104 protein-coding genes, 1 pseudogene, 1 riboswitch and 1 other annotated feature (2 of these 107 only partly in view) are annotated in these 114,850 nt (G+C 55.0%); of the genes and pseudogenes, 65 read left to right on the forward strand and 40 right to left on the reverse strand.

The genetic code is table 11. The features are described from left to right. On the reverse strand, positions 1–718 hold the 5' portion of the coding sequence (gene robA / locus C0557_RS02620) for an MDR efflux pump AcrAB transcriptional activator RobA (RefSeq protein ID WP_074774846.1). It extends 155 nt beyond the left edge of the window; 718 of the gene's 873 nt are visible here — the first part of the coding sequence; the start codon lies at positions 716–718; its stop codon lies off the left edge, out of view. A gap of 215 nt (positions 719–933) precedes the next feature. On the opposite strand from robA, the gene creA reads away from it, so the two are divergent. Further along, the gene (gene creA, locus C0557_RS02625; protein WP_074774849.1) at positions 934–1,407 is read left to right on the forward strand and encodes a protein CreA; all 474 of its coding nucleotides are present in this window, start codon (positions 934–936) and stop codon (positions 1,405–1,407) included. Positions 1,408–1,457: 50 nt separating this feature from the next. Here the strand turns inward: creA and arcA are convergent, their stop codons facing one another. Continuing rightward, the gene (gene arcA / locus C0557_RS02630) at positions 1,458–2,174 is read right to left on the reverse strand and encodes a two-component system response regulator ArcA (RefSeq protein WP_074774852.1); all 717 of its coding nucleotides are present in this window, start codon (positions 2,172–2,174) and stop codon (positions 1,458–1,460) included. Positions 2,175–2,268: 94 nt separating this feature from the next. Between arcA and yjjY the strand changes: the two genes are divergently transcribed. The 7 genes from yjjY to C0557_RS02665 all read left to right on the forward strand — a co-directional run bounded on the left by yjjY (position 2,269) and on the right by C0557_RS02665 (position 9,032). Continuing rightward, positions 2,269–2,409, forward strand: coding sequence for a protein YjjY (gene yjjY / locus C0557_RS02635; protein WP_086870418.1), 141 nt, complete (start codon positions 2,269–2,271; stop codon positions 2,407–2,409). A 398-nt stretch (positions 2,410–2,807) separates the two neighbouring features. Beyond that, positions 2,808–3,494, forward strand: coding sequence for a tRNA/rRNA methyltransferase (locus C0557_RS02640; RefSeq protein WP_208657400.1), 687 nt, complete (start codon positions 2,808–2,810; stop codon positions 3,492–3,494). 210 nt (positions 3,495–3,704) lie between these two features. Beyond that, a complete protein-coding gene (gene thrL / locus C0557_RS02645) occupies positions 3,705–3,773 on the forward strand; it encodes a thr operon leader peptide (protein ID WP_071532065.1) in 69 nt (22 codons plus the stop codon). Then, positions 3,712–3,829: a sequence feature (Thr leader region), on the forward strand. It overlaps the preceding gene by 62 nt. A gap of 24 nt (positions 3,830–3,853) precedes the next feature. Continuing rightward, positions 3,854–6,316 (forward strand): bifunctional aspartate kinase/homoserine dehydrogenase I, encoded by a 2,463-nt coding sequence (gene thrA / locus C0557_RS02650; protein WP_208657401.1) that lies wholly within the window; start codon positions 3,854–3,856, stop codon positions 6,314–6,316. A 1-nt stretch (position 6,317) separates the two neighbouring features. Beyond that, positions 6,318–7,247 carry a homoserine kinase gene (thrB, locus tag C0557_RS02655; protein WP_208657402.1) on the forward strand — a complete coding sequence of 310 codons (930 nt, stop codon included), beginning with the start codon at positions 6,318–6,320 and terminating at the stop codon, positions 7,245–7,247. 3 nt (positions 7,248–7,250) lie between these two features. Further along, positions 7,251–8,537 (forward strand): threonine synthase, encoded by a 1,287-nt coding sequence (gene thrC / locus C0557_RS02660; RefSeq protein ID WP_208657403.1) that lies wholly within the window; start codon positions 7,251–7,253, stop codon positions 8,535–8,537. A 195-nt stretch (positions 8,538–8,732) separates the two neighbouring features. Then, complete coding sequence (locus C0557_RS02665; RefSeq protein ID WP_208657404.1) at positions 8,733–9,032, forward strand: DUF2502 domain-containing protein; 300 nt, start codon at positions 8,733–8,735, stop codon at positions 9,030–9,032. A 37-nt stretch (positions 9,033–9,069) separates the two neighbouring features. On the opposite strand, the gene yaaA is transcribed toward C0557_RS02665, so the two are convergent. Together yaaA and C0557_RS02675 are read right to left on the reverse strand one after the other, a co-directional pair. Next, complete coding sequence (gene yaaA, locus C0557_RS02670; protein ID WP_208657405.1) at positions 9,070–9,843, reverse strand: peroxide stress protein YaaA; 774 nt, start codon at positions 9,841–9,843, stop codon at positions 9,070–9,072. Between the two features lie 80 nt (positions 9,844–9,923). Continuing rightward, positions 9,924–11,354: a sodium:alanine symporter family protein gene (locus C0557_RS02675; RefSeq protein ID WP_208657406.1), complete on the reverse strand. Its 1,431-nt coding sequence runs from the start codon at positions 11,352–11,354 to the stop codon at positions 9,924–9,926. Here C0557_RS02675 and C0557_RS02680 point away from each other — a divergent pair. The 4 genes from C0557_RS02680 (at position 11,305) to C0557_RS02695 (ending at position 14,733) form a co-directional block, all read left to right on the forward strand. Then, positions 11,305–11,661 (forward strand): hypothetical protein, encoded by a 357-nt coding sequence (locus tag C0557_RS02680; RefSeq protein ID WP_208657063.1) that lies wholly within the window; start codon positions 11,305–11,307, stop codon positions 11,659–11,661. The two genes, C0557_RS02675 and C0557_RS02680, sit on opposite strands and share 50 nt — an antisense overlap. Continuing rightward, on the forward strand, positions 11,651–12,604 hold the full coding sequence (gene tal, locus C0557_RS02685; RefSeq protein ID WP_074774868.1) for a transaldolase: 954 nt from the start codon (positions 11,651–11,653) through the stop codon (positions 12,602–12,604). The genes C0557_RS02680 and tal overlap by 11 nt, the downstream gene beginning before the upstream one ends. A gap of 107 nt (positions 12,605–12,711) precedes the next feature. After that, entirely contained in the window at positions 12,712–13,299 is a 588-nt protein-coding gene (mog, locus tag C0557_RS02690; RefSeq protein WP_208657407.1) for a molybdopterin adenylyltransferase, read from the forward strand. A 126-nt stretch (positions 13,300–13,425) separates the two neighbouring features. Beyond that, a complete protein-coding gene (locus tag C0557_RS02695) occupies positions 13,426–14,733 on the forward strand; it encodes an MFS transporter (RefSeq protein ID WP_208657408.1) in 1,308 nt (435 codons plus the stop codon). Positions 14,734–14,916: 183 nt separating this feature from the next. On the opposite strand, the gene satP is transcribed toward C0557_RS02695, so the two are convergent. After that, positions 14,917–15,483, reverse strand: coding sequence for an acetate uptake transporter (satP, locus tag C0557_RS02700; RefSeq protein ID WP_074774873.1), 567 nt, complete (start codon positions 15,481–15,483; stop codon positions 14,917–14,919). Positions 15,484–15,780: 297 nt separating this feature from the next. On the opposite strand from satP, the gene dnaK reads away from it, so the two are divergent. The 4 genes from dnaK (at position 15,781) to nhaR (ending at position 21,176) form a co-directional block, all read left to right on the forward strand. Further along, complete coding sequence (dnaK, locus tag C0557_RS02705) at positions 15,781–17,694, forward strand: molecular chaperone DnaK (RefSeq protein WP_007373080.1); 1,914 nt, start codon at positions 15,781–15,783, stop codon at positions 17,692–17,694. An 85-nt stretch (positions 17,695–17,779) separates the two neighbouring features. Beyond that, on the forward strand, positions 17,780–18,925 hold the full coding sequence (dnaJ, locus tag C0557_RS02710; protein ID WP_074774876.1) for a molecular chaperone DnaJ: 1,146 nt from the start codon (positions 17,780–17,782) through the stop codon (positions 18,923–18,925). A 165-nt stretch (positions 18,926–19,090) separates the two neighbouring features. Beyond that, positions 19,091–20,254 (forward strand): Na+/H+ antiporter NhaA, encoded by a 1,164-nt coding sequence (gene nhaA / locus C0557_RS02715; protein ID WP_208657409.1) that lies wholly within the window; start codon positions 19,091–19,093, stop codon positions 20,252–20,254. 22 nt (positions 20,255–20,276) lie between these two features. Continuing rightward, on the forward strand, positions 20,277–21,176 hold the full coding sequence (gene nhaR, locus C0557_RS02720; protein WP_208657410.1) for a transcriptional activator NhaR: 900 nt from the start codon (positions 20,277–20,279) through the stop codon (positions 21,174–21,176). A 49-nt stretch (positions 21,177–21,225) separates the two neighbouring features. Here the strand turns inward: nhaR and rpsT are convergent, their stop codons facing one another. Then, complete coding sequence (rpsT, locus tag C0557_RS02725; protein ID WP_043955079.1) at positions 21,226–21,489, reverse strand: 30S ribosomal protein S20; 264 nt, start codon at positions 21,487–21,489, stop codon at positions 21,226–21,228. A 104-nt stretch (positions 21,490–21,593) separates the two neighbouring features. Here rpsT and C0557_RS27340 point away from each other — a divergent pair. From C0557_RS27340 to C0557_RS02780, 11 genes and pseudogenes are all read left to right on the forward strand, one after another. After that, positions 21,594–21,808: pseudogene (locus tag C0557_RS27340) on the forward strand (DUF2575 domain-containing protein). A 7-nt stretch (positions 21,809–21,815) separates the two neighbouring features. After that, complete coding sequence (gene ribF, locus C0557_RS02735; RefSeq protein ID WP_208657411.1) at positions 21,816–22,757, forward strand: bifunctional riboflavin kinase/FAD synthetase; 942 nt, start codon at positions 21,816–21,818, stop codon at positions 22,755–22,757. A 45-nt stretch (positions 22,758–22,802) separates the two neighbouring features. Then, a complete protein-coding gene (gene ileS, locus C0557_RS02740) occupies positions 22,803–25,619 on the forward strand; it encodes an isoleucine--tRNA ligase (protein ID WP_208657412.1) in 2,817 nt (938 codons plus the stop codon). Next, the gene (gene lspA, locus C0557_RS02745; RefSeq protein WP_074774889.1) at positions 25,619–26,119 is read left to right on the forward strand and encodes a signal peptidase II; all 501 of its coding nucleotides are present in this window, start codon (positions 25,619–25,621) and stop codon (positions 26,117–26,119) included. The genes ileS and lspA overlap by 1 nt, the downstream gene beginning before the upstream one ends. 118 nt (positions 26,120–26,237) lie before the next feature. Beyond that, entirely contained in the window at positions 26,238–26,708 is a 471-nt protein-coding gene (gene fkpB, locus C0557_RS02750) for an FKBP-type peptidyl-prolyl cis-trans isomerase (protein WP_043955073.1), read from the forward strand. Next, positions 26,689–27,639 (forward strand): 4-hydroxy-3-methylbut-2-enyl diphosphate reductase, encoded by a 951-nt coding sequence (gene ispH / locus C0557_RS02755; RefSeq protein ID WP_208657413.1) that lies wholly within the window; start codon positions 26,689–26,691, stop codon positions 27,637–27,639. The genes fkpB and ispH overlap by 20 nt, the downstream gene beginning before the upstream one ends. Before the next feature lie 76 nt (positions 27,640–27,715). After that, positions 27,716–28,630, forward strand: a complete 915-nt coding sequence (rihC, locus tag C0557_RS02760) for a ribonucleoside hydrolase RihC (protein ID WP_208657414.1) — start codon at positions 27,716–27,718, stop codon at positions 28,628–28,630. A 138-nt stretch (positions 28,631–28,768) separates the two neighbouring features. Continuing rightward, positions 28,769–29,590 (forward strand): 4-hydroxy-tetrahydrodipicolinate reductase, encoded by an 822-nt coding sequence (gene dapB / locus C0557_RS02765; protein ID WP_208657415.1) that lies wholly within the window; start codon positions 28,769–28,771, stop codon positions 29,588–29,590. A 454-nt stretch (positions 29,591–30,044) separates the two neighbouring features. Continuing rightward, positions 30,045–31,193 (forward strand): glutamine-hydrolyzing carbamoyl-phosphate synthase small subunit, encoded by a 1,149-nt coding sequence (gene carA, locus C0557_RS02770; protein ID WP_035886544.1) that lies wholly within the window; start codon positions 30,045–30,047, stop codon positions 31,191–31,193. Positions 31,194–31,210: 17 nt separating this feature from the next. Beyond that, a complete protein-coding gene (gene carB / locus C0557_RS02775; RefSeq protein ID WP_074774902.1) occupies positions 31,211–34,435 on the forward strand; it encodes a carbamoyl-phosphate synthase large subunit in 3,225 nt (1,074 codons plus the stop codon). Between the two features lie 269 nt (positions 34,436–34,704). Then, on the forward strand, positions 34,705–34,935 hold the full coding sequence (locus C0557_RS02780) for a YgdI/YgdR family lipoprotein (RefSeq protein WP_074775165.1): 231 nt from the start codon (positions 34,705–34,707) through the stop codon (positions 34,933–34,935). 56 nt (positions 34,936–34,991) lie between these two features. Here the strand turns inward: C0557_RS02780 and C0557_RS02785 are convergent, their stop codons facing one another. Genes C0557_RS02785 through idnO form a run of 3 tightly spaced genes read right to left on the reverse strand, consistent with a single transcriptional unit; the run spans position 34,992 to position 36,764 of the window. Next, complete coding sequence (locus C0557_RS02785) at positions 34,992–35,462, reverse strand: YhcH/YjgK/YiaL family protein (RefSeq protein WP_208657416.1); 471 nt, start codon at positions 35,460–35,462, stop codon at positions 34,992–34,994. Next, a complete protein-coding gene (locus C0557_RS02790; protein ID WP_208657417.1) occupies positions 35,459–35,989 on the reverse strand; it encodes a gluconokinase in 531 nt (176 codons plus the stop codon). Before C0557_RS02790 ends, C0557_RS02785 begins: the two co-directional genes overlap by 4 nt. 10 nt (positions 35,990–35,999) lie before the next feature. Then, entirely contained in the window at positions 36,000–36,764 is a 765-nt protein-coding gene (gene idnO, locus C0557_RS02795) for a gluconate 5-dehydrogenase (RefSeq protein ID WP_208657418.1), read from the reverse strand. A 239-nt stretch (positions 36,765–37,003) separates the two neighbouring features. Here idnO and C0557_RS02800 point away from each other — a divergent pair, with 239 nt between their 5' ends. From C0557_RS02800 to folA, 7 genes are all read left to right on the forward strand, one after another. After that, positions 37,004–37,996: a LacI family DNA-binding transcriptional regulator gene (locus C0557_RS02800; protein ID WP_064568461.1), complete on the forward strand. Its 993-nt coding sequence runs from the start codon at positions 37,004–37,006 to the stop codon at positions 37,994–37,996. Positions 37,997–38,205: 209 nt separating this feature from the next. Then, positions 38,206–39,156: a 2-hydroxyacid dehydrogenase gene (locus C0557_RS02805; protein WP_208657419.1), complete on the forward strand. Its 951-nt coding sequence runs from the start codon at positions 38,206–38,208 to the stop codon at positions 39,154–39,156. A 29-nt stretch (positions 39,157–39,185) separates the two neighbouring features. Further along, on the forward strand, positions 39,186–40,493 hold the full coding sequence (locus tag C0557_RS02810) for an MFS transporter (RefSeq protein WP_208657420.1): 1,308 nt from the start codon (positions 39,186–39,188) through the stop codon (positions 40,491–40,493). Between the two features lie 11 nt (positions 40,494–40,504). Beyond that, the gene (locus C0557_RS02815; RefSeq protein ID WP_208657421.1) at positions 40,505–40,999 is read left to right on the forward strand and encodes a heme-degrading domain-containing protein; all 495 of its coding nucleotides are present in this window, start codon (positions 40,505–40,507) and stop codon (positions 40,997–40,999) included. A gap of 122 nt (positions 41,000–41,121) precedes the next feature. Continuing rightward, complete coding sequence (kefF, locus tag C0557_RS02820; RefSeq protein WP_208657422.1) at positions 41,122–41,652, forward strand: glutathione-regulated potassium-efflux system oxidoreductase KefF; 531 nt, start codon at positions 41,122–41,124, stop codon at positions 41,650–41,652. Then, the gene (kefC, locus tag C0557_RS02825) at positions 41,645–43,507 is read left to right on the forward strand and encodes a glutathione-regulated potassium-efflux system protein KefC (protein WP_208657423.1); all 1,863 of its coding nucleotides are present in this window, start codon (positions 41,645–41,647) and stop codon (positions 43,505–43,507) included. Before kefF ends, kefC begins: the two co-directional genes overlap by 8 nt. Positions 43,508–43,694: 187 nt before the next feature. Continuing rightward, on the forward strand, positions 43,695–44,174 hold the full coding sequence (gene folA, locus C0557_RS02830; RefSeq protein ID WP_007373107.1) for a type 3 dihydrofolate reductase: 480 nt from the start codon (positions 43,695–43,697) through the stop codon (positions 44,172–44,174). Between the two features lie 37 nt (positions 44,175–44,211). Here folA and apaH read toward each other — a convergent pair whose 3' ends face one another. Genes apaH through lptD form a run of 6 tightly spaced genes read right to left on the reverse strand, consistent with a single transcriptional unit; the run spans position 44,212 to position 50,933 of the window. After that, the gene (gene apaH, locus C0557_RS02835) at positions 44,212–45,060 is read right to left on the reverse strand and encodes a bis(5'-nucleosyl)-tetraphosphatase (symmetrical) ApaH (protein ID WP_208657424.1); all 849 of its coding nucleotides are present in this window, start codon (positions 45,058–45,060) and stop codon (positions 44,212–44,214) included. A gap of 4 nt (positions 45,061–45,064) precedes the next feature. Then, the gene (gene apaG / locus C0557_RS02840; RefSeq protein ID WP_035886540.1) at positions 45,065–45,442 is read right to left on the reverse strand and encodes a Co2+/Mg2+ efflux protein ApaG; all 378 of its coding nucleotides are present in this window, start codon (positions 45,440–45,442) and stop codon (positions 45,065–45,067) included. Between the two features lie 3 nt (positions 45,443–45,445). Continuing rightward, a complete protein-coding gene (rsmA, locus tag C0557_RS02845) occupies positions 45,446–46,267 on the reverse strand; it encodes a 16S rRNA (adenine(1518)-N(6)/adenine(1519)-N(6))-dimethyltransferase RsmA (RefSeq protein ID WP_074774930.1) in 822 nt (273 codons plus the stop codon). Next, entirely contained in the window at positions 46,264–47,250 is a 987-nt protein-coding gene (pdxA, locus tag C0557_RS02850) for a 4-hydroxythreonine-4-phosphate dehydrogenase PdxA (RefSeq protein ID WP_208657425.1), read from the reverse strand. The genes rsmA and pdxA overlap by 4 nt, the downstream gene beginning before the upstream one ends. Beyond that, on the reverse strand, positions 47,251–48,537 hold the full coding sequence (gene surA / locus C0557_RS02855; protein ID WP_043955045.1) for a peptidylprolyl isomerase SurA: 1,287 nt from the start codon (positions 48,535–48,537) through the stop codon (positions 47,251–47,253). A 53-nt stretch (positions 48,538–48,590) separates the two neighbouring features. Next, positions 48,591–50,933 carry an LPS assembly protein LptD gene (gene lptD, locus C0557_RS02860; protein WP_208657426.1) on the reverse strand — a complete coding sequence of 781 codons (2,343 nt, stop codon included), beginning with the start codon at positions 50,931–50,933 and terminating at the stop codon, positions 48,591–48,593. A gap of 196 nt (positions 50,934–51,129) precedes the next feature. Here lptD and djlA point away from each other — a divergent pair, with 196 nt between their 5' ends. Further along, positions 51,130–51,957, forward strand: a complete 828-nt coding sequence (gene djlA, locus C0557_RS02865) for a co-chaperone DjlA (RefSeq protein WP_007373114.1) — start codon at positions 51,130–51,132, stop codon at positions 51,955–51,957. A 37-nt stretch (positions 51,958–51,994) separates the two neighbouring features. On the opposite strand, the gene rluA is transcribed toward djlA, so the two are convergent. The 6 genes from rluA to araB form a co-directional block, all read right to left on the reverse strand. After that, positions 51,995–52,654: a bifunctional tRNA pseudouridine(32) synthase/23S rRNA pseudouridine(746) synthase RluA gene (rluA, locus tag C0557_RS02870; protein ID WP_208657427.1), complete on the reverse strand. Its 660-nt coding sequence runs from the start codon at positions 52,652–52,654 to the stop codon at positions 51,995–51,997. A gap of 11 nt (positions 52,655–52,665) precedes the next feature. Beyond that, a complete protein-coding gene (gene rapA, locus C0557_RS02875; RefSeq protein ID WP_208657428.1) occupies positions 52,666–55,572 on the reverse strand; it encodes an RNA polymerase-associated protein RapA in 2,907 nt (968 codons plus the stop codon). 160 nt (positions 55,573–55,732) lie between these two features. Further along, the gene (gene polB, locus C0557_RS02880; protein ID WP_208657429.1) at positions 55,733–58,090 is read right to left on the reverse strand and encodes a DNA polymerase II; all 2,358 of its coding nucleotides are present in this window, start codon (positions 58,088–58,090) and stop codon (positions 55,733–55,735) included. 73 nt (positions 58,091–58,163) lie between these two features. After that, positions 58,164–58,859: an L-ribulose-5-phosphate 4-epimerase gene (araD, locus tag C0557_RS02885; RefSeq protein WP_074774944.1), complete on the reverse strand. Its 696-nt coding sequence runs from the start codon at positions 58,857–58,859 to the stop codon at positions 58,164–58,166. Positions 58,860–59,001: 142 nt separating this feature from the next. After that, entirely contained in the window at positions 59,002–60,504 is a 1,503-nt protein-coding gene (araA, locus tag C0557_RS02890) for an L-arabinose isomerase (protein WP_208657430.1), read from the reverse strand. A gap of 10 nt (positions 60,505–60,514) precedes the next feature. Then, positions 60,515–62,206, reverse strand: coding sequence for a ribulokinase (gene araB / locus C0557_RS02895; RefSeq protein ID WP_208657431.1), 1,692 nt, complete (start codon positions 62,204–62,206; stop codon positions 60,515–60,517). 338 nt (positions 62,207–62,544) lie between these two features. On the opposite strand from araB, the gene araC reads away from it, so the two are divergent. Together araC and C0557_RS02905 are read left to right on the forward strand one after the other, a co-directional pair. Beyond that, complete coding sequence (araC, locus tag C0557_RS02900) at positions 62,545–63,390, forward strand: arabinose operon transcriptional regulator AraC (protein WP_208657432.1); 846 nt, start codon at positions 62,545–62,547, stop codon at positions 63,388–63,390. Between the two features lie 127 nt (positions 63,391–63,517). Next, a complete protein-coding gene (locus C0557_RS02905; protein WP_208657433.1) occupies positions 63,518–64,288 on the forward strand; it encodes a DedA family protein in 771 nt (256 codons plus the stop codon). On the opposite strand, the gene thiQ is transcribed toward C0557_RS02905, so the two are convergent. From thiQ to sgrR, 4 genes are all read right to left on the reverse strand, one after another. Then, positions 64,282–64,983, reverse strand: coding sequence for a thiamine ABC transporter ATP-binding protein ThiQ (thiQ, locus tag C0557_RS02910; protein WP_208657434.1), 702 nt, complete (start codon positions 64,981–64,983; stop codon positions 64,282–64,284). The genes C0557_RS02905 and thiQ overlap by 7 nt on opposite strands. Beyond that, positions 64,967–66,577 carry a thiamine/thiamine pyrophosphate ABC transporter permease ThiP gene (gene thiP, locus C0557_RS02915; protein ID WP_208657435.1) on the reverse strand — a complete coding sequence of 537 codons (1,611 nt, stop codon included), beginning with the start codon at positions 66,575–66,577 and terminating at the stop codon, positions 64,967–64,969. Before thiP ends, thiQ begins: the two co-directional genes overlap by 17 nt. Next, the gene (gene thiB / locus C0557_RS02920) at positions 66,553–67,536 is read right to left on the reverse strand and encodes a thiamine ABC transporter substrate binding subunit (RefSeq protein WP_208657436.1); all 984 of its coding nucleotides are present in this window, start codon (positions 67,534–67,536) and stop codon (positions 66,553–66,555) included. Before thiB ends, thiP begins: the two co-directional genes overlap by 25 nt. A 32-nt stretch (positions 67,537–67,568) precedes the next feature. Further along, positions 67,569–67,669: riboswitch (TPP riboswitch) on the reverse strand. Positions 67,670–67,705: 36 nt separating this feature from the next. Next, positions 67,706–69,361, reverse strand: coding sequence for an HTH-type transcriptional regulator SgrR (gene sgrR / locus C0557_RS02925; RefSeq protein WP_208657437.1), 1,656 nt, complete (start codon positions 69,359–69,361; stop codon positions 67,706–67,708). A gap of 87 nt (positions 69,362–69,448) precedes the next feature. On the opposite strand from sgrR, the gene sgrT reads away from it, so the two are divergent. Further along, positions 69,449–69,601, forward strand: a complete 153-nt coding sequence (sgrT, locus tag C0557_RS02930; RefSeq protein ID WP_007373128.1) for a glucose uptake inhibitor SgrT — start codon at positions 69,449–69,451, stop codon at positions 69,599–69,601. Positions 69,602–69,725: 124 nt separating this feature from the next. Next, the gene (locus C0557_RS02935) at positions 69,726–70,901 is read left to right on the forward strand and encodes a sugar efflux transporter (RefSeq protein WP_208657438.1); all 1,176 of its coding nucleotides are present in this window, start codon (positions 69,726–69,728) and stop codon (positions 70,899–70,901) included. Positions 70,902–71,260: 359 nt separating this feature from the next. Here the strand turns inward: C0557_RS02935 and leuD are convergent, their stop codons facing one another. From leuD to leuL, 5 genes are all read right to left on the reverse strand, one after another. Then, positions 71,261–71,866, reverse strand: a complete 606-nt coding sequence (gene leuD / locus C0557_RS02940; protein ID WP_074774973.1) for a 3-isopropylmalate dehydratase small subunit — start codon at positions 71,864–71,866, stop codon at positions 71,261–71,263. A 10-nt stretch (positions 71,867–71,876) separates the two neighbouring features. Next, a complete protein-coding gene (gene leuC, locus C0557_RS02945; RefSeq protein WP_208657439.1) occupies positions 71,877–73,274 on the reverse strand; it encodes a 3-isopropylmalate dehydratase large subunit in 1,398 nt (465 codons plus the stop codon). A 2-nt stretch (positions 73,275–73,276) separates the two neighbouring features. Then, complete coding sequence (gene leuB / locus C0557_RS02950; RefSeq protein WP_208657440.1) at positions 73,277–74,368, reverse strand: 3-isopropylmalate dehydrogenase; 1,092 nt, start codon at positions 74,366–74,368, stop codon at positions 73,277–73,279. Beyond that, positions 74,368–75,939, reverse strand: a complete 1,572-nt coding sequence (gene leuA / locus C0557_RS02955) for a 2-isopropylmalate synthase (protein ID WP_208657441.1) — start codon at positions 75,937–75,939, stop codon at positions 74,368–74,370. Before leuA ends, leuB begins: the two co-directional genes overlap by 1 nt. A gap of 92 nt (positions 75,940–76,031) precedes the next feature. After that, positions 76,032–76,118 carry a leu operon leader peptide gene (gene leuL, locus C0557_RS27610; RefSeq protein WP_107146878.1) on the reverse strand — a complete coding sequence of 29 codons (87 nt, stop codon included), beginning with the start codon at positions 76,116–76,118 and terminating at the stop codon, positions 76,032–76,034. Between the two features lie 477 nt (positions 76,119–76,595). Here leuL and leuO point away from each other — a divergent pair, with 477 nt between their 5' ends. The 20 genes from leuO (at position 76,596) to lpxC (ending at position 99,843) form a co-directional block, all read left to right on the forward strand. Continuing rightward, entirely contained in the window at positions 76,596–77,558 is a 963-nt protein-coding gene (gene leuO / locus C0557_RS02965; RefSeq protein WP_074774980.1) for a transcriptional regulator LeuO, read from the forward strand. Between the two features lie 385 nt (positions 77,559–77,943). Next, positions 77,944–79,668 (forward strand): acetolactate synthase 3 large subunit, encoded by a 1,725-nt coding sequence (gene ilvI, locus C0557_RS02970; protein ID WP_208657442.1) that lies wholly within the window; start codon positions 77,944–77,946, stop codon positions 79,666–79,668. A 2-nt stretch (positions 79,669–79,670) separates the two neighbouring features. Then, complete coding sequence (gene ilvN / locus C0557_RS02975) at positions 79,671–80,162, forward strand: acetolactate synthase small subunit (protein WP_007373137.1); 492 nt, start codon at positions 79,671–79,673, stop codon at positions 80,160–80,162. Positions 80,163–80,339: 177 nt separating this feature from the next. Then, complete coding sequence (cra, locus tag C0557_RS02980; RefSeq protein WP_043955019.1) at positions 80,340–81,344, forward strand: catabolite repressor/activator; 1,005 nt, start codon at positions 80,340–80,342, stop codon at positions 81,342–81,344. A gap of 618 nt (positions 81,345–81,962) precedes the next feature. Then, on the forward strand, positions 81,963–82,421 hold the full coding sequence (gene mraZ / locus C0557_RS02985; protein WP_007373139.1) for a division/cell wall cluster transcriptional repressor MraZ: 459 nt from the start codon (positions 81,963–81,965) through the stop codon (positions 82,419–82,421). A gap of 2 nt (positions 82,422–82,423) precedes the next feature. Next, positions 82,424–83,365 carry a 16S rRNA (cytosine(1402)-N(4))-methyltransferase RsmH gene (gene rsmH / locus C0557_RS02990; protein WP_007373140.1) on the forward strand — a complete coding sequence of 314 codons (942 nt, stop codon included), beginning with the start codon at positions 82,424–82,426 and terminating at the stop codon, positions 83,363–83,365. Beyond that, the gene (gene ftsL, locus C0557_RS02995) at positions 83,362–83,727 is read left to right on the forward strand and encodes a cell division protein FtsL (RefSeq protein ID WP_007373141.1); all 366 of its coding nucleotides are present in this window, start codon (positions 83,362–83,364) and stop codon (positions 83,725–83,727) included. Before rsmH ends, ftsL begins: the two co-directional genes overlap by 4 nt. A 25-nt stretch (positions 83,728–83,752) precedes the next feature. Beyond that, positions 83,753–85,519 carry a peptidoglycan glycosyltransferase FtsI gene (locus C0557_RS03000; RefSeq protein WP_208657443.1) on the forward strand — a complete coding sequence of 589 codons (1,767 nt, stop codon included), beginning with the start codon at positions 83,753–83,755 and terminating at the stop codon, positions 85,517–85,519. Then, positions 85,506–86,993: a UDP-N-acetylmuramoyl-L-alanyl-D-glutamate--2,6-diaminopimelate ligase gene (gene murE / locus C0557_RS03005; protein WP_208657444.1), complete on the forward strand. Its 1,488-nt coding sequence runs from the start codon at positions 85,506–85,508 to the stop codon at positions 86,991–86,993. Before C0557_RS03000 ends, murE begins: the two co-directional genes overlap by 14 nt. Beyond that, positions 86,990–88,348: a UDP-N-acetylmuramoyl-tripeptide--D-alanyl-D-alanine ligase gene (murF, locus tag C0557_RS03010; protein WP_208657445.1), complete on the forward strand. Its 1,359-nt coding sequence runs from the start codon at positions 86,990–86,992 to the stop codon at positions 88,346–88,348. Before murE ends, murF begins: the two co-directional genes overlap by 4 nt. Next, a complete protein-coding gene (gene mraY, locus C0557_RS03015; RefSeq protein ID WP_208657446.1) occupies positions 88,342–89,424 on the forward strand; it encodes a phospho-N-acetylmuramoyl-pentapeptide-transferase in 1,083 nt (360 codons plus the stop codon). The genes murF and mraY overlap by 7 nt, the downstream gene beginning before the upstream one ends. A 2-nt stretch (positions 89,425–89,426) precedes the next feature. Further along, positions 89,427–90,743, forward strand: coding sequence for a UDP-N-acetylmuramoyl-L-alanine--D-glutamate ligase (gene murD, locus C0557_RS03020; protein WP_208657447.1), 1,317 nt, complete (start codon positions 89,427–89,429; stop codon positions 90,741–90,743). Next, complete coding sequence (gene ftsW, locus C0557_RS03025; RefSeq protein WP_007373147.1) at positions 90,743–91,984, forward strand: cell division protein FtsW; 1,242 nt, start codon at positions 90,743–90,745, stop codon at positions 91,982–91,984. Before murD ends, ftsW begins: the two co-directional genes overlap by 1 nt. Further along, the gene (gene murG / locus C0557_RS03030; protein WP_074774995.1) at positions 91,984–93,051 is read left to right on the forward strand and encodes an undecaprenyldiphospho-muramoylpentapeptide beta-N-acetylglucosaminyltransferase; all 1,068 of its coding nucleotides are present in this window, start codon (positions 91,984–91,986) and stop codon (positions 93,049–93,051) included. Before ftsW ends, murG begins: the two co-directional genes overlap by 1 nt. A 55-nt stretch (positions 93,052–93,106) precedes the next feature. Beyond that, the gene (gene murC, locus C0557_RS03035; RefSeq protein WP_208657448.1) at positions 93,107–94,582 is read left to right on the forward strand and encodes a UDP-N-acetylmuramate--L-alanine ligase; all 1,476 of its coding nucleotides are present in this window, start codon (positions 93,107–93,109) and stop codon (positions 94,580–94,582) included. Continuing rightward, positions 94,575–95,495 (forward strand): D-alanine--D-alanine ligase, encoded by a 921-nt coding sequence (locus tag C0557_RS03040; RefSeq protein WP_208657449.1) that lies wholly within the window; start codon positions 94,575–94,577, stop codon positions 95,493–95,495. Before murC ends, C0557_RS03040 begins: the two co-directional genes overlap by 8 nt. Before the next feature lies 1 nt (position 95,496). Next, positions 95,497–96,360, forward strand: a complete 864-nt coding sequence (ftsQ, locus tag C0557_RS03045; RefSeq protein WP_208657450.1) for a cell division protein FtsQ — start codon at positions 95,497–95,499, stop codon at positions 96,358–96,360. After that, the gene (gene ftsA, locus C0557_RS03050; protein ID WP_007373152.1) at positions 96,357–97,613 is read left to right on the forward strand and encodes a cell division protein FtsA; all 1,257 of its coding nucleotides are present in this window, start codon (positions 96,357–96,359) and stop codon (positions 97,611–97,613) included. Before ftsQ ends, ftsA begins: the two co-directional genes overlap by 4 nt. A 63-nt stretch (positions 97,614–97,676) precedes the next feature. Then, positions 97,677–98,825 (forward strand): cell division protein FtsZ, encoded by a 1,149-nt coding sequence (ftsZ, locus tag C0557_RS03055; protein ID WP_007373153.1) that lies wholly within the window; start codon positions 97,677–97,679, stop codon positions 98,823–98,825. 100 nt (positions 98,826–98,925) lie between these two features. Then, positions 98,926–99,843, forward strand: a complete 918-nt coding sequence (gene lpxC / locus C0557_RS03060; protein WP_007373154.1) for a UDP-3-O-acyl-N-acetylglucosamine deacetylase — start codon at positions 98,926–98,928, stop codon at positions 99,841–99,843. Positions 99,844–99,908: 65 nt separating this feature from the next. Here the strand turns inward: lpxC and C0557_RS03065 are convergent, their stop codons facing one another. Then, positions 99,909–100,100, reverse strand: coding sequence for a hypothetical protein (locus C0557_RS03065; protein ID WP_208657451.1), 192 nt, complete (start codon positions 100,098–100,100; stop codon positions 99,909–99,911). Positions 100,101–100,123: 23 nt separating this feature from the next. Between C0557_RS03065 and secM the strand changes: the two genes are divergently transcribed. The 3 genes from secM to mutT are packed head-to-tail and all read left to right on the forward strand — an operon-like array spanning position 100,124 to position 103,844. Next, positions 100,124–100,630 carry a secA translation cis-regulator SecM gene (gene secM, locus C0557_RS03070; protein ID WP_208657452.1) on the forward strand — a complete coding sequence of 169 codons (507 nt, stop codon included), beginning with the start codon at positions 100,124–100,126 and terminating at the stop codon, positions 100,628–100,630. Positions 100,631–100,689: 59 nt separating this feature from the next. Then, complete coding sequence (gene secA, locus C0557_RS03075; protein ID WP_208657453.1) at positions 100,690–103,395, forward strand: preprotein translocase subunit SecA; 2,706 nt, start codon at positions 100,690–100,692, stop codon at positions 103,393–103,395. A 59-nt stretch (positions 103,396–103,454) separates the two neighbouring features. Next, positions 103,455–103,844 (forward strand): 8-oxo-dGTP diphosphatase MutT, encoded by a 390-nt coding sequence (gene mutT, locus C0557_RS03080; protein WP_208657454.1) that lies wholly within the window; start codon positions 103,455–103,457, stop codon positions 103,842–103,844. A gap of 23 nt (positions 103,845–103,867) precedes the next feature. On the opposite strand, the gene yacG is transcribed toward mutT, so the two are convergent. Genes yacG through coaE form a run of 3 tightly spaced genes read right to left on the reverse strand, consistent with a single transcriptional unit; the run spans position 103,868 to position 105,435 of the window. Next, entirely contained in the window at positions 103,868–104,062 is a 195-nt protein-coding gene (gene yacG / locus C0557_RS03085; protein WP_074775015.1) for a DNA gyrase inhibitor YacG, read from the reverse strand. A 9-nt stretch (positions 104,063–104,071) separates the two neighbouring features. Next, positions 104,072–104,815, reverse strand: coding sequence for a cell division protein ZapD (zapD, locus tag C0557_RS03090; protein ID WP_208657455.1), 744 nt, complete (start codon positions 104,813–104,815; stop codon positions 104,072–104,074). Continuing rightward, complete coding sequence (coaE, locus tag C0557_RS03095; RefSeq protein WP_208657456.1) at positions 104,815–105,435, reverse strand: dephospho-CoA kinase; 621 nt, start codon at positions 105,433–105,435, stop codon at positions 104,815–104,817. The genes zapD and coaE overlap by 1 nt, the downstream gene beginning before the upstream one ends. A gap of 323 nt (positions 105,436–105,758) precedes the next feature. Between coaE and C0557_RS03100 the strand changes: the two genes are divergently transcribed. Beyond that, positions 105,759–106,802 carry a GMP reductase gene (locus tag C0557_RS03100; protein ID WP_074775022.1) on the forward strand — a complete coding sequence of 348 codons (1,044 nt, stop codon included), beginning with the start codon at positions 105,759–105,761 and terminating at the stop codon, positions 106,800–106,802. Positions 106,803–106,838: 36 nt separating this feature from the next. Here the strand turns inward: C0557_RS03100 and hofC are convergent, their stop codons facing one another. The 4 genes from hofC to nadC form a co-directional block, all read right to left on the reverse strand. Continuing rightward, on the reverse strand, positions 106,839–108,041 hold the full coding sequence (gene hofC, locus C0557_RS03105; RefSeq protein WP_208657457.1) for a protein transport protein HofC: 1,203 nt from the start codon (positions 108,039–108,041) through the stop codon (positions 106,839–106,841). Next, positions 108,031–109,419 carry a type II secretion system protein GspE gene (gene gspE / locus C0557_RS03110; RefSeq protein ID WP_074775026.1) on the reverse strand — a complete coding sequence of 463 codons (1,389 nt, stop codon included), beginning with the start codon at positions 109,417–109,419 and terminating at the stop codon, positions 108,031–108,033. Before gspE ends, hofC begins: the two co-directional genes overlap by 11 nt. 9 nt (positions 109,420–109,428) lie before the next feature. Then, positions 109,429–109,863: a prepilin peptidase-dependent pilin gene (ppdD, locus tag C0557_RS03115; protein ID WP_074775027.1), complete on the reverse strand. Its 435-nt coding sequence runs from the start codon at positions 109,861–109,863 to the stop codon at positions 109,429–109,431. Positions 109,864–110,041: 178 nt separating this feature from the next. Then, positions 110,042–110,935 carry a carboxylating nicotinate-nucleotide diphosphorylase gene (nadC, locus tag C0557_RS03120; protein WP_208657458.1) on the reverse strand — a complete coding sequence of 298 codons (894 nt, stop codon included), beginning with the start codon at positions 110,933–110,935 and terminating at the stop codon, positions 110,042–110,044. Positions 110,936–111,064: 129 nt separating this feature from the next. Here nadC and ampD point away from each other — a divergent pair, with 129 nt between their 5' ends. Further along, a complete protein-coding gene (gene ampD, locus C0557_RS03125; RefSeq protein WP_007373168.1) occupies positions 111,065–111,628 on the forward strand; it encodes a 1,6-anhydro-N-acetylmuramyl-L-alanine amidase AmpD in 564 nt (187 codons plus the stop codon). Further along, on the forward strand, positions 111,625–112,479 hold the full coding sequence (gene ampE / locus C0557_RS03130; protein ID WP_208657459.1) for a beta-lactamase regulator AmpE: 855 nt from the start codon (positions 111,625–111,627) through the stop codon (positions 112,477–112,479). Before ampD ends, ampE begins: the two co-directional genes overlap by 4 nt. Before the next feature lie 15 nt (positions 112,480–112,494). Here ampE and C0557_RS03135 read toward each other — a convergent pair whose 3' ends face one another. Together C0557_RS03135 and C0557_RS03140 are read right to left on the reverse strand one after the other, a co-directional pair. After that, positions 112,495–113,445, reverse strand: a complete 951-nt coding sequence (locus C0557_RS03135) for a family 43 glycosylhydrolase (protein WP_208657460.1) — start codon at positions 113,443–113,445, stop codon at positions 112,495–112,497. Next, positions 113,445–114,850 carry the 3' portion of a glycoside-pentoside-hexuronide (GPH):cation symporter gene (locus C0557_RS03140; protein WP_208657461.1) on the reverse strand. The gene runs 1 nt beyond the window's last position, so 1,406 of the gene's 1,407 nt are visible here — the last part of the coding sequence; only part of the start codon is in view: it crosses the right edge, with 2 bases visible at positions 114,849–114,850; the stop codon is at positions 113,445–113,447. The genes C0557_RS03135 and C0557_RS03140 overlap by 1 nt, the downstream gene beginning before the upstream one ends.

Here is a 114,850-nt window from a genome sequence, read left to right on the forward strand (position 1 = left end):
TAAAGTTCTGTAATTCGCCCGGAGAGCCTTCAAAAGAGAAGGCCACGTAATCGCCGCCCTCCAGTAATACCGGCTGTGCATTGCTCAAATAACCATTCGCCATTTCCGGCGTCAGCGCCGTGGTGTAAAACACCTCCTGCTCATCATCTTTCTCGAGGCTCGGGCGCGGTTCGTGCAACCCGTACAACTCCTGAGGAAGCGTCGGCGCATTGCTTAAAAATTCACGCCAGAACTGGATGCGCATTTGGTTTCGGAAATCGGAGATCTCCTCCAGCGAGCAGGTGTAGCTCTGCGTTGTGCCGATCAGGTGCATCTGCGGCAGCGTTACAAATTCATGTTTAGGCAGGGTAAACTCGCCAAGACGCAGCGGCGGGCGGATGCCAAAGGCGCTCCAGTCCGGCGAACGGCGATAGAGTGCTGGCGTGACGGTAAACTGTTTTTTAAAAGCCCGGGTGAACGTTTGCTGTGAATCGAAACGATACTGTAGCGCAATATCAAGAATAGGACGGGCGGTAAGCCGTAATGCGACTGCGGATTTTGACAGGCGACGAGCGCGGATGTAAGCGCCAATGGCGTGGCCGGTGACGTCTTTGAACATCCGTTGCAAATGCCACTTGGAATAGCCCGCTTTTGCCGCCACATTATCTAATGAGAGTGGCTGATCCAGATGGCCTTCCAGCCAGGCGAGTAGGTCGCGAATGATCCCAGCCTGATCCATACAATATCCTCTTCCTTAATACAGCGATGAACACCTGATACCAGGGGACGGATAATAGCGGGTTTTTAGGGCTTTAGCATTCGGTGTTTTTTTTGTGCACAAATTCGCATTGTGACTGATTTTCATCATGAATTTTGTAAATCGGTGATCTGCAAACAGTTTCTCATTAGAAAACTGAATAGTTGCTAAACGTAATATTCAAAAATGGTAACAATATGAAATACACGAAGTTATGCATTCCTGCGTTGATGTTGGTGGTGTGGGGTTCAGCCCACGCGGAACAGATTGGTTCTGTGGATACGGTCTTTAAAATGTTTGGCCCGGATCACAAAATTGTCGTTGAGGCATTTGACGACCCGGACGTTAAAAACGTGACCTGTTATATCAGCCGGGCAAAAACCGGCGGTATCAAAGGCGGGCTGGGGCTGGCGGAGGACACTTCGGATGCGGCCATTTCTTGCCAGCAGGTTGGGCCGGTTGAACTGAGCGATAAAATTAAAAACGGCAAGGCGCAGGGCGATGTGGTGTTCCAGAAACGGACTTCGCTGGTATTTAAAAAATTGCAGGTAGTGCGTTTCTATGACGCAAAACGTAACACTTTGGCATATTTAGCCTACTCCGACAAAGTGGTCGAAGGTTCGCCGAAGAATGCTTTAAGTGCAGTTCCTATCATTCCGTGGAGCAAATAGCGGAAATAAAAAAGCGGCGCCTGAGCGCCGCTTTTTTTATCAATCTTCGCTTATTCCTGCAGATCGCCGCAGAAACGGTAACCTTCACCGTGAATGGTGGCGATGATTTCCGGCGTGTCCGGCGTGGATTCAAAATGTTTGCGAATGCGGCGAATCGTCACGTCCACGGTGCGGTCGTGCGGCTTCAGCTCGCGGCCGGTCATTTTTTTCAACAGTTCGGCTCGGGACTGGATTTTCCCCGGATTTTCGCAGAAGTGCAGCATCGCACGGAATTCACTGCGCGGCAGCTTATACTGTTCGCCGTTTGGGCTAATCAGTGAGCGGCTATTGATATCCAGCTCCCAACCGTTGAACTTGTAGCTGTCAACGCTGCGGTGTTCTTCGCTGACCGAGCCCATATTCATGGTGCGGGACAGCAGATTGCGTGCGCGGATAGCCAGTTCTCGTGGGCTGAACGGCTTCGTGAGGTAGTCGTCGGCACCAATTTCGAGGCCCAAAATCTTATCGACTTCGTTATCACGTCCGGTCAGGAACATCAGTGCGACGTTCGCCTGCTCGCGAAGTTCGCGCGCCAGCAAAAGACCGTTTTTACCTGGCAGATTAATATCCATAATCACCAGGTTGATATCATGTTCAGAAAGAATCTGATGCATTTCAGCGCCATCAGTCGCTTCAAAGACATCGTAGCCTTCTGCTTCGAAAATGCTTTTTAACGTGTTGCGTGTTACCAACTCGTCTTCAACAATAAGAATGTGCGGGGTCTGCATGTTTGCTACCTAAATTGCCAACTAAATCGAAACAGGAAGTACAAAAGTCCCTGACCAGCCTGGTACATGTCGAAAATTAACATGACGGCATAACATGACTAAAGTACGTAATTGCGTTCTTGATGCACTTTCCATCAACGTCAACAACATCATTAGCTTGGTCGTGGGCACTTTCCCTCTGAACCCGACAGTGTCAAAAACGGCTGTCATCCTAACCATTTTAACAGCAACATAACAGGCTAAGACGTAAATGACACCCAATAAAACTACGCTTCGTTGACATATATCAAGTTCAATTGTAGCACGTTAACAGTCTGGCGAAATCTTCACAGCCAAATGCCAGCGCTTGCGACTATTTATCAATAAACCAACTAGTTGCGCATATTAATTGATAAATATGATTAATCCAATACAGGAACGAAATACTGTCATAAAATACTATTTATAAACATAGGGATAAGTCCCTTCTGTTAACATCTTAGCAGGTACGATTGCTGATAAACAGTTTAGCTTTTTTTTAATGTGCGTAATCTGAAAATCAGTGATTCGTGTTAGAAAATTGTAAATTCGCTCTGCGTAGTATGTTGATGTATGTCACATTCTCCTGCGGAATCAGTAAGAAGAGAAAGTAAAATGCAATTGGCTGTTGTACTCGTTTGCCCTGCGAGGCCCGAAAACGTCGGCGCCGCTGCCCGGGCGATGAAAACCATGGGCTTTCATGACTTGCGCATCGTCGATAGCGATGCGCATTTGCAGGAAGGCGCGCGCCGTGTTGCCCACGGTTCCGGCGATATCCTTGATAATGTTAAAAGTTATGCGACGCTTGCCGACGCGCTGGCGGATGTTCAGTTCACCATTGCGACCACGGCGCGTAGCCGGGCGAAGTTCCACTATTACGCGATGCCAGCAGAACTGGTGCCGCTATTGCAAGAGAAACGCACGTGGCTTGGCAGCGCTGCGCTGGTCTTTGGTCGCGAAGATTCCGGTTTAACCAATGAAGAGCTGGCGCTGGCGGACATCCTAACCGGCGTGCCGATGGTCGCGGATTATCCATCGCTGAATCTGGGGCAGGCAGTAATGGTTTTTTGCTATCAATTAGCATCATTAATGCAACAGGCACCTCAGCAAGCGGCTCCGGTTGATGATAATCAATTGCGCGCATTGCGTTTGCGAGCCCGCGAATTACTGGAAAAGCTCGGCGTGGCGGACGATATAAAAATGGCAGACTGGCTGGATCAGCGTCTTGGTCTGCTTGAACAGCGCGACACGGCAATGTTGCACCGATTGCTACACGATATTGAAAAAAAACTCGCCGAGTAAGTCACTGTGATAAGTTTGTTTTATAGTTAAAGCCGCTGAAATCTATTGTTGTAATGACCCTGTTGCGCTGAAATTAACTGTCGTTTCAGCGCAGCCGGGAAGGCGAATAAAAACGTAAAAAATAAAAATAAATTGACTTAAGCGGGCAGATACTTTAACCAATATAGGCATACAGCACAGACAGATAATATTACAGAGCACACAACATCTATGACACGCATCAGCACCATTACCATTATTACAACCATCACCATTACCACAGGTAACGGTGCGGGCTGACGCGTACAGGAAACACAGAAAAAAGCCCGCACCTGAACAGTGCGGGCTTTTTTTTCGACCAAAGATCAAGGGGTAAAACCATGCGAGTGTTGAAGTTCGGCGGTACATCAGTGGCAAATGCAGAACGTTTTCTGCGTGTTGCCGACATTCTGGAAAGCAATGCCAGGCAGGGGCAGGTAGCGACCGTACTTTCTGCCCCAGCGAAAATTACCAACCATCTGGTGGCGATGATCGAAAAGACCATCAGTGGCCAGGATGCAGTACCGAATATTAGCGATGCAGAACGTATTTTCGCCGACCTGCTGCAAGGGCTGGCCGATGCGCAACCTGGATTTCCCCTCGCACAGTTAAAAACCTTCGTCGAACAAGAGTTCGCGCATATCAAGCATGTCCTGCATGGTATCAGCCTGCTGGGCCAGTGCCCGGACAGTATCAATGCGGCGCTGATCTGCCGTGGCGAAAAACTCTCTATCGCCATCATGGCCGGTCTGCTGGAAGCGCGTGGCCATAAAGTCAGCGTTATCGATCCGGTGGAAAAATTACTCGCCGTTGGTCACTATCTGGAATCGACTGTCGATATCGCAGAATCAACTCGCCGCATCGCTGCCAGCCGCATCCCACAGGATCATATGGTGCTGATGGCAGGTTTCACTGCCGGTAACGAAAAAGGTGAGCTGGTCGTGCTGGGGCGCAACGGTTCGGATTACTCTGCCGCCGTGTTGGCCGCCTGTTTACGCGCCGATTGTTGTGAGATCTGGACGGATGTCGATGGCGTCTATACTTGCGACCCAAGGCAGGTGCCGGACGCCAGGCTGCTGAAGTCAATGTCGTATCAGGAAGCCATGGAGCTTTCCTACTTCGGCGCCAAAGTTCTTCACCCCCGCACGATTACCCCGATTGCCCAGTTCCAGATCCCTTGCCTGATTAAAAATACCGGTAACCCGCAAGCCCCCGGCACACTCATTGGCGCAACGTCGGACGAAGATGGTCTGCCGGTGAAAGGGATCTCCAACCTGAACAACATGGCGATGTTTAGCGTTTCGGGCCCGGGCATGAAAGGCATGGTCGGCATGGCTGCCCGCGTATTTGCGGCGATGTCGCGCTCAGGGATTTCCGTCGTCTTGATCACCCAATCCTCCTCGGAATACAGCATCAGCTTCTGTGTGCCGCAGTCCGATTGTGTTCGCGCTCAGAAAGCAATGAATGAGGAGTTCTACCTGGAACTCAAAGAGGGGCTGCTGGAACCGCTGGCGGTGATGGAGCGTCTGGCGATCATCTCCGTGGTCGGCGATGGCATGCGTACCTTGCGCGGTATCTCGGCGAAATTCTTTGCCGCTCTGGCACGCGCCAATATCAACATTGTGGCGATTGCTCAGGGCTCCTCAGAACGTTCTATTTCGGTTGTGGTGAGCAATGATGATGCGACGACCGGAGTACGCGTTACTCACCAGATGCTGTTTAACACCGACCAGGTGATTGAAGTTTTTGTCATTGGCGTTGGCGGTGTCGGCGGTGCGCTGCTGGAGCAGTTGAAGCGTCAGCAAGGCTGGTTGAAAAACAAGCATATCGATCTGCGTGTCTGCGGCGTGGCGAATTCAAAAGCGTTGATGACCAATGTGCATGGCCTGAATCTGGAAAACTGGCAGGCCGAACTGGCGGAGGCGAAAGAGCCCTTCAATCTGGGGCGCCTGATTCGTCTGGTGAAAGAGTATCATCTGCTTAACCCGGTGATTGTTGACTGTACCTCCAGCCAGGCGATGGCCGATCAGTATGCGGATTTCCTGCGCGAAGGTTTCCACGTTGTCACGCCGAATAAGAAAGCCAACACCTCGTCGCTGGATTACTATCACCAGTTGCGTCGAGCAGCGGAGAAATCTCGCCGTAAGTTCCTGTATGACACCAACGTTGGTGCCGGCCTGCCGGTGATTGAAAACCTGCAAAACCTGCTCAACGCCGGCGATGAGTTACAACACTTCTCCGGGATCCTTTCTGGCTCACTGTCGTTTATTTTCGGCAAACTGGACGAAGGAATGAACCTGTCGGAAGCCACGGCGCTGGCGCGCGAGTTGGGTTACACCGAACCGGACCCGCGAGACGATCTCTCCGGGATGGATGTCGCGCGTAAGTTGCTGATTCTGGCCCGTGAAACCGGGCGAGAGCTGGAGCTTTCTGATATTGTCATTGAGCCCGTCTTACCCGCAACGTTTGATGCGTCCGGCGATGTTGAGAGCTTAATGGCGCGCCTGCCGCAACTGGATGACGAATTCGCCTCTCGCGTGGCAAAAGCCCGCGATGAAGGAAAAGTGCTGCGTTATGTCGGTAATATTGAGGAAGATGGCACCTGTCGGGTGAAGATCGCCGCTGTTGACGGTAATGATCCGCTCTACAAAGTGAAAAATGGTGAGAATGCGCTGGCGTTCTACAGCCACTATTATCAGCCGTTGCCGTTGGTATTACGCGGTTACGGCGCGGGTAACGATGTAACAGCAGCTGGCGTCTTTGCAGACCTGCTGCGTACCCTGTCCTGGAAGTTAGGAGTCTGACATGGTGAAGGTGTATGCTCCGGCTTCAAGCGCCAATATGAGTGTTGGCTTTGATGTGCTGGGCGCGGCGGTGACGCCGGTAGATGGAACGTTGCTGGGCGATAATGTTTCGGTGGAAGCCGCAGAACATTTCAGCCTGAAAAATATTGGCCGTTTTGCCAGTAAATTACCGACTGAACCGCAGGAAAATATCGTTTATCAGTGCTGGGAACTGTTCTGCCAGACGATTGGCAAGCAGGTTCCGGTGGCCATGACGCTGGAAAAAAACATGCCGATTGGCTCGGGGCTCGGTTCCAGCGCGTGTTCCGTTGTCGCCGCGCTGGTGGCGATGAACGAGTACTGTGGTAAACCGCTGGATGATACGCGCATGCTGGCGTTGATGGGCGAGCTGGAAGGGCGTATTTCAGGCAGCGTGCATTACGATAACGTCGCACCCTGTTTCCTCGGCGGTATGCAGTTGATGATCGAGGAAAGCGGCATTATCAGCCAGCAGGTGCCAGGCTTTGATGAATGGTTGTGGGTGCTGGCCTATCCGGGCATTAAAGTCTCAACGGCGGAAGCGCGCGCTATTTTGCCCGCGCAATATCGCCGTCAGGATTGCATCGCCCACGGGCGGCATCTGGCGGGCTTTATTCACGCCTGCTACACCCGTCAGCCCGCGCTGGCGGCAAAATTGATGAAAGACGTGATTGCCGAGCCGTACCGCATGAAATTGCTGCCGGGCTTTGGCGAAGCGCGTCAGGCAGTGGCCGATATTGGCGCGCTGGCCTGTGGGATCTCCGGTTCCGGGCCAACGCTGTTTGCTTTGTGCGATAAGCCGGATACCGCCCAGCGCGTAGCCGACTGGCTTAGCAAACACTATCTGCAAAATCAGGAAGGCTTTGTTCATATTTGCCGGCTGGATACGGCGGGCGCACGAGTAGTGGGATAACCAATGAAACTCTACAACTTAAAAGATCACAACGAGCAGGTCAGCTTTGCGCAGGCCGTAACGCAGGGGCTTGGCAAAAATCAGGGCCTGTTTTTCCCGCACGAGCTGCCGGAATTTAACCTGACGGAAATCGACGCCATGCTGGAGCAGGATTTCGTCAGCCGCAGCGCGAAGATCCTTGCCGCTTTTATTGGCGACGAAATTCCGCAGGACGCACTGGAGGCGCGAGTACGCGCCGCGTTTGCTTTCCCGGCGCCGGTTAAGCCGGTAGAAAGCGATATCGGCTGTCTGGAACTGTTCCATGGGCCAACGCTGGCGTTTAAAGATTTCGGCGGACGTTTTATGGCGCAGATGCTGAGCGCCATCAGCGGCGACAAACCGGTGACCATTCTGACTGCGACCTCGGGTGATACCGGCGCTGCGGTTGCACATGCTTTCTACGGCATGAAAAATGTGCGTGTGGTGATCCTCTATCCGCAAGGCAAAATCAGCCCGTTGCAGGAAAAACTGTTCTGTACGCTGGGCGGTAATATCGAAACTGTGGCGATTGATGCCGACTTCGATGCCTGCCAGGCGCTGGTGAAACAGGCCTTCGACGATGAAGAACTGAAAACTGCGCTGGGGCTGAACTCGGCGAACTCGATCAATATCAGCCGCTTGCTGGCGCAGATTTGTTATTACTTCGAAGCGGTCGCGCAGCTGCCGCAGGAAGCGCGTAACCAGCTGGTTGTTTCCGTACCGAGCGGTAATTTCGGCGATCTGACCGCGGGTTTGCTGGCGAAATCGCTGGGGTTGCCGATCAAACGCTTTATCGCAGCGACCAATGCCAACGATACCGTGCCGCGCTTCCTCAAAGAGGGGCAATGGCAACCGAAAGCGACGCAAGCGACGCTCTCAAACGCCATGGACGTTAGCCAACCGAATAACTGGCCGCGCGTTGAAGAGCTGTTCCGCCGTAAAATCTGGCGCCTGAATGAGCTGGGTTATGCTGCCGTGGACGATGAAACGACAAAAGCGGCCATGCGCGAGCTGAAGGATAAAGGCTATGTTTCTGAGCCGCATGCCGCGATTGCATATCGCGCCCTGCGCGATCAGCTTAATCCGGGCGAGTACGGTCTGTTCCTCGGTACGGCTCATCCTGCGAAATTCAAAGAGAGCGTGGAAGAGATTTTGGGCGAACCGTTGGCGCTGCCGAAAGAGCTGGCGGATCGCGCGGATCTGCCGCTGCTTTCCCACCAGTTACCTGCGGATTTCGCGGCATTACGCGAGTTGATGATGCGCAACGCGTAATTTCTCTGCTTCCCCTGCCTGCAAGCGGGGGAATCAGGGAGAAATTATGTAGAAAAATGGCAGAGAAAACGGATGAATTCCCAATAAATGCGGGGGTTCAGAGATTAGGATTGCGGACAATAACAACAACCTTTGGCGTTGCGTAATCTCCTGACATCGGCCCATAACGGGCAAGATGATGCAAAGGAGTAACCTATGTTGAAACCTGTGATGTTAGCGCTTTCTATGATGTTGGTGGCTCCTCTGGCGGTTCAGGCCGCAGAAATCACCCTTGTGCCGGCAGTGAAACTGCAAATCGGCGATCGCGACAGCGGTGGTAACTACTGGGATGGCGGCCACTGGCGCGACCATGGCTGGTGGCAGAGACACTACGAATGGCGTGAGAATCGCTGGGAGCCGCACGGCCACTTCGACGATCGGCATGATGATCGCCACGATGATCGCCATGACGATCACCGTGGCGGGCCGGATGATGACTGGCATCGCCATCCATAACCTTTCTGACCCTCTCCCGACCAGGAGAGGGTTTTTCTTACTGTTCGTGCCGCTTAAACACCAACTCTTCCTGCGACGAAACTTCCCGATCAAAGAAATAGCCTTCGCTGTTAAACCCGGTTAATTGCTCCGGTTTCGTCAGGCGATTTTCAATAATAAAACGACTCATCAGACCACGAGCTTTTTTGGCGTAGAAGCTGATGACTTTGAACTTGCCGTTTTTCTCGTCAAGAAACACCGGCTTAATGATCCGGGCGTTCAGCTTTTGCGTTTTGACCGATTTGAAATACTCATCAGAGGCCAGGTTGATAACGATCTCATCGCCTTGCGCCGCAATGGCTTCGTTGAGTTTTTGGGTGATTACATCGCCCCAGAATTGGTAGAGATCTTTCCCTTTGGCATTTTCCAGGCGAATGCCCATCTCCAGCCGGTACGGCTGCATCAGATCCAGCGGACGCAGCACGCCGTATAAACCGGAAAGCATACGCAGATGTTGCTGCGCGAAATCGAAATCCGCATCGCTAAAGGTTTCTGCCTGCAAGCCGGTATAGACATCTCCTTTAAATGCCAGGATAGCCTGGCGCGCATTTTCCGGAGTGAAATCAGGCTGCCAGTCGTGAAAACGCGTGGCGTTCAGATCGGCCAGCTTGTCGCTGATCCCCATCAGCGCTTTGATTTGCAGCGCGGAGAGCTTACGTGCGCTGTTAATCAGTTGCTGCGAGTGATCCAGCAATTCCGGCTGGGTAAAACGCGTGGTCGCCAGCGGGCTTTGGTAATCGAGTGTTTTAGCAGGTGAAATCAGAATCAGCATACTCAGTCCTTGCTGTGCGAGAAATTTCCGCTGACTTTAGCAAAAAAACCGACAGACTTGATCGATAGTTGCGATTAGCGCTACGAGCGGGGAATGTCATCCCAACTGCCTGGCGCCAGTTGACGCTTTATTTCTGGATAGCGCTTCGGGTCGAAGACCGGCATGACTCCCAGTTTGCGCTGGCGCAGATAGTCGCGGGCCAGCACTCTGACTACCGGCGAAAGCAGCAAAATGGCGGTCAGGTTGATCATCGCCATCAGCGCCATCACGACATCGGCAATGTGCCAGATAAGCGGCACGCTGGGTATGGCACCTGCCACCACCATCAATAAAATACCGATGCGCAGCAGCCAGAGATTTCGAGTGCTGCTGCAGCGTAAAAAGATCAGATTATTTTCCGCATAAATGTAATTCGCGACGATCGAGGTAAAGGCGAAGAGCACGACGATGCAGGCGACAAAGCCCGCCCCCCAGCCACCGGTCAATGAGGTCATGGCTTGCTGCAACTGTTGGATGCCACCAAATGCATCGCTTAGCGGAACCGTACCCGCCAGCAACAATACCAGCGCACTGGCGGTGCAGACCAGGAAGGTATCCGTCAGCACGCCGATCATTTGCACAATTCCCTGTGCTACCGGATGCGGCGGCCATGAGGCGGCCATCGCGGCGGCGTTAGGCGACGATCCCAGCCCGGCTTCATTGGCAAACATACTGCGCTGAAAACCGCTGGTCATCGCCTGGCTCAGGGTGTAAGCCATCGTGCCTGTCGCCGCTTCCTGCCAGCCGAAAGCGCTTTTAATGATGGCGGCAAAAATTCCGGGCAGTAAGTTAGCATGCCAAAGACTGAGGCCCAGACTGGCCAGGATCCAGATAAGCCCTATCACTGGTACCAACCACTGCATCAGCCGTGTGGCCGGTTTTAATCCCCGGACAATGAAAAAGAGTACGCAGAGCGCCAGCACTATGCCGCTGGCGATTCCCGGCACGCCCCACGCAAAGTGCATGGCCCGTGCGACGGCGCTGGACTGAATGGTATTAAACACCAGGCCATACGAAAGCAGCAGGAACACTGAGAAAAGCACGCCCATCCAGCGCATACCTAAACCGCGCGCCATATACCATGCCGGGCCGCCGCGAAACTGATTTTCCGTATCACGCTCTTTATACAGTTGTGCCAGAGAGCATTCGGCAAAGCTTATCACCATGCCGATGAGCGCGGAGATCCACATCCAGAAAACGGCGCCTGGCCCGCCGGAGGTTAATGCAAAGGCCACGCCCGCCAGGTTGCCGCTGCCCAGCCTGGTTGCCATGCTCAGACAGAGTGCCTGGTAAGCGGTGAGTGCGTTAGGTTGTGGCGTGCGGCTGCTTTTAAGGCTTTTCCCAAAGTCGCGCAGAAAACGAAAGGGGACAAACTGACTGCGGACAGCAAACCAGATACCCGCTGCCGCCAGCAGGTACACCATGAATGAGCCCCAGAGTATTTCACTGATAAACGAGAAAAATTCAGGCATTAACATTCCTCTTGTTGATGCCGGGTTTGTAACCTGGGGCGAGGCTGTCATTGGAAGCACATCACTTCGCAGGCAATTAATTAGGAGAGTTTACCATACTATTTACACAGCATTGTCTGCGGTTGCGCTGGCAGGTCGTCGTGTTATCATCAGTGCAGACCGGTTACATCCCCCTAACAAGTATACTCGTCATACTTCACGTTCAGGTGCGCTGGCTGCGGTTGTGCTTCAGGGGCGCAAACGTGTCGTGAGCCTGACATGGATTATTCAGGGTATCTTTAAAGAGAAATACTATCATGACGGATAAATTGACCTCCCTGCGTCAGTACACAACAGTCGTGGCTGATACCGGAGATATTGCGGCAATGAAACTGTACCAGCCGCAGGATGCAACAACGAACCCTTCTCTGATCCTTGGCGCTGCGCAAATTCCGGAATACCGTAAGCTGATTGATGACGCCGTAACATGGGCTCGCGCTCAGAGCAGCGATCGCGCGCAGCAGATTGTTGACGCGACAGATCGCCTGGCGGTGAACATTGGTCTGGAAATCCTCAAACTGATCCCTGGCCGTATCTCTACCGAGGTTGATGCTCGTCTCTCTTACGATACCGAAGCCTCTATCGCCAAAGCGAAACGCCTGATCAAGATGTATAACGATGCCGGTATCAGCAACGATCGCATCCTGATCAAACTGGCCTCTACCTGGCAGGGTATTCGCGCTGCTGAACAGCTGGAAAAAGAGGGCATCAACTGTAACCTGACGCTGCTGTTCTCCTTCGCGCAGGCGCGTGCATGTGCCGAAGCGGGCGTATTCCTGATCTCCCCGTTTGTAGGCCGTATTCTCGACTGGTACAAAGCCAATACCGACAAGAAAGAGTACGCACCGGCAGAAGATCCGGGTGTGGTTTCCGTAACCGAAATTTACCAGTACTACAAACAGCACGGTTATGAAACCGTGGTGATGGGCGCCAGCTTCCGTAATACCGGTGAAATCATCGAACTGGCAGGCTGCGACCGTCTGACCATCGCCCCGGCGCTGCTGAAAGAGCTGTCTGAAAGTGCTGGCACCCTCGAGCGCAAACTGGCGTATACCGGTGAAGTGAAAGCGCGTCCGGAACGCATCACCGAAGCGGAATTCCTGTGGCAGCATAACCAGGATCCGATGGCGGTGGATAAACTGGCGGATGGTATCCGTAAGTTTGCCGTTGACCAGGAAAAACTGGAAAAAATGATCGGCGATCTGCTGTAATCTTCAGGCGTGGCCGGTTTTCCGGTCACGCTTCTTCTCTCCCTACTGTCTGCCTTTCCCCTCAGCGTGTATCATTTCGTTAAATAGGTTTTTTGAACGGAATGAATATGGACACACTACGCATTGGTTTAGTTTCGGTTTCCGATCGCGCATCCAGCGGTATTTACCAGGACAAAGGCATTCCTGCACTTGAAGAGTGGCTGGCCAGCACGCTGACAACCCCGTTTCAGATTGAGACCCGATTGATCCCGGACGAGCAAAGCATCATCGAACAAACGCTGTGCGAACTGGTGGACGAAATGAGCTGCCATCTGGTGCTGACGACTGGCGGCACCGGGCCTGCGCGACGCGACGTAACGCCGGACGCGACGCTGGCGGTTGCCGATCGCGAAATGCCGGGGTTTGGTGAGCAGATGCGGCAAATCAGCCTCAATTTTGTACCGACGGCGATCCTCTCCCGCCAGGTTGGCGTGATCCGCAAACAGGCATTGATCCTGAATTTGCCCGGCCAGCCCAAATCGATTAAAGAGACGCTGGAAGGGTTAAAAGGCGCTGATGGCGAAGTGAAAGTGCCCGGTATTTTTGCCAGCGTACCGTATTGTGTACAGTTGCTTGACGGACCTTATGTGGAAACCAATCCGCAAGTCGTAGCATCTTTCCGGCCTAAAAATGCACGGCGCGAAACATTATCCTAAAAGTTGATCTTTTCTGAAATTACGGCGGCGAACCATGGCGTGTTGATTCATTTACGGTATAGTAAGTTTTAATTTACACAATTCGTAATAATTAAATCAGCACTCCCTATTTACAAATGGTTCGCTATGTCAAATACCACTCGTCCTCTGAACAGACAGGATTATAAAACGCTGACGCTTGCTGCCCTTGGCGGTGCGCTGGAGTTTTACGATTTCATCATTTTCGTTTTCTTCGCCGCCGTCGTTGGCGAGCTTTTCTTCCCGGCGGATATTCCGGAATGGCTGCGCCAGGTGCAAACCTTTGGCATTTTTGCCGCCGGTTATCTGGCGCGTCCGCTTGGTGGCATTGTCATGGCGCACTTCGGCGATCTGGTCGGGCGCAAGAAGATGTTTACCCTGAGTATTCTGCTGATGGCGTTGCCGACGCTGGCGATTGGCTTGCTGCCAACGTATGCCTCAGCAGGCATTGTGGCGCCGCTGTTGCTGCTCTTGATGCGCGTTTTACAGGGCGCGGCCATCGGTGGCGAAGTGCCAGGCGCGTGGGTGTTTGTCGCGGAACATGTTCCGGCTCGTCGCATCGGTATTGCTTGCGGTACGTTGACTGCGGGCCTGACCGTAGGGATTTTGCTTGGCTCGGTGGTGGCGACGCTGGTGAATACCAGCATGACCCAGCAAACTATTCATGATGGCGGCTGGCGTATTCCGTTCCTGCTGGGTGGCGCATTTGGCCTGGTGGCGATGTATCTGCGACGCTGGTTGCAAGAAACGCCGATCTTTCTTGAGATGCAGCAACGTAAAGCGCTGGCGCAGGAATTGCCTGTTAAATCGGTCGTGCTGAAACATAAAAAAGCGGTGGTGATTTCCATGCTGCTGACCTGGCTGCTTTCCGCCGGGATTGTGGTGGTTATTCTGATGTCGCCGGTCTGGCTGCAAAAACAGTATGGTTTTGCTCCGGCTCTGACGTTGCAGGCTAACAGCATCGCGACCATTATGCTTTGCTTCGGTTGTCTGGCCGCCGGGCTGCTGGTCGATAAATTTGGCGCCAGTCGCACCTTTATTATTGGCAGTGTGCTGCTTGCCTGTACCAGCTGGTTTTTCTACCACCTGGTGGGCGCACACCCTGAGCAGCTTTTCGTCCTGTATGGCCTGGTGGGGCTGTGCGTTGGCGTGGTCGGCGCGGTTCCGTACGTGATGGTGCGGGCGTTTCCGGCAGAGGTTCGCTTTACCGGAATCTCATTCTCGTATAACGTCTCGTACGCTATTTTCGGCGGCCTGACGCCGATTGCGGTGACCATGCTAATGGGCGTTTCGCCGATGGCACCTGCCTGGTATGTGCTGGCGCTGTCGCTGATTGGTCTGGCGCTGGGGATCTGGCTGCGCCAGGATCTTCATCACCAGGATAGCGTAGCAGAGCGGCCGGTGGAGCAAGCATAAACAAACGGAGCCTCAGGCTCCGTTTTCAGTTTGAGCGGGCAGAGGGTAATTAACAGCGAAAAGCTCTGCTTTTATGTATCGAGTTAATAAAAGACTGTAACGGTTGGGGCGGGAGAGTATCAGGAATCGGGATGTAGAAGAAATGCGAAGCCAGGCTTCGCATTTTAGCATTCAGCGCAGGAATTAATGCTTTTCACCAATTGGCAGAACGGTGCGTTCGAACTGTTCGTTCAGCACTTCGCCCATCGCCAGGTAGATGGCGCTCGCGCCACAAACCAGACCGATCCAACCCGCGATATGTACGATGCTTTCGTTATCAACCAGATGACCTACCGCCAGCAGGGCGAACAGTACGGTCAGGCTCAGGAAAACGAACTGCAGCGCACGCGCGCCTTTCAGCGTGCCGAAGAACATAAACAGGGTGAAGACGCCCCAAATCCCCAGATAAACGCCGAGGAAGTGGCCGTTTGTCGCATCCGCAAGACCCATTTTCGGAAACAGCAGAATCGCGACCAGCGTCAACCAGAAAGAACCGTAAGAGGTGAACGCAGTTAAACCAAAGGTGTTGCCTTTTTTATATTCAAGCAGGCCTGCGAGAATTTGCGCGATACCGCCATAGAAAATGCCCATCGCCAGAATAATGCCGTCCATTGGGAATAAACCAATATTGTGCAGGTTAAGCAGAATAGTGGTCATGCCGAAACCCATTAAGCCCAGCGGAGCCGGATTAGCCAACTTAGTGTTGCCCATAATTCCTCAAAATAGATCAATATGAAAAGGGAGAAATGAAAGTCCCCGCACCCTGTTGAACTGGCGGGGCGCGGCATCATAAATAGCGGTAATAGGCCTGTCTATGATCTGAACAGGTGTAAATTAAAAAATTTTTTATCGTTTGCCCCTTGATGAGCCGCTTAGAGACCCCATCTTGTAGTCAACCGCAGTGTGTGGGCCTGAAAAAAAACGATACAGGGTGGTTGAAACAGCACGTTTCGCCCTTATTACAGGTTCACAACCACATGATGACGAATTTTTAGTGGAGACGTTTAGATGGGTAAAATTATTGGTATCGACCTTGGGACAACCAACTCTTGTGTAGCCATTATGGATGGCACTCAGGCTCGTGTGCTGGAGAATGCTGAAGGCGATCGCACCACTCCTTCTATTATTGCTTACACACAGGATGGTGAAACTCTGGTAGGTCAGCCGGCTAAACGTCAGGCCGTGACGAACCCGCAAAACACCCTGTTTGCGATCAAACGCCTGATCGGCCGTCGCTTCCAGGACGAAGAAGTCCAGCGTGACGAAGCCATCATGCCGTACAAAATCATTGCTGCTGATAACGGCGATGCATGGCTTGATGTAAAAGGCACCAAAATGGCACCGCCGCAGATCTCTGCCGAAGTGCTGAAAAAAATGAAGAAAACTGCCGAAGATTACCTGGGTGAGCCGGTAACTGAAGCGGTTATCACCGTACCTGCTTACTTTAACGATGCTCAGCGTCAGGCAACCAAAGATGCTGGCCGTATCGCAGGTCTGGAAGTGAAACGTATCATCAACGAACCGACAGCGGCAGCGCTGGCCTACGGTCTGGATAAAGAAACCGGCAACCGCACCATCGCGGTTTACGACCTGGGCGGTGGTACGTTCGATATCTCTATCATCGAAATCGATGAAGTTGACGGCGAAAAAACCTTCGAAGTACTGGCTACCAACGGTGATACCCACCTGGGTGGTGAAGACTTCGACAGCCGCCTGATCAACTACCTGGTGGAAGAGTTCAAGAAAGATCAGGGTATCGATCTGCGTAATGATCCGCTGGCGATGCAGCGTCTGAAAGAAGCGGCAGAAAAAGCGAAAATCGAGCTCTCTTCCGCACAGCAGACCGACGTGAACCTGCCGTACATCACCGCAGACGCGACCGGTCCGAAGCATATGAACATTAAAGTGACTCGCGCGAAACTGGAAAGCCTGGTGGAAGATCTGGTTAACCGTTCAATCGAGCCGCTGAAAGTCGCACTGCAGGATGCTGGCCTGTCCGTATCCGACATCAACGACGTGATCCTGGTCGGTGGCCAGACGCGTATGCCGATGGTGCAGAAAAAAGTGGCTGAGTTCTTCGGTAAAGAGCCGCGTAAAGACGTTAACCCGGATGAAGCCGTTGCTATCGGTGCTGCGGTTCAGGGCGGTGTTCTGACTGGTGAAGTTAAAGACGTTCTGCTGCTGGACGTTACCCCGCTGTCGCTGGGTATCGAAACCATGGGCGGCGTGATGACTGCGCTGATCAATAAAAACACTACCATCCCGACCAAGCACAGCCAGGTGTTCTCTACTGCGGAAGATAACCAGTCCGCTGTAACCATCCATGTGCTGCAGGGTGAACGTAAACGTGCGTCTGATAACAAATCTCTGGGTCAGTTCAACCTGGATGGTATCAACCCGGCGCCGCGCGGTATGCCGCAGATTGAAGTTACCTTCGATATCGATGCTGACGGTATCCTGCACGTTTCCGCGAAAGACAAAAACAGCGGTAAAGAGCAGAAGATCACCATCAAAGCTTCTTCGGGTCTGAATGAAGAAGAAATCGCGAAAATGGTTCGTGAAGCAGAAGCGAATGCGGAATCTGACCGTAAGTTCGAAGAGCTGGTGCAAACCCGTAACCAGGGCGACCATCTGCTGCACAGCACGCGTAAGCAGGTTGAAGAAGCAGGCGATAAACTGCCGGCAGAAGACAAAACGGCTATCGAGTCTGCGCTGAGCGAGCTGGAAGTTGCGCTGAAAGGCGAAGACAAAGCTGAAATCGAAGCGAAAATGCAGGCGCTGGCGCAGGCTTCTCAGAAACTGCTGGAAATCGCACAACAGCAGCACGCACAGCAGCAAGCGGGCGCTGATGCTTCCGCGAACAACGCGAAAGATGACGATGTTGTCGACGCCGAGTTCGAAGAAGTCAAAGACAAAAAATAATCGCCCTGATGCAGGGTAGATAACCAGCACGGGCGTCGGAGTTTTCTCCACGCCCGTGCTCGTATGTTAAGGGGCAGATAAACCGATGGCGAAGCAAGATTATTACGAGATTTTAGGCGTTCCGAAAACAGCGGAAGAGCGTGAAATCAAAAAGGCGTACAAACGCCTGGCCATGAAATATCACCCGGACCGCAATCAGGGCGATAAAGAGGCCGAAGCCAAATTTAAAGAAATAAAAGAAGCCTACGAAGTCCTGACCGATGCCCAGAAACGTGCGGCTTACGACCAGTACGGCCATGCGGCATTTGAGCAGGGCGGAATGGGTGGCGGTGGATTCGGCGGCGGCGGTTTTGGCGGCGGCGCTGACTTCAGTGATATTTTCGGCGATGTGTTCGGCGATATCTTCGGCGGCGGTCGTGGTCGTCAGCGCGCAGCCCGTGGCGCTGATTTGCGCTACAACATGGATCTGACGCTGGAAGAAGCGGTTCGCGGCGTAACTAAAGAGATCCGCATTCCGACACTGGAAGAGTGCGACATTTGCCACGGCAGCGGTGCTAAACCCGGTACTCAGCCGCAAACCTGTCCGACCTGTCATGGTTCCGGCCAGGTACAGATGCGCCAGGGGTTCTTTGCCGTACAGCAGACCTGTCCACACTGCCAGGGGCGCGGTACGCTGATTAAAGATCCGTGCAACAAATGTCACGGTCATGGCCGCGTGGAGAAATCCAAAACCCTGTCCGTCAAAATCCCGGCAGGCGTGGACACTGGCGATCGCATCCGCCTGAGCGGCGAAGGTGAAGCGGGTGAGCATGGCGCACCGGCAGGCGATCTGTACGTTCAGGTGCAGGTGAAACAGCACCCTATCTTCGAGCGTGAAGGCAATAACCTGTACTGCGAAGTGCCGATCAACTTTGCCATGGCGGCGCTGGGCGGTGAAATCGAAGTGCCGACGCTGGATGGTCGCGTGAAGTTGAAAGTACCCAGCGAAACCCAGACCGGAAAACTCTTCCGCATGCGCGGTAAGGGTGTGAAGTCCGTCCGTGGCGGCGCGCAGGGCGATCTGTTGTGCCGCGTCGTTGTTGAGACACCGGTTGGCCTGAACGAAAAGCAGAAGCAACTGCTGAAAGATCTGCAGGACAGCTTTGGCGGCCCGACGGGCGAGCACAACAGCCCGCGCTCCAAGAGCTTCTTCGACGGTGTGAAAAAATTCTTCGACGATTTGACGCGCTAAGCCTTCCGCACCGCGTACATCAGGCCCGGCTTTATGCCGGGCTTTTTTATCGTTTTTGGCACTACTCGGAAAAAGAGAATCTATACCCAATTATAATCTGATTTTATCGAGGATTCGCGAAGGGTAAGATAGCCCGCACAATGGAATAGTGAACGAGAGAATAACATGAAGCTTTTACAGCGTTTCTTTAGCAGCGATGCCGCTGGGGGCATTGTACTTATCATTGCGGCAGCGCTCGCAATGCTGTGCGCCAATCTTGGAGTAACGCAGGATCTTTACCACAACTTCCTGTCGACGCCCGTCGAATTCAAGTTCGGTTCGCTGGAAATCAATAAAAACATGCTGCTATGGATCAACGATGCGTTGATGGCCATATTTTTCCTGATGATTGGCCTGGAAGTGAAATATGAACTGGTACAGGGCGCACTAGCGAGCCGCCAGCAGGCCGTATTTCCGGTGATTGCCGCCCTTGGCGGTATGGTTGCGCCCGCGCTGATCTTCCTGCTGTTCAATTTCCACGATCCACTGGCGCGACACGGTTGGGCTATTCCAACCGCGACGGATATTGCCTTTGCTCTCGGTGTCCTTGCTTTGCTGGGTAATCGCGTACCTGTTGTGCTGAAAGTGTTTCTGATGGCGCTGGCGATCATTGACGATCTGGGGGCGATTATCATTATTGCCTTGTTCTACACCAGCGATCTCTCAACCACTGCGCTGGGCGTGGCGGCAGCATCCATTGCCATACTGGCGATACTGAATGCCTGTAATGTACGGCGCATCGGCATCTATATGCTGGTTGGGATAGTGCTGTGGACTGCGGTGCTAAAATCCGGTGTCCACGCGACGCTCGCCGGGGTGGTTGTCGGTTTCTTTGTTCCGCTGCGTGAGCAGAACGGTGTTTCTCCGGCTCGCCAACTGGTCGATGCGATTCATCCGTGGGTTGCATGGCTGATCCTGCCGTTATTTGCTTTTGCGAATGCCGGCGTATCGCTGAGCGGAATGTCTGTATCCGGGCTGGGAGATGTGCTGCCGTTAGGTATTATTGCCGGGCTGGTTCTTGGTAAGCCGCTGGGTATCACAATCTTCTGCTTGCTGGCGTTACGTTTAAAGCTGGCGAAGTTACCGCAGGGCGCTGCATTTAAACAGATTATGTCGGTAGGTGTGCTGTGCGGCATTGGCTTTACCATGTCGATTTTCATCGCCTCGCTGGCCTTTGGCGATGCCCATGAGGAGATGATTGCCTGGAGTAAATTGGGGATCCTCACCGGCTCGATTATCTCGGCAGTGGCGGGTTATTGCCTGCTGCGTACCCGTATCGTTCGCACATAGCGACGGAAGTGAGTAGAGGGCTATGTCGTATATCAATTACAACCATTTGTATTACTTCTGGCACGTCTACCGTGAAGGCTCCGTCGTTGGTGCGGCGGAGTCGCTCTTTCTGACGCCGCAGACCATCACCGGGCAAATTAAATCTCTCGAGGAACGGCTACAAGGCAAGCTCTTCAAACGTAAGGGCAGGGGGCTGGAGCCGACAGAACTGGGCGAGCTGGTGTTTCGCTACGCGGATAAGATGTTCACGCTCAGCCAGGAGATGCTCGACATCATCAACTACCGCAAAGAGTCCAGCCTGTTATTTGATGTCGGCGTGGCGGATGCGCTCTCCAAGCGGCTGGTCAGCAATATCCTTAGTGCGGTGGTAAGCGAGGGCGAGCCGATCCATTTGCGCTGTTTTGAATCGACACATGAACTCCTGCTGGAGCAGCTAAGCCAGCATAAACTCGACATGATTATCTCTGACTGCCCGATCGATTCCACGCAGCAAGAAGGGCTTTTTTCGGTGAAAATTGGCGAATGCAGCATCAGTTTCTGGGGCAGTAATCCGCCGCCGCAAACGCCTTTTCCGTTTTGTTTGCAGGAACGGCGCTTATTGATCCCAGGGCGACGTTCAATGCTGGGGCGCAGGCTGCTGAACTGGTTTAATGCGCAAGGTTTACAGGTGGAGATTCTGGGCGAATTTGATGATGCCGCGCTGATGAAGGCGTTTGGCGCCGCGCACAATGCTATTTTTGTCGCCCCGACGCGCTACGCTCACGATCTTTTTGCCGATGAAAGCATGGTTGAAATGGGTCGGGTGGATAATGTGATGGAGGAGTATCACGCGATTTTTGCCGAGCGGATGATTCAGCATCCTGCCGTGCAGCGTATCTGCAATCAGGATTACTCGACACTTTTCGACTCGCCGCAGAAATAAAAAAACCCGCCGAAGCGGGTCTTTTTCACAAAGCCAGTAAACGTAGCGATTAAGCCAGTTTGCTGATCTGCGCGGTCAGGTTAGCCTTATGACGCGCTGCTTTGTTTTTGTGGATCAGACCTTTAGCGGCCTGACGATCCACGATCGGTTGCATGTCGTTAAATGCTTTCTGCGCAGCCGCTTTGTCGCCAGCTTCAATTGCTGCGTATACTTTCTTGATGAAAGTACGCATCATTGAACGACGGCTTGCGTTGTGCTTGCGGGCCTTTTCAGACTGAACGGCACGCTTCTTAGCTGATTTGATATTAGCCAAGGTCCAACTCCCAAATATGATCTTTATGGACAATTCAAAGGCCGGGGAATATGCCCTTTTAGCCTTCTTTTGTCAATGGATTTGTGCAAATAAGCGCCGTTAAGATACAACGCTCGTTACGTAGTGATGGCGCAAGATTCTAACAGCTTGCTTGTCGCGAATACAGCTTTTCCACCAGAAAAATCGCTTACGGTGCCAGATTTTCATGCCAGCGGCGGGCAGCCTGATGAAATCCTTCTCCTTTCTGCTGTGTGAAGGCAATCGTCGGTTAACGTTGCCCGTTGTACAAGGTATAATCCGACGATTTTCACTGTTTTGAGCCAGACATGAAGCTGATACGCGGCATACATAACCTCAGCCAGGCCCCCCACGGGTGTGTGCTGACGATTGGTAATTTCGATGGCGTGCATCGTGGCCATCAGGCGCTTTTACAAGGGCTTGGCGCAGAAGGCCGGGCGCGTGGTTTGCCGGTGGTGGTGATGATCTTTGAACCGCAACCGCTGGAACTGTTCGCCGGGCAGAAAGCCCCTGCGCGCCTTACCCGGCTGCGTGAAAAGCTGCGCTGGCTGGCCGGTTGCGGCGTGGATTACGTGCTGTGTGTTCGTTTTGACCGCCGTTTTGCGGCGCTCACCGCACAAGCCTTTGTCAGTGAACTGCTGGTTAACCGCCTTGGTGTGAAATTTCTCGCAGTGGGTGACGATTTCCGTTTTGGCGCTGGTCGCCAGGGGGATTTCTTGTTATTACAGAAGGCCGGTCAGAAATATGGCTTTGACGTCACCAGTACGCAAACTTTCTTTGATGGCGGCGTCCGTGTGAGCAGCACGGCGGTGCGTCAGGCGTTGGCTGACGACAATCTTGAGCTGGCTGAACAATTGCTCGGCCATCCGTTCAGTATCTCCGGGCGCGTGGTGCATGGCGATGAACTGGGGCGCACCATTGGTTTCCCGACGGCGAATTTACCGCTGCGCCGTCAGGTCTCCCCTGTAAAAGGGGTCTATGCGGTGGAAGTGGCTGGACTGGGCGATACGCTTTACCCGGGCGTTGCCAATATCGGCACCCGCCCGACGGTTGCAGGCGTGCGCCAGCAGCTGGAAGTACATCTGTTGGATGTTGTAATAGACCTCTACGGGCGCCATATAGATGTAGTGTTGCGTAAAAAATTACGCAATGAACAGCGATTTGCCTCGCTCGATGAGCTGAAAGCGCAAATCGCCCGCGATGAGGTAGCGGCCCGCGAGTTTTTTGGGCTATCTAAACCGGCTTCTTAAGGCCTGGTGGTATTAATCAAACCGAAATACGGAACCGAGAATCTGATGAGTGACTATAAATCTACCCTGAATTTGCCGGAAACAGGGTTCCCGATGCGCGGCGATCTCGCCAAGCGTGAGCCGGGAATGCTGGCGCGTTGGACTGATGATGACCTGTACGGCATCATCCGTGCAGCGAAAAAAGGCAAAAAAACCTTCATTCTGCATGATGGCCCTCCATATGCGAATGGCAGCATTCATATTGGTCACTCGGTTAACAAGATTCTGAAAGACATTATTGTGAAGTCCAAGGGACTCGCAGGTTATGACTCTCCCTATGTTCCGGGTTGGGACTGCCACGGTCTGCCTATCGAGCTGAAAGTGGAGCAGGAGTTCGGTAAGCCGGGTGAGAAATTCACCGCCGCGGAGTTCCGCGCCAAATGCCGTGAATATGCCGCAACGCAGGTTGACGGTCAGCGCAAAGACTTTATCCGTCTCGGCGTGCTGGGCGACTGGTCACACCCGTACCTGACCATGGATTTCAAAACCGAAGCTAATATTATCCGCGCACTGGGCAAAATCATCGGCAACGGTCACCTGCTTAAAGGCGCCAAGCCAGTGCACTGGTGTGTTGACTGCCGTTCCGCGTTGGCGGAAGCCGAAGTGGAGTATTACGACAAAACGTCGCCATCCATCGACGTGGCGTTCCATGCTGTCGACCAGGACGCAGTAAAAGCAAAATTTGGCGTTGCAGCTGTTAACGGCCCGGTTTCTCTGGTTATCTGGACTACCACGCCGTGGACACTGCCGGCTAACCGCGCAATTTCTCTCGCGTCGGAATTTGAGTATGCGCTGGTGCAGATTGATGGTCAGGCGTTGATCCTGGCGAAAGATCTGGTCGAAAGCGTGATGAAACGCATCGGCACCGCAGAATACAATGTGTTGGGTACGGTGAAAGGCGCAGAGCTGGAGCTGATGCGCTTTAAGCATCCGTTCCTGGATTTTGATGTCCCTGCGATCCTCGGCGATCACGTTACGCTGGAAGCCGGTACCGGTGCGGTCCATACCGCTGGCGGTCACGGCCCGGACGACTACACCATCAGCCTGAAATACGGTCTGGAAATCGCCAACCCGGTTGGTCCGGACGGCGCCTATCTGCCGGGTACTTACCCGACGCTGGATGGCGTGAATGTGTTCAAAGCGAACGACATCATCGTGGCGCTGCTGACGGAAAAAGGCGCGCTGCTGCACGTTGAAAAAATGCAGCACAGCTATCCGTGCTGCTGGCGTCATAAATCGCCGATCATCTTCCGTGCGACGCCGCAGTGGTTTGTCAGCATGGACCAGAAAGGTCTGCGTGCGCAGTCGCTTAGCGAAATCAAAGGCGTGCAGTGGATCCCGGACTGGGGCCAGGCGCGTATCGAATCGATGGTCGCCAACCGTCCTGACTGGTGTATCTCCCGTCAGCGTACCTGGGGCGTTCCGATGTCGCTGTTCGTGCATAAAGACACCGAAGAGCTGCATCCGCGCACGCTGGAGCTGATCGAAGCCGTTGCCAAACGCGTTGAAGCCGACGGTATTCAGGCATGGTGGGATCTCGACCCGCGCGACATCATGGGTGATGACGCTGACAACTATGTCAAAGTGCCGGATACGCTGGACGTATGGTTCGATTCCGGTTCAACTCACGCTTCCGTGGTTGATGTGCGTCCGGAGTTTGCTGGTCACGCAGCGGATATGTATCTGGAAGGTTCGGATCAGCATCGCGGCTGGTTTATGTCCTCGCTGATGATCTCCACGGCGATGAAGGGCAAAGCGCCGTACCGTCAGGTGCTGACTCACGGTTTCACCGTGGATGGTCAGGGCCGCAAGATGTCCAAATCCATCGGCAACACCGTTTCCCCGCAGGATGTGATGAACAAACTGGGCGCGGATATCCTGCGCCTGTGGGTCGCTTCCACGGATTACACCGGCGAAATGGCGGTTTCTGACGAGATCCTGAAACGCGCAGCGGACAGCTATCGTCGTATCCGTAATACCGCGCGCTTCCTGCTGGCGAACCTCAACGGCTTCGATCCGGCGAAAGACATGGTGAAACCGGAAGAGATGGTGGTGCTGGATCGCTGGGCGGTGGGCTGTGCGAAAGCGGCTCAGGAAGATATTGTCCAGGCTTATGATTCCTATGATTTCCACGAAGTGGTGCAGCGCCTGATGCGTTTCTGCTCCATCGAAATGGGGTCGTTCTACCTCGACATCATCAAAGATCGCCAGTACACCGCGAAAGCGGACAGCGTGGCGCGTCGTAGCTGCCAGACCGCGCTGTACCACATCGCGGAAGCGCTGGTGCGCTGGATGGCACCGATCATGTCCTTTACCGCCGATGAAATCTGGGGCTACCTGCCGGGCGATCGTGAGAAGTATGTCTTTACCGGTGAGTGGTACGAAGGCCTGTTCGGCCTGGCGGAAAGCGAAGCGATGAACGACGCCTTCTGGGACGAGCTGCTGAAGGTGCGCGGTGAAGTGAACAAGGTGATTGAGCAGGCGCGCGCTGACAAGAAAGTCGGTGGCTCTCTGGAAGCGGCAGTTACGCTGTTCGCCGAGCCGGAACTGGCGGCGAAGCTAACCGCGCTGGGCGACGAATTGCGATTTGTCCTGTTGACCTCCGGGGCGAAAGTTGCGGATTATGCCAGCGCTTCAGCAGACGCTCAGCAGAGCGAACTGCTCAAAGGGCTGAAAGTCGCGCTGAGCAAAGCCGATGGTGATAAATGCCCGCGCTGCTGGCATTACACCAATGATGTCGGCCAGGTGGCGGAACACGCAGATATCTGCGGACGCTGTGTGAGCAACGTCGCCGGCGACGGCGAAAAACGTAAGTTTGCCTGATGAGTAAGCCTCTCTGTTCTACAGGACTGCGCTGGCTGTGGCTGGTTGTGGTTGTGCTGATTATCGATCTGGGCAGCAAATACCTGATCCTCCAGAACTTTGCTCTGGGTGATACGGTGTCACTGTTCCCGTCGCTCAATCTGCACTATGCGCGTAATTATGGCGCGGCATTCAGTTTTATGGCGGACAGCGGCGGCTGGCAGCGCTGGTTCTTTGCCGGTATCGCTATCGGCATCAGCGTGGTGCTGGCGGTGCTGATGTACCGTGGAAAAGCCACGCAAAAGCTGAATAACATCGCTTATGCGCTGATTATCGGCGGCGCGCTCGGTAATCTCTTCGACCGCTTATGGCATGGCTTTGTCGTCGATATGATCGATTTCTACGTCGGCGACTGGCATTTTGCTACCTTTAACCTTGCCGATAGCGCAATTTGTATCGGCGCGGCGCTGATTGTGCTGGAAGGCTTTTTGCCTAAACCTGCAGCGAAAGAGCAGATGTAAATGTCAATGCCGGGTGGCGCTTTGCTTGCCCGGCCTACAGAATTTGTGGCCGCCTGTTAGCCCGGTAAGCAAAGCGCCACCGGGCAAACAGGTGAGTCAAAACAAGCGAGCAACCTGCATGTCTAAATCCGTACAGAGCGATAGCGCAGTGCTGGTGCACTTCACGCTCAAGCTCGAAGATGGCTCTCTTGCCGAGTCAACCCGCAACAACGGCAAACCGGCGCTGTTTCGTCTGGGTGACGGCTCGCTCTCCGAGGGGCTTGAGCAACATCTGCTGGGTCTGAAAGCCGGGGAGAAAAAGGTTTTCTCTCTCGAACCGGATGCCGCTTTCGGTACGCCGAGCCCGGACCTGATTCAGTACTTCTCCCGCCGTGAGTTTATGGATGCCGGGGAGCCTGAAATCGGGGCGATTATGCTCTTTACCGCAATGGATGGCAGCGAAATGCCGGGCGTGATCCGTGAAATTAACGGCGACTCTATCACCGTCGATTTCAACCATCCGCTGGCGGGCAGAACCGTCCATTTTGATATCGATGTACTGGAAGTCGATCCGGTACTGGAGGAAACGAATGCAGATCCTGTTGGCTAACCCGCGCGGTTTTTGCGCCGGCGTTGACCGCGCTATCAGCATTGTTGAAAACGCGCTGGCTCTGTATGGCGCGCCAATTTATGTGCGTCACGAAGTGGTGCACAACCGTTATGTTGTTGATAGCCTGCGCGAGCGCGGGGCTATTTTCATTGAGCAGTTAAGTGAAGTGCCGGATGGCGCAATCCTGATTTTCTCTGCCCACGGTGTTTCCCAGGCGGTACGTAACGAAGCGAAAAGCCGCGATCTGACGGTTTTCGACGCCACCTGTCCGTTGGTGACAAAAGTGCATATGGAAGTGGCTCGCGCCAGCCGACGCGGTGAGGAAGCGATCCTGATCGGTCACGCCGGGCATCCGGAAGTGGAAGGTACCATGGGGCAGTACAGCAACCCGAAAGGGGGCATGTACCTGGTCGAATCGCCTGCCGATGTTGCTACGCTCAACATCAAAGATGCGGGCAAACTGTCATTTATGACGCAGACCACGCTCTCAGTGGACGATACATCTGATGTCATTGACGCACTGCGCGCCCGTTTCCCGCAGATTGTTGGCCCGCGTAAAGATGACATCTGTTACGCCACGACGAACCGCCAGGAAGCGGTGCGGGCGCTGGCTGAACAGGCGGAAGTGGTGCTGGTGGTCGGCTCGAAAAACTCCTCCAACTCCAACCGTCTGGCCGAACTGGCGCAGCGGATGGGCAAACGCGCTTATTTGATCGATGACGCTTCTGATATCCAGGAAGCCTGGGTTAAAGACATCAAATGTGTAGGCGTAACCGCCGGAGCCTCCGCGCCCGACATTCTGGTGCAGAACGTGATTGTCCGCCTGCAGGAGCTGGGCGGCGGTGAAGCCATCCCGCTGGAAGGCCGCGAAGAAAACATTGTCTTTGAAGTGCCAAAAGAGCTAAGGGTTGATGTTCGCGAGGTCGAATAACATTTTGCCCTAAACGTTATGCGAAGATGCCAGACTCAGTCTGGCATTTTTTATGGATTTCACTTCAGGAGGCACTATGCGTTTGCCAATGATTCTCGACACCGATCCGGGCATTGACGATGCCGTAGCCATTGCCGCCGCGCTGTATGCGCCGCAGTGCGAACTTAAACTGATTACTACCGTCGCCGGTAATGTCTCGCTGGAAAAAACCACTCGCAACGCCCTGCAACTACTCAACTTCTGGCAGGCCGATATCCCGCTGGCGCAAGGTGCGTCGACACCCTTATTGCGCCCGCTGCACAGCGCCGCCGAAGTGCACGGGGAGTCCGGCATGGATGGTTACGATTTCGTTGAGCATCAGCGCCAGCCGCTGGCTAAACCGGCATTCCAGGCAATACGCGATACGCTAATGGCGTCTGCGGAACCCGTTACGCTGGTGACCATCGGCCCATTGACCAATATCGCTCTGCTGCTGTCGCACTACCCGGAGTGCCAGTTCAATATCCGTCGTCTGGTGATGATGGGCGGCTCCGCCGGTCGGGGTAACTTCACACCCAATGCTGAATTCAATATTGCTATCGATCCCGAAGCTGCTGCCCGTGTTTTTCAGAGCGGCCTTGAGATCGTGATGTGCGGGCTGGATGTCACGAACCGGGCGACGCTGACGCCTGAGTTCCTCGCGACGCTGCCCGCGCTCAACAAAACCGGGCATATGTTGCATGCGCTGTTTAGTCACTATCGTAGCGGCAGCATGGCCACCGGGTTGCGTATGCACGATCTCTGCGCGATTGCCTGGCTGGCACGCCCGGAACTGTTTACGCTGAAATCCTGTTTTGTGGCGGTGGAGACTCAGGGGCAATACACCTCCGGCACGACGGTGGTGGATATCGACGGCAAGCTGAAGCAGAAACCGAATGCGCAGGTTGCGCTGGATATTGATGTGGAGGGTTTTCGTCACTGGGCGGCAGAAGTGCTGGCGCTCGCACCCTGATGAATCATGCCTTTTACTGATATTTCCGGCTGTATATCATTAATTTCTAATTATCGGTGTTTTCGGCTGGTGGCCCCGACGTGGGCTGGTTAATCTGGAAACGATTCTTACGCATTTTTTTAACAAAAGAGTACAACTATGCATGATGCACCAATCCGCGTAGCCATCGCGGGTGCTGGCGGGCGTATGGGCCGCCAATTGATCCAGGCCACACTGGCTATGGAAGGCGTAGCGCTTGGCGCGGCACTGGAACGTGAAGGGTCTTCCCTGGTAGGTGTCGATGCGGGTGAACTGGCCGGCACGGCGAAAACCGGTGTGACGGTACAGAGCAGCCTTGATGCAGTGAAAGACGATTTCGACGTATTTATCGATTTTACTCGCCCGGAAGGGACGCTGGCGCATCTGGCCTTTTGCCGCCAGCAGCGCAAAGGCATGGTGATTGGCACCACCGGATTTGACGACGCGGGCAAACAAGCGATTAGCGAGGCCTCGCAAGATATTGCGATTGTCTTCGCGGCGAACTTTAGCGTTGGTGTAAACGTGATGCTGAAGCTGCTGGAGAAAGCAGCGAAAGTGATGGGCGATTACACCGATATCGAGATCGTTGAAGCGCATCACCGCTACAAAGTCGATGCGCCGTCGGGCACGGCGCTGGCGATGGGCGAAGCCATCGCGAAGTCTCTGAATAAAGATTTAAAAGAGTGTGCGGTTTATTCACGTGAAGGGCATACCGGTGAGCGCGTTCCTGGCACGATTGGCTTTGCCACGGTACGTGCAGGCGATATCGTCGGCGAACATACAGCTATGTTCGCCGATATTGGCGAACGTGTAGAAATTACACATAAAGCCTCCAGCCGCATGACTTTCGCCAATGGTGCCGTGCGTTCCGCTTTGTGGCTGAAAGGAAAGCATAATGGACTTTTTGATATGCGAGATGTGCTGGATCTCAACAATTTGTAAGAGTTATTACCCATCGTGATGTGGTTGTTGCAGTCGTAATTACTTGATTGCAAAGGGCAGTATTTTATTGCCCTTTTATTTTCTCTTTTTTTCTCTGTTTCTCAGGCCAGAGTGGTCTAATCTTCACTTATCTTCTCTTTTTTTCACGCTGAAATGTAAATTTTGACCGTTTGGTCCACTTTCTTGTGCCAGGAGCGCCTCTCTTGAAGTTTTCTTGCTACGAAAGCGTTTTCGTGGCTGGTTTTTTTGATCTTTTTATCTGTTAAATCCAGTAATGAAGGGCAGTGGCGTAAAAGACTAAGAAAAATATGGGAGAAAAGTTGACTTTTAACCGACATCTCTCCAGAATGCCGCCGTTTGCCAAAAATCCACGGCCAGCAAATTTGCATTGATTCATCATCTCAATATGAATTAATATGCAAATAAAGTGAGTGAATATTCTCTGGAGGACGTTTTGATTAAGTCAGCGCTATTGGTTCTGGAAGACGGAACCCAGTTTCACGGTCGGGCCATTGGGGCAACGGGCACGGCAGTTGGGGAAGTCGTTTTCAATACTTCAATGACCGGTTATCAAGAAATCCTCACTGATCCTTCCTATTCCCGCCAAATCGTCACTCTTACTTATCCTCATATCGGCAATGTCGGCACCAACTCCGCTGACGAAGAATCCTCTCAGGTACATGCGCAAGGCCTGGTCATTCGTGACCTGCCGCTGATTGCCAGCAACTACCGCAATACCGAAGACCTCTCTTCTTACCTGAAGCGCCATAACATTGTGGCGATTGCCGATATCGATACCCGTAAGCTGACGCGTTTGCTGCGCGAAAAAGGCGCGCAAAACGGCTGCATCATCGCCGGCGATAATGTCGATGCCGCAGTGGCGCTGGAGAAAGCGAAAGCATTCCCGGGCCTGAACGGAATGGATCTGGCAAAAGAAGTGACGACGGCGGAAACCTACAGCTGGACGCAAGGCAGCTGGACGCTGGCAGGCGAACTGCCGCAGGCGAAAGCGGCAAGCGAATTACCGTTCCACGTTGTCGCTTACGACTACGGCGCGAAACGTAATATCCTGCGTATGCTGGTCGATCGCGGTTGCCGTTTAACGGTTGTACCGGCGAAAACCCCGGCGGCAGACGTACTGAAACTCAATCCGGACGGTATCTTCCTTTCCAACGGTCCTGGCGACCCGGCACCGTGCGATTACGCGATTGAGGCGATTAAAACCTTCCTCGAAACGGATATTCCGGTGTTCGGCATCTGTCTTGGCCATCAACTGCTGGCGCTGGCGAGCGGCGCGAAAACCATGAAGATGAAATTCGGCCACCACGGCGGCAACCATCCGGTAAAAGATATTGATAACAACACCGTGATGATCACCGCGCAGAACCACGGTTTTGCCGTTGATGAAGCCTCGATGCCTGCCAATTTGCGGGTGACGCACAAATCGCTGTTCGACGGCACGCTGCAAGGCATCCATCGCACCGACAAACCGGCGTTCAGTTTCCAGGGCCACCCGGAAGCCAGCCCGGGGCCGCACGATGCCGCACCGCTGTTTGACCACTTTATTGAGCTCATTGAGCAGTATCGCAACACCGCCAAATAATCAGGAGAAGAAGAGCCATGCCAAAACGTACAGACATCAAAAGTATCCTGATCCTTGGCGCGGGTCCGATTGTTATCGGCCAGGCGTGTGAGTTCGACTACTCCGGTGCGCAGGCGTGTAAAGCGCTGCGCGAAGAGGGTTACCGCGTTATCCTGGTGAACTCCAACCCGGCGACGATCATGACCGACCCGGAGATGGCGGACGCCACTTATATCGAGCCAATCCACTGGGAAGTGGTACGCAAAATCATCGAAAAAGAGCGTCCGGATGCCGTACTGCCAACCATGGGCGGTCAAACCGCGCTGAACTGCGCGCTGGAACTGGAACGTCAGGGCGTGCTGGAAGAGTTTGGCGTCACCATGATTGGCGCGACCGCTGATGCGATTGATAAAGCAGAAGATCGCCGTCGTTTCGACATCGCGATGAAGAAAATCGGTCTCGACACCGCGCGTTCCGGTATCGCACATACCATGGACGAAGCGCTGGCCGTCGCGGCTGACGTGGGTTTCCCGTGCATCATCCGTCCTTCCTTTACCATGGGCGGCACCGGTGGCGGCATCGCCTATAACCGTGAAGAGTTTGAAGAGATTTGCGCCCGCGGGCTGGATCTCTCGCCAACCAATGAGCTGCTGATTGATGAATCGCTGATTGGCTGGAAAGAGTACGAGATGGAAGTGGTGCGTGATAAAAACGACAACTGCATCATTGTCTGTTCCATTGAAAACTTCGACGCCATGGGGATCCACACCGGTGACTCCATCACCGTGGCGCCAGCACAGACCCTGACCGATAAAGAGTACCAAATCATGCGTAACGCCTCGATGGCGGTACTGCGTGAAATCGGGGTGGAAACCGGTGGCTCCAACGTACAGTTCGCGGTGAACCCGAAAAACGGTCGTCTGATAGTGATTGAAATGAACCCGCGCGTATCCCGCTCTTCTGCGCTGGCCTCAAAAGCGACCGGCTTCCCGATTGCGAAAGTGGCAGCCAAGCTGGCGGTGGGTTATACGCTGGATGAGTTGATGAACGACATCACCGGCGGCCGTACTCCGGCGTCGTTCGAACCGTCCATCGACTACGTTGTAACCAAGATCCCTCGCTTCAACTTCGAGAAATTTGTCGGCGCCAATGACCGTCTGACCACGCAGATGAAATCCGTCGGTGAAGTGATGGCCATTGGCCGCACGCAGCAGGAATCGATGCAGAAAGCGCTGCGCGGTCTGGAAGTAGGCGCGACCGGTTTTGACCCGAAAGTGAGCCTTGACGATCCGGAAGCGCTGACCAAAATCCGCCGCGAACTGAAAGACGCAGGCGCAGAGCGTATCTGGTACATCGCCGATGCATTCCGTGCGGGTCTCTCCATCGACGGCGTGTTTAACCTGACCAATATTGACCGCTGGTTCCTGGTGCAGATTGAAGAGCTGGTGCGTCTGGAAGAGCAGGTTGCTGCGGTGGGCATTAACGGTCTGGACGCAGACTTCCTGCGCACCCTGAAACGTAAAGGCTTTGCCGATGCGCGTCTGGCGAAACTGGTTGGCGTACGCGAAGCGGAAATCCGCAAACTGCGCGATCAGTACGATCTGCACCCGGTCTACAAACGTGTGGATACCTGTGCAGCAGAGTTCGCCACGGATACGGCCTATATGTACTCCACTTATGAAGATGAGTGCGAAGCTAACCCGAGCCAGGATCGCGAAAAAATCATGGTGCTGGGCGGCGGTCCAAACCGTATCGGCCAGGGCATTGAATTCGACTACTGCTGCGTACATGCGTCGCTGGCACTGCGTGAAGACGGTTACGAAACCATTATGGTTAACTGTAACCCGGAAACCGTTTCGACCGATTACGACACCTCTGATCGCCTCTACTTTGAGCCGGTGACCTTCGAAGATGTGCTGGAAATCGTTCGCGTAGAGAAGCCAAAAGGCGTCATCGTGCAGTATGGCGGCCAGACACCGCTGAAACTGGCGCGTGCGCTGGAAGCCGCAGGCGTGCCGGTTATCGGTACCAGCCCGGATGCGATTGACCGTGCGGAAGACCGTGAGCGCTTCCAGCAGGCGGTTGACCGTCTGAAGCTGAAACAGCCAGCAAACGCCACCGTCACGGCGATTGAGCAGGCTATAGAAAAGGCGAAAGAGATTGGTTACCCGCTGGTGGTGCGCCCATCCTACGTGCTGGGCGGCCGCGCGATGGAAATCGTCTATGACGAAGTCGACCTGCGTCGCTACTTTATGACGGCGGTCAGCGTTTCCAACGATGCGCCGGTTCTGCTTGACCGTTTCCTCGATGATGCGGTGGAAGTGGATGTTGATGCCATCTGCGATGGTGAAATGGTGCTGATTGGCGGCATCATGGAGCACATCGAACAAGCGGGCGTTCACTCCGGCGACTCCGCCTGCTCTCTGCCGGCTTACACGCTGAGCCAGGAAATTCAGGACGTCATGCGCCAGCAGGTGCAGAAACTGGCGTTCGAGTTGCAGGTTCGCGGTCTGATGAACGTGCAGTTCGCGGTGAAAGACAACGAAGTTTACCTGATTGAGGTAAACCCGCGTGCGGCGCGTACCGTACCGTTCGTCTCCAAGGCGACCGGCGTGCAGTTAGCGAAAGTGGCAGCGCGCGTGATGACCGGCAAAACGCTGGCGCAGCAGGGCCACACTAAAGAAATCATCCCGCCGTACTACTCAGTGAAAGAGGTGGTGCTGCCGTTTAACAAGTTCCCTGGCGTTGACCCGCTGTTAGGGCCAGAAATGCGCTCTACCGGTGAAGTGATGGGCGTCGGGCGCACCTTTGCTGAAGCATTTGCCAAAGCACAGCTCGGCAGCAACTCGACGATGAAGAAATACGGTCGCGCGCTGCTCTCTGTTCGCGAAGGCGATAAAGAGCGCGTGGTGGATCTGGCGGCTAAGCTGCTGAAACAGGGCTTTGAACTGGATGCAACCCACGGCACAGCGATTGTGCTGGGCGAAGCCGGTATCAACCCGCGTCTGGTGAACAAAGTGCATGAAGGTCGCCCGCACATTCAGGATCGTATCAAGAATGGCGAGTACACCTACATCATCAACACCACGGCAGGCCGCCAGGCGATTGAGGATTCCAAACTGATTCGCCGCAGCGCGCTGCAATACAAAGTGCATTACGACACCACGCTGAACGGCGGCTTCGCCACCGCGATGGCGCTGAATGCGGATGCTACCGAGAAAGTGATTTCCGTGCAGGAAATGCACGCGCAAATCCGCAAGTAAGCCTGACACCGGCCCGTTTCGCGGGCCGGTTTTCCTTTCCCGACTTCTACGTTCTGTAGGCCTGATAAGCGAAGCGCCATCAGGCATGATCCTGATCCCGCGTTGCGGTTGGTCGCCGGATGGCGGCGTTGCTTTATCCGGCCTACAACACCTTTCTGTTATTGCCAATCTTCAGAAGGTTCTGCATTTCCTCACGCTTACAGTGAGTTAACCTAAAATAGGTTAACAGACGAATGAAATTCACTGAAAGCAGGGAGATAACCATGCAAATGAACAAACTTCTGATGACGTCGATTTTTACTGCCGCAGCGCTGTTTACCGTTGCCGGTTGTTCTTCAAATCAGGCTGTTCGCACCACGGATGGCCGCACCATTGTGACCGATGGTAAGCCGAAGGTGGATGATGACACCGGGCTGGTTTCCTATAAAAATGCCGAAACCGGTAAAACCGAGCAGATTAATCGCGATCAGGTGAAAAACATGAGCGAGCTGGATAACTAATCCGGTTTGCCTTGCTGTGAGAAGGAGTCCCGCTACGGCGGGACTTTTTTATGCGCTTATTTCAGCAGCGCCGCGTCGATTTTCACCACGATTTTACGCAGCGCGGCGGGCGACGTCAGGCTGGACATCGGGCGGTGCAGCTCCAGCGGGAAGATAATTGCCAGTTCTTCAGGCTGTAAATGAATCAGCGTCTCGCTGGCAATGTGCTGACAAAAACCGAGATCGTTCGCATTATTAAACGGCTCGCTAAGTTCAAGCGGCAAGCCGGTCACGCCTGCGCCAACCACCTCTTCGCCGCTTAATACAATATGGATATCAATATATTGACGATGAAATTCCGGGCGCTGCTCAGCCAGCAGCCGGGTATGCCCTTCAACCACTGAGAAGAAAACGCTGTCGCCCTGCAACGGATATTTTCCCGCCGCCAGTGAGTGCGGTTTCTTATCGAGAATGGCCTGGAGCGTCTGGCGAATAATTGCCGGATAGAGCGGATTCACCGCGCCAGCGGATAAGGTATCAATGATCATGCAGGGACATCCTGGTTAACGTAGTTTTGTAACAGGGAAAGGCTTTGCGAAACAATCGTGGCCACCGGCGGTGTGATATCCACCGCCAGAATGTCGGGTTCGTCATCAGCGGGAACTTCCAGCGCGGCGAACTGGCTTTGCAGCAGCGCTTCGGGCATAAAATGCCCCTGACGCTGGCGCATTCTTTCCAGCACGCAGGTGTAATCGCCCCGGAGCCAGAGAAAACAGAGATTGCTGTTCCCGCTGCGAAGCTGGTCGCGATAACGTTTTTTCAGCGCCGAGCAGACCAGCACGCCAGATTCATTTTTTTGTTCCAGACTAAAAATAACGTCGGAAAGGCGTTCCAGCCACGGCAGGCGATCATCATCATCCAATGCCTGGCCCGAGGCCATTTTACGAATGTTCTGTCGGGGATGCAGATCGTCACCATCGATAAACTTCGCCTGCATTGCCTGCGCAAGCGCCAGACCTACCGTGCTTTTCCCGGTACCGGAGACGCCCATTAAAATCACGCACTGACCAGTCATCGTGCGCTCCTTACACCGCAACCAGCATGCCGCCATCGACGAACAGTAAATGCCCGTTAACGAAGTCGGAGGCTTTGGAGGAGAGAAACACTGCGGCGCCAACCAGTTCCTGCGGATCGCCCCAGCGAGCGGCAGGGGTGCGTTTGCATAGCCAGTTGGTGAACGCTTTGTCATCCACCAACGCCTGCGTCATGGCGGTTTTAAAATAGCCAGGCGCAATCCCGTTGACCTGAATATTGTGGCGCGCCAGTTCGACGCACATGCCGCGCGTCAGCATTTTCACTGCGCCTTTCGCGGCGGCATATGGCGTAATGGTGTCGCGGCCCAGTTCACTCTGCATTGAGCAGATATTGACGATTTTGCCCTGCTGGCGCGCCATCATGCGTTTAGCGACAGCCTGCGACACCAGGAAAACGGCGGTCTGGTTAACGGCAATAACCGCGTTCCACTCATCCACCGGGAACTCGGTAAAAGGATGACGCCGCTGGATGCCTGCGTTATTGAACAGCACGTCGATGGCGCCGATATGGCGTTCAATATCGTCAATCGCCTGCTCAACAGATTCGGCATCGGTCACGTTGAATACCGCGACATGCGCGGTTGCGCCTTCATCGCGTAGTTTCATCGCGGCTTGTTCGGCGCGTTCCGCCGAGATATCGTTAATGATGATTTCCGCGCCGTACTGCGCCAGCCCCTGCGCCATAACAAAACCGATCCCCTGACCTGAGCCGGTAATTAAAATGCGTTTGCCGTTTAAACTGAAAAGATCGTTCATTGTTATTTCCTGAGCGAATGATGTAGCCCCTATCTCACGGTTTTTACCCTGGCTGAACTGTGACGTAGATCACTCAAATCCATGTTACGAAAAGGGGTTACTTTTAGTGTGAAGCAGGGCGGAAAACTGAGGGCAATCCGGCGGTTAACCGCGCATTGCAGCGCAGTTGGGCAATTCTCTTTTCCGGCGACAAGGGGCATAATAACGGGCTCGGGCTGGCGTCAGGACAGGTAGCAACCATGAAGGCACAACGTATTACTTTGCATGATATCGCTGCGCTGGCGGGCGTAACTAAAATGACGGTCAGCCGCTATCTGCGCACGCCGGAGAAGGTGAAGCCCGACACGGCCGAGCGTATCGCCAGTGTCATTGCCGAAGTGGGTTACCAACCCGATCCGGATAACCCGGCGATGTCTGCCAACGTGCTGCCGCGCATCGGCGTGCTGATCCCCTCTTTTAATAATCAAATCTTTGCCGACTTGCTCGCGGGAATTGAATCGGTCACTTCTGCGCAGGGCTACCAGACGCTGGTGGTCAATTATGACTACGACAGCCAGCGCGAAGAGGAGCAAATTGCTACGGTTTTAGCCTTTAATGTCAAAGGGTTGCTGCTTACTGAGTCGGTTCATAGTCTGCGGGCGGAGAAGTATCTGAAAGCGGCCAAAATTCCGATTGCCGAGGTGATGGGGCTGTCGTCGAATGCCGATCGTATCAATGTCGGTTTCGACAATATGAAGGCTGGTTTTGATATGACCACGATGCTGCTGGCCAGCGGCAAGCGGCGCATTATCTACTTCGGCTCGATGTCTGACGTGCGCGACGAGCAGCGCTATAACGGTTACTGCCAGGCGATGGAAGCGCAGGGTTTACCGGTCGGGCGGATTGCGCCAAATAAGGTGTCCTCGATTTCTATCGGCACCGGCATGATGACGCTGGCGCGGCAAATGTACCCGGATATGGACGGTATTTTATGTACCAACGACGACCTTGCCGTTGGGGTGTTACAGGAGTGCCTTACTTCCGGGATCAAAGTGCCTGCTGAGATCGCGATTGCCGGGTTCCACGGTCTGGAGATTGGGCAGGTTATCAGCCCGCGTCTGGCCAGCGTTTTGACCCCGCGCTTCGAGATGGGAAAGGTCGCGACCGAAATCCTGCTCAAGAAAATCAAAGGATTGCCAACCATTGAACACGTCGATCTGCACTATCGCCTGTCGATGGGCGAAACCATCTAACCTTTCTGTCGTGCGGGCTGTTGTTAGTATTTTGTTGTGCTTATGTCGCACCTTTTCAGGGGGGAATGCGGCATTTTACCCGTGCCGATCACGAAGAAGGTAACACGCTTTTTTAACACAATTCAGCGTGATGGAGATCGCAAAAATACCCGCCGAAAACCCGTTTGATAAGACGCAGGACGTACTGAAACTTTCAAACAGGTATCACGATGAATACAAAAACTAACCAGACCGTACTGCTGATCGCTCCTGTTGTAGACAGCCTGCTCGATCGCCTCTCCACTACTTTCACGGTGCATCGCCTTTATGAACAAGCTGACGCAGAGGCTTTTCTGCAACGCGTTGGGGCCGACATTCAGGTGGTGGTGACGCGTGGCGATATCGGCGTAACCAATCATGTTCTCGAAGCATTACCGCAGGTGGGGCTGGTGGCGCTGTTCGGCGTAGGCACCGATGCGGTTGATCTGCACTACACCCGTAAACGCAATATTGCTGTCACCATCACCTCTGGCGTGTTAACGCAAGGGGTGGCCGATCTGGCGATGGGGTTGCTGCTGGCGGGGGCGCGTCAACTCTGCCAGGGCGATCGTTTTGTCCGCGAGGGGCGCTGGTTAACCTCCGCGCCAGCGCTGGCAACGCAGGTCAGCGGCAAATGCATTGGCATCTTCGGTATGGGCAATATCGGCCAGGCCATCGCCCGTCGGGCCAGCGGTTTCGATATGGAGATCCTCTACAACGACCGGCAGCCGATTGCCGGGCTGGATTATCACTGGTGCGCAGATCTGCATACCCTCGCCCATGAGAGCGATTTTCTGGTGATTGCGGCTTCTGCCGGAGCAGCAAACCACAAACTGATCGATGCCTCGGTATTTAACGTGATGCCGAAACATGCCTGGTTAATTAACATCGCCCGCGGTTCACTGGTCGATGAAACGGCATTGATCCGCGCGTTACAAAACGGTGTTATCGCCGGTGCTGGCCTGGACGTTTATGAAGATGAACCGAATGTCCCGGCAGCGCTGATCGCGCTCGACAACGTTGTACTGCAACCGCACGTTGCCAGCGCAACGCATGAAACCCGACAAAAAATGAGCGATGTGGTGTACGCCAACGTTGCCGCTTATTTTGCTCAGGCGCCGCTGCCCAATGTGATTGCCTGATCCTCACCTCTGCCTCAGAGAGAAAACATATGAACACTAAAATACCCGGCACGCGCTGGTGGCGGATCATTGCGCCTGTGCTTATTGCCTGCATTATTTCGTTTATGGACAGGGTTAATATCAGCTTCGCGCTGCCCGGCGGTATGGAGGCGGATTTAGGCATCACCAGCCAGATGGCGGGCGTCGCCAGCGGGATCTTTTTTATCGGTTATTTGTTCTTGCAAATTCCTGGTGGGCGTAGCGCGGTAAACGGCAGCGGCAAGCGTTTTATCGCCTGGTCGCTGCTGGCGTGGGCGGTGGTTTCTGTCGCCACCGGATTCGTAACGCATGAATATCAACTGCTGGTGTTGCGCTTTATCCTTGGCGTTTCCGAAGGTGGCATGTTGCCAGTGGTGCTGACGATGGTCAGCAACTGGTTCCCGGAAAAAGAGGTAGGCCGGGCGAATGCGTTTGTCATGATGTTTGCCCCGCTTGGCGGCATGCTGACCGCACCGGTTTCCGGGGCGATCATCGCGGCGCTCGACTGGCGCTGGCTGTTTATCATCGAAGGGCTGCTTTCACTGGTGGTGCTGCTGGTGTGGTGGCGGCTGATCAGCGATCGGCCGGAAGAGGCGCACTGGCTGCCAGCCAGCGAACGCGAATATCTGGTCACCACGCTGGCGCGCGAGCGCGAAGCGCGGCTGGCGGAAGAGGCGGTCAGCAATGCGCCGGTAAAAGATGTGTTTCGCAATGCCGGCCTGATGAAGCTGGTGGTGCTCAACTTCTTCTATCAAACCGGGGATTATGGTTACACCCTGTGGTTGCCGACGATCCTGAAAAATCTGACCGGTGCCAATATGGCCGGAGTCGGGCTTCTGGCGATCTTACCTTTTGTTGCCACGCTTGCCGGGATCTATACCATCTCGCTGTTCAGCGATCGCAGCGGTAAGCGTCGCGCCTGGGTGCGCCTCTCCCTTTACTGTTTCGCCGCCTCACTGCTGGCTTCGGTATTGTTACGTGAACATGTGGTGGCGGCTTATATTGCGCTGGTGATGTGCGGTTTCTTCCTCAAGGCGGCGACCAGCCCGTTCTGGTCTATTCCCGGAAGAATTGCCTCGCCGGAAGTGGCCGGTAGCGCGCGTGGCGTGATCAACGGTCTGGGCAATCTGGGTGGTTTCTGCGGCCCGTATCTGGTCGGCGTGATGATCTACTTTTACGGGCAGAATGTGGCCGTCTGCGCCCTGGCGGGTTCACTGATGATTGCCGGGACGATCACCTTCCTGTTGCCGAAGAAATGCGACCTGCAAGCCGATGATCGGGTTCTGGTCAGCAGCGACGATCAGCCGCATCGCGCATAGCGGAGAGCACCATGACACTGGAGCAACAGATCGCATTATGCGAAAGCCACCACGCCAAATTGCGCTTTCCGGCCTTCGATTATGCGGATGCCTGGACGCTGGGGAGTGCGTTATACCAGGCGGCACTGCGCAACGACTATGCGCTGGCGATTGAGATTCGTATCAATCAACTGTGCCTGTTCAGCGCGCTAATGCCCCGCGCGACGGCAGAAAACGTGGATTGGGTGCGGCGTAAACGTAATCTGGTGGATTTTCTCGGCATCAGCTCCTGGGCTGCCGGGTTGATGCTGCAATCCCGTGGCACGACGCTGAGTGAACGTTATGGCGTGGATGCGCGAGACTATGCGGCATTTGGCGGCAGTTATCCGCTTTATCTGACCAGCGGTTGCCTGATAGGTACGGTGACGGTCTCCGGCGCGCCGCAGCGTGATGATCATAACCTCGTGCTGAGTACGCTGGCACAGACGCTGAATGTCTCGCCACTGACGCTCGTCCCTCCGATGTAACTCCCTTCACTGGCAGGCGCGCGAGTTGCGCCTGCCATTCCCGCACAGATTGTCGCTTTAAGCCTGATGATTAACTGTCTACACTCTCAAGAAAAAGAACGCAGTGAAAAACAGGTTGATCGATGATCCTTATAATTTATGCCCATCCTTATCCGCAGCATTCGCATGCGAATAAGCGAATGATTGAGCAGGCAAGGACGCTGGAAGGCGTCGAAATCCGTTCTCTCTATGAGCTATACCCCGACTTTAATATTGATATAGCCGCCGAGCAGGAGGCGCTTTTCCGCGCTTCGCTGGTTATCTGGCAACATCCGATGCAGTGGTACAGCGTTCCGCCGTTGCTGAAACTCTGGCTGGATAAAGTGTTGTCGCATGGCTGGGCCTATGGTCACGAGGGCACCGCGCTTAAAGGTAAAAACGTGATGTGGGCTGTGACCACTGGCGGCGGCGACCACCATTTTGATATTGGTTCGCACCCCGGTTTTGATGTGCTTTCGCAGCCGTTACAAGCCACCGCCATTTACTGCGGGATGAACTGGTTACCGCCTTTTGCCGTGCACTGTACTTTTATTTGCGACGATGAAACCCTGCAGGCGCAGGCGCGTCATTACAAACAACGTTTGCTGGAGTGGCAGGAGGCAGCACATGGATAGCCATTCATTAATACAGGCGCTGATCTACCTCGGTTCGGCTGCGCTGGTTGTCCCCATCGCTGTACGATTGGGGCTGGGGTCGGTGCTTGGCTACCTGATTGCTGGCGGCATTATTGGCCCGTGGGGATTGCGCCTGGTGACCGATGCCGAATCCATTCTCCATTTCGCCGAAATTGGCGTGGTGCTGATGCTTTTCGTGATTGGCCTTGAGCTGGATCCGCAACGATTGTGGAAGTTGCGCGCTTCGGTGTTTGGCGGCGGCGCGCTGCAAATGGTGAGCTGCGGCCTGCTGCTTGGCGTGTTTTGCGCCCTGCAGGGGCTGGCGTGGCCAGTGGCGCTGCTGATTGGTCTGACGCTGGCGCTCTCTTCCACTGCGATTGCCATGCAGGCGATGAATGAACGTAACCTGACGGTTTCGCAAATGGGGCGCAGCGCCTTCTCGGTGCTGCTGTTCCAGGATATCGCGGCCATCCCGCTGGTGGCGATGATTCCGCTGCTGGCGGCCAGCGGCGGTGCGATGACGTTAAGCGCTTTTACCCTTTCGGCGCTGAAAGTAGTGGGCGCGCTGGCGCTGGTAGTGCTGATTGGGCGTTATGTCGCCCGTCCGGCGTTGCGTTTTGTTGCTCGCTCCGGGCTGCGGGAAGTGTTCTGCGCCGTGGCGCTGTTTCTGGTGTTCGGCTTTGGGTTATTGCTGGAAGAGGCGGGATTGTCGATGGCGATGGGCGCCTTCCTTGCCGGGGTGTTACTGGCCAGCTCTGAATATCGTCACGCGCTGGAAAGCGACATCGAACCGTTTAAAGGCCTGCTGCTGGGGCTGTTCTTTATTGGCGTCGGCATGTCCATCGACTTCGGTACGCTGGTGACACACCCGCTGCGTATCCTGCTGTTGCTGGTGGGTTTCCTGGTGATTAAAAGCGTGGTGCTGTGGCTGATCGCCCGCCCGCTACGCGTGCCGGGTAAACAGCGGATGTGGTTTGCCGCGCTGCTGGGGCAGGGGAGTGAATTCGCTTTTGTGGTGTTTGGCGCCGCGCAAACCGCGCAGGTGCTCGATCCGGAATGGGCGAAAGCGCTAACGCTGACCGTCGCGTTATCAATGGCGGCGACGCCAGTTCTGCTGGTGCTGCTGGCGCGGCTGGAAACTGCCGGTTCACAGCAGGAGCGCGAAGCCGATGAGATCGATGAAGAAGAGGCGCGGGTGATTATCGCCGGATTTGGTCGTTTTGGTCAGATAGCCGGGCGTCTGCTGCTTTCCAGCGGCGTGAAAATGGTGGTGCTTGACCACGATCCCGATCATATCGAAACGCTGCGTAAATTCGGCATGAAAGTCTTCTATGGTGATGCCACGCGCGTCGATCTGCTGGAGTCCGCCGGTGCCGGGCGTGCTGAGGTGCTGATTAATGCGATTGACGATCCACAGGCCAGCCTGCAATTGACGGAGCTGGCAAAAGAGCACTTCCCGGATCTGCGCATTATTGCCCGCGCCCGCGATGTTGATCACTATATCCGCCTGCGACAGGCGGGCGTAGACAGACCGGAGCGTGAAACCTTCGAAGCGGCGCTGAAAACCGGGCGTCTGGCGCTGGAAGGGTTAGGGTTAGGCCCCTATGAAGCCCGCGAGCGTGCCGACCATTTCCGCCGTTTCAATACGTCGATGGTGGAAGAGATGGCGCAGGTCGAGAATGATGCGCAGGCGCGCGCCGCCGTGTTTAAGCGCACCAGCGCCATGTTGACGGAAATCATCTCAGAGGATCGCGCACATCTTTCGTTAACACAGCGTCATGGCTGGCAGGGAACGGAAGAGGGGCGGCATACGGACGATCCGGCAGACGAACCGGCGGTGAAACCGCAGGTGTGAATCTGTTCAGGCTGGTTTACGGATAACGTTTTGAATTAAAGCGAGTGGAAAGCTGGCGGTGCAGCAACAGGTTGCGGTATCGCCAGCAGAATGAAAAATTTTCTTATCCTTTGCCTTGCCCCCCATCGACGAAAGATTGTGCTTTCCGTATAGTGGCGACAATTTTTTTGCATCCAGGAATGAATGAATGATCAGTCTGATTGCCGCGCTAGCCGTGGATCGCGTGATTGGTATGGAGAACGCCATGCCGTGGAATTTACCGGCCGATCTCGCCTGGTTTAAGCGCAATACCTTAAACAAACCGGTGGTGATGGGGCGTCTGACGTGGGAATCCATCGGCCGTCCGTTACCGGGGCGCAAGAACATTGTGATCAGTAGCCAGCCGGGTACTGACGATCGTGTCGAATGGGTGAAATCCGTGGATGAAGCGATTGCCGCCTGCGGCGATGTGGAAGAGATCATGGTGATCGGCGGCGGGCGTGTTTACGAACAGTGTCTGCCGAAGGCGCAGCGCCTCTACCTGACGCACATTGATGCGGAAGTGGAAGGCGATACCCACTTCCCGGATTACGACCCGGACGACTGGGAATCGGTATTTAGCGAATTCCATGATGCGGATGCGCAGAACTCGCATAGCTACTGCTTTGAGATCCTCGAGCGCCGCTAAGATGTCACCCCGGCGCGGGCCGCCGCCGGGGAATCCTTTAAGAGGCTATCGCCTCGCCATCCCCTAAATCCATCTGGCGATTTGACGGTTGCGTGAAGTACATTTTGTCTTCCCAGCGCAGGCAGGTCAGTACGCCGCCCCAGCAGCAGCCGGTATCCAGCGCGTAAATCCCTTCCGGTGTGCCAGCGCCTTCCAGCGATGCCCAGTGGCCAAAGGCAATGCTGTACTCCTGCGAAACCGGTCCCGGAATTGAGAACCACGGTTTAAGCGGTGCAGGCGCATACTCGGGAATATCCTTGCAGTACATATCCAACTGCCCGTTCGGGAAGCAGTAACGCATACGCGTGAAGGCATTAGTGATAAAGCGCAGGCGGGCAAGCCCACTGAGTTCCGGCGTCCAGTGGTTTGGCAGATCGCCGTACATGGCATCCAGGAATAGCGGATAGGAATCGCTGGAAAGCACCGCTTCGATATCGCGCGCGCAGTGTATCGCCGTCGGCAAATCCCACTGCGGGGTGATCCCGGCATGCGCCATCACCAGCTTTTTCTCTTCGTCGATTTGCAGCAGCGGCTGGCGACGCAGCCAGTTGATCAGCTCGTCGGCGTCGGGCGCTTCCAGCAATAAATTGAGCCGGTCTTTGGGTTTGTTGCGGCTGATACCGGCGAAGACGGCCAGCAGATGCAGATCGTGATTGCCCAGTACGATGCGTACGCTGTCGCCCAGTGATTTGACGTAACGCAGTACATCCAGCGACCCCGGCCCACGGGCGACTAAATCGCCGGTAAGCCAGAGGGTGTCTTGCTCTGGTGAAAATTCAACCTGTTTTAACAGCGCGATCAGTTCATCATAGCAACCATGAACGTCACCAATCAGATATGTAGCCATTGGATTAATGAATCAGTATTGGAACAGCGAGTCGGAAGACCGGGACGGCGATGCGAAACGCAGTGCCCTGCGCGTCGATCATTTCGTAGTGGCCCTGCATGGTGCCCATCGGCGTCTCGATAACCGCGCCGCTGGTGTATTGATATTCGCCGCCCGGCTCAATGTGCGGCTGTTCACCGACGACACCTTCGCCCTGCACTTCCGTTTCGCGGCCATTTCCATTGGTGATCAGCCAGTAGCGTTTCAACAACTGGACAGGGGTTCGCCCCAGGTTCCGGATGGTGATGGTGTAAGCAAACACATAACGTTCATCGTCGGGGGTTGACTGAGACTCAATGTAGACGCTTTGTACCTGAACACAAACTCGGGGCGAATTGATCATGAGTTAACTCTCCTTCGGCGGCGCATTTTCCGTCAGGTAGTTGGCTAACTGACAGTACTGCGCAACAGAGATATTTTCCGCGCGCATCGTCGGGTCGATCCCCAGCGATGCCAGCACCTCAACCGTAAACACATTGCCGAGGCTATTGCGGATGGTTTTACGACGCTGGTTAAAGGCTTCGGTGGTAATGCGGCTCAGCGCGCGAATCTCTTTGACCGGATGCGGCAACGTAGTGTACGGCACCAGACGAACCACGGCAGAATCCACCTTCGGCGGCGGCGCGAAAGCTGTCGGAGGCACTTCCAGCACCGGAATAATCTGACAGTAGTACTGCGCCATCACGCTTAACCGACCATACGCCTTACTGTTTGGTCCTGCAACCAGACGATTTACCACCTCTTTCTGCAACATAAAGTGCATATCGGCAATGGCATCAGTATAGCTAAACAGATGGAACATCAATGGCGTGGAGATGTTATACGGCAGGTTGCCGAAAACACGCAGCGGCTGACCGAGCGTTTGCGACAGCTCGCCAAAATTCATGGTCATCGCATCTTGCTGATAAATTGTCAGTTTTGGCGCGAGGAACGGATGTGTTTGCAGGCGGGCAGCCAGATCGCGGTCAAGTTCGATAACTGTCAGCTTATCCAGACGTTCGCCAACCGGCTCGGTCAGTGCGCCAAGGCCCGGACCGATTTCAACTATCGCCTGACCCTTTTGTGGGTTGATGGCCGATACGATGCTGTCGATCACGAACTGGTCGTGGAGAAAGTTTTGCCCGAAGCGTTTACGGGCTAAGTGGCCCTGATGGACTCGATTAGTCATTGAGTATTAACAATCATTTTGATGGCGAGGTTAAGCGCCGTAATAAAACTGCCGACATCTGCTGTTCCATGGCCCGCCAGTTCCAGCGCGGTGCCGTGGTCAACGGATGTGCGAATAAAAGGTAAACCGAGAGTGATATTCACGCCGCGGCCAAAGCCCTGGTATTTTAGCACGGGCAGACCCTGATCGTGGTACATCGCCAGTACGGCGTCGGCATTATCAAGGTATTTGGGCTGAAATAGCGTATCGGCAGGTAGCGGACCGCTCAAATTCATACCGCTGGCTCGCATTTCTTCCAGCACCGGAATGATCGTATCGATCTCTTCCGTCCCCATGTGCCCGCCTTCACCTGCGTGTGGATTCAGCCCGCAGACCAGAATGTGCGGATGGCGGATACCAAATTTCTGCTGTAAATCCCCGTGCAGGATGCTAATCACTTCGCGCAGCAACGCTGGCGTAATCGCTTGTGCAACGTCTTTGAGCGGCAAATGGGTGGTTGCCAGCGCAACGCGTAGCTCTTCGGTGGCCAGCATCATCACCACTTTGGCGGCGTGCGAGCGCTCCTCGAAAAACTCCGTATGCCCGGTAAACGGCGTACCCGCGTCGTTGATCACCCCTTTATGTACCGGGCCGGTTACCAGCGCTGCAAATTCACCGTTCAGGCAGCCATCGCAGGCGCGGGCAAGGGTTTTCACAACATAAGGGCCGTTAAGAGGGGTGAGGACGCCCGGCGTCACCGGCGCATACAACGGAAGAGGCAGCACGGTTAAGGTACCGGCTTGCTGCGCAACCGCAGCAGCGGCGGGATCGTAATCCCGAAGCTGCAACGGCAGACCGAGCAGGGCTGCCCGGTCGGCTAACAGCGTTGCGTCTGCACAGATAACCAGTTCAACCGGCCAGTCGCGCTGGGCGAGCTGAACCACCAGATCCGGACCAATCCCGGCGGGCTCGCCGGGAGTGATAACGACACGCTGTGTTTTCATTTAGTTGCTCAGGATTTTCACGTAGGCGCTGGCGCGTTGCTCCTGCATCCAGGTTGCCGCCTCTTCAGAGAATTTGCGGTTCATCAGCATGCGATACGCTCTGTCTTTCTGCGCGGCGTCCGTTTTATCAACGTTACGCGAATCGAGCATTTCGATCAGGTGCCAGCCGAAGGATGAGTGCACCGGGCCGCTCATCTGGCCGCGTTTCAGCTTCATCAGCGCATCACGGAATGCCGGATCGTAAATATCCGCTGCCGCCCAACCCAGATCGCCGCCCTGGTTTGCAGAGCCCGGATCCTGGGAGAACTCTTTCGCTGCATTAGCAAACGTGGTTTTACCGCTCTTAATGTCCGCTGCGATCTCTTCCAGTTTCACGCGAGCCTGATCGTCGCTCATGATGGGTGACGGTTTCAGCAGGATATGACGAGCGTGAACTTCCGTCACAGAGATGTTCTGAGACTGGCCGCGCAGATCGTTAACTTTCAGGATATGGAAACCGACGCCGGAACGAATCGGCCCGATGATATCGCCTTTTTTCGCCGTGCTCAGCGCCTGAGCGAAGATGCTTGGCAGCTCCTGAATGCGTCCCCAACCCATCTGGCCGCCTTTCAGCGCCTGCTGATCGGCAGAGTAGGTGATCGCCAGCTTGCCGAAATCATCGCCTTTACGCGCCTGATCGACAATGGAACGCGCCTGGTTTTCGGCTTCGTTAACTTGATCCGACGTCGGGTTTTCCGGCAGCGGGATCAGGATGTGGCTCAGGTTCAGTTCGGTGCTGGCATCGTTTTGGTTCCCCACCTGCTGCGCCAGGGCATCCACTTCCTGCGGCAGGACAGTCACACGACGGCGCACTTCACCGTTGCGCACTTCAGAGATGATCATCTCTTTGCGGATCTGGTTGCGATAGGTGTTGTAATTCACCCCATCGTAAGCCAGACGGCTGCGCAATTGATCCATAGACATATTGTTCTGTTTGGCAATGTCGGCGATGGCGGCATCAAGCTGCTCGTCCGTCACTTTGACACCCATTTTGGTGCCCATCTGCAGAATGATTTGATCCATGATCAGACGTTCAAGGATCTGATGGCGCAGCGTGGCGTCGTCCGGCAGTTGCTGACCCGCCTGGCCTGCGTTGGCCTTTACGGACTGCATCATGCTATCAACGTCACTTTCAAGCACTACGCCGTTATTGACGACGGCAGCGACTTTATCAACAACCTGAGGCGCAGCAAAACTGGTATTCGCAACCATAGCGATACCGAGAAGCAGCGTTTTCCAGTTCTTCATACCTTTTCCATTTCAATTAACCGCAATGCGGATTACGTTGCAAATCAAACAGATCACATTGAACTACGGTACGGCAGAATGTTTGAACGCAGCATTTGTTGCGTACCCAAACCGTAGTTAGAACTCAGACCGCGCAGCTCAATGTTGAAACCGATGACGTTGTCATACTTGCTTTGGTCATTTTGCCAGCCGTTAATTTTCCGCTCATAACCGACGCGGAGAGCATAACAGCAGGAGTTGTACTGCAAGCCAACCATCTGGTCAGCGGATTTGTGTGTATTAGTGTCGAAATAGTAAGCCCCGACGATCGACCAGCGGTCAGCAATCGGCCAGCTTCCGGCAGCACCCACCTGCGAAATACCATCTTTATACTGCGCGGAAGTCGCGTAGCTTGGCAGCGTTGCCTGAATGTATTCCGGGCTGGCGTAACGGTAGCTCAGTTGCAGCATACGGTCTTCATCACGACGATATTCCAGTGACGAGCTGCTGTTGGCGATGGCATTCAGACGCGTGTCGTACTGCACGCCGCCGCGCAGACCCCAGCGATCCGAGATGCGCCAGTAGGTATCACCCGCCCAAACCAACGACCCCGTTTTGTTGTCTCTCTCCCAGTTAATGTTGTCATCACCGGTGCGGGACTCGGTGAAATAGTAAATTTGACCAACAGAAACGTTAAAACGTTCAACTGCCGCATCATCATAAATGCGCGTTGTGACGCCGGTGGTAACCTGGTTTGCAGAGGCGATACGGTCAAGCCCGCCGTAGGTGCGATCGCGGAACAGCCCGCTGTAGTCGGATTGTAAGAGCGTTGAGTCGTAGTTGTTGATATGGCTCTGATCGCGATACGGCACATACAGGTATTGCGCGCGTGGCTCCAGCGTTTGGGTATAACCTTCCGCCCAGTTCATATCACGTTCAAACACCATCTTGCCGTCCATCTTAAATTGCGGCATGACGCGGTTGACTGTCTCTTTGTAATCCGTGTTGTTACTTGCGTTGTAATCATCCAGATTGCTCTGCTGGTAGTGGGTCGCCAGCATTTTCACTTCAGTATCCAGGCTGCTCCAGTCGTTGGAGACGGGCAGACTTAACGTCGGCTCCAGATGAACACGCGTCGCTTCCGGATAGTTAGCGTTAGTATTTGTGAAATGAACCGCCTGGCCATACACACTCAAGTCAAACGGCCCAAGGTCATTGTGATACCAGTTCACATCCAACTGGGGTTCAGCGGCATAGGAGTTACTGTTTTCGCTGTCAAAGACCTGGAACTGTTTTGTCGATACCGTGGCGTTAAAGTTTTCCACCGCGTAACCCACGCTGAAGATCTGGGTCGCGTAGCCATCGGTACTGGATCCGTATTTCGATGAGAAGTCATTGAAGTAGTGAGAGTCACTGACCTTGGTATAGTTGGCATTAAAACGCCACACCTGATCCATTACGCCAGCATGCTGCCAGTAGAATAACCAGCGGTGGCGGTTGCTCTCCGTCGGGTACTCATCTTCGTAGACTTTGTCGGACGGCAGATAGTCAAATTCAACCAGGCCAGCCCCGGCTTGTGACAGATAGCGGAATTCGTTTTGCCACTGAATATTGCCACGTTTATGGATGTAGTGCGGCGTGATAGTCGCATCCATATTTGGCGCAATGTTCCAGTAGTACGGCAGGTAAAACTCGAAATAGTTACTGGTGCTGTACTTGGCATTCGGGATCAAGAAACCGGAACGGCGTTTGTCACCGATCGGCAACTGCAAGTACGGGCTATAGAACACCGGCACGGGGCCGAGTTTAAAGCGCGCATTCCAGATCTCCGCGACCTGCTCCTGGCGATCCTGAATCACTTCGCTACCCACGACGCTCCAGGTGTCAGAACCCGGCAAGCAGGAGGTAAAGGAGCCGTTATCCAGAATCGTATAGCGGTTTTGCCCACGCTGTTTCATCAGGTCGGCGGTGCCACGCCCCTGACGACCCACCATCTGGTAATCACCCTGCCAGACGTTGGTGTCTTTGGTATTCAGGTTTGACCAGGCTTTAGGACCTTTCAGGATGACCTGGTTATCGTCATAGTGCACATTACCCAGTGCATCCACTGTGCGTACCGGGTCTGTCTGACCTTCCGGCTGCTGCTGATGAAGCTGCACCTCATCGGCCTGCAAACGGCTATTCCCCTGATTAATATCGACATTGCCGGTAAAAACGGCATCGTCAGGGTAGTTGCCTTTTGCGTGATCGGCATTGATCGTCACCGGCAGGTTATTGGTATCACCCTGTACCAGCGGGCGATTGTAGCTGGGGACGCCAAGCATACATTGCGAGGCAAGATCGGCTGCCATTCCCTGCTGACTATAAAGGGCGGAGCCAATCATGGTGGCCAGGAGGGTGGGGATACGTTTTTTCATACGTTGTATTTGTTGTTCCGTCATCTGTGGCTTTACGCTGGCAAACGGTCTGAGACTAACTTACTCGCCTTTGCAACGCTAGTTTTAATCCTGCCCGCGTTCGAGCCAGGGAGAGAAGACTGCGCCTGTGCATGGCATTGAATGACGGGTATGATAAAGCAAATTTTAGCCGACGGCATGACGATTTGGGGAGTATATGCAGTATTGGGGAAAAGTGGTTGGTGTGGTCATCGCTCTTTTCATGGGCGGCGGCTTTTGGGGCGCGGTTCTGGGGCTGATTATCGGGCATATGTTTGATAAGGCGCGCAGCCGTAAAATGGCCTGGTTTGCTAACCAGCGTGAACGTCAGTCGCTCTTCTTCGCCACCACCTTTGAGGTGATGGGGCATCTGACCAAATCGAAAGGCCGCGTCACCGAAGCTGACATCCAGGTCGCCAGCCTTTTTATGGATCGCATGAATCTGCACGGCGAATCGCGTATGGCGGCACAACGCGCATTTCGCGACGGTAAAGCGGATAATTACCCGCTTCGCGACAAGATGCGTCAGTTCCGCAGCGTCTGTTTCGGCCGCTTCGATTTGATTCGGATGTTTCTGGAAATTCAAATCCAGGCCGCCTTTGCCGATGGCTCTCTGCACCCCAGCGAACGCGAAGTGTTGTATGTGATTGCTGAGGAACTGGGCATCTCGCGCCTGCAATTCGATCAATTCCTGCGCATGATGCAGGGCGGCGCGCAGTTTGGCGGCGGTTACCATTATCAGCAGCAGGCAGGTGGTAACGGCGGCGGCTGGCAGCAGGCGCAGCGTGGTCCGACGCTGGAAGATGCCTGTAATGTGCTGGGCGTGAAACCGACAGACGATGCGACAACCATCAAGCGTGCTTACCGCAAATTGATGGGTGAGCACCATCCGGACAAGCTGGTGGCAAAAGGTTTGCCGCCGGAGATGATGGAGATGGCAAAACAAAAAGCGCAGGAAATTCAGAAAGCTTACGAGCTGATTCGCGAGCAGAAGGGTTTTCGTTAAGCGTAATACTCCCCCGGCGCGCGGTCGGGGGAGAGTATTAAAAATCTACCGGTGCTTTGAACGTCATGCTATTGCCGAATTCCGGATGGGTAATGGTCAGTGTTTCGGCATGTAGCTGTAAACGCGGTGCCATCGCCAGCGCTTCCGGTGGTGCATAAAAGCGGTCGCCGAGAATCGGATGGCCAATAGCCAGCATATGTACACGCAGTTGATGCGAGCGACCCGTAATCGGCTTCAGCCGCACGCGGGCGTTGCCGTCATCATCCAGCGACAACACTTCATATTCGGTCTGCGCCGCCTTGCCGGTTTCGTAACACACTTTCTGCTTCGGGCGATTCGGCCAGTCGCAAATCAGCGGTAAATCCACCAGCCCTTCCGCTTTTTCCGGGTGGCCCCAGATGCGCGCCAGATACTGCTTTTTCGGCTCGCGCTCGCGGAACTGGCGCTTTAGCTCACGTTCGGCATTTTTGGTAAGCGCCACCACAATCACGCCGCTGGTAGCCATATCCAGGCGATGCACGGATTCAGCCTGCGGAAAGTCGCGCTGAATACGCGTCATCACACTGTCTTTGTGCTCACCAAGACGACCCGGTACCGACAACAAGCCGCTGGGCTTGTTGACGACCATAATGTGCTCATCCTGATAGAGAATAACCAGCCAGGGATCCTGCGGCGGATTGTAAGGCTCCATCACCATAAACCGCTCCGTTATTGATGCGTCACAACGATCAGACGCAGCGCGTCCAGTCGCCAGCTCGCCTGATCCAGGCTTTCCAGCACGTGCTGGCGATTACTTTCAATAGCGGCCAGTTCATCGTCACGAATGTTAGGGTTAACCGCACGCAGTGCTTCCAGACGCGACAGTTCAGCAGAGAGTTTCTCGTCTGCTTCGCTGCGGGCGGCATCAATCAGCGTGCGCGCTGCGCTCTCAACCTGCATTTCACCTTTTTGCAGAATGTTGTGCACATCCTGATGCACCGCGTTCACCAGCTTACTGCCGGTATGGCGGTTCACGGCGCTGAGCTGACGGTTAAAACTCTCAAACTCAACCTGTCCGGCCAGGTTGGTGCCGTTTTTATCCACCAGCAGGCGGATCGGCGTCGGCGGCAGGAAGCGGTTAAGCTGCAGATGCTTCGGCGCCTGCGCTTCCACAACGTAGATCAGCTCCAGCAACAGCGTACCGACCGGCAGCGCTTTGTTTTTCAGCAGCGAAATGGTACTGCTGCCGGTGTCGCCGGAGAGGATCAGATCCAGACCGTTGCGGATCAGTGGATGTTCCCAGGTGATGAACTGCGCATCCTCGCGGGAGAGCGCGACATCGCGATCGAAAGTGATGGTGCAGCCATCTTCCGGCAGGCCCGGGAAATCCGGTACCAACATATGATCGGACGGCGTCAGAACGATCATGTTTTCGCCGCGATCGTCCTGGTTAATCCCCACGATATCAAACAGGTTCATGGCAAAGGTGATAAGCGCGGTGTCATCATCCTGCTCTGCAATGCTTTCTGCCAGGGCTTGCGCTTTTTCGCCGCCGTTAGAGTGGATCTCCAGCAGACGGTCACGCCCTTGTTCCAGCTGCGTTTTCAGCGCGTCATGCTGCTCGCGGCAGGATTTGATCAACTGCTCAAACCCGTCGGTGTCTTCCGGCGCGGCCAGATAGTTAATCAGCTCGCCGTGGACGCTGTCGTAAATTGTGCGGCCGGTCGGGCAGGTATGTTCAAAGGCATCCAGCCCTTCGTGATACCAGCGGACCAGTACGGACTGCGCGGTTTTCTCCAGATACGGCACATGGATCTGAATATCGTGCGCCTGGCCGATACGATCCAGACGCCCGATACGCTGCTCCAGCAGATCCGGGTTAAACGGCAGATCGAACATCACCAGATGGCTGGCGAACTGGAAGTTACGACCTTCAGAGCCGATCTCCGAGCACAGCAGTACCTGCGCGCCGCTGTCCTCTTCGCCAAACCACGCGGCTGCACGGTCGCGTTCGATAATTGACATGCCTTCATGGAACACGGCCGCGCGAATGCCTTCGCGTTCACGCAGAACCTGCTCCAGTTGCAGCGCGGTCGCCGCTTTGGCGCAGATCACCAGGATTTTCTGGGAACGGTGGCTGGTCAGGTAGCCCATCAACCACTCTACGCGAGGGTCGAAGTTCCACCAGGTGCCGCTATCGCCTTCGAATTCCTGATAGATCTGTTCCGGATAGAGCATGTCGCGGGCGCGTTCTTCCAGACTCTTGCGCGCGCCCATAATGCCGGAAACTTTAATGGCGGTTTGATACTGGGTCGGCAGCGGCAATTTAACCGTATGCAGTTCGCGTTTCGGGAAGCCTTTCACGCCGTTGCGGGTGTTACGGAACAGCACGCGGCTGGTGCCGTGTCTGTCCATCAGCATAGTGATCAACTCCTGGCGCGCATCGACTGCACCGTCGCGGTCGCTGTTGGCGGTTTGCAGCAGCGGTTCGATATCCTGCTCGCCCACCAGATCGCTCAGCGTATTCAGATCGTCATTGCTAAGCCGTTCGCCTGCCAGCAGTAGCGCCACTGCATCAGCGACCGGACGATAGTTTTTCTGCTCTTCGACAAACTGGGCGAAGTCATGGAAACGGTTTGGATCAAGCAGGCGCAGACGGGCAAAGTGGCTCTCCATGCCCAGCTGTTCCGGCGTGGCGGTCAGCAGCAAAATACCGGGTACGCGCTCGGCCAGTTGCTCGATGGCGAGATATTCGCGGCTGGCTTCGTTTTCGCTCCACACCAGGTGATGCGCTTCGTCCACCACCAGCAGATCCCACTCCGCATCGCAAAGATGTTCGAGGCGCTGCTTGTTGCGGCGTACAAAATCGAGGGAGCAGATCACCAGTTGTTCGGTCTCAAACGGATTGTCCGCATCGTGTTGCGCTTCGGCATAGCGTTCATCGTCGAACAGGGCGAAGCGCAGGTTGAAGCGACGCAGCATCTCCACCAGCCACTGGTGTTGCAGGGTTTCCGGCACCACAATCAGCACGCGTTCCGCTGCGCCAGCGAGCAGTTGTTGATGCAGGATCATCCCGGCTTCAATGGTTTTCCCGAGGCCGACTTCATCCGCCAGCAGCACGCGCGGCGCATAGCGGCGACCGACATCATGAGCGATGTGCAACTGATGCGGGATCAGGTTAGTTCGCTGACCACGCAGGCCGCTCCACGGCATACGGTATTGCGCGCTTTGATAGTTGCGGGCACGAAAACGCAGCGCAAAACGGTCCATGCGGTCGATCTGCCCGGCAAACAGGCGATCCTGTGGTTTGCTGAATACCAGTTTGCTGTCGAGCAGCACTTCGCGCAGGATAACGTCGTTTTCCTGGGTATCCAGACGCGTTCCGGTGTAGGCAAGCAGTCCGTTTTCTTCTTTTACGTCTTCAATCGTTAACTGCCAGCCTTCATGGCTGGTAATTGTATCACCGGGGTTGAACATGACGCGGGTAACCGGGGAATCGCTACGGGCATACAGACGATTTTCTCCAGTGGCGGGGAAAAGGAGCGTAACCGTGCGCGCATCGATGGCAACGACTGTACCAAGTCCGAGTTCGCTTTCCGTGTCGCTAATCCAGCGTTGACCAAGTGTAAAGGGCATAAATGAACTCTATATCTCAAATTGCAGGCAATAGCTCGTCGCCGCCTGATGGGAGGCGGGCGCGAACAAAATTGGGACCAGAAAAAGGAAGGGCGCTATGGTACTGGATGACGTCACATTCGTATAGCCTGAAAAGTGCAGCTTTAATGCAAATGCGCCATTAAAACAGCCCCAGTTGCCCCGTAAGAAGTGTAGCAAAATCGTCGTCAATGAAAGGGAGAATTCCATCGGCGACCGGCTGTAACTGTTTACTGAGGTAGTGATCGTAATCGAGCGGCGAGCGCTGATAATCCACCGGCTCAGGGCCGCTGGTGGTCCAGACGTATTTAATGGTGCCGCGATTCTGATATTGCGCCGGGCGGCCGCGTTTAACGTTCTCTTCATCGGCCAGCCGGGCAGCGCGCACATGCGGTGGCACATTGCGCTCATACTCGCCCAGCGCGCGACGCAGACGCTTACGGTAGACCAGTTGCTCATCCAGTTCGCCCGCCATCAGGCTGGCGATCGTCTCCCGTACGTAATCCTGATACGGTTCGTTACGAAATACGCGCAGATAGAGCGTTTGCTGAAACTGCTGCGCCAGCGGCGTCCAGTCGGTGCGCACCGTTTCCAGCCCCTTAAACACCATGCGCTGGTTATCACCTTCCTGAATCAGCCCGGCGTAGCGCTTTTTACTGCCCTGCTCGGTGCCGCGAATGGTCGGCATCAGAAAACGGCAGAAATGAGTTTCAAACTCCAGCTCCAGCGCGCTCTCCAGCCTCTCATTTTGCAAATGCGCCGCCCACCAGGCGTTGACGTGTTCCACCAGTGATTTACCGATGCGCGCCGCCTCTTCTTCGCTGTGCGCCTTCTTCAGCCAGACGAAGGTCGAATCGGTATCGCCGTAAATAACATCAAAGCCCTGTTCTTCAATCAGCGCTTTGGTCTGGCGCATGATCTGATGGCCGCGCATGGTGATCGATGACGCCAGCCGGGGATCGAAAAAGCGGCACGCGCTGGTGCCGAGCACGCCGTAAAAGGCGTTCATGATGATCTTTAATGCCTGCGACAGCGGTTTATTTCCCTGTCGTTTGGCATCATCGCGCCCGTGCCAGATTTGGCCGACAATCTCCGGCAGGCAGTGTTTCTCGCGCGAAAACCACGCGCCAAGAAAGCCTTCGGTGCTGTACGCGGGCTCCGGCTGCGCCATGCCTTCCACCAGACCGACCGGATCGATGAGAAAGGTACGGATAATCGAGGGATAAAGACTTTTGTAATCCAGCACCAGCACCGAATCGTAAAGCCCCGGACGGGAATCCATCACGTAGCCGCCTGGGCTTGCCTGCGGCGGCACACCGCCGAGATTCGGCGCCACGAAACCTGCGCGGTGCATGCGCGGGAAATAGAGATGGCTGAAAGCGGCGACCGAACCGCCGTGCCGGTCTACCGGCAATCCGTTGACCGTGGCGCGCTCCAGCAGAAACGGCATAATCTCCGTTTTATGGAAGATGCGCGTCACCAGCTCGCAATCCTTCAGGTTATAGGTGGCGAGCGCCGGTTTATTTTCGGCGAAGCGGCGGTCGATCTCGTCCATTCGATCCCACGGGTTGTCGATGGCTTTGCCTTCGCCGAGCAGTTCCTGCGATACCGCTTCCAGCGAAAAAGAGGAGAAATTCCAGAAAGCGGACTTCAGCGCTTCGATGCCGTCGATAATCAGCCGACCAGTGGCCTGCGCGAAGAAGACGCCATTTTTAAAACCGTGTTCGCGCCACTCCAGCTCGCTGCCGTGCCGTCCCAGGGTAAGCGGCACGCGGTAACGCTCGGCGCTTTTTTGCAGTACGCGCAGATCGAACTGCACCACGTTCCAGCCGATGATGACATCCGGATCGTGCGCGGCGAACCAGGCGTTGAGTTTTTCCAGCAGTTGCGGGCGGCTGGAAACATATTCCAGATCGAAATCCAGCCCCTGCGCGCTGCCGTTTTCTGGCCCCAGCATATAGACCGTGCGCTGCCCGCAGCCTTCCAGACCGATGCAGTAAAGCTCGCCGTGGCGGCTGGTTTCGATATCCAGCGACACCCATTTCAGCGGCGGGCGATAGTGGGGATTGGGTTTGAGACGAGCATTGATCAGCGCGTCGCCCTGCGGTTCGCCATCCACCCATACCGGCGCGGTGATAAAGCGCTCCATCAGAAAGCGCTCCGGCGGGCGAACATCGGCTTCGTAGAGCGTTACGCCGCCTTCGCGCAGCAGCTTTTCCAGACGCATCAGCTGGCGATGAGCGCGGCAATAGAGGCCGAACACAGGCTGGCGGTGGAAATCGCACAGTTCGAGCGGCGTGAGTCGCCACTGTTTTTCATTGCTTAACAGGCGGCGGGCCATTTCCACCTGCGCGGCGGGGATAAAGGCCACCGACTCCTGCGGCGGCAGCACAACGCGCAACGGGCCGTTATCCGTCGCCAGCCAGAATTCCACCTCTGTGCCGCCAGGGGTATCCCGCCAGTGCCGGGTTAATAAAAAGCCTTCTCGCGCCTGCGCCACAGCGTTCTCTCATAAAATAAAACCAGGCGAGATTATAGCCTGGTTTATGCAGTTATGCTGTGGTTTTATACAGTTATTGACCGTAGTAAGCTTTAGCGCCGTGTTTGCGCAGGTAGTGTTTATCCAGCAACGTTTGCTGCATGGCGGGCAGGCGCGGATCGAGCTGGCGACAGAAGATGCCCATATACGCCACTTCTTCCAGCACAATCGCGTTATGCACCGCGTCATCGGCGTTTTTCCCCCAGGCGAAAGGCCCGTGAGAATGCACCAGCACACCGGGCATTTGGGCGGGATCAATACCCTGTTTTTCAAAGGTTTCGACAATCACATTGCCGGTTTCCCACTCGTATTCCCCGTTGATTTCGTCATCGGTCATCTTACGGGTGCAGGGGATCTCGCCGTAAAAATAGTCCGCGTGCGTGGTGCCGGTTGCCGGAATCGGCTGGCCAGCCTGCGCCCAGATGGTGGCATGGCGGGAATGGGTATGCACGATGCCGCCAATGCCAGGAAAAGCCTGGTATAACAGGCGGTGCGTTGGGGTATCCGACGACGGTTTTTTGTTGCCTTCAACCACTTCTCCGGTGGTGATATTGACGACCACCATATCGTCGGCGGTCATCACGCTGTAATCGACGCCAGACGGTTTGATCACCAGCACGCCGCGCGCGCGATCAACCGCGCTGACATTCCCCCAGGTCAGCGTCACCAGATTGTGTTTCGGCAGCGCGAGGTTGGCTTCCAGCACCTGACGTTTAAGATCTTCGAGCATTTCTTTCTCCTGCTATTGCCGGATGGCGCTACGCTTATCCGGCCTACGGGATCTTCCATTGCCGGATGGCGCTAATGTTTATCCGGCCAGGGAAACCCGCAGGCCCGGTAAACGAAGTGCCACCGGGCGCGAGCATCAGGGATTAGCGTTTTGCACCGTAATAGACTTCGTTCCAGCGCAGCGCATCTTTAAACGCTGGCAGACGAGTATCGTTGTCGATGACCGTCAGTTCGATGTCATGCAGCTCGCTGAACTGGCGCATATCGTCCAGCGTCAGGGCGTGGCTAAAGACGGTGTGGTGCGCGCCGCCCGCCAGGATCCAGGCTTCGGAAGCGGTCGGCAGATCCGGCTGCGCTTTCCACAGCGCATTCGCCACCGGCAGTTTCGGCAGATCGTGCGGGGTTTTGACCGCATCGACGCAGTTCACCAGCAGGCGGAAGCGATCGCCCAGATCGATCAGGCTGGCATTGATCGCCGGTCCTGTTTTGGTCGAGAAGATCAGGCGTGCCGGATCGGCTTTGCCGCCGATACCCAGGTACTGCACATCCAGCGTCGGTTTCTCATCGAGGGCGATAGACGGGCACACTTCCAGCATGTGAGAACCCAGCACCAGGTCGTTGCCTTTCTCAAAGTGGTAGGTGTAATCCTCCATAAAGGAGGTGCCACCGCTTAAACCGCCGGACATCACTTTCATGATGCGCAGCAGCGCGGCGGTCTTCCAGTCGCCTTCACCGGCAAAGCCATAGCCTTGCTGCATCAAACGCTGCACCGCCAGACCCGGCAGTTGTTTCAGGCCGTGCAGATCTTCGAAGGTGGTGGTAAAGGCATGGAAACCGCCCTCCTCAAGGAAGCGTTTCATCCCCAGTTCGATGCGCGCGGCATCCAGCACGTTCTGGCGTTTGTCGCCGTGAACCTGTGCCGCAGGTGTCAGGCGGTAGCTGCTTTCGTATTCATCAACCAGCGCATTGATATCGCCGTCGCTGACCGCGTTCACCACCTGCACCAGATCGCCGACGCCCCAGGTATTCACCGAGAAGCCAAACTTAATCTGCGCGGCGACTTTATCGCCGTCCGTCACCGCCACTTCACGCATGTTGTCGCCAAAGCGCACCACTTTCAGATGGCGGGTATCCTGTTTGGAAACCGCCTGACGCATCCACGCGCCAATACGCACATGGGCATGGCGATCCTGCCAGTGGCCGGTGACCACGCTGTGTTGCAGACGCATGCGCGCGCCGATAAAGCCGAACTCGCGGCCGCCGTGCGCGGTCTGGTTCAGGTTCATAAAGTCCATATCGATGCTGTCCCACGGCAGGGACGCGTTGAACTGGGTGTGGAATTGCAGCAGCGGTTTATTGAGGATGGTCAGGCCGTTAATCCACATTTTGGCCGGAGAGAAGGTGTGCAGCCACACCACCATTCCGGCGCATTTGTCATCGTAGTTGGCGTCGCGGCAGATTGCGGTGATCTCATCCGGCGAGGTTCCCAGCGGCTTCAGCACCAGCTTACAGGGCAGTTTCGCTTCCGCATTAAGGGCGTTGACCACCTGCTCGGCATGCTTTGTCACCTGTTTCAGGGCTTCCGGGCCGTACAGGTGCTGGCTGCCAATAACGAACCATACTTCATAATTGTCGAAAATAGTCATGATCTTGTCCTTAATGAGTTAACGCGGCCTGCGAGGTTGTCGCGGCGGAAGGGAGATAGTGCTGTTCGGCGCTTTTCGCCCACTGTTGGTAGCGGCGGTAGAGCCGTTCAAACTGTGGCGCCTGCGCCGAAGGCTGTAGGGTTTTCTCAATGGCGCTGGCCATCGAGCGCTGTGCTGCCGGGATATCCGCATGCACCTCTGCCGCTACGGCGGCGAAAATCGCGGCACCCAGCGCGCAGCACTGTTCAGAGGCCACGACCTGCAATGGGCGGTTAAGTACGTCGCAGCAGGCCTGCATCACGCCGAGGTTTTTGCGGGCAATACCGCCGAGCGCCATCACGTTATCCACGGCGATGCCCTGCTCGGTGAAGCACTCCATAATGGCGCGCGCGCCAAAGGCGGTGGCGGCGATCAGGCCGCCGAACAGCGCGGGCGCATCGGTCGCCAGATTAAGATCGGTGATCACCCCTTTCAGACGCTGGTTGGCGTTGGGTGTGCGACGGCCGTTAAACCAGTCGAGCACGACCGGCAGATGTTCGAGTGACGGGTTTTTAACCCAGGCGTCAGTCAGGGCCGGCAGCAACTGTTTCTGCTGCGCTTTAATTTGTGCTTTCAGTTCCGGATGCTGCTGCGCCAGTTGGTCCAGCGGCCAGCCGAGGACGCGGCCAAACCAGGCATAGATATCGCCAAAAGCGGATTGCCCGGCTTCAAGGCCGATAAAATCGGGCACTACGCTGCCATCCACCTGACCGCAAATCCCTTTCACCGCGCGAGTGCCGACGCTCTGCTTGTCGGCGATCAGGATGTCGCAGGTCGAGGTGCCAATCACTTTCACCAGCGTGTTGGGCTGTGCGCCCGCGCCGACGGCGCCCATATGGCAGTCGAATGCGCCGCCCGAAATCACCACGGATTCGGAAAGTCCCAGGCGCTGCGCCCATTCGGCGGTCAGCGTGCCGACCGGCAGGTCCGCAGTGTAGGTGTCGGTAAACAGCGGCCAGCGCAGGTGTTTATTGATAATTGGATCCAGCTCGTCAAAGAAGGCTGCCGGTGGCAGGCCGCCCCAGCTTTCATGCCACAGCGATTTGTGCCCGGCGCTGCAACGTCCGCGACGAATCGCCTGCGGGCGCGTCGTTCCGGAGAGCAGGGCTGGCACCCAGTCGCACAGTTCAATCCAGGAAACGGCCGCCTGAGCAACGACACTGTCGGCGCGGGTGACATGCAGGATTTTGGCCCAGAACCATTCGCTGGAATAAATGCCGCCAATGTAGCGTGAGTAGTCAGTTTTACCGGCGCTATGGCACAGGCGGGTGATGGCTTCTGCCTCTTCGACGGCGGTGTGATCTTTCCACAGCACAAACATGGCGTTCGGGTTGTCGGCGAACTCCGGGCGTAACGCCAGCACGCGCCCTTCCGCGTCTATTGGCGCTGGCGTTGAGCCGGTACTGTCCACGCCGATGCCTTTAATCGCTGCGCGCTGTTCGACGCTGAGTTCAGCCAGCACGCTTTTTAGTGCGGCTTCCATCGACTCGATGTAGTCGCGCGGATGGTGGCGGAACTGATTGTTCGGCGCATCGCAATAACGCCCCTCCTGCCAGCGCGGATACCACTCAACGCTGGTGGCGATCTCCGCCCCGGATGTACAGTCTACCGCCAGCGCACGTACTGAATCGCTGCCGAAATCGAGGCCAATTGTGATTGCCATGTGTGTTGCTCCATGAAAAATAACCGTTAGGAAAACCATAGTGAGCGGCGCTTAAAACCGTCAGGCAGGATTCGCTAATCTTATGGATAAAAATGCTATGGCAATGCAAAGTGTGACGCCGTGCAAAAATTCGATGTGGACATTTCTGCCACCTTTATAGACACTTTCGTTATCCCTTTTCAGCCTGTTTCAGGGCGAAAAAGAGGCGTAATTGCTTTTGTCTGGCGGGATTAATCCGTACCAGTGTACAGCGCCTCAGGGCGGCGGGCCGCCACAGGATGAGGGGTTTATCAATATGGACAATTGGTTTCCTTACCGGGTATGGGAGTATTGCGTTTATGGCTGAATCACAAAACGATCCACTGTTGCCTGGGTATTCGTTTAACGCGCATCTGGTTGCGGGTTTAACGCCGATTGATTCGGAAGGCTATCTCGACTTTTTCATCGATCGGCCGCTGGGGATGAAGGGCTATATCCTCAACCTGACGGTGAAGGGAGAAGGAGTGGTAAAAAACGGCGGTAAGCAGTTTATCTGCCGCCCTGGCGATATTTTGCTGTTTCCGCCGGGGGAAATTCACCACTACGGTCGTCATCCTGATGCGTCGGAGTGGTATCACCAGTGGGTTTACTTCCGCCCGCGCGCCTACTGGCACGAGTGGCTTAACTGGCCGACGTTGTTTTCCCAGACGGGATTTTACCGTCCTGATGACGGCAATATGCACTATTTTCGTGAACTTTTTGCGCAAATTATCGATGCCGGGCAAAGCGGCGGGCGTTACGCTGAACTGCTGGCGATCAATCTGCTGGAACAGCTATTGCTGCGGCGCATGGAGGCGATCAACGAATCGTTGCATCCACCGCTGGATAACCGCGTGCGCGACGCTTGCCAGTACATCAGCGATCATCTGGCGGACAACCATTTTGATATCGCCAGCGTAGCGCAACATGTTTGTCTGTCACCGTCGCGGCTGTCGCACCTTTTTCGTCAACAATTGGGCGTGAGTGTGCTGAGCTGGCGCGAGGATCAGCGCATTAGCCAGGCAAAATTGCTGCTTAGCACCACGCGGATGCCGATAGCCAGCGTTGGGCGCAATGTAGGCTTTGACGATCAGCTCTATTTTTCCCGGGTATTTAAAAAATGCACCGGCGCCAGTCCCAGCGAATTTCGCGCGGGGTGCGAATAAAACGTAAAGTTTGGCAATAAAAGGGTCGGCATTGCGACATAACCTGTAAAACTTTCAGATAATTGAAAGGTTGACGCTCACGGAGTCGCTCCGGAGAATCCAGCCTTCATACTGAACAGGATGGGTTATGGAAGCACTGCTGGAACATTTTATTACGCAATCGGCAACATACTCGCTGGCGGCCATTGCGCTGGTGGCATTTTTTGAGTCGCTGGCGCTGGTCGGGTTGATTCTGCCCGGAACGGTGATGATGGCCGGGCTGGGCGCGCTGATTGGCAGCGGCGAAGTCAATTTCTGGCAGGCGTGGCTGGCGGGCATTATCGGCTGCCTGCTGGGCGACTGGATCTCGTTCTGGCTGGGCTGGCGCTTTAAAGCGCCGCTGCACCGCTGGTCCTTTATGAAAAAGAACAAAGCGCTGCTGGATAAGACCGAGCACGCGTTGCATCAACACAGTATGTTTACCATTCTGGTGGGGCGTTTTGTCGGGCCAACCCGTCCGCTGGTGCCGATGGTTGCAGGAATGCTCGATCTGCCGGTACGCAAATTCCTGCCGCCGAACATTATCGGCTGCCTGCTCTGGCCGCCGTTCTATTTCCTGCCCGGTATTCTGGCCGGCGCGGCGATTGATATTCCTGCCGATATGCAAAGCGGCAACTTCAAATGGCTGCTGCTGCTGACCGCCGTGCTGTTGTGGCTGGCGTGCTGGCTGTGCTGGCGTCTGTGGCGTTCCGGCAAGGCGGGCGTGGATAAGTTAACCCGTTACCTGCCGCGTCCGCGTTTGCTGTTGCTGGCACCGGGAATGCTGGTGGCGGGCGCGGCTGCTGCGGTGGCGCTGACGAATCACCCGTTGATGCCAATGTATCTCTCAATTCTGGGGAAAGTGATCCGCGGTCACTGACCGCGAATACCCAGCAGCGCAGAGGCCGGTGATTTGCCGCTCAGCAGGTCATCCGTTTTCCCATCCCAGGCAATGCGCCCATCGGCAACCACCAGCGAGCGTTCAGCGATGCGCGCCGCATCCTCAACGCTGTGCGAAACCATCAACAATGTCAGTTGCTGGCGGCGGCACACCTCCTGCACCAGCGACAACATCTCCTGGCGCAGCGCCGGGTCGAGCGCGGAGAACGGCTCATCCAGCAGTAGCACCGGCTGCTCGCGCACCAGGCAGCGGGCGAGGGCGACACGTTGGCGCTGGCCGCCGGACAACTGTTCCGGCAGGCGATCCAGTAATGCTTCCAGCCCCATAGTCTCGGCGATCTGGCGCAGCGTTTGCTGCTGTTCGCTGTTTAACTTCAGCCCAGGATTAAGCCCCAGCCCAATGTTCTGCCGCACCGTGAGATGCGTGAACAGGTTGTTCTCCTGAAACAGCATGGATACCGGGCGCTGCGACGGCGGCGTGTGGGTATGATCGTTGCCTGCAATGGTTAATGTGCCGCTCGCCGGGGTAAGAAAACCGGCAATCAGATTCAGCAAGGTGCTTTTCCCCGCGCCGCTCGGCCCGAGAATGGCTATCTGCTCGCCCGTTTTCACCGTCAGGGTGAAACGCATCGGCAGATGCTGATAAAGCCAGGTGACATCAATTAGTCTTAGCATGGCGACCCGGAAGTTTTTCAATCACAGTGAATAAGATAAAGCAGAGCAGCAGCAGGATCAGCGCCGTTACCGCACCGTCCTGGCTGCGATAGGAACCAATTTGCTGATAAAGATAAAACGGTAGCGTGCGGAAGTCGTCATTACCAAACAGCGCCACCACACCGAAATCGCCAATCGACAATACACAGGCGAAGGCCAGCGCCTGCGCCAGCGGGCGTTGCAGCGCGCGCAATTCTACTACCCGCAGGCGGCGGAAGCCCTGCATGCCGAGCGACTGGCACAGCATGCTGTAGCGGGCGGTAATGTCGCGCATCGGGTTTTCCAGCACTTTTAATGCATAAGGGATGGCCATCAGCGCATTGGTGAAAATCACGATGCCGTCAGCGGAAGCGGGCAACCCGATACTGTTATTGAGCAGCAGAAAGAAGCCGGTTGCCAGCACAATCCCCGGCATCGCAAGGATCAACATACCGCTCAGTTCCAGCGCCTGGCCAGCCATTGTTTGCTGGCGGGCGCGCAGCTCGCGGCTGCTCCACAGCAGCATCATCGTCAACACGACACACAGCAACCCGGCGGCCAGTGCGATGCGCAGCGAGGTGGCTGTTGCCTGCCAGAGAACCGGTTCGCTCAGCACTTTCAGAAGACTCAAATTGAGGCCATCAACGATCACCGCCAGCAGCGGCGGTAGCAGCAACAGCAGTGCCAGCACAATCAGGGCGATATCGGTTATTCGGCTGAATAAGCGATCTTCCGGATTGCGCCAGCCTTGGATCTGGTGGCTGCCGACGGCAATGGCTTTACTCATGCGCTGGCTTAATAGCACCAGGCCGAGGCAGCAGATCATCTGCATCAGCGCCAGCAGCGCGGCGCGGGCCGGATCAAAATCGAAACTCAGCGCCTGATAGATCGCCAGCTCAATGGTGGTGGCCTGCGGTCCGCCGCCCAGCGACAGCACCGTAGCGAAGCTGGCGAAACAGAGCATAAAGATCAGCGCTGCGGTTGGTGGAATCTGGCGGCGCAGCCACGGCCATTCGACAAAGCGGAAAAACGCCCAGCCGCGCATGCCTAACTGCGCGGCAAGCTGGCGCTGTTCGCCGGGGATCTGCTCCAGCGCTTGCAGCAGCAACCGCGCCGCCATCGGCAGGTTAAAAAACACATGCGCCAGCAAGATGCCTTGCAGGCCATAGGGTGAGAAATGCCACTCCAGCCCCAAAATATGCCAGAGCGAGGCCAGCCAGCCCTGGCGGCCATACACGCTGAGAATACCGAATACCGCCACCAGCACTGGCAGAATCAGCGTCATAGCGCACAGACGCAGCAGCGCAAGGCGGCCAGGAAAACGCCGTCGGTACAGGGCGCGAGCGAGGAAAATCGCCGGAAAAACGGAGAGCAGGGCAGAGAGAAAGGCCTGCCAGAAGGAGAAACGCACCACATGCCACAGATAGCTGTCGTGCCAGAAGGCCGACAGATCGGTGAGCGGTGCGTTTTGCCACAGCGCCAGAAAGGCGGCCAGCGCCACCGCCACCATCAGCGCGGCGGCGGTGAGGCCGGGAAGCAGCCAGCCGGCAATCAGCGGCTGACGGCGCGTTGCCATGCATTAATCCATGATGCGCGTTGAGCGGCGACTTCTTGCGGCGTGAATTCAAACGAGGTTTGCGGTTTTTGCAGCGTATCAAACCCGGCCGGTAGCGGTACGTTGCTGACCGGGTACATCCAGTTGCCGGTGGCGATGGTGTTCTGGAATGCCGGAGACACCATAAATTTCAAAAATTTTTCTGCCAGCTCCGGCTGCTTGCTGGCGGCAGTGCGGGCGGCAACTTCAACCTGCAAGTAATGCCCTTCGCTGAAATTCGCCGCGGCGTAGTTGTCTTTTTTCTCTTCGATCAGATGGTAGGCGGGTGAGGTGGTGTAGCTCAGCACCAGATCGCTTTCCCCTTTCAGGAACAGACCGTAGGCTTCGCTCCAGCCTTTGGTGACCGTCACCGTTTTGGCTGCCAGCTTCTGCCAGGCGTCCGGCGCTTTGTCGCCGTACACTTTTTGCATCCACAGCAGCAGACCAAGGCCCGGCGTACTGGTGCGGGGATCTTCGTAAATCACGCGCCATTTCTGATCGCTTTCCACCAGTTCTTTCAGGCTTTTCGGCGGGTTTTTCAGTTTGTTTTTATCGTAAACGAAGGCGAACCAGCCGTAGTCGAACGGCACAAAGGTGTCGTTTTTCCAGCCGCCAGGCACGTTGACGGCATCCGTCGCCACGCCACTTTTGGCGAACAGTTTGGTTTGCGATGCCGCTTCCAGCAGATTGTTATCCAGCCCAAGCACCACATCCGCTTTGCTGTTTTTCCCTTCCATACGCAGACGGTTGAGCAGCGAGACGCCATCTTCCAGCGCCACAAATTTCAGCTCGCAGTTGCAGTCGTTTTCAAAGGCTTTTTTCACTGCCGGGCCGGGGCCCCAGTCAGCGGAGAAGGAGTCATAGGTGTAGACGGTGAGTACAGGTTTGGCAAAAACGGGAGCGGCAACCAACAGCAGTAATGACAATGATTTTTTTAACACTTTGCACCTCAAAAAATGGGTGGCAAAGGATTTTGAGAGGCAGCCTCAAATCCCTTCGCCGGCGTTATCCGGATCAGGTTCGACGGGTATTTTCTCAGCACACGCCATTGGCGCAGCACCCCGTTGAGAACGCCGCTATTGTAATGATTTGGTAAAAAATGCGAAAGCGTTATGGATCGGGCGGCGCATACCAGGCCGATTTAAAGTCAAACCAGCCCAGCGTATTCATGCGCAGCCCGCGCATACTGCGTTGCCCCTGGATCCTTAGCCAGTGGTGGATTAACGGCACCATCGCTTTACTGGCCAGCAACTGCTGAGACCAGGCGGCGAGGTTCATCTTTCCAGCGCGCCACTCGGTGGCGGCGGCTTGCCAGTCGATTGGAATACAGTGCTGCAACAACGGCACTTCATACAGGTTGGCAAAGACCGAGAAGTTGAGCGGCAGGGTAAAGTTGGCGCTGTTAAGCCACAGATCGCTGGCCGCTTCACCCCGGTGCCACTCGGCGTACTCCACCCTTTGTACGTGAAGTTTTACCCCCTGTTCTGCCAGTAAATCACTCATGATGCGTGAGAGCGCCTCGTGCTCGTTGTGTTCGCGGTAGAAGGTGAGCGTCAACGATTCCAGCCCGGCAGGCTTCTCGCCGACGCCGGGACGGGCATGATGCCAGCGCGGCAGCAGGCCGTAGGCCGGGAACCAGTAACGTTGATAACGTTCGTCGGCATGCCATAACAGGCTGGCGGGGGAGAGGATCTGGCTTACCCACTCTCTGACCGCCGGGCTGGCGCCGCGGCTGGATCGCGCGTCAAACAGCAGATAGTAGCAGCCCTCTTCCAGGCGGCTTTCGACCGCTTTTTCATCGCCGGTCGGCCCTTCCAGCGTCAGCCCGCAGGTTGGGTCGTCGCTGAGATCCGGCAGCATCCAGACATTCACTTCATCAATCAGGGCGCGGAAGCCGAAATAGTCATCAAAGGCGTGAATCTTCAATTGGTTATTGGTATTGCGCACCACGGCATACGGGCCGGTGCCAATCGGCTGGCTGGCGAAATGGGGCTGGGCGTTCCACTCCTGCGGCAGGATCATGGAGGGTACATGCCCCATCAGCCAGGGGAGCCAGTTATCCGGCTGCCAGAGATGAATATCCAGCGTCCAGGGGGTTGGAGAGACGACCTCGCGGATATGCGAATAGAGCGGCAGGGCGGTCGCCCGTTGCAGGGAAGCAATCACATCGTTCATTTCCAGCTCGCGGCCGTTATGAAAGTGGATGCCTGGGCGTAAATAAAAACGCCAGTGTAAAGGGGAAATCGCCTTCCAGTGATGAGCGATATCCGCTTCCAGTTCCCCATTTTCCTCATTTATGCGCGTCAACGCGCTGAAGATTTGCCGCGCCATATGGGTTTCGGAGCGTCGCAACGGCGTGCCCGGCAGCAGATTGCGCAGCGGACGATAATAGAGCACGCGCAGAATATGCCGCCCCTGGCGAAAGGTTCGTCCAAGATGGGAGACCAGCATCTGGCGGACCGCTTCTTTATCGCCCACCAGTTGCACCAACTGATCGATACGATCCTGCTCCAGCAGATCCTCCGCCCGCTGCTGCTGGAGCGCCAGCCCGGTATAGAGGAACGTCAGGCGCGAACGCTTGCCGCGCCCCGCTTCTGCGTCCCATGTCAGCCAGCCGCGCTCCTGCATGGTATTCAGCAGCGTGCGCATGTGACGGCGCGAGCAACTGAGCAGCTCGGCCAACTCATTGAGCGTGGTTTCTTGAGATTTTCCGTCGCAGCATTGCCACAAACGGATGAACTGCTGTTGCAGGCGGCCAGAGGACATAAAAGGGGAACTCCTGATAAAAACTCAGCAATTTATTTATCCCTATATTAAGCCAATACTTCTCTTCGATGAAAGCGAGGAGGTGATATGCAGAGATCATCCATACGACGGTTTTATCTGGCTTATTTTCGCGCCACGCAGGATGTGTGCTGGCTCGCCCGTCAGAGTGCAGGGCAGCGCCTGAAAATGCTGGAAGAACTGATGCAGTGGGAAGTGACAACGCCGATCTCGAAGGACTGAATCGCGGCCATCATGTGTGACTGAGTATTAGGCGCAAATCCGCCTACGCCAGCAAAATATTTTTTGCTGGCTTTTTTCGTTTATGATTTCAGCGGTTTTTGCCGCTTTTGAAAAGGAAACGTTCATGCTCTGGTTAATGACGATGGGACGCCGTCTCAATGGTGTGTACGTCGCTTTTATGATCGTTGCGTTTATGATGGGGGTTGCCGGCGCGGTGCAGGCGCCGACGCTGAGCCTGTTCCTCAGCCGTGAAGTGGGTGCGCAGCCTTTCTGGATCGGGCTGTTTTATACCGTCAACGCGGTAGCCGGGATCCTGGTCAGCCTGTGGCTGGCAAAACGCTCCGATAACCAGGGCGATCGTCGCAAGCTGATCCTCTTTTGCTGCCTGATGGCGGTGGGCAACGCGCTGTTGTTTGCCTTCAACCGTCACTATCTGACGCTTATCACCTGCGGCGTGCTGCTGGCCTCGCTCGCCAATACCGCGATGCCGCAGCTCTTTGCGCTGGCGCGCGAATATGCCGACAGCTCCGCGCGGGAAGTGGTGATGTTCAGTTCGGTGATGCGTGCGCAGCTCTCGCTGGCGTGGGTGATTGGCCCGCCGCTGGCGTTTATGTTGGCGCTCAATTATGGCTTTACCGCGATGTTCACCATTGCCGCCGGGCTCTTTGTAATAAGTTTGGTGATGATCGCATTCTGGCTGCCTTCGGTGCCGCGCATGGCGCAGCCCACTGTCGCAGTGACGGAAGTGAGCGGCTGGGGTGATAAGAACGTACGCATGCTGTTTATCGCCTCAACGCTGATGTGGACCTGCAATACCATGTACATCATCGACATGCCGCTGTGGATTAGCCAGGAGCTGGGGCTGCCGGATAAACTCGCCGGGATCCTGATGGGCACTGCGGCTGGTCTGGAGATCCCGGCGATGATCCTGGCCGGGTATTTTGTTAAACATCTGGGCAAGCGGCGGATGATGTTGACAGCCGTTGCTGCGGGTGTGGTGTTTTATCTGGGGCTGATCTTCTTCCATAGCCAGACGGCGCTGCTGGTGCTGCAACTGTTCAACGCGATCTTTATTGGTATCGTCGCCGGTATCGGCATGCTGTGGTTTCAGGATTTAATGCCGGGGCGTGCCGGTTCGGCGACAACACTTTTTACCAACAGTATTTCAACCGGGGTGATTCTTGCCGGGGTGATCCAGGGCGCGCTGGCGCAGAGTTTTAGTCACGGGGCGGTGTACGTGGGGATTGCGGTGATTTCCGTGGCGGCACTGCTGCTGACCAGCCGCGTGAAGGATGTGTGAGTTTTGTTTGCCTGGCCTGCGTCCGGAATTGTCGCGCCAGTTTGTTTGCCGGGTGGCGGCTTTGCCTTACCCGGCCTACAAAGCCGCATGCAGGATAGTTTGCCGGGTGGCGGCTTTGCCTTANCCGGCCTACAAAGCCGCATGCAGGATAGTTTGCCGGGTGGCGGCTTTGCCTTACCCGGCCTACAAAGCCGCATGCAGGATAGTTTGCCGGGTGGCGGCTTTGCCTTACCCGGCCTACAAAGCCGCATGCAGGATAGTTTGCCGGGTGGCGGCTTCGCCTTACCCGGCCTACAAACCCCATTCAGGATCGTAGGCCGGATAAGCGTTAGCGCCATCCGGCAAGCAGTTTGCTTCTGTTAGTCCATAAACGCCGGTTGCTTGCTTTCGTAAGCGGCAATCGCGTCTTCATGCTGAAGCGTCAGGCCAATGCTGTCCAGACCGTTCAGCATGCAGTGACGGCGGAAGGCATCAATGTTAAAGCTGTAGGATTTCCCGCCCGCTTTTACCACCTGCGCTTCCAGATCCACCTCAAAGGTCGTGCCCGGGTTGTTCTGCACCAGCGTGAACAGCGCATCAACATCCTCTTCGCTCAGCGTCACCGGCAACAACTGGTTGTTAAAGCTGTTGCCATAGAAGATATCGGCGAAGCTCGGCGCAATCACCACTTTGAAGCCGTAATCGGTCAGCGCCCACGGCGCATGCTCGCGTGAGGAACCGCAGCCAAAGTTTTCGCGCGCCAGCAAAATGGAGGCGCCTTTGTATTGCGGAAAGTTCAGCACGAACTCCGGGTTCGGCTGCTCGCCTTTATCATCGAGGAAGCGCCAGTCATTAAACAGATGGGCGCCAAAACCGGTACGCGTAACCTTCTGCAGGAACTGTTTCGGGATAATAGCGTCCGTATCGACGTTGGCGGCATCCAGCGGAACAACCAGGCCGGTGTGTTGGGTAAATTTCTCTGCCATGGTGAGCTCCTTACAGGCTACGAATATCGGCGAAATGGCCGGTTACTGCCGCAGCAGCAGCCATTGCCGGGCTGACCAGATGCGTGCGTCCGCCGCGGCCCTGACGGCCTTCAAAGTTGCGGTTACTGGTGGAAGCGCAACGTTCGCCGGGGTTCAGGCGGTCGTTGTTCATTGCCAGGCACATAGAGCAGCCAGGCAAACGCCATTCGAAACCGGCTTCGATAAAGATCTTATCCAGTCCTTCCGCTTCCGCCTGCGCTTTCACCGGGCCAGAGCCAGGTACCACCAGCGCCTGTACGCCTGGCGCGACTTTACGGCCTTTCGCGATCTCGGCTGCGGCGCGTAAATCTTCGATACGCGAGTTTGTGCAGGAGCCGATAAAGACTTTATCAATTGCCACTTCAGTCAGTGGAATACCCGGTTTCAGGCCCATGTAAGCCAGCGCTTTTTCCGCAGAGGCGCGCTCAACCGGATCGGCGAACGATGCCGGATCGGGGATGTTATCCGTCACCGAAATCACCTGCCCTGGGTTGGTGCCCCAGGTCACCTGCGGCGCGATCTCTTCTGCCTGCAAGGTTACAACGGTGTCGAAAGTTGCCCCTTCGTCGGTGTGCAGGGTTTTCCAGTAAGCAACGGCCTCATCAAAATCTTTGCCTTTCGGCGCATGCAGACGGCCTTTCACGTAGTTAAAGGTGGTCTCGTCCGGTGCAACAAGACCGGCTTTCGCGCCCATCTCAATGGCCATGTTGCACAGCGTCATGCGGCCTTCCATGCTCAGCGCACGAATTGCATCACCGCAGAATTCCACCACATGACCCGTACCGCCTGCGCTACCGGTTTTGCCGATGATCGCTAACACGATATCTTTGGCGGTGATCCCCGGTGCCGCAGTGCCTTTCACTTCGATCTTCATGGTTTTGGCGCGGCCCTGTTTCAGGGTCTGCGTTGCCAGCACATGTTCAACTTCCGACGTGCCGATACCGAAGGCCAGCGCACCAAACGCGCCGTGGGTTGCGGTGTGCGAGTCGCCACAAACAATGGTCATGCCCGGCAGGGTAATGCCTTGTTCTGGCCCCATCACGTGGACAATCCCCTGGTACGGGTGATTCAGGTCATACAGCTCAACGCCGAATTCGTTGCAGTTTTTGATCAGTTCCTGCATCTGGATACGCGCCATTTCGCCGGAGGCGTTAATGTCTTTGGTCTGCGTGGAGACGTTATGATCCATGGTGGCGAAGGTTTTACCCGGCTGGCGCACCGGACGTTTGTGCGCGCGCAGGCCGTCAAATGCCTGCGGCGAGGTCACTTCATGCACCAGATGGCGATCGATATACAGCAATGGGGTTTCGTTTGGCGCTTCATACACAACGTGCGCATCAAACAATTTTTCGTACAAACTCTTAGCCATGATTACACCCCTTCGGCGACATAACGGGCAATGATGTCGCCCATTTCATCGGTACTGACAGCCGCGGCGCCACGGGCTAAATCACCGGTACGCACGCCTTCTTCTAATGCACGGTTGATTGCGCTTTCGATCGCGGAAGCCGCTTCACCCGCGTCCAGGCTGTAGCGCAACAGCAGCGCCAGCGACAGGATCTGCGCAATCGGGTTCGCAATATTTTTACCGGCGATATCCGGGGCTGAGCCACCCGCCGGTTCGTACAGACCAAAACCCTGTTCGTTCAGGCTTGCTGAAGGCAGCATCCCCATCGAACCGGTGATCATCGCACACTCATCGGAAAGGATGTCGCCGAACAGGTTGGAGCACAGCAGCACGTCAAACTGGGAAGGATCTTTAATCAGCTGCATGGTAGCGTTGTCGATATACATATGCGCCAGTTCAACATCCTGATATTCGCTGGCGATTTCGTTAACGATTTCGCGCCACAGCAGAGAGGTTTGCAGAACGTTGGCTTTATCAATCGAGTGCACTTTTTTACGGCGTTTACGCGCCGATTCAAACGCAATACGCGCGATACGCTCGATTTCAAAACGGTGATACACCTCGGTATCGAAGGCTTTCTCGTGCTGGCCGCTGCCTTCACGACCTTTCGGCTGGCCGAAGTAGATGCCGCCAGTCAGTTCACGCACGCACAGAATATCAAAGCCGTTAGCGGAGATATCTTCACGCAGCGGGCAGAAAGCTTCCAGCCCCTGGTACAGTTTGGCCGGGCGCAGGTTGCTGAATAATTTGAAGTGCTTACGCAGCGGCAGCAGCGCACCGCGTTCCGGTTGCTGTGCTGGCGGCAGGTTTTCCCATTTTGGGCCGCCGACGGAGCCGAACAGAATGGCATCGGCCTGCTCGCAGCCTTCAACGGTTGCCTGCGGCAACGGGTTGCCATGACGATCGATGGCGATGCCGCCTACGTCATAATGGCTGGTGGTAATGTGCATGCCAAAACGGCTACGCACGGCTTCCAGTACTTTCAGGGCTTGTGCCATGACTTCCGGGCCGATACCGTCGCCCGGTAACACAGCAATATGATAATTCTTCGACATCACACGGTTTCCTTGTTGTTTTCTTTGTTCTGCGCTTTGCGTTGCAGCTCTTTTTCGACTTCGGCGGCGCGCCAGATATTGTTCAGCACATGCACCATGGCTTTGGCTGAGGACTCAACGATATCGGTCGCCAGACCGACACCGTGGAAGCGGCGGCCATTGTAATTGGCGACGATATCAACCTGCCCCAGCGCATCTTTGCCGTGACCTTTGGCGCTGAGACCATATTTCACCAGCTCGATGTCGTACTCGGTGACGCGGTTAATGGCCTGGTAGATGGCATCAACCGGGCCGTTACCGTTGGCGGCTTCGGTTTTGATTTCATCACCGCAGGCCAGCTTGATGGAGGCGGTTGCGATGTCGTTGGAGCCGGACTGCACGCTGAAGTAGTCCAGGCGGAAATGTTCTGGCTCTTCTTGTTGTTTGTTAATGAACGCCAGCGCTTCCAGGTCGTAATCGAAGACCTGGCCTTTTTTATCCGCCAGTTTCAGGAACGCTTCGTACAGGTTATCCAGGTTGTAATCGGCTTCCTGGTAACCCATCTCTTCCATCCGGTGTTTCACCGCCGCACGGCCGGAACGGGAAGTCAGGTTTAACTGCACCTGATTCAGGCCAATGGATTCCGGAGTCATGATTTCGTAGTTTTCGCGGTTTTTCAGCACGCCATCCTGGTGAATACCGGAGGAGTGGGCGAAAGCGCCGGTACCGACAATCGCTTTGTTCGCCGGAATCGGCATATTGCAGATCTGGCTGACGGTCTGGCTGGTGCGCCAGATTTCATTGTGATTGATGCGGGTGTGCACGTTCATAATGTCTTTGCGCACCTTAATCGCCATGATCACCTCTTCCAGCGAGCAGTTACCGGCACGTTCGCCGATACCGTTCATCGCACCTTCAACCTGGCGCGCACCGGCGTGTACCGCTGCGATGGCGTTGCCAACGGCCAGGCCTAAATCATCATGGGTATGTACGGAGATAATGGCTTTATCGATGTTCGGTACGCGGTCATACAAGCCGGTGATGATATTGGCGAATTCAAATGGCATGGTGTAGCCGACGGTATCCGGGATGTTGATGGTTTTCGCCCCGGCGTTGATGGCGGCTTCGACCACTCGTGCCAGATCATCGATTGGCGTGCGGCCCGCATCTTCGCAAGAGAACTCTACGTCATCAGTATAGTTACGTGCGCGTTTGACCATGTAAATTGCACGTTCAATCACTTCATCCAGCGTACTGCGCAGCTTGGTGGCGATATGCATCGGCGAGGTGGCGATAAACGTATGGATGCGGAACGCTTCAGCGATTTTCAGAGATTCTGCGGCGACATCAATATCTTTTTCAACACAGCGGGCGAGGGCGCAAACGCGGCTGTTTTTCACCTGGCGCGCGATGGTTTGTACGGATTCAAAATCACCCGGGGACGAAACCGGAAAGCCGACTTCCATCACATCGACGCCCATACGTTCCAGCGCCAGGGCGATTTGCAGCTTCTCTTTCACGCTCAGGCTCGCCTGTAACGCCTGTTCACCATCACGTAATGTGGTATCGAAAATAACGACTTGCTGGCTCATGGTTTAGGTCCTTGTTATCTGAGGTCGCCTCGCTACGAGCATAAAAAAACCCGCGCCAAGGCGCGGGTTTTCTGTCTTAACTGGCAGACAATTCAGCTCTGAATGTCGTCCACCGGTCTACCGCGCACAAGAGATGCGTTTAGTAGTAGTAGACCAGCGAAACCGACGTTGCGAATCATGAATCAAGCTCCAGGAAAAACGATATGCTTTTAGTGGTACTGGATACGCCTGTTAAAGTCAACCCCTGCTCCTGAAAACCATCCTCAGAACAGGTGGATTGTATGGCTGCTTTTCAGTTAATTATCCTGTACCGTAGAATGAAATGCGTATTTCGTGCGAATCACTATTAAGTATTTTTTAGTGGACGATCACTAATTTAAAGATAAATTTACAGAACAACCCTTTTACGCTTTGCGTTATGGAATGGATGCCTGTTATCTTTATCATCAGATGAGTTGCGGAATGTTTGATAAAGTAAAAATATATTAATTCTCTACTGATTGTCTCATTATTTATCGGCGCAATTATCCTTGAAAAAAATATAAAAAGGGAGCTTTAAATATTCCTAATTTTTCACGCTATGCTTCTAATAATGCTATATGCATGATAAATCATCTTCCTGAATATTATTATTACACAGTTAAGGGAGTTTTATCATGACGACGGATTGCAATGTTCCAGGGGAAACTATTGATAATCATCAGATTGTCGATGTGGACAAACCACAGTTGCGTTCAGTAGATCTTAATTTGCTTACCGTTTTTGATGCGGTGATGCAGGAACAAAACATTACCCGTGCGGCGCACGCGCTGGGAATGTCACAACCCGCAGTGAGTAATGCCGTTGCGCGGCTAAAAGTCATGTTTAACGACGAGCTCTTTGTCCGCTACGGCCGTGGGATTCAACCCACTGCGCGTTCATATCAACTGTTTGGCTCAATCCGTCAGGCATTGCAGTTGGTACAAAATGAGTTGCCCGGCTCGGGATTTGATCCACTGAGCAGTGAGCGTGTATTTAATCTTTGTGTATGCAGCCCGCTGGATAATCTCTTAACGTCAATTATTTACAATAGCGTTGAAAAGGCTGCACCTAATATTAATCTGGTGTTTAAAGCCGATCTTAATCACAGTACTGAGCATCAATTGCGTTACCAGGAAATTGAATTTGTGATCGGCTACGAAGAGTTTCGTCGTCCGGAATTCTCTTGCGTTCCATTATTTAAAGACGAAATGGTACTGGTGACCAGTAAAGAACATCCGCGCATTGCGAATCTTGTTACGGAAGCCGATGTATTCAATGAACAACATGCAGTGGTCTCGCTGGATCGTTATGCTTCCTTTAGCCAGCCCTGGTATGATTCGGCGGAAAAAAAGAGCCGTATTGCCTATCAGGGGATGGCAGTCACCAGCGTATTAAACATTGTCGCGCAAACGCATTTGGTGACGATTGCACCGCGTTGGTTGGTTGAACGATTTGCTCATGGTTTGCCATTGCAGGTATTGCCTTTGCCGCTGGCGCTTAATACACGCACTTGTTATCTCTCGTGGCATGAAGCGGCAGGCCGCGATAAAGGCCATCAGTGGATGGAAGAGTTACTGACCTCGGTTTGTACGCTGTAATGCGCTCGCAGAATAGACCGGGCTTGTTTAGTCGGTTTATTCTGCTTAATCCTGCATGGGTAGTATTTTATTTCAATTTCGGTTGGCAGCGACTTCCCGCTTCGTGCTAAAAATGCATGATTTTCTGTACAACCTGCTATTTGGATGATGAATGGTCATCGTCTTTCCTTATCACAGATGTTTTCACCAAATCTGCTGCTCTCGCGTTGTTTTTCCTCTTTTGTACTCCGTTGACGTCGGTGGTTTGCTAATTGCCTGCCAGATTTTGAGCGGTTATGGTAACTGCCATTCATAATCAGAAAGCAGGGTTTCCTGCCCTGAACAAAGCGACAGCGTGGAAATGAGTTCCGCCGTCAGTCGATAAATATAAGCCTGGAGGCAAAGCATGGAGATGTTGTCTGGAGCCGAGATGGTCGTCCGATCGCTTATCGATCAAGGCGTAAAGAAAGTATTCGGCTACCCCGGAGGCGCAGTCCTGGATATCTACGATGCCCTGCATACTGTTGGCGGTATTGAACATGTGTTGGTACGTCATGAACAGGCGGCGGTGCATATGGCCGATGGGCTGGCGCGGGCAACGGGTGAGGTTGGGGTGGTACTGGTCACGTCTGGCCCGGGAGCGACGAATGCCATCACGGGTATCGCCACCGCTTATATGGATTCCATCCCGCTGGTGGTGCTTTCCGGGCAGGTTGCGACGTCGCTGATTGGCTATGACGCGTTTCAGGAGTGCGACATGGTCGGGATTTCCCGTCCGGTGGTGAAGCACAGTTTCCTGGTCAAACAAACCGAAGATATTCCCGGCGTATTAAAGAAAGCGTTCTGGCTGGCTGCTAGTGGGCGTCCGGGACCGGTGGTGGTGGATCTGCCGAAAGATATTATGAACCCGGCCAACAAGCTGCCCTATTTCTGGCCGGAATCGGTCAGCATGCGATCTTATAACCCGACGACGCAGGGGCACAAAGGGCAAATCAAGCGCGCCTTGCAAACACTGGTGTCGGCGCAGAGGCCGGTGGTCTACGTTGGCGGCGGTGCTATCAACTCAGCGTGCGAAACTCAGTTGCGCCAGTTGGCTGAAAAACTGAATTTGCCCGTGGTCTCCTCCTTAATGGGGCTGGGCGCGTTTCCGGCGTCGCATCGACAGGCGCTGGGCATGCTGGGCATGCACGGCACGTATGAAGCCAATATGACGATGCACCATTCCGATGTCATTTTCGCGGTTGGCGTGCGTTTTGACGATCGCACCACCAATAACCTGGCGAAGTACTGTCCGGATGCGACGGTCCTGCATATCGATATCGACCCCACTTCCATTTCCAAGACCGTACAGGCGGATGTGCCCATTGTCGGCGATGCGCGGCTGGTTCTGGAACAAATGCTCGAGCTGCTGGAGCAGGAAGAGCAGCCGCAGCCGCTGGATGAGATCCGTGACTGGTGGTTGCGTATTGATCAGTGGCGCGCGCGTCAGTGCCTGAAATATGACACCCTGAGTGAAAAGATCAAACCGCAAGCAGTGATTGAAGCTATCTGGCGTTTGACGAATGGCGATGCTTACGTTACTTCCGATGTTGGCCAGCATCAAATGTTTGCCGCGCTTTACTACCGTTTTGATAAACCGCGCCGCTGGATCAACTCCGGCGGGTTGGGCACGATGGGTTTTGGCTTACCTGCTGCGCTCGGCGTGAAGATGGCGCTGCCCGAGGAGACGGTTATCTGCGTGACCGGCGATGGCAGTATCCAGATGAATATTCAGGAACTCTCTACGGCCTTGCAGTATGAGCTGCCGGTGCTGGTATTGAACCTCAATAACCGCTATCTGGGGATGGTGAAGCAGTGGCAGGACATGATTTATTCCGGCCGCCATTCACAATCTTATATGGAGTCGTTGCCTGATTTTGCGCGCCTGGCAGAAGCTTACGGCCATGTGGGAATTCGTATTACGCGTCCTGATGAGCTGGAGGCGAAGCTGGCGGAAGCACTGGAGCAGGTGAAAAACAATCGCCTGGTGTTTGTTGACGTTACCGTTGACGGTAGTGAACACGTTTATCCGATGCAGATCCGCGGCGGCGGCATGGATGAGATGTGGTTAAGCAAAACGGAGAGAACCTGATTATGCGCCGGATACTGTCTGTATTACTGGAAAATGAATCAGGCGCGTTATCGCGCGTGATTGGCCTGTTCTCTCAGCGCGGTTACAACATAGAAAGCCTGACCGTCGCGCCGACTGACGATCCCACCTTATCGCGGATGACGATCCAGACTGTCGGCGATCAAAAAGTTCTGGAGCAGATCGAAAAGCAACTGCACAAGCTGGTCGATGTGTTACGCGTGAACGAGCTGGGGCAGGGGGCATATGTTGAGCGTGAAATCATGCTGGTGAAGATTCAGGCCAGCGGCTACGGTCGTGAAGAGGTGAAACGCAACGCCGAGATCTTCCGCGGACAGATCATTGACGTCACGCCGTCGATTTACACGGTTCAGCTCGCGGGCACCAGTGACAAGCTGGATGCGTTTTTAGCCACCATTCGTGATGTGGCTAAAATTGTTGAAGTTGCGCGCTCCGGCGTGGTGGGGTTGTCGCGCGGTGATAAAATCATGCGCTGAATAGATTAACCTTCCATATTTACAGGCCCGGTGTTCTACGCCGGGCTTTTTTTTGCGAAATCCGCCGGAACCAGACACGAAAGCGGTTGCCGGAGTGAGTATTCTGCGCTTAGATGTTAAGGGTTTTAACCTATATCCCTAAAAAGGTTATGGAGTACATTAATTTAAGGGGCAATTGTGAAACTGGATGAAATCGCCCGGCTAGCCGGCGTCTCACGAACCACGGCCAGCTACGTCATCAATGGTAAGGCGAAGCAGTATCGTGTCAGCGACAAAACCGTTGAGAAAGTGATGGCGGTTGTTCGTGAGCATAACTACCACCCAAATGCGGTGGCGGCTGGCCTGCGCGCAGGACGCACTCGTTCGATTGGGCTGGTGATCCCCGATCTTGAAAACACAAGCTACACCCGTATAGCCAACTATCTGGAGCGCCAGGCGCGTCAGCGCGGTTACCAATTGTTGATCGCCTGCTCGGAAGATCAACCCGATAATGAAATGCGCTGTATCGAGCACCTGTTGCAGCGGCAGGTGGACGCTATTATTGTCTCCACCTCACTGCCGCCAGAGCATCCGTTCTATCAGCGCTGGGCCAATGATTCTTTCCCGATTGTTGCGCTGGATCGCGCGCTGGATCGTGAACACTTCACCAGCGTTGTTGGCGCCGATCAAGATGATTCGGAAATGCTGGCCGCAGAGCTGCGTAAGTTTCCGGCGGAACGCGTGCTTTATCTTGGAGCGTTACCGGAGCTGTCTGTCAGTTTCTTGCGCGAGCAAGGCTTCCGCACGGCGTGGAAAGACGATCCGCGTGAAGTGCAGTATCTCTATGCTAATAGCTACGAGCGTGAAGCCGCCGCTCAGCTATTTGATAAATGGCTGGAAACCAACCCGATGCCGCAGGCGATGTTTATAACCTCGTTTGCACTACTGCAGGGAGTGCTTGACGTTACATTACGTCGCGACGGTAAATTGCCGTCGGATCTGGCGATCGCGACGTTTGGCGATCACGAACTGCTCGATTTCCTGCAATGCCCAGTTTTGGCGGTGGCGCAGCGTCATCGCGATGTTGCGGAGCGGGTGCTGGAAATTGTGCTGGCAAGCCTCGACGAACCGCGTAAGCCGAAAGCGGGTCTTAGCCGTATCCGGCGTAATCTCTATCGTCGCGGGATATTAAGTCGCGTATAAGTTCAGATAAAGGCAGCGCCAGCTGCCTTTTTTGTTTGTTACCTTACCTTTAATCAAATTATTACTCGTTGGCCCCTAAGATAAATCCTTAATTTTTAAACGGGCGTGATGAGTTAATTCTAATTGCTTCTTTAAATCGGGTTTTAAAAGGATATTTTTAAAGCAGTAATTATGCTTTCTGTCTTAAATTGTTACATCTCAGAAAAATGTTACCTTTCTTCTACAGCATCCATTATCGGCGTAGGGCTATTTCCTTAGTGGATCTGCCGTCGCGCTCAGTGTGAACGGATACAACTGGTGCTGTTCAGTTGGGTCGATATGTCTTAAAATGCCGCCCGCGTCGCAAACTGACACTTTATATTTCGCGCGCAGAAATCAAATGGTTTTAAACGCGGATACGCATATTCTGTTTTTTTTCTTGCAAATATTCATGACGTTAATTTGCCTCGTAAGTTGAACACTATTTCACCTTTGCAGATATTCGCTGCAAATAAGAGATCTTTTGTTCTGGTTAGCCTTTGTGCTGGCTTGACAAGCTTTTCCTCCGCTCCGTAAACTCCCTTAGTGGGGATTTGTGGGATAAAGTGGTGAAAATGGTCACTTGGGGGTGAATCGGACATGTTCCGTGGCGCGACGTTAGTCAATCTTGACAGCAAAGGGCGGTTAGCCGTTCCGACCCGTTATCGGGATTTGCTGCTGGAGAATGCCTCCGGTCAGATGGTGTGTACCATCGACATTCGCCACTCATGCCTGCTGCTTTATCCTCTTCCTGAATGGGAAATTATTGAGCAAAAACTGGCGCGCCTGTCGAGCATGAACCCGCTTGAGCGACGCGTACAACGTTTATTGCTGGGGCATGCCAGCGAGTGCCAGATGGATAGCGCCGGGCGTTTATTGATTGCGCCTGTTTTACGGCAGCATGCCGGGCTAACCAAAGAAGTGATGCTGGTCGGGCAGTTCAATAAATTTGAGCTGTGGGACGAAACGACCTGGTATCAACAGGTCAGGGAAGATATCGACGCTGAGCAATCAGGTTCTGAAGCACTTTCAGATCGGTTGCAGGATTTGTCTCTGTAATGATGATGGAAAATTTTAAACACACGACGGTGCTGCTGGATGAGGCCGTTAATGGCCTGAATATTCGTCCGGACGGCATCTACATCGATGGCACTTTTGGTCGCGGTGGTCACTCGCGCCTGATCCTCTCCCGTTTGGGTGCGGAAGGACGCTTGCTGGCGATCGATCGCGATCCACAGGCAATTGCTGTAGCCCAAACCATTGATGATCCCCGCTTCTCCATCATTCATGGTCCTTTCTCTGCGCTTGCTGATTATGTCAGCGAGCGCGAACTTGTTGGCAAGATCGACGGTATTCTTCTCGATCTTGGTGTCTCTTCACCACAGCTTGACGATCCTGAGCGCGGCTTCTCCTTTATGCGCGATGGCCCGCTCGATATGCGAATGGATCCTACTCGCGGCCAGTCTGCTGCCGAATGGCTGCAAACGGCTGAAGAGGCGGACATCGCATGGGTGCTGAAAACCTTTGGTGAGGAGCGTTTTGCTAAACGTATTGCGCGCGCCATTGTAGAGCGCAACCGCCTCGACCCGATGACCCGCACTAAAGAGCTGGCGGAAGTCGTTGCGGCGGCAACACCGGTGAAAGACAAGTTCAAACATCCCGCGACCCGTACCTTCCAGGCGGTGCGCATTTGGGTAAACAGTGAACTGGAGGAAATAGAGCTGGCGCTAAAAAACTCGCTCGGCGTGCTTGCCCCGGGAGGGCGGCTTTCGGTAATCAGCTTCCATTCTCTGGAAGATCGCATTGTGAAACGCTTCATGCGTGAGCAAAGCCGCGGCCCGCAGGTTCCTGCCGGGTTGCCGATGACCGAAGAGCAACTCAGGAAACTGGGTGGCCGTCAGTTGCGAGCCTTAGGAAAGTTGATGCCGGGTGAAGAAGAAGTGGCTGAAAACCCACGTGCCCGTAGTTCAGTTCTGCGCATTGCAGAGAGGACGAACGCATGATCGGCAGAGTGACAGAAACCCTAAGCAAAGTGAAAGGATCGTTAGGAAGCAACGAGCGCCATGCCTTGCCTGGCGTGATCGGCGACGATCTTTTGCGATTTGGGAAACTGCCACTCTGTCTGTTCATTTGCATCATCATGACGGCAGTGACGGTTGTCACTACCTCTCACCACACACGTTTATTAACCGCGCAGCGCGAACAGCTGGTTCTCGAGCGCGACGCGCTGGATATCGAATGGCGCAACCTGATTCTTGAAGAGAATGCACTCGGCGATCACAGCCGGGTTGAACGGATTGCGACGGAAAAGCTGCAAATGCAGCACGTGGATCCCTCTCAGGAAAATATCGTAGTGCAGAAATAGACATGAATAAGGAATTACGCGACGCATGAAAGCAGTGGCGAAAACGCTTAAACCGAAACGCCAGGAAGAACAGGCCAACTTTGTGAGTTGGCGTTTTGCGTTGCTTTGCGGTTGCATTCTGCTGGCGATGGCGTTTCTGCTTGGGCGCGTCGCCTGGCTGCAAGTTATTAATCCGGAGATGCTGGTGCGCGAAGGGGATATGCGTTCCCTGCGCGTGCAGGAAGTCGCAACGTCGCGTGGAATGATTACCGACCGTTCCGGGCGTCCGCTGGCAGTCAGTGTGCCGGTGAAAGCGATTTGGGCCGATCCTAAAGAGTTACACGATGCTGGCGGCGTCACGCTGGATAACCGCTGGAAAGCGCTCTCTGACGCGCTGAACATGCCGCTGGATCAGCTGGCTTCCCGCATTAACGCCAACCCGAAGATGCGTTTTATCTATCTGGCGCGCCAGGTGAACCCTGATCTCGGCGATTACATTAAGAAGCTCAAGTTGCCGGGGATTCATCTGCGCGAAGAATCCCGCCGATACTACCCTTCCGGGGAAGTGACCGCTCACCTTATTGGTTTTACTAACGTAGATAGTCAGGGGATCGAAGGCGTTGAGAAGAGCTTTGACAAATGGCTTACTGGTCAGCCTGGCGAACGTATTGTGCGTAAAGATCGCTACGGGCGCGTTATTGAAGATATCTCTTCCACCGACAGCCAGGCTGCGCATAACCTGGCATTGAGCATTGATGAACGCTTGCAGGCGCTGGTTTATCGCGAGCTGAATAACGCGGTGGCGTTTAACAAGGCAGAATCAGGAAGCGCAGTGCTGGTCGATGTGAGCACCGGCGAAGTGTTGGCAATGGCTAACAGCCCTTCCTACAACCCGAACAACTTCACCGGTACGTCGAAAGATGCAATGCGTAACCGCGCGATCACCGACGTTTTTGAACCAGGTTCAACGGTGAAACCGATGGTGGTAATGACGGCGCTGCAGCGCGGCGTCGTCACGCCAAATACGGTGCTGAACACCGTGCCTTACCGAATTAACGGCCACGAAATCAAAGACGTGGCGCGCTACAGCGAATTGACCCTTACCGGGGTGCTACAAAAGTCGAGTAACGTCGGTGTTTCGAAGTTGGCGTTAGCGATGCCCTCCTCAGCGTTAGTAGATACTTACTCACGTTTTGGACTGGGAAAAACGACCAATTTGGGGATGGTCGGGGAACGCAGTGGCTTATTTCCTCAAAAACAACGGTGGTCTGACATAGAGAGGGCCACCTTCTCTTTCGGCTATGGGCTAATGGTAACGCCGTTACAGTTAGCGCGAGTCTACGCAACGATTGGCAGTTACGGTGTCTACCGTCCTCTGTCTATTACCAAAGTTGACCCGCCCGTGCCGGGCGAACGCATTTTCAATGAGTCTATCGTGCGCACGGTGGTGCATATGATGGAGAGCGTTGCGCTGCCGGGCGGCGGCGGGGTGAAAGCAGCCATCAAAGGCTATCGCATTGCTATCAAAACCGGGACGGCGAAAAAAGTCGGCCCGGATGGTCGTTATATCAACAAATATATTGCTTACACCGCTGGCGTCGCACCTGCCAGCCGCCCGCGCTTTGCGCTGGTGGTGGTGATTAACGATCCGCAAGCGGGTAAATACTACGGTGGTGCCGTGTCCGCACCGGTCTTCGGTGCCATCATGGGCGGCGTTCTGCGCACCATGAACATTGAGCCGGACGCGCTGACCACGGGCGAAAAAAGTGAGTTTGTAATTAATCAAGGCGAGGGTACAGGTGGCAGATCGTAATTTGCGCGACCTTCTCGCTCCGTGGGTGCCAGGCGCACCGGAGCGAGCACTGCGGGAGATGACACTCGACAGCCGTGCGGCTGCATCGGGCGATCTCTTTGTGGCGGTGGTCGGTCATCAGGCGGACGGGCGTCGATATATCCCGCAGGCGATTGCGCAAGGTGTTGCTGCCATTATTGCTGAAGCGAAAGACGAAGCAAATGACGGTGAAATTCGTGAAATGCACGGCGTTCCGGTCATTTACCTCAGCCAGTTGAATGAGCGCCTTTCCGCGCTGGCGGGCCGTTTTTACGGTGAGCCATCTGAACAATTGCGCCTGATTGGCGTAACCGGCACCAACGGCAAAACGACGACCACGCAGCTGCTGGCGCAGTGGAGCCAATTGGTGGGCGAAACCAGCGCAGTGATGGGGACGGTCGGAAATGGTCTGCTGGGTAAAGTCATCCCGACGGAAAACACCACTGGCTCTGCGGTGGATGTTCAGCATGTAATTGCCGGGCTGGCTGCGCAGAAAGCGACGTTTGCCGCGATGGAAGTCTCATCCCATGGTCTGGTGCAGCATCGCGTGGCGGCGCTGAAGTTTGCCGCTGGGGTATTTACCAATTTAAGCCGTGATCACCTCGATTATCACGGCGACATGGCGCACTACGAAGCGGCGAAATGGCTGCTGTTCTCCTCTCACCACTACGGGCAGGCGATTATCAATGCCGATGACGAAGTGGGCCGCCGCTGGTTAGCGAATCTGCCGGATGCGGTTGCGGTATCGATGGAAGACCATATCAACCCGGATTGTCACGGCCGTTGGCTCAAGGCGACCGGCGTGGAGTACCACGATAGCGGCGCGACTGTTCGTTTTGACTCTTCATGGGGTCAAGGTGAAATCGAAAGCCGACTGATGGGCGCGTTTAACGTCAGTAACCTATTGCTGGCGCTGTCCACGCTGCTGGCGCTGGGGTATCCGTTAAGCGATTTGCTGAAAACCGCTTCACAGTTGCAGCCGGTTTGCGGACGCATGGAAGTATTTAGCGCGCCGGGTAAACCGACGGTGGTGGTGGATTATGCCCATACGCCGGATGCGCTGGAAAAAGCTTTACTGGCTGCACGCCTGCACTGCACAGGTCAACTGTGGTGCGTGTTTGGCTGCGGCGGCGATCGCGATAAAGGTAAACGTCCGCTTATGGGCGCAATTGCTGAGCAGTTCGCCGATGTACCGGTGGTGACGGACGATAACCCGCGCACCGAAGAGCCGCGCGCCATTATCAACGATATTCTCGCCGGTATGCTGGATGCGGGGCGTGCGCATGTGGTCGAAGGCCGTGCGGAAGCCGTGACCAACACCATTATGCAGGCGAAAGAGAATGATGTAGTCCTGCTGGCTGGCAAAGGCCATGAAGATTATCAGATTGTCGGGACGCAACGGCTGGATTACTCCGATCGCGTCACTGCCGCACGTTTGTTGGGGGTAGTGGCATGATTAGCGTAACTCTCAGCCAGCTTGCCGGCATTCTGCACGGTGAATTGCACGGTCAGGATGTGACGATTGATGCGGTGACCAGCGATACCCGCAAACTCACGCCAGGCTGCCTGTTTGTGGCGCTGAAAGGTGAGCGTTTCGACGCCCATGATTTTGCCGAGCAGGCCAAAGCGGGCGGCGCGGGCGCGCTGCTGGTTAGCCGCAAGCTGGACTGCGATTTGCCGCAACTGCTGGTCAAAGACACTCGCCAGGCGTTCGGCGAGCTGGGCGCCTGGGTGCGTCAGCAGGTGCCGACGCGTGTGGTGGCGTTAACCGGCTCTTCCGGTAAAACCTCGGTGAAAGAGATGACGGCCGCCATTCTGAGCGAATGTGGCAACACGCTTTATACCGCAGGAAACCTGAACAACGATATCGGCGTGCCGATGACGCTTCTGCGTTTAACCAAAGAGTATCAATACGCAGTGATTGAGCTGGGCGCGAATCACCAGGGGGAAATCGCCTGGACAGTCGGGCTTACCCGCCCGGAAGCGGCTCTGGTCAATAACCTGGCGGCGGCGCATCTGGAAGGTTTCGGATCGCTTGCGGGCGTGGCGAAAGCCAAAGGTGAAATCTACACCGGGTTGCCTGCCAACGGTGTGGCAATCATGAATGCTGACAATAATGACTGGCTGAACTGGCAGAGCATTATTGGCGATCGCAAAGTGTGGCGCTTCTCGCCAAATGCGGCGAACAGTGATTTTACGGCCACCAACATTCATGTGACCTCTCACGGAACTGAGTTCACGCTGCAAACCCCGATGGGCAATGTGGATGTGACGCTGCCGTTGCCGGGACGACACAATATTGCCAATGCGCTGGCAGCGACCTCGCTGGCGATGGCGGTGGGCGCCAGTCTGGCGGCAGTGAAAAAAGGGTTGGCAAACCTGAAAGCGGTGCCGGGGCGTCTGTTCCCGGTGCAATTGGGCGAAAATAAATTGCTGCTCGATGACACCTACAACGCCAACGTCGGTTCAATGACTGCCGCCGCACATGTGCTGGCGGAAATGCCAGGTTACCGGGTGATGGTGGCGGGCGATATGGCAGAGTTAGGCGATGAGAGCGAAGCCTGTCACATTCAGGTGGGTGAAGCGGCGAAAGGCGTCGGCATCGATAAAGTGCTGAGCGTCGGTAAGCTGAGCAAGGCTCTGAGCGCTGCCAGCGGTGTTGGCGAACATTTTAACGATAAAGCGGCAGTGGTGGCGCGTTTGAAAGCGCTGATCGCTGAACAGCAGATTATTACCATTTTGGTGAAAGGTTCACGTAGTTCCGCCATGGAAGAGGTGGTACGCGAATTACAGGAGAATGGAACATGTTAGTGTGGCTGGCCGAACATCTGGTCAAATATTATTCCGGCTTTAACGTCTTTTCTTATCTGACGTTTCGCGCCATTGTCAGCCTGCTGACCGCGCTCTTCATCTCTTTGTGGATGGGGCCGCGCATGATTGCCCGTCTGCAAAAACTCTCTTTCGGCCAGGTTGTGCGTAACGACGGTCCGGAGTCGCATTTCAGTAAACGCGGTACGCCAACGATGGGGGGAATTATGATCCTCACGGCAATCGTGGTTTCCGTACTGCTGTGGGCTTATCCCTCTAACCCGTATGTCTGGTGCGTGCTGGTTGTACTGGTAGGTTACGGTGCGATTGGTTTCGTTGACGATTACCGCAAAGTGGTGCGTAAAGATACCAAGGGCCTGATTGCTCGCTGGAAATATTTCTGGATGTCAGTGATTGCGCTGGGCGTTGCGTTTGCGCTTTACCTGGCGGGGAAAGATACGCCAGCGACAGAACTGGTGGTGCCGTTCTTTAAAGATGTAATGCCGCAACTGGGCCTTTTCTACATTCTGCTGGCTTACTTTGTGATTGTCGGCACCGGCAACGCGGTTAACCTGACGGACGGTCTTGACGGTCTGGCGATTATGCCGACGGTGTTTGTCGCCGCGGGCTTTGCGCTGGTAGCCTGGGCTACCGGTAACATGAATTTTGCTAACTATCTGCATATCCCTTATTTGCGTCACGCGGGCGAGCTGGTGATTGTCTGCACGGCGATTGTCGGTGCCGGGCTGGGCTTTTTGTGGTTCAACACCTATCCGGCGCAGGTTTTCATGGGGGATGTGGGTTCACTGGCTCTCGGCGGCGCGTTGGGGATTATTGCCGTGCTGCTGCGCCAGGAGTTCTTGCTGGTGATTATGGGCGGGGTGTTCGTGGTGGAAACTCTGTCGGTGATTTTGCAGGTGGGGTCGTTTAAATTGCGCGGCCAGCGTATTTTCCGCATGGCGCCGATTCACCATCACTATGAACTGAAAGGCTGGCCGGAACCGCGCGTGATCGTGCGCTTCTGGATTATTTCGCTGATGCTGGTGCTGATTGGCCTGGCAACGCTGAAGGTACGTTAATCATGGCAGATTACCAGGGTAAAAAAGTCGTCATTATCGGTCTGGGTCTGACAGGTCTTTCCTGCGTTGACTTTTTCCTCGCGCGCGGCGTTACGCCACGCGTAATGGACACGCGCGTTTCACCACCGGGGCTGGATAAGCTGCCGGAGGCGGTAGAGCGCCATCTTGGTAGTCTCAATGATGACTGGCTGCTGGCGGCCGATCTGATCGTCGCAAGCCCTGGCATCGCGCTGGCGCATCCTTCTCTGAGCGCGGCAGCCGATGCTGGCGTTGAGATCGTCGGCGATATCGAACTCTTCTGCCGCGAAGCGCAAGCGCCAGTCATTGCGATTACCGGTTCAAACGGTAAAAGCACCGTCACCAAACTGGTGGGTGAAATGGCAGAAGCGGCAGGCGTTAATGTGGGGGTTGGCGGCAATATTGGCCTGCCTGCGCTGATGCTGCTTGATGAAGCCCGCGAACTCTATGTTCTGGAGCTTTCCAGTTTCCAACTGGAAACCACTTTCAGCCTGCACGCTGCGGCGGCAACCATCCTGAACGTGACGGAAGATCATATGGATCGCTATCCGTTCGGGCTGCAACAGTATCGCGCTGCAAAACTGCGCGTTTACGAAAACGCGAAAGTATGTGTGGTCAATGCGGACGACGCGCTGACCATGCCGGTGCGGGGCGCCGATGAACGCTGCGTGAGCTTCGGCGTTGACGTCGGCGACTATCACCTGAACCGCCAGCAGGGCGAAACCTGGCTGCGTGTAAAAGGTGAAAAGGTTCTGAATGTTAAAGAGATGAAGCTGAGCGGCCAGCACAACTATACCAACGCGCTGGCGGCGCTGGCGCTGGCGGATGCCGCTGGTTTACCGCGGGCCAGCAGCCTGAAGGCGCTGACCACCTTTAGCGGGCTGGCGCACCGTTTCCAGTTGGCGCTGGATCATAACGGCGTGCGTTGGATCAACGACTCGAAAGCGACCAACGTCGGCAGCACTGAGGCGGCGCTGAACGGCTTGCAGGTTGACGGTACGCTGCACCTTCTGTTGGGCGGGCACGGTAAATCAGCCGATTTTTCACCGCTGAAGCGCTATCTCGGCGGCGATCGTATTCGTCTTTATTGCTTTGGCCGCGATGGTGACGAGCTGGCGGATTTACGTCCGGAAATCGCCGATCGGGTTGAAACGATGGAAGAGGCAATGCGTCTGATCGCCACGCGCGTGCAGCCGGGCGATATGGTGCTGTTGTCGCCTGCCTGTGCCAGCCTCGATCAGTTTAAGAATTTTGAACAACGGGGTGATGTCTTTACCCGTCTGGCGCAGGAGTTAGGCTGATGCGTTTAACGCTCCCACGCCCGAGAATGCCGCGCCTGCCAGGATTTAGCCTTCTGGCATGGTTGTTTACGGCATTGAAAGGCTGGGTTATGGGATCACGGCAAAAAGATTCCGACAGCCTGGTAATGTACGACCGCACGTTGTTGTGGTTGACGCTGGGCCTGGCGGCGATCGGTTTCATTATGGTGACCTCGGCCTCGATGCCGGTAGGGCAACGCCTGACGGACGATCCTTTCTTCTTTGCCAAGCGTCATGCGCTGTATCTGTTCCTGGCGTTTTGTATGTCGATGATCACGCTGCGTTTGCCAATGGATTTCTGGCAGAAATACAGCTCGGCGATGTTGATCGCCGCGATCATTATGCTGCTGGTGGTGCTGGTGGTCGGCAGCTCGATCAACGGGGCCTCTCGCTGGATCGATCTCGGAGTCATGCGCTTCCAGCCAGCGGAGTTCACCAAGCTGTCGCTGTTCTGTTACCTGGCCAACTACCTGGTACGTAAGGTGGATGAAGTGCGTAATAACCTGCGCGGCTTCCTCAAACCGATGGGCGTGATTCTGGTGCTGGCGGTTCTGCTGCTGGCGCAGCCGGACCTCGGTACGGTGGTGGTGCTGTTTATCACCACGCTGGCGATGTTGTTCCTCGCCGGGGCGAAACTGTGGCAGTTCATCGCCATCATTGGTATGGGGATTTCAGCGGTTGTGCTGCTGATTCTCGCCGAACCGTATCGTATTCGCCGCGTAACCTCTTTCTGGAATCCGTGGGAAGATCCCTTCGGTAGCGGTTACCAGTTAACGCAGTCGCTGATGGCATTTGGTCGCGGTGAGCTGTGGGGGCAGGGGCTTGGAAACTCGATACAGAAGCTGGAGTATCTGCCTGAAGCACATACGGACTTTATCTTCTCCATTATCGGGGAGGAACTCGGTTATATCGGTGTGGTAGTGGCGCTTTTAATGGTATTCTTCGTCGCTTTCCGCGCCATGTCTATCGGGCGAAAAGCGCTGGAAATCGATCATCGTTTCTCTGGTTTCCTGGCCTGCTCGATTGGTATCTGGTTTAGCTTCCAGGCTCTGGTTAACGTCGGCGCGGCGGCAGGCATGCTGCCGACCAAAGGGCTGACTCTGCCGCTTATCAGTTACGGTGGTTCCAGCTTACTGATTATGTCAGTGGCGATTACGCTGCTGCTACGCATAGATTATGAAACGCGTCTGGAAAAAGCCCAGGCGTTTACACGAGGTTTGTGATGAGTGGTCAACCAAAGCGGTTAATGGTGATGGCGGGCGGTACCGGCGGGCATGTCTTCCCCGGGCTGGCTGTTGCGCACCATTTGATGGATCAGGGCTGGCAAGTGCGCTGGCTCGGAACCGCCGATCGCATGGAGGCCGATCTGGTGCCCAAACACGGTATCGAGATCGATTTTATCCGTATATCCGGCCTGCGTGGCAAAGGGATCAAAGCGCAGTTGTTGGCCCCGGTGCGTATTTTTAACGCCTGGCGACAGGCTCGCGCCATCATGCAACGCTTTAAGCCGGATGTGGTGCTGGGGATGGGCGGTTATGTCTCTGGCCCTGGCGGGCTGGCTGCCTGGTCGCTCGGTATTCCGGTAGTGCTCCATGAGCAGAACGGAATTGCCGGTTTAACCAATAAATGGCTGGCGAAAATCGCCACCAAAGTGATGCAGGCGTTTCCCGGTGCGTTTCCAAAAGCGGAAGTCGTCGGAAACCCGGTGCGCGTTGATGTGCTGGCATTGCCACTACCGCAGGAACGGTTACCTGGCCGTGCAGGGCCGGTTCGCGTGCTGGTTGTTGGCGGCTCGCAGGGCGCGCGCGTGCTGAACCAGACAATGCCGCAGGTCGCGGCGAAGCTGGGCAATGCTGTGACCATCTGGCATCAGAGTGGCAAAGGCGCGCAGCAGGATGTTGAGCAGGCGTATGCCGCCGCGGGCGAACCGCAGCATAAAGTGACGGAATTTATTGACGATATGGCGCAAGCCTACGCGTGGGCGGATGTGGTGGTGTGCCGTTCAGGCGCACTGACGGTCAGCGAAATCGCAGCCGCAGGTTTACCGGCGCTGTTTGTGCCTTTCCAGCACAAAGATCGTCAGCAGTACTGGAATGCATTACCGCTGGAAAAAGCCGGCGCCGCGAAAATCCTCGAACAGCCGCAGTTCACCGTTGATGCGGTAGCTGCGACGCTGGCGGGCTGGGATCGTGAAGCATTGCTGGAGATGGCGGAACGCGCGCGCGCGGCGGCCATCCCGGATGCCACCGAGCGCGTGGCGAATGAAGTCAGCCTGGCAGCTCAGGCGTAAATACTGGCGGCGCGTTGGCGTCGCGCAAATTTAAGTAGTCGATGGCGTTTAGAGAATGAATACACAAGAACTGGCGAAACTGCGTTCAATAGTGCCCGAGATGCGACGTGTCCGGCACATTCACTTTGTCGGCATTGGCGGTGCTGGCATGGGCGGTATTGCCGAAGTGCTGGCCAATGAAGGCTATCAGATTAGCGGTTCCGACCTGGCGCCAAACCCGGTGACGCAGCAACTGGCGGCGCTCGGCGCCACTATTTATTTCAATCATCGCCCGGAAAATGTGAGCGATGCCAGTGTTGTTGTGGTCTCCAGCGCCATTTCTGCCGATAACCCGGAAATTGTCGCGGCGCATGAAGCGCGTATTCCGGTTATCCGCCGTGCGGAGATGCTGGCTGAACTGATGCGTTTCCGTCATGGCATCGCGATTGCCGGTACACATGGCAAAACGACCACAACTGCGATGGTGGCCAGTATTTATGCAGAGGCCGGGCTGGACCCGACTTTTGTTAACGGTGGGCTGGTGAAAGCCGCCGGGGTGCATGCGCGCCTGGGGCACAGCCGTTATCTGATTGCAGAAGCCGATGAGAGCGACGCCTCCTTCCTGCATCTGCAACCGATGGTGGCGATTGTCACCAATATCGAAGCCGATCATATGGATACCTACCAGGGCGACTTCGAAAATTTAAAAACGACGTTTATCAACTTTCTGCACAACCTGCCGTTCTACGGACGTGCGGTAATGTGTGTTGACGATCCAGTTATCCGCGAATTGCTACCGCGCGTGGGACGCCAGACGACGACGTACGGATTTAGCGATGGTGCCGATGTTCGGGTAGAAAATTACCGTCAGATCGGGCCGCAGGGGCACTTCACTTTGGTGCGCCAGGATAAACCGGAACTGCATGTCACGCTGAATGCGCCTGGCCGTCACAATGCGCTGAACGCGGCGGCGGCGGTAGCAGTCGCGACAGAAGAGGGGATCGAGGATGAAGCGATCCTTCGCGCACTGGAAAGTTTCCAGGGCACCGGGCGCCGTTTTGATTTCCTTGGTGAATTCCCGCTGGAAGCGGTGAATGGCAAAAGCGGTACCGCCATGTTGGTGGATGACTATGGCCATCACCCGACAGAAGTGGATGCCACGATTAAAGCAGCGCGCGCGGGCTGGCCGGATAAAAATCTGGTCATGCTGTTTCAGCCGCACCGTTTTACCCGTACTCGCGACTTGTACGACGATTTCGCCAATGTGCTGACGCAGGTTGATTCTCTGCTGATGCTGGAGGTTTATCCGGCTGGTGAAACGGCTATCCCGGGCGCTGACAGCCGTTCTCTGTGCCGTACTATTCGCGGACGCGGCAAAATTGATCCGATCCTCGTGTCCGATCCGGCACAGGTTGCGGCGATGCTGGCGCCGGTACTGACCGGTAATGACCTGATCCTGATTCAGGGCGCAGGGAATATCGGCAAGATTGCCCGCAGCCTGGCCGAGTGCAAACTGAAACCGCAGAGCACAGAGGAGGAGCGCCGTGGCTGAGAAAGTAGCGGTTCTGCTGGGCGGAACTTCCGCCGAGCGTGAAGTTTCGCTTAATTCCGGTGCAGCGGTGCTGGTGGGTTTGCGGGAAGGCGGAGTGGATGCGCACGGCGTGGATCCGCGTGATGTGGATGTCACCCGCCTGAAAGAGATGGGTTTTAGCAAAGCATTTATTGCATTGCATGGTCGCGGCGGCGAAGACGGAACCCTGCAGGGGCTGCTTGAACTGACCGATATGCCGTATACCGGCAGCGGCGTTATGGCATCCGCTCTCTCCATGGATAAACTGCGCAGCAAATTGTTGTGGCAGGGGGCCGGATTACCGGTTGCGCCATGGGTCGCGCTCGAACGCAGTGAGTTTGAATCAGGCCTAAGTTTTGATGATATTCAACGCATTGATGAACTGGGGTTACCTGTTATTGTCAAGCCCAGCCGTGAAGGTTCCAGCGTTGGGATGTCGAAGGTCGACAAAAGTGAAGATCTGCATGCGGCATTAGCGCTTGCGTTTCAACATGATGACGAAGTTCTGATCGAAAAATGGCTCAGTGGCCCGGAATTTACCGTGGCGATGCTTGGGAACGAAATTTTACCGTCGATTCGTATCCAGCCAGCGGGAATCTTCTATGATTATGAGGCGAAGTATCTCTCTGATGAGACAAAATATTTCTGCCCATCAGGTCTGGAAGTGGAGCAAGAGGCGGCATTACAGTCCCTGGTAGTGAAAGCATGGCGTCTTTTAGGTTGCCGTGGCTGGGGAAGAATTGATGCCATGCTGGATAGCGACGGTCAGTTTTATTTGTTGGAAGCGAACACATCGCCAGGGATGACGAGCCACAGCCTGGTGCCGATGGCTGCTCGCCAGGCGGGTTTGAGCTTCTCGCAACTTGTTGTTCGCATTCTGGATCTGGCGGAGTGATATGTCACAGGCTGCGCTGAACACGCGAAACCGCGAAGCGGAGGCCGTAACCACCTCCCGCCGCAACAATGGAACGCGTCTTGCAGGGATTTTGTTCCTGCTGGCGGTGCTGTGCACCGTGTTTGTTAGCGGCTGGGTGGTTTTGGGTTGGATGGATGATGCACAACGCTTGCCGTTGTCGAAGCTGGTGGTGACGGGTGATCGTCATTACACCCGCAATGATGATATTCGTCAGTCTATTCTGGCGCTGGGAGCACCCGGCACCTTCATGACGCAGGACGTTAATATTATTCAGAGTCAGATCGAGCGCCTGCCCTGGATAAAGCAGGCAAGCGTCAGAAAGCAGTGGCCAGACGAATTGAAGATTCATCTGGTTGAATACGTGCCGATTGCGCGATGGAATGATCAGCATATGGTCGATGCCGACGGTAATGCGTTCAGCGTGCCGTCCGAACGAACCAGTAAGCAGGTTTTGCCCATGTTGTATGGCCCTGAAGGCAGTGAAAGCGAAGTATTGCAAGGCTACCGCGATATGGGGCAATTGTTGGCGAAGGATAAATTCACGTTAAAGGAAGCGGCGATGACGGCGCGACGTTCATGGCAGGTCACGCTGACTAACGACATCAGGCTCAACCTGGGTCGTGGCGATACAATGAAACGCCTGGCGCGCTTCGTGGAGCTTTACCCGGTTCTGCAGCAACAGGCGCAAACGGACGGTAAGACGATCAGTTACGTGGATTTACGCTATGACTCAGGCGCGGCTGTAGGCTGGAAAGCAGCCCCTGTTCAGGAACCGAATCAGCAGCAAAATCAGGCACAACAGAATCAGGCACAACAGAATCAGGCACAGGCAGAGCAACAATGATCAAGGCGACGGACAGAAAACTGGTGGTTGGACTGGAGATTGGCACCGCGAAGGTAGCCGCTTTAGTAGGGGAAGTTCTGCCCGACGGTATTGTGAATATCATTGGCGTGGGCAGTTGCCCGTCTCGTGGTATGGATAAAGGCGGAGTGAACGATCTGGAATCGGTAGTGAAATGCGTACAGCGCGCTATCGATCAGGCTGAATTGATGGCGGATTGCCAGATCTCTTCTGTCTACCTGGCGCTTTCGGGGAAGCACATTAGCTGCCAGAACGAAATTGGGATGGTGCCGATTTCGGAAGAGGAAGTGACGCAGGAAGATGTGGAGAACGTTGTGCATACCGCCAAATCAGTGCGTGTACGCGATGAACACCGTGTTCTGCATGTGATTCCGCAGGAGTACGCCATCGACTACCAGGAGGGGATCAAAAACCCGGTTGGGCTGTCTGGCGTGCGTATGCAGGCAAAAGTACATTTGATTACTTGCCATAACGATATGGCAAAAAACATCGTTAAAGCCGTTGAACGATGTGGGTTAAAAGTTGACCAACTTATTTTCGCCGGACTGGCCTCCAGCTATTCGGTGTTGACGGAAGACGAACGAGAACTGGGCGTCTGCGTTGTTGACATCGGTGGTGGTACAATGGACATGGCGGTCTATACTGGCGGCGCGCTGCGCCACACGAAAGTGATCCCTTATGCAGGGAATGTGGTCACCAGCGATATTGCTTACGCTTTCGGTACGCCGCCCAGTGATGCAGAGGCGATCAAAGTTCGCCACGGTTGTGCGCTGGGGTCGTTAGTCGGCAAAGATGAGAGCGTTGAAGTCCCCAGCGTGGGCGGTCGTCCGCCGCGCAGTTTGCAGCGTCAGACGCTGGCAGACGTGATTGAGCCTCGCTATACCGAGTTGCTCAATCTGGTTAACGATGAGATTTTGCAGTTGCAGGAACAGCTACGCCAGCAGGGTGTAAAGCATCACCTGGCGGCGGGGATTGTGTTGACCGGCGGCGCAGCGCAAATGGAAGGCCTTGCGGCCTGTGCACAGCGCGTTTTCCATACGCAGGTGCGTATTGGTGCGCCGCTCAACATTACTGGCTTGACCGATTATGCCCAGGAGCCGTATTACTCGACGGCTGTAGGGTTGCTGCACTACGGAAAAGAGACGCATCTCAGTGGTGAAGCAGAAGTGGAAAAACGCGCGTCAGTAGGGTCATGGTTCAAACGAATCAACAGCTGGCTGCGAAAAGAGTTTTAATTTTTTTCAGAGAGCGCAGAAAATTAGCGGTCTCAGGCGACAGGCACAAAACGGAGAGAAATTATGTTTGAACCGATGGAATTAACCAACGACGCGGTGATTAAAGTCATCGGCGTCGGTGGCGGCGGTGGCAACGCCGTAGAGCATATGGTGCGCGAGCGCATTGAGGGTGTTGAGTTCTTCGCTGTAAATACCGACGCGCAGGCGTTGCGTAAAACGGCGGTGGGGCAAACCATTCAGATCGGCGGTGGTATCACCAAAGGTCTGGGCGCTGGAGCAAACCCTGAAGTTGGTCGCAATGCGGCTGAAGAAGATCGTGAAGCCCTGCGCGCTGCGCTCGAAGGCGCTGACATGGTCTTTATCGCGGCAGGCATGGGTGGTGGTACCGGTACCGGTGCGGCTCCTGTCGTGGCTGAAGTCGCTAAAGATTTAGGTATCCTGACGGTTGCTGTGGTGACCAAGCCTTTCAATTTTGAAGGCAAGAAGCGCATGGCATTTGCTGAGCAGGGTATCACTGAGCTGTCCAAACATGTGGACTCGCTGATTACTATCCCGAACGACAAGTTACTGAAAGTGCTTGGCCGTGGTATTTCTCTGCTCGATGCATTCGGTGCAGCGAACGATGTACTGAAAGGCGCTGTACAGGGTATCGCTGAACTGATTACTCGTCCGGGCCTGATGAACGTTGACTTTGCTGACGTGCGCACCGTAATGTCCGAAATGGGCTACGCGATGATGGGCTCCGGTGTGGCCAGCGGTGAAGATCGTGCGGAAGAAGCGGCAGAAATGGCGATTTCCAGCCCGCTGCTGGAAGATATTGATCTCTCTGGCGCTCGTGGTGTACTGGTTAACATTACTGCTGGCTTCGACCTGCGTCTGGATGAGTTCGAAACGGTGGGTAACACTATCCGTGCTTTCGCATCTGATAACGCGACTGTGGTTATCGGTACGTCCCTTGATCCGGATATGAACGATGAACTGCGTGTGACCGTCGTTGCGACAGGTATTGGCATGGACAAACGTCCAGAAATCACGCTGGTGACCAACAAACAGGCGCAGCAGCCCGTGATGGATCGCTATCAGCAGCACGGCATGCAGCCGATGCAACAGGAGCAGAAACCGGCGAAAGTGGTTAACGACAATACGCCGCAAACCACTAAAGAACCTGATTATCTGGATATTCCGGCGTTCCTGCGTAAGCAAGCGGACTAAGAATTTACTGGAAGTTGGGCTTCTTCGCTCTTTGTGCTAAACTGCCCCACCGATTGTGTTATACACTTCGGATGGATTGGTAATAAGGCGAGATTATACGATGATCAAACAAAGGACTCTTAAACGTATCGTTCAGGCGACTGGCGTCGGTTTACATACCGGCAAGAAAGTCACACTGACGTTGCGCCCTGCGCCGGCAAATACCGGGGTCATCTATCGTCGCACTGACTTGAATCCACCGGTAGATTTTCCGGCTGATGCTAAATCTGTGCGTGATACTATGCTCTGTACTTGTCTGGTCAATGAGCATGACGTGCGGATTTCCACCGTTGAGCACTTAAATGCTGCTCTGGCGGGGCTGGGTATCGACAACATTATTGTTGAAGTCGATGCGCCGGAAATTCCCATTATGGATGGCAGTGCTGCACCTTTCGTTTATCTGCTACTGGATGCAGGGATCGAAGAGCTTAACAGCGCCAAAAAATTCGTTCGTATCAAAGATACGGTGCGTGTTGAAGACGGTGATAAATGGGCTGAGTTCAAACCACACAATGGTTTCACGCTCGACTTTACCATCGATTTTAACCACCCGGCGATTGATGCAAGCACTCAACGCTATGCGATGAACTTCTCTGCCGACGCATTTATGCGCCAGATTAGTCGTGCGCGTACCTTCGGTTTCATGCGTGATATCGAATACCTCCAGTCCCGCGGTCTGTGCCTGGGCGGTAGCTTCGATTGTGCCATCGTAGTTGACGATTATCGCGTACTGAACGAAGACGGGCTTCGTTTCGAAGATGAATTTGTTCGCCATAAAATGCTGGATGCTATCGGCGACTTGTTCATGTGTGGTCACAATATCATTGGTGCGTTTACCGCATATAAATCTGGCCACGCATTAAACAACAAACTGTTGCAGGCTGTTCTGGCAAAACAGGAAGCCTGGGAATATGTGACCTTCGAAGACGACGCCGAATTGCCGCTGGCATTTAAAGCACCGTCAACGGTTCTGGCATAACGCCATAACCACAAAATCGACTGGTTAACCTGGCACTCTCTCCGGTCAGGGAAACCAGTCGTTTTTTATTGTTTTTTTCCCACCAGACCTTTCTCCTGCCTCAGTGTAGAACTTTCTCTTTTTTCGCTTTGAGCGATGTGTTTGCTGCTTTCCTGGTCAATTTTGCCCTTCTGAAGCCTGAATACTACTGCGGTGCTGGCGGCTTTAGTGGTAAGATTTGGGCGCAAAATGGCACCGACAGAAGCAAAATCGGACAAGCGTGATTTTTGGGGTGGAGCAGGTGAACGGAATACTGACGTGCTGGCGACAATTTGGCAGACGCTATTTCTGGCCGCATCTCTTATTAGGGATGGTCGCGGCGAGTTTTGGCTTGCCTGCATTTGCCGGTAGCGCTGAGCCACATCAGCCTGCGCGTGAAACGACCCGCAATCACGATGGCGTCAATAACGTCAATTTCACCAGTTTCTCCTTGCTGGAAGCGAAACGGCGTCCGAATTTTACTGTCGATTACTGGCATCAGCACGCCATTCGTACCGTGATCCGTCATCTTTCGTTCGCTATGGCGCCTCAGGCGCTACCTGTAGCAACGGAAGAGCCATTACCCATTCAGGCACATCATCTGGCATTGCTGGATTCGCTCAGCGCACTGCTGATGCTGGAAAGCAAGCCGCCGACGATTGTCCGTCTGGCTGTTTATATCCCTTCTACGCCGCAAGCCGCGTTTAGCGTGCCCGCCTGGGTGAGCCAGGTGCAGGGTATTCGCGCAGGCCCTCAACGCATCAGCTAAAAAAAGAGCCCTTTATCCATTTTTTAGTTCCGCCGAGCGGAGCGTTTGAGATTTTTATTATGCTAATCAATTTATTAACGAAAGTATTCGGTAGCCGCAACGATCGTACACTGCGTCGCATGCGTAAAGTTGTCGTTCAGATTAATGCCATGGAACCGGCCATGGAGCAGCTCAGTGATGAAGAGCTGAAAGGTAAAACCGCAGAGTTTCGCGCCCGTCTGGAAAAAGGCGAGGCGGTAGATAATCTGTTGCCTGAAGCTTTTGCGGTGGTTCGCGAAGCGAGCAAGCGCGTGTTTGGCATGCGCCACTTTGACGTACAGTTATTGGGCGGTATGGTACTGAACGATCGCTGCATCGCGGAGATGCGTACTGGTGAAGGTAAAACCCTGACAGCGACGCTGCCGGCTTACCTGAATGCCCTGAGCGGTAAAGGCGTCCACGTTGTGACGGTGAACGATTATCTGGCGCAGCGCGATGCCGAAAACAACCGTCCATTGTTTGAGTTCCTCGGCCTGACAGTCGGTATTAACCTGCCAGGTATGCCTGCTGTTGCCAAGCGTGAAGCTTACGCTGCCGATATTACCTACGGCACCAACAACGAGTACGGCTTTGACTACCTGCGCGATAACATGGCGTTCAGCCCTGAAGAGCGCGTACAGCGTAAACTGCACTATGCGCTGGTGGATGAGGTTGACTCCATTCTCATCGATGAAGCGCGCACCCCGCTGATCATCTCTGGGCCTGCAGAAGACAGCTCTGAACTCTACAAAAAAGTGAACAAAATCATTCCTTACCTGGTTCGCCAGGAGAAAGAAGATTCTGACACTTTCCAGGGCGAAGGCCACTTCTCGGTGGATGAGAAAGCGCGTCAGGTAACGCTGACCGAACGCGGCCTGGTGCTGATTGAAGAGCTGCTGGTAAAAGAAGGCATCATGGACGAGGGCGAGTCACTCTACTCCCCGGCCAATATTATGCTGATGCACCACGTCACCGCTGCGCTGCGTGCTCATGCACTGTTCACCCGCGACGTGGATTACATTGTTAAAGATGGCGAAGTGATCATCGTTGATGAACATACCGGCCGTACCATGCAAGGGCGTCGCTGGTCTGACGGTCTGCATCAGGCTGTTGAAGCCAAAGAAGGCGTGGAAATCCAGAATGAAAACCAGACGCTGGCTTCCATTACCTTCCAGAACTATTTCCGTCTGTATGAAAAACTGGCCGGTATGACCGGTACGGCAGATACCGAAGCATTTGAATTCAGCTCGATCTACAAACTGGATACGGTTGTTGTACCGACAAACCGCCCGATGATCCGTAAAGATATGGCGGATCTGGTCTACATGACCGAAGCGGAAAAAATCCAGGCCATTATCGAAGATATTAAAGAGCGTACCGCCAAGGGCCAACCGGTGCTGGTGGGGACTATCTCCATTGAAAAATCAGAGGTTGTCTCTCAGGAACTGACCAAAGCGGGTATCAAGCACAACGTGCTGAACGCCAAATTCCACGCCAAAGAGGCGGATATCGTTGCTCAGGCGGGTTACCCTGGCACGGTAACCATTGCCACCAACATGGCGGGTCGTGGTACGGATATCATGCTGGGCGGTAGCTGGCAGGCAGAACTGGCTGAGATTGAAAATCCGACCGAAGAGCAAATCGCAAAAGTGAAAGCGGACTGGCAGGTACGCCATGATGCCGTACTGGCCTCTGGCGGCCTGCACATTATCGGTACTGAGCGTCACGAATCTCGTCGTATCGATAACCAGTTGCGCGGTCGTTCCGGTCGTCAGGGCGATGCCGGTTCTTCCCGTTTCTACCTCTCCATGGAAGATGCGCTGATGCGTATTTTCGCCTCCGATCGTGTTTCCGGCATGATGCGTAAGCTGGGGATGAAACCGGGCGAAGCGATTGAGCACCCGTGGGTTACGAAGGCGATTGCCAACGCGCAGCGTAAAGTGGAAAGCCGCAACTTCGATATTCGTAAGCAACTGCTGGAATATGATGATGTTGCCAACGATCAGCGCCGTGCTATTTATACCCAGCGTAACGAACTGCTGGATGTGTCTGACGTGAGCGAAACCATTAACAGCATTCGCGAGGACGTTTTCAAAGCTACCATCGACGCGCATATTCCGCCGCAGTCTCTGGAAGAGATGTGGGATATCCCGGGTCTGCAGGAACGCCTGAAAAACGACTTCGATCTCGATCTGCCGATTGCGGAATGGCTGGATAAAGAGCCGGATCTGCATGAAGAGACGTTGCGCGAGCGCATCCTGCAGAACGCCATTGAAACTTACCAGCGCAAAGAAGACGTGGTAGGTGCGGAAATGATGCGTCACTTTGAAAAAGGCGTGATGTTGCAGACGCTGGATTCCCTGTGGAAAGAGCATCTGGCAGCCATGGATTACCTGCGTCAGGGTATCCATCTGCGTGGCTACGCGCAAAAAGATCCGAAGCAGGAGTACAAACGCGAATCCTTCGCCATGTTTGCCGCGATGCTGGAGTCGCTGAAATATGAAGTGATCAGCACGCTGAGCAAGGTGCAGGTGCGTATGCCGGAAGAAGTGGAAGCGATGGAGCAGCAGCGTCGCCAGGAAGCTGAGCGTCTGGCGCAAATGCAACAGTTGAGTCATCAGGATGATGAATCTGCAGCGGCCGCGGAACTTGCTGCGCAGACGGGCGAGCGTAAAGTGGGTCGTAACGATCCATGCCCTTGCGGTTCGGGTAAAAAATACAAACAGTGCCACGGCCGTTTAGCATAACCTTTTGATAAAAATGTAAAAGGCGCAGATATCTGCGCCTTTTTTATGGAGCCTGCCTAATGAAAATACTCAACATCGCAGTCGGGATCATTCGCAACCCGCAAGGAGAAATCTTTATTACGCGCCGTGCTGCGGATGCGCACATGGCGAATAAACTGGAGTTTCCGGGCGGTAAAATAGAAGAGGGCGAAACGCCCGAACAGGCGATGAGCCGTGAATTACAGGAAGAAGTCGGCATTACGCCGCTGAATGCAACACTGTTTGATAAGCTGGAGTATCAGTTTCCCGATCGCCATATCACGCTGTGGTTCTGGCTGGTTGAGAGCTGGGAAGGGGAGCCGTGGGGAAAAGAGGGGCAGCCGGGAGAGTGGATAGCACAACAGATGCTGAAAGCGGAAGATTTCCCGCCGGCTAACGAACCCATTATTACCCGGCTGGCGCAGCGTTAAGCGGTGCGCCAGCGGTAAAAACATTACTGTTGCTCTTCGCTCCATTCATCGCTGTCTGACAGGTCGCCAGAGCTGGGGATGCGTTTCTCTTCCGTTGCCCACTCTCCCAGATCGATGAGCTGGCAGCGTTTGCAACAGAAGGGGCGAAACGGGCTGATTTCGCCCCAGACGACAGATTTCCCGCAGGTTGGGCAGTTAACAATGGTTGTTTCAGTCATATTGGCTCCTTAACAACAGGCCAGTTCAAAATCCAGCCGTTCCGGCACGATCCCGTTTTCGCTGTCGAGGGGTAAAAAGCGGATAGCAAAACGGCTTTTATGCCCGGAAATTTGCGGATACAGACGATCCCGCAGCGTCAGTTTCAGACGCAGTAAATCGGCATCTTCGCCATTATCCTGATAAAAACCATTCAGGCTGGTCTGATGGCGGAACGGCGCGGCATTGCGGATCAGATCGAGGATTAATTGCAGCGTTGCTTTGAGCGGATCGAGACTTTCCAGCCAGACCGCGACCTGCGCATCACGTTGCTCCTGCGGCAAATGCAGCCACATGTGCAGCGTGGGCAGATCAAAGCTGCAACACCCGCCGGGGATACTCAGACGCTGGCGCACCAGCGCAATTAATCGGTCTTCACGTAAAAGCTGACCAATGCGTGGCGCAGCCATCAGGATATTGCTGCTCTGTTTCAGTTGCTGGCGCAGGGATTCGATACGGTTGAGATCCACTCCCTCTACTTCGCTCCAGGCACGCAATTTTCGCTGCTGACGTTCCAGCTCTTTCAGTAATTCCGTACGCGTATCACCGCGTTCGAACACATCCAGTAAATCACCGACGTTACGGAAAAAGTGCAACGCATCAGCATGGTCGCCCAACGGTAAACGGGCGGTGAGTTGCTGAAGCAGAAATTCGACACGCAGCCAGGTGCGCATCTTCTCGTTAAGCGGGTGTTCAAAAAGGATGTGGGTGTGCATTACGGTTTTTCCTGTGATACGGCCTGTGAAGCATATTCCAGATACGCTGAGTGCAGGCGGGCAACATCCGATGCTATCGCACCTGGTGCGCCATTATTATCAATAACATCGTCAGCGACGGCAAGCCGCGCTTCGCGTGTGGCCTGGGCAGCAAGAATATGCTCTGCATGTTCGCGACTAACGCCATCACGCTGCGTGGTGCGTGCAATTTGAGTCTCAACCGGGACATCCACCACCAAAACCCGATCGGCTTTACGATATAGCTGGTTTTCCACCAGCAGGGGAACAACCCACAGTACATAAGGCGACGTTGCCTGCGCAATCTCACGCTGGGTCTGCTGATGAATTAGCGGATGGAGCAGACCATTGAGCCACTCTTTATCAGCTGGAGAAGCAAAAATACGTTCACGTAATGCCCGACGGTTTAGCGAGCCGTCGGCGAGGAGCATTCCTGCCCCAAAACGTGCTGTAATGGCGCTTAATGCTTGCGAACCCGGTTTCACGACCTGACGCGCAATAATATCCGCATCGACAACGTTAACCCCAAGCTGTGCGAAAGCATCCGCTACGGTGCTTTTCCCACTGCCGATGCCACCGGTTAACGCGACCGTATACCCCATAACACCTCATCCCAAAATGGGTCTGCCTGACATCACAATCCACGTTCTCTTTCGCCATACTCATGGCACTTTTTTATCGCCTGCAAAAGGGAAGAAAAACGCAAAAGGTTGAATATATTTATTAATATAATCAACGTGTTGTGAATTAATCAAGCGACAATGAAATCGATTAACCTAAACTTGCCGATTCACCAGGTAAATTTATAGGATTGTAGCGTAAAAAAAGAGAAATTCGCAGTCTTGCGCAGCCCTTATTAGCGCGTATGATAGCGTCACTGGAGTTGTGAGTTTGTATTTTTGCCATTAACCCCAGGAATCCGCACATGCGTATCGAAGAAGATCTGAAGCTAGGTTTCAAAGACGTTCTTATCCGCCCTAAACGCTCTACCCTTAAAAGCCGTTCCGATGTTGAGCTGGAACGCGAGTTTACCTTCAAGCATTCAGGAATGAACTGGTCCGGCGTACCCATTATTGCCGCGAATATGGACTCGGTTGGCACGTTTATGATGGCAAAAGCGCTGGCCTCATTCGACATTCTCACTGCCGTGCATAAACACTATTCCGTTGAAGACTGGAAAGGTTTTGTTGAGCGCGAATCTGCGGATGTGCTGTGTCATGTAATGGTTTCCACCGGAACATCTGATGCCGATTTTGATAAGACAAAACAGATCCTTGCGCTGCATCCCGCGCTGAATTTTGTCTGCATTGATGTGGCGAATGGCTATTCCGAGCATTTTGTACAGTTTGTTGCGAAAGCGCGTGAAGCCTGGCCGAATAAAACCATCTGCGCCGGTAACGTTGTGACGGGGGAAATGTGTGAAGAGCTGATCCTCTCCGGCGCTGATATCGTTAAAGTGGGTATTGGCCCGGGTTCTGTCTGCACCACGCGCGTGAAAACCGGCGTTGGCTATCCGCAGCTTTCTGCGGTGATCGAATGTGCGGATGCTGCGCATGGCCTGGGTGGACAGATTGTCAGCGATGGCGGTTGCACCGTTCCAGGCGACGTAGCGAAAGCTTTCGGCGGCGGCGCAGATTTCGTGATGCTGGGCGGTATGCTGGCCGGCCATGAAGAGAGCGGCGGCACCGTGGTTGAAGAAAATGGTGAAAAATTCATGCTGTTCTATGGCATGAGCTCTGAATCTGCAATGAATCGCCACGTTGGCGGCGTTGCCGGTTACCGTGCTGCAGAAGGTAAAACCGTCAAGCTGGCGCTGCGTGGGCCTGTAGAAAATACTGCGCGCGACATTTTGGGCGGTCTGCGCTCGGCCTGCACTTACGTTGGCGCGTCTCGTCTGAAAGAGCTGACCAAACGCACGACCTTCATTCGCGTTCAGGAACAGGAAAACCGCGTTTTCAACAGCCTGTGATCGCTAAACAGGCGCAGCGTTATGCCGCGCCTGTGCTCACCTCGCACCGCTCATCGCATCCCCCAGATGGAAGATGGGCAGGTACATTGCCACAACCAGCACCCCGATAATCAATCCTGTTGCCACCAGCAACAACGGCTCAAGCACGGCTGCCAGACCATCCGCCTGACGCTGAGTTTGTTCGCTGTGATGCTGTGCCAGGTTGTGCAGCATCGTATCCAGCGCGCCGGAAACTTCGCCAGTGCGAATCAACTGAATACACAGGGTCGGGAATTCACCGCTTTCTTTCAGGGCGGCGGCTATCGACATACCCTGAGTTATCTCCTGATGCGCCCGTTGCAGGATATCGCGCCAGTACGGGCAGGTAAGCGTCTCTTTAACACTTTCCAGCCCCTGTAAAAAGGCGATACCCGCACGCTGCGTCAGCGACAGGACGGTAAATATCTGGCTGAGCCGCTGCCCGCGTATCAACTGACCCATCACCGGAGTGGCCAGTAGCAGCCGCTGTCGGTAACGAAGCCAGCCGGGGTGATGACGTAGCGACCTCATGACGCCGAGTACCAACGCGATAAATACTATCAACGGCAGGGCGCAGCGCTGCATAACGTCAGCGGTGGCAATGACTCCCCGCGTGAGCGCCGGAAGCGGTGTGTTAAACGTCTGGTAGATGGCCGAGAACTCGGGTAATACCAGATATATCATTGCCAGCACCACTGCTGCCGTCAGGGAGAGGATGATCAGCGGATAACGAAGCGCTTTTTTCACTTTCAACGCCAGCTCCCTTTGCGCTTGCTGCTGGCTAACGAGCTTGAAGCAGCACTCATCCAGTTTGCCGGTTAACTCGCCGGTGCGAATCATCGCCAGCCAGAGCGGAGGAAACACATCAGGCCACTGGCGTAGCGCAGCCGAAAATGTTTCTCCCTGCTCCAGCGTTTGTGCCAGCTGGCGCAACAGCGCCTGCCACTGTCTGGCGGGGTGTTGCTCCGCCAGCAGTTGTAACCCTTCCGGTAATGTCAGCCCGGCCTGCAGAAGAGTGGCAAGTTGCTGCAAAACGGAGCATCCATGCTCCGCTTGCCAGAGCGCGCGACGTACCGGACAGCGTTTCAGCGACAGCAGATGGATTTGCCGCTGATGCAACAGTAACACCACGCTGTCGCGATTTTCGTTCCAGTGTGTACCGCTTTGCAGGGCGCCGCTGTCATCAAGCCCGGACCACAGCCAAAGGTGTTTACTCGCCATCCGGAAAACCCAGGATGCGTACCAGTTCGTCAAAGGTGGTCAACCCTTGTTCCACGGCCTGGCAGCCATGCTCAAACAGCGTGGTCATGCCACTTTGTCGCGCCAGTAGCCCAATCTCTTCCGCGCCCATATTGCCAGCAATGGCCTGGCGTATTTCCGGTGTGATGGTGAGGACTTCAAACAGCGCCAGTCGCCCGTAAAAACCGTGATAGCACTGTTCACAGCCTTCGGCCCGCCAGCGCGGCAACGGACGTGGCCATAGCGTACCGGGAAGATGGATATTCTCCACGGCAAGTTTTCGACAGTGCGGGCAGAGCTTACGCACCAGGCGTTGCGCTACCACCAGCGACAGTGCTGAGGAGATCATCCAGCGGGCAACGCCCATTTGTTGAATGCGTACCAGCGTTTCGCTGGTGGAGTTAGTGTGCAGCGTCGACAGTACCAGATGCCCGGTCTGGGAGGCTTTTATCGCAATTTCGGCGGTTTCGCCATCGCGAATTTCGCCAATCATGATGATGTCCGGATCCTGGCGTAACAGGGCGCGTAATACGCTTTGAAAAGTCAGCCCGCTGCGCGGATTGATTTGTGTCTGCGTTAGCCCGGCGAGCGGGATCTCGACGGGATCTTCCACACTCGCAATGTTAACTTCTGGTTTATTTCGCGCCTGCAATGCGCTGTAAAGCGTAATGGTTTTACCGCTGCCTGTCGGGCCGGTAACCAGCAACAATCCTTGCGGCTGCGCCAGTGCGGCGGCAAACAGCGCCCGCTGTTGATCGGTCATTCCCAGCGCTTCCAGTTCCAGCGGCTGATTAACCTGATGCAGCAAGCGCAGAACCACTTTCTCTCCGTGACGGCAGGGCAGAGTGGCGATACGAAACGAGATCGATTGCCCGCAAAGTTCCTGATTGAACTGACCATCTTGCGGCAAACGGTGCTCGGCGATATCGAGATTGCCGAGTACTTTTAGCCTTGCGGTTAGCGTGCTGGCGAGCGTGCCGGGTAGAGGCGAAAGCGCGTGCAGCACGCCATCGACGCGCAGGCGAATGGCATAGTGCGTTTCACCAGGCTCAAAATGGATATCTGAAGCGCGCAGCATCAGCGCTTGTTGAAGCGTATGTTCCACGATCTCCATCGCGGCGGTACTGCTCTCTTCCTGTACCACCGGCCCCCCGGTTTGCGCTGCCATCTGCAAATGTTTATCCATTTGCTCCGGCGTCCAGCAGCGAATATCGACACGCTTCTGGGCGGCAAAGGTGAGAGACTCCATTAATTCGGGGCTGGGTGTTTCAACTACCGCAATCGTTAAGAGATCGTTTTCGCTTTTGAGCACGACCGCATTATGGCGCTGGCATAGCGCACTGAGTTTATCGGGTTTCATTGGCGCTCCTTACTTGCCGGTCCGGAACACATCTTCACAAGCCTGCTGTAGCGAACTGTCTGCCTGAATGTTGCAACTGCGCGCCCAGCCCTGCATTCCATCAGCGTTGCTCCACTGCGGTGTCATTACTACGCTCAGTCCATTCAGGCTCTCCTGCCCGGTTAGCGAGACCACGCCTTTTGTTACGCTCATCGCCGAAACATAGCGGGTAGTGGTGGGGGAAGGTATGCCGTTGCTGCTGGCATCGCAGCTATCCACGCCACCACGATCCAGCGCGCAAAGTTCAACGGCCGTACGGTACGGAATAAACGTTTGCAGCATGTCGGTGAGGGCGGCTTTACGCAGGTAGTTTTGATAGGCGGGAATGCCGATGGCGCTCAGGATCGCAATGATGCCAATCACCACCATCAGTTCGATTAAGGTAAATCCTTGTTGTCGTTTCATTAAACAGCTCCTTATGCAGAGCCGTTACTGTGTCAGCGGATGAATCGGTGGACGAGGGGCAAAAATGATTTTGTGATACTGGCTTCCGGCACTCTTATCGCTTTTGCAAAGTGTCGCATTATTCGTGGAAGGGCGTTCGCAAAAACGGACCAGTGGCCCGTTTCTTTGAAGAGTTGATTCAGCGAAAACGCATCGACAAATCGAGGGCGCGCACATGCTTGGTCAGCGCGCCAACGGAGATATAATCGACGCCGGTTTCGGCGAATTCGCGCAGCGTTTCGTTCGTCACATTGCCGGAAACTTCCAGCCGTGCCTGGCTATTGGTGCGCCTAACTGCTTCGCGCATCTGGTCGGTTTCGAAGTTATCCAGCATGATGATGTCGGCGCCTGCCTTCAGCGCGTCGTCCAGCTCTTCCAGCGTTTCAACTTCCACTTCCACCGGGACATCCGGGTGCAGCCAGAATGCTTTTTCCACCGCCTGGCGAACGGAGCCAGCAGCAATGATATGGTTCTCTTTGATCAGAAACGCGTCGGAAAGGCCCAGACGATGGTTGGCGCCGCCGCCGCACAGCACCGCATATTTCAGTGCGGTGCGCAGGCCCGGCAGCGTTTTACGCGTATCGAGAAGCTGGGTTTTGGTGCCGCTGAGCAGGTCCACATAGCGCCGTACTTCGCTGGCTACGCCGGACAGCGTTTGCACAAAGTTCAACGCCGTGCGCTCACCGGTAAGCAGTACGCGGGAAGGACCTTCCAGTTCAAACAGCGGTTGATCGGCGCGGATCGTGTCGCCGTCTGCAACGTGCCAGGTCAGCGTTACGTCGCTACCAGCTAACTGGATAAAAACCTCTTCAACCCAGCGTTTACCGCAAAATACGCCGTCTTCGCGGGTAATAACCACCGCATGCGAGCGGTTCTCTGGCGGTAATAATTGCGCGGTAATGTCATTGTTAGCGTCAACTTCTCCGCCCAAATCTTCACGCAGCGCCTGGGCGACAGCGGCAGGAATATCCAGTTCGATGCGTTTTTGCAGCGCGTCACGTCGAAGATCGGGGTTATAGCGGCGAGGCGGCATGATAAACTCCAAAAAGGGTAACGAATCACAAAGTTAGGCGATGTCCTGTTCGGGAGACCATTACGGGGCACCGCCCGGACATGCTACTCTGAAGCGTGTTTTAGCACCATCCTCTTAAAGGAGTTCCTTATGCCGTTACGCAAGGGCTGGCTGGTGGAAGCGCGGCACGTGCCGTCTCCCCATTTTGATTGCCGCCCGGACGATGAACAGCCTTCACTGCTGGTGGTACATAATATTAGCCTGCCGCCTGGCAAATTTGGCGGCCCGTGGATAGACGCGTTGTTCACCGGCACGCTCGATCCCGATGCCGATCCCTTTTTCGCCGAAATTGTTCATCTGCGTGTTTCCGCGCACTGCCTGATCCGCCGTGATGGCGAGGTTGTGCAATATGTGCCTTTCGATAAACGCGCCTGGCATGCAGGCGTATCCTCTTATCACGGCCGGGAACGCTGCAATGATTTCTCGATTGGGATTGAGCTTGAAGGCACCGATAACCTGCCGTATACCGACGCGCAGTATCAGCAACTTGCGGCGGTGACGCGAACGCTCATTGAGCTTTATCCGTCGATTGCCAACAATATGACCGGCCACAGCGATATTGCGCCGCAGCGGAAGACCGATCCCGGGCCGGCTTTCGACTGGGCCAGATTCCGTGCGCTGGTCGCCGGCTCGTCAGAAAAGGAGATGCCATGACGTTATTCACCATGCTGCTGGTGCTGGCAGCAGAACGGCTATTTAAACTGGGAGAGCACTGGCAACTGGATCACCGGCTGGAAGTGCTGTTCCGGCGGGTTAAGCGTTACTCCATGTTCCGTACGCTGTTGATGACAGTGCTGGCGATGCTGGTGACCTTTCTGATCCTGCGCGCGCTGCAGGGGCTGTTTTTCAACGTACCGCTGCTGGTGGTCTGGATCCTGATTGGTGTGTTATGCATTGGCGCGGGTAAGGTGCGTCTGCATTACCACGCTTACCTGAAGGCGGCGGCACGTAATGACAGTCATGCCCATAATGCGATGGCGAATGAATTAACGCTGATACATGGCGTACCGCCGGGATGCAGCGAGCGTGAGTTTTTACGCGAACTGCAAAACGCGCTGGTCTGGATCAACTTCCGTTTTTATCTGGCGCCGCTGTTCTGGTTTATTGTCGGCGCATACTGGGGGCCGGTGCTGCTGGCAGGCTATGCGTTCTTGCGGGCCTGGCAGTCGTGGCTGGCACGTTACCAGACGCCTAACGAACGTCAGCAGTCAGGCATTGATGCCATTTTACATGTGCTGGACTGGGTGCCCGTCAGGCTGGCTGGTGTGGTATACGCGCTGGTTGGGCACGGCGAAAAGGCGTTGCCCGCCTGGTTTGCTTCCCTTGGCGACGGTCATACATCGCAATACCAGGTGCTGACGCGCCTCGCGCAGTTCTCACTGGCGCGCGAGCCGCATATGGACAAAGTCGGAACGCCGAAAGCCGCGGTGTCGATGGCGAAGAAAACCTCGCTGGTGCTGGTCGTTGTGGTCGCGTTGTTGACGATTTACGGCACGCTGATCTGATAGCGTGCCGCAGTTTTACTGATTATCCGCAGCCGGGATGCCGAAGTCAGGCATCCCGTTTTCTTGCCAGCGAATCGTTTTCAGACGGGTATGGCGATTAGGATCGTAGAGCGGGTCGCCCTCAATTTCAGTGTAGTTCCGCGCGTGATACACCAGCACATCTTCCCCTTCCGGCGTTTGCGTAAAGCTGTTGTGGCCAGGGCCATACTGACGGTTTTCGTGGCTGGTTTTGAACACCGGCTGCGGTGATTTGTGCCAGTTCTCTGCGAGCTGCGGGTTGGCGGTAATATCAATCCACAACAGCCCCATACAGTAGTTCTCATCAGTCGCGCTGGCCGAGTAACTGATAAACAGCTTGTCGCCGTGGAACAGGGCGGCCGGGCCTTCATTCACCAGAAAACCCCGGCACTCCCAGTCGAATTCCGGCTTGCTCAGCATCAGCGGCTCACCTTTGAGCGTCCATGGATTTTCCATTTCTGCCAGATAGAGGTTGGAGTTTCCCGCGATGTGCGGCGCTTTTTGCGCCCACAGATACCAGCGTTTTCCCTGGTGGACAAAAGTCGTGGCGTCGAGGGCGAAAGTATCAAACGGGGTTTTCACCTGGCCTTTTTCCAGCCATTTTCCGCTGAGCGGATCGGCATCGGCGCACTCCAGCACAAACATGCGATGCTGGAACATATTCAGCGCATCCAGCGCTTTCGTCCAGGTTGCGGCAAAATAGAGATACCATTTACCGTCAATATGATGCAGTTCCGGCGCCCAGATTAGCTCGCTCATCGGCCCACTTTGCGGCTTACGCCACACGACCACGCCTTCGGCATGACGCAGCCCCTCCAGCGTGGTAGCGCGCCGGAGCTCCAGCCGGTCATACTCCGGCACGGAGGCGACAAAATAGTAAACATTCTCGTGGCGCAGAATAAAGGGATCCGCGCGTTGTTCGATAAACGGATTCGGCCACTCTTTCATTATGCTTTCCTTACGTTGTCGCCTGCCGGTACGTGCTGACGATCGGTCAGCTCATGGTAGTTGATGCGACGTTTTTCCAGATCCGCCTGGATCTGTTTCATCAATTCACGGTCAACTTTCAGCAAGCGAACCACGCCTGCGGTGATCAGGTAACCGACGCCCGGGATCACGGTAAACAACAGCATGATGCCGTTGATAGCGCTGGCGCTCTGCTGTTTGGCTCCGGCGTCGTAACCGTACCAGGAGAGCAGAAAACCGACCATTGCGCCGGCGATCGCCAGCCCGACTTTCAGGAAAAACAGGTTGCCGGAAAAGCTGATGCCAGTAATGCGTTTACCGGTTTTCCACTCGCCATAATCGTCAACGTCCGCCATCAGCGACCAGTGCAGCGGGGAAGGGATCTGATGCAGAATATTGAGCAGGAAGTAGAGCACCATGATCAGCGTAGTGGCATGGGGATCAAAGAAGTAGAAGGCACAGGAGAAGAACGCCAGCACGATATTGGTCCAGAAGAAGACTTTCAGTTTGCACCAGCGATCGGTGAGCACCTTCGCCATCATGCTGCCGAGCATCATGCCCACGACGCCGAGGCTGATAAACAGCGTGGCGAAGTGGGTACTTTCGCCCATCACCCAGGTCACGTAATACATAGTGGCAGCCATGCGGATAAAACCTGGGCAGACGTTACACAACGTCAGCAGCAGAATGCGTACCCACTGGTCGTTTTTCCACACATCTTTTAAATCGTTCTTCAGATCGTCATTGGTCGGTACCGCCGGGCGAATACGCTCGCGCACAGTGGCGAAGCAGAACAAAAACATGCACATACCGATAAATGCCAGCACCGCCATCGCCATTTGGTAGCCTTTGGCTTTATCTGCGCCGCCAAACCACTCCGCCATCGGCAGCAGCGTTAACGACAGCAGCAGTGTGGCAATGCCGACCATTACAAAGCGGTACGACTGGCAGGCAACGCGCTCTTTCGGATCGTTGGTAATAACGCCGCCCAGCGAGCAGTAGGGAATATTAATGGCGGTATAGGTGAGCGACAGCAGGAAGTAGGTGACGAAAGCATAGATAACTTTGCTGCTGTAGGCCCAGTCCGGCGTGGTAAACATCAATACGCTGAATACAGCATAGGGAACAGCAATCCACAGTAACCACGGGCGGAAGCGCCCATATTGACTTTGCGTACGGTCAGCGATCGCGCCCATCAGCGGGTCGGTAACCGCATCAATCACACGAATCGACAGCAGCAGTACGCCGACCAGCGCCGGAGCGAGGCCGAAGATATCGGTATAGAAATAGTTAACAAACAGCATGATTGCGCCAAAGATGATGTTACATCCGGCGTCTCCCATGCCATAGCCGATCTTTTCTTTGACAGACAGCCTGTTGTTGTCCA

The organism is Kosakonia sp. MUSA4 (assembly GCF_013085925.1).
GTDB classification, from domain to species: domain Bacteria; phylum Pseudomonadota; class Gammaproteobacteria; order Enterobacterales; family Enterobacteriaceae; genus Kosakonia; species Kosakonia sacchari_B.

What these genes read in the sequence shown, in the direction of transcription:
- creA (WP_074774849.1), top strand. Translation starts at nt 934, where the DNA reads ATGAAATACACGAAGTTATGCATTCCTGCGTTGATGTTGGTGGTGTGG.
- arcA (WP_074774852.1), bottom strand. Translation starts at nt 2,174, where the DNA reads ATGCAGACCCCGCACATTCTTATTGTTGAAGACGAGTTGGTAACACGC.
- yjjY (WP_086870418.1), top strand. Translation starts at nt 2,269, where the DNA reads ATGACTAAAGTACGTAATTGCGTTCTTGATGCACTTTCCATCAACGTC.
- C0557_RS02640 (WP_208657400.1), top strand. Translation starts at nt 2,808, where the DNA reads ATGCAATTGGCTGTTGTACTCGTTTGCCCTGCGAGGCCCGAAAACGTC.
- thrA (WP_208657401.1), top strand. Translation starts at nt 3,854, where the DNA reads ATGCGAGTGTTGAAGTTCGGCGGTACATCAGTGGCAAATGCAGAACGT.
- thrB (WP_208657402.1), top strand. Translation starts at nt 6,318, where the DNA reads ATGGTGAAGGTGTATGCTCCGGCTTCAAGCGCCAATATGAGTGTTGGC.
- thrC (WP_208657403.1), top strand. Translation starts at nt 7,251, where the DNA reads ATGAAACTCTACAACTTAAAAGATCACAACGAGCAGGTCAGCTTTGCG.
- C0557_RS02665 (WP_208657404.1), top strand. Translation starts at nt 8,733, where the DNA reads ATGTTGAAACCTGTGATGTTAGCGCTTTCTATGATGTTGGTGGCTCCT.
- yaaA (WP_208657405.1), bottom strand. Translation starts at nt 9,843, where the DNA reads ATGCTGATTCTGATTTCACCTGCTAAAACACTCGATTACCAAAGCCCG.
- C0557_RS02680 (WP_208657063.1), top strand. Translation starts at nt 11,305, where the DNA reads ATGAATGAGCCCCAGAGTATTTCACTGATAAACGAGAAAAATTCAGGC.
- C0557_RS02675 (WP_208657406.1), bottom strand. Translation starts at nt 11,354, where the DNA reads ATGCCTGAATTTTTCTCGTTTATCAGTGAAATACTCTGGGGCTCATTC.
- tal (WP_074774868.1), top strand. Translation starts at nt 11,651, where the DNA reads ATGACGGATAAATTGACCTCCCTGCGTCAGTACACAACAGTCGTGGCT.
- mog (WP_208657407.1), top strand. Translation starts at nt 12,712, where the DNA reads ATGGACACACTACGCATTGGTTTAGTTTCGGTTTCCGATCGCGCATCC.
- C0557_RS02695 (WP_208657408.1), top strand. Translation starts at nt 13,426, where the DNA reads ATGTCAAATACCACTCGTCCTCTGAACAGACAGGATTATAAAACGCTG.
- satP (WP_074774873.1), bottom strand. Translation starts at nt 15,483, where the DNA reads ATGGGCAACACTAAGTTGGCTAATCCGGCTCCGCTGGGCTTAATGGGT.
- dnaK (WP_007373080.1), top strand. Translation starts at nt 15,781, where the DNA reads ATGGGTAAAATTATTGGTATCGACCTTGGGACAACCAACTCTTGTGTA.
- dnaJ (WP_074774876.1), top strand. Translation starts at nt 17,780, where the DNA reads ATGGCGAAGCAAGATTATTACGAGATTTTAGGCGTTCCGAAAACAGCG.
- nhaA (WP_208657409.1), top strand. Translation starts at nt 19,091, where the DNA reads ATGAAGCTTTTACAGCGTTTCTTTAGCAGCGATGCCGCTGGGGGCATT.
- nhaR (WP_208657410.1), top strand. Translation starts at nt 20,277, where the DNA reads ATGTCGTATATCAATTACAACCATTTGTATTACTTCTGGCACGTCTAC.
- ribF (WP_208657411.1), top strand. Translation starts at nt 21,816, where the DNA reads ATGAAGCTGATACGCGGCATACATAACCTCAGCCAGGCCCCCCACGGG.
- ileS (WP_208657412.1), top strand. Translation starts at nt 22,803, where the DNA reads ATGAGTGACTATAAATCTACCCTGAATTTGCCGGAAACAGGGTTCCCG.
- lspA (WP_074774889.1), top strand. Translation starts at nt 25,619, where the DNA reads ATGAGTAAGCCTCTCTGTTCTACAGGACTGCGCTGGCTGTGGCTGGTT.
- fkpB (WP_043955073.1), top strand. Translation starts at nt 26,238, where the DNA reads ATGTCTAAATCCGTACAGAGCGATAGCGCAGTGCTGGTGCACTTCACG.
- ispH (WP_208657413.1), top strand. Translation starts at nt 26,689, where the DNA reads ATGCAGATCCTGTTGGCTAACCCGCGCGGTTTTTGCGCCGGCGTTGAC.
- rihC (WP_208657414.1), top strand. Translation starts at nt 27,716, where the DNA reads ATGCGTTTGCCAATGATTCTCGACACCGATCCGGGCATTGACGATGCC.
- dapB (WP_208657415.1), top strand. Translation starts at nt 28,769, where the DNA reads ATGCATGATGCACCAATCCGCGTAGCCATCGCGGGTGCTGGCGGGCGT.
- carB (WP_074774902.1), top strand. Translation starts at nt 31,211, where the DNA reads ATGCCAAAACGTACAGACATCAAAAGTATCCTGATCCTTGGCGCGGGT.
- C0557_RS02780 (WP_074775165.1), top strand. Translation starts at nt 34,705, where the DNA reads ATGAACAAACTTCTGATGACGTCGATTTTTACTGCCGCAGCGCTGTTT.
- C0557_RS02785 (WP_208657416.1), bottom strand. Translation starts at nt 35,462, where the DNA reads ATGATCATTGATACCTTATCCGCTGGCGCGGTGAATCCGCTCTATCCG.
- C0557_RS02790 (WP_208657417.1), bottom strand. Translation starts at nt 35,989, where the DNA reads ATGACTGGTCAGTGCGTGATTTTAATGGGCGTCTCCGGTACCGGGAAA.
- idnO (WP_208657418.1), bottom strand. Translation starts at nt 36,764, where the DNA reads ATGAACGATCTTTTCAGTTTAAACGGCAAACGCATTTTAATTACCGGC.
- C0557_RS02800 (WP_064568461.1), top strand. Translation starts at nt 37,004, where the DNA reads ATGAAGGCACAACGTATTACTTTGCATGATATCGCTGCGCTGGCGGGC.
- C0557_RS02805 (WP_208657419.1), top strand. Translation starts at nt 38,206, where the DNA reads ATGAATACAAAAACTAACCAGACCGTACTGCTGATCGCTCCTGTTGTA.
- C0557_RS02810 (WP_208657420.1), top strand. Translation starts at nt 39,186, where the DNA reads ATGAACACTAAAATACCCGGCACGCGCTGGTGGCGGATCATTGCGCCT.
- C0557_RS02815 (WP_208657421.1), top strand. Translation starts at nt 40,505, where the DNA reads ATGACACTGGAGCAACAGATCGCATTATGCGAAAGCCACCACGCCAAA.
- kefF (WP_208657422.1), top strand. Translation starts at nt 41,122, where the DNA reads ATGATCCTTATAATTTATGCCCATCCTTATCCGCAGCATTCGCATGCG.
- kefC (WP_208657423.1), top strand. Translation starts at nt 41,645, where the DNA reads ATGGATAGCCATTCATTAATACAGGCGCTGATCTACCTCGGTTCGGCT.
- folA (WP_007373107.1), top strand. Translation starts at nt 43,695, where the DNA reads ATGATCAGTCTGATTGCCGCGCTAGCCGTGGATCGCGTGATTGGTATG.
- apaH (WP_208657424.1), bottom strand. Translation starts at nt 45,060, where the DNA reads ATGGCTACATATCTGATTGGTGACGTTCATGGTTGCTATGATGAACTG.
- apaG (WP_035886540.1), bottom strand. Translation starts at nt 45,442, where the DNA reads ATGATCAATTCGCCCCGAGTTTGTGTTCAGGTACAAAGCGTCTACATT.
- rsmA (WP_074774930.1), bottom strand. Translation starts at nt 46,267, where the DNA reads ATGACTAATCGAGTCCATCAGGGCCACTTAGCCCGTAAACGCTTCGGG.
- pdxA (WP_208657425.1), bottom strand. Translation starts at nt 47,250, where the DNA reads ATGAAAACACAGCGTGTCGTTATCACTCCCGGCGAGCCCGCCGGGATT.
- surA (WP_043955045.1), bottom strand. Translation starts at nt 48,537, where the DNA reads ATGAAGAACTGGAAAACGCTGCTTCTCGGTATCGCTATGGTTGCGAAT.
- lptD (WP_208657426.1), bottom strand. Translation starts at nt 50,933, where the DNA reads ATGAAAAAACGTATCCCCACCCTCCTGGCCACCATGATTGGCTCCGCC.
- djlA (WP_007373114.1), top strand. Translation starts at nt 51,130, where the DNA reads ATGCAGTATTGGGGAAAAGTGGTTGGTGTGGTCATCGCTCTTTTCATG.
- rluA (WP_208657427.1), bottom strand. Translation starts at nt 52,654, where the DNA reads ATGGTGATGGAGCCTTACAATCCGCCGCAGGATCCCTGGCTGGTTATT.
- rapA (WP_208657428.1), bottom strand. Translation starts at nt 55,572, where the DNA reads ATGCCCTTTACACTTGGTCAACGCTGGATTAGCGACACGGAAAGCGAA.
- araD (WP_074774944.1), bottom strand. Translation starts at nt 58,859, where the DNA reads ATGCTCGAAGATCTTAAACGTCAGGTGCTGGAAGCCAACCTCGCGCTG.
- araA (WP_208657430.1), bottom strand. Translation starts at nt 60,504, where the DNA reads ATGACTATTTTCGACAATTATGAAGTATGGTTCGTTATTGGCAGCCAG.
- araB (WP_208657431.1), bottom strand. Translation starts at nt 62,206, where the DNA reads ATGGCAATCACAATTGGCCTCGATTTCGGCAGCGATTCAGTACGTGCG.
- araC (WP_208657432.1), top strand. Translation starts at nt 62,545, where the DNA reads ATGGCTGAATCACAAAACGATCCACTGTTGCCTGGGTATTCGTTTAAC.
- C0557_RS02905 (WP_208657433.1), top strand. Translation starts at nt 63,518, where the DNA reads ATGGAAGCACTGCTGGAACATTTTATTACGCAATCGGCAACATACTCG.
- thiQ (WP_208657434.1), bottom strand. Translation starts at nt 64,983, where the DNA reads ATGCTAAGACTAATTGATGTCACCTGGCTTTATCAGCATCTGCCGATG.
- thiP (WP_208657435.1), bottom strand. Translation starts at nt 66,577, where the DNA reads ATGGCAACGCGCCGTCAGCCGCTGATTGCCGGCTGGCTGCTTCCCGGC.
- sgrR (WP_208657437.1), bottom strand. Translation starts at nt 69,361, where the DNA reads ATGTCCTCTGGCCGCCTGCAACAGCAGTTCATCCGTTTGTGGCAATGC.
- sgrT (WP_007373128.1), top strand. Translation starts at nt 69,449, where the DNA reads ATGCAGAGATCATCCATACGACGGTTTTATCTGGCTTATTTTCGCGCC.
- C0557_RS02935 (WP_208657438.1), top strand. Translation starts at nt 69,726, where the DNA reads ATGCTCTGGTTAATGACGATGGGACGCCGTCTCAATGGTGTGTACGTC.
- leuD (WP_074774973.1), bottom strand. Translation starts at nt 71,866, where the DNA reads ATGGCAGAGAAATTTACCCAACACACCGGCCTGGTTGTTCCGCTGGAT.
- leuC (WP_208657439.1), bottom strand. Translation starts at nt 73,274, where the DNA reads ATGGCTAAGAGTTTGTACGAAAAATTGTTTGATGCGCACGTTGTGTAT.
- leuB (WP_208657440.1), bottom strand. Translation starts at nt 74,368, where the DNA reads ATGTCGAAGAATTATCATATTGCTGTGTTACCGGGCGACGGTATCGGC.
- leuA (WP_208657441.1), bottom strand. Translation starts at nt 75,939, where the DNA reads ATGAGCCAGCAAGTCGTTATTTTCGATACCACATTACGTGATGGTGAA.
- leuL (WP_107146878.1), bottom strand. Translation starts at nt 76,118, where the DNA reads ATGATTCGCAACGTCGGTTTCGCTGGTCTACTACTACTAAACGCATCT.
- leuO (WP_074774980.1), top strand. Translation starts at nt 76,596, where the DNA reads ATGACGACGGATTGCAATGTTCCAGGGGAAACTATTGATAATCATCAG.
- ilvI (WP_208657442.1), top strand. Translation starts at nt 77,944, where the DNA reads ATGGAGATGTTGTCTGGAGCCGAGATGGTCGTCCGATCGCTTATCGAT.
- ilvN (WP_007373137.1), top strand. Translation starts at nt 79,671, where the DNA reads ATGCGCCGGATACTGTCTGTATTACTGGAAAATGAATCAGGCGCGTTA.
- mraZ (WP_007373139.1), top strand. Translation starts at nt 81,963, where the DNA reads ATGTTCCGTGGCGCGACGTTAGTCAATCTTGACAGCAAAGGGCGGTTA.
- rsmH (WP_007373140.1), top strand. Translation starts at nt 82,424, where the DNA reads ATGATGGAAAATTTTAAACACACGACGGTGCTGCTGGATGAGGCCGTT.
- ftsL (WP_007373141.1), top strand. Translation starts at nt 83,362, where the DNA reads ATGATCGGCAGAGTGACAGAAACCCTAAGCAAAGTGAAAGGATCGTTA.
- C0557_RS03000 (WP_208657443.1), top strand. Translation starts at nt 83,753, where the DNA reads ATGAAAGCAGTGGCGAAAACGCTTAAACCGAAACGCCAGGAAGAACAG.
- murF (WP_208657445.1), top strand. Translation starts at nt 86,990, where the DNA reads ATGATTAGCGTAACTCTCAGCCAGCTTGCCGGCATTCTGCACGGTGAA.
- mraY (WP_208657446.1), top strand. Translation starts at nt 88,342, where the DNA reads ATGTTAGTGTGGCTGGCCGAACATCTGGTCAAATATTATTCCGGCTTT.
- murD (WP_208657447.1), top strand. Translation starts at nt 89,427, where the DNA reads ATGGCAGATTACCAGGGTAAAAAAGTCGTCATTATCGGTCTGGGTCTG.
- ftsW (WP_007373147.1), top strand. Translation starts at nt 90,743, where the DNA reads ATGCGTTTAACGCTCCCACGCCCGAGAATGCCGCGCCTGCCAGGATTT.
- murG (WP_074774995.1), top strand. Translation starts at nt 91,984, where the DNA reads ATGAGTGGTCAACCAAAGCGGTTAATGGTGATGGCGGGCGGTACCGGC.
- murC (WP_208657448.1), top strand. Translation starts at nt 93,107, where the DNA reads ATGAATACACAAGAACTGGCGAAACTGCGTTCAATAGTGCCCGAGATG.
- ftsQ (WP_208657450.1), top strand. Translation starts at nt 95,497, where the DNA reads ATGTCACAGGCTGCGCTGAACACGCGAAACCGCGAAGCGGAGGCCGTA.
- ftsA (WP_007373152.1), top strand. Translation starts at nt 96,357, where the DNA reads ATGATCAAGGCGACGGACAGAAAACTGGTGGTTGGACTGGAGATTGGC.
- ftsZ (WP_007373153.1), top strand. Translation starts at nt 97,677, where the DNA reads ATGTTTGAACCGATGGAATTAACCAACGACGCGGTGATTAAAGTCATC.
- lpxC (WP_007373154.1), top strand. Translation starts at nt 98,926, where the DNA reads ATGATCAAACAAAGGACTCTTAAACGTATCGTTCAGGCGACTGGCGTC.
- secA (WP_208657453.1), top strand. Translation starts at nt 100,690, where the DNA reads ATGCTAATCAATTTATTAACGAAAGTATTCGGTAGCCGCAACGATCGT.
- mutT (WP_208657454.1), top strand. Translation starts at nt 103,455, where the DNA reads ATGAAAATACTCAACATCGCAGTCGGGATCATTCGCAACCCGCAAGGA.
- yacG (WP_074775015.1), bottom strand. Translation starts at nt 104,062, where the DNA reads ATGACTGAAACAACCATTGTTAACTGCCCAACCTGCGGGAAATCTGTC.
- zapD (WP_208657455.1), bottom strand. Translation starts at nt 104,815, where the DNA reads ATGCACACCCACATCCTTTTTGAACACCCGCTTAACGAGAAGATGCGC.
- coaE (WP_208657456.1), bottom strand. Translation starts at nt 105,435, where the DNA reads ATGGGGTATACGGTCGCGTTAACCGGTGGCATCGGCAGTGGGAAAAGC.
- C0557_RS03100 (WP_074775022.1), top strand. Translation starts at nt 105,759, where the DNA reads ATGCGTATCGAAGAAGATCTGAAGCTAGGTTTCAAAGACGTTCTTATC.
- hofC (WP_208657457.1), bottom strand. Translation starts at nt 108,041, where the DNA reads ATGGCGAGTAAACACCTTTGGCTGTGGTCCGGGCTTGATGACAGCGGC.
- gspE (WP_074775026.1), bottom strand. Translation starts at nt 109,419, where the DNA reads ATGAAACCCGATAAACTCAGTGCGCTATGCCAGCGCCATAATGCGGTC.
- ppdD (WP_074775027.1), bottom strand. Translation starts at nt 109,863, where the DNA reads ATGAAACGACAACAAGGATTTACCTTAATCGAACTGATGGTGGTGATT.
- nadC (WP_208657458.1), bottom strand. Translation starts at nt 110,935, where the DNA reads ATGCCGCCTCGCCGCTATAACCCCGATCTTCGACGTGACGCGCTGCAA.
- ampD (WP_007373168.1), top strand. Translation starts at nt 111,065, where the DNA reads ATGCCGTTACGCAAGGGCTGGCTGGTGGAAGCGCGGCACGTGCCGTCT.
- ampE (WP_208657459.1), top strand. Translation starts at nt 111,625, where the DNA reads ATGACGTTATTCACCATGCTGCTGGTGCTGGCAGCAGAACGGCTATTT.
- C0557_RS03135 (WP_208657460.1), bottom strand. Translation starts at nt 113,445, where the DNA reads ATGAAAGAGTGGCCGAATCCGTTTATCGAACAACGCGCGGATCCCTTT.